Source organism: Klebsiella sp. GG_Kp146 (genome assembly GCF_040061975.1).
Taxonomy (GTDB): Bacteria; Pseudomonadota; Gammaproteobacteria; order Enterobacterales; family Enterobacteriaceae; genus Klebsiella; species Klebsiella quasipneumoniae.
On record NZ_JBEAHA010000001.1, the window covers coordinates 55948 to 170622 of the forward strand.

The 114675-nt window shown below is 56.8% G+C and carries 104 protein-coding genes, 2 tRNA genes, 3 other RNA genes, 1 pseudogene and 1 other annotated feature (2 of these 111 cut by a window edge); of the genes and pseudogenes, 38 read left to right on the plus strand and 72 right to left on the minus strand.

Going from position 1 to position 114675, the window contains the following annotated elements:
• On the minus strand, window positions 1-279 hold the 5' portion of the coding sequence (menI, locus tag ABLU95_RS00265; protein WP_023290099.1) for a 1,4-dihydroxy-2-naphthoyl-CoA hydrolase. The gene continues 132 nt to the left of window position 1, outside the view; 279 of the gene's 411 nt are visible here — the first part of the coding sequence; it begins with the start codon at window positions 277-279; its stop codon lies off the left edge, out of view.
• On the minus strand, window positions 276-3332 hold the full coding sequence (locus ABLU95_RS00270) for an FAD-binding and (Fe-S)-binding domain-containing protein (RefSeq protein ID WP_348878714.1): 3057 nt from the start codon (window positions 3330-3332) through the stop codon (window positions 276-278). The genes menI and ABLU95_RS00270 overlap by 4 nt, the downstream gene beginning before the upstream one ends.
• Window positions 3333-3550: 218 nt before the next feature.
• On the opposite strand from ABLU95_RS00270, the gene ydiK reads away from it, so the two are divergent.
• A complete protein-coding gene (ydiK, locus tag ABLU95_RS00275) occupies window positions 3551-4663 on the plus strand; it encodes an AI-2E family transporter YdiK (RefSeq protein ID WP_023290101.1) in 1113 nt (370 codons plus the stop codon).
• A gap of 189 nt (window positions 4664-4852) precedes the next feature.
• An RNA gene (rprA, locus tag ABLU95_RS00280) (antisense sRNA RprA) lies at window positions 4853-4960 on the plus strand.
• A gap of 86 nt (window positions 4961-5046) precedes the next feature.
• On the opposite strand, the gene ppsA is transcribed toward rprA, so the two are convergent.
• Window positions 5047-7425, minus strand: coding sequence for a phosphoenolpyruvate synthase (ppsA, locus tag ABLU95_RS00285; protein ID WP_004203115.1), 2379 nt, complete (start codon window positions 7423-7425; stop codon window positions 5047-5049).
• Window positions 7426-7500: 75 nt separating this feature from the next.
• Between ppsA and ABLU95_RS00290 the strand changes: the two are divergent.
• The 4 genes and pseudogenes from ABLU95_RS00290 to hemP form a co-directional block, all read left to right on the plus strand.
• Window positions 7501-7617, plus strand: a pseudogene (locus tag ABLU95_RS00290) (hypothetical protein); the annotation flags it as partial.
• 147 nt (window positions 7618-7764) lie between these two features.
• On the plus strand, window positions 7765-8598 hold the full coding sequence (locus ABLU95_RS00295) for a pyruvate, water dikinase regulatory protein (RefSeq protein WP_348878573.1): 834 nt from the start codon (window positions 7765-7767) through the stop codon (window positions 8596-8598).
• 154 nt (window positions 8599-8752) lie between these two features.
• On the plus strand, window positions 8753-9799 hold the full coding sequence (gene aroH / locus ABLU95_RS00300; RefSeq protein ID WP_032453261.1) for a 3-deoxy-7-phosphoheptulonate synthase AroH: 1047 nt from the start codon (window positions 8753-8755) through the stop codon (window positions 9797-9799).
• 155 nt (window positions 9800-9954) lie between these two features.
• Window positions 9955-10134 carry a hemin uptake protein HemP gene (gene hemP, locus ABLU95_RS00305; RefSeq protein WP_085551113.1) on the plus strand — a complete coding sequence of 60 codons (180 nt, stop codon included), beginning with the start codon at window positions 9955-9957 and terminating at the stop codon, window positions 10132-10134.
• 29 nt (window positions 10135-10163) lie between these two features.
• On the opposite strand, the gene selO is transcribed toward hemP, so the two are convergent.
• From selO to ABLU95_RS00325, 4 genes are all read right to left on the minus strand, one after another.
• Complete coding sequence (gene selO / locus ABLU95_RS00310) at window positions 10164-11606, minus strand: protein adenylyltransferase SelO (protein WP_348878576.1); 1443 nt, start codon at window positions 11604-11606, stop codon at window positions 10164-10166.
• Between the two features lie 113 nt (window positions 11607-11719).
• Entirely contained in the window at window positions 11720-12184 is a 465-nt protein-coding gene (locus ABLU95_RS00315) for an NlpC/P60 family protein (RefSeq protein WP_002909082.1), read from the minus strand.
• An 81-nt stretch (window positions 12185-12265) separates the two neighbouring features.
• Window positions 12266-13015, minus strand: coding sequence for a vitamin B12 ABC transporter ATP-binding protein BtuD (btuD, locus tag ABLU95_RS00320; protein ID WP_023290105.1), 750 nt, complete (start codon window positions 13013-13015; stop codon window positions 12266-12268).
• Window positions 13015-13566 carry a glutathione peroxidase gene (locus tag ABLU95_RS00325; protein WP_072419983.1) on the minus strand — a complete coding sequence of 184 codons (552 nt, stop codon included), beginning with the start codon at window positions 13564-13566 and terminating at the stop codon, window positions 13015-13017. Before ABLU95_RS00325 ends, btuD begins: the two co-directional genes overlap by 1 nt.
• A 236-nt stretch (window positions 13567-13802) precedes the next feature.
• Here ABLU95_RS00325 and ABLU95_RS00330 point away from each other — a divergent pair, with 236 nt between their 5' ends.
• Window positions 13803-14603, plus strand: a complete 801-nt coding sequence (locus ABLU95_RS00330; protein ID WP_348878579.1) for a MetQ/NlpA family lipoprotein — start codon at window positions 13803-13805, stop codon at window positions 14601-14603.
• Between the two features lie 45 nt (window positions 14604-14648).
• On the opposite strand, the gene btuC is transcribed toward ABLU95_RS00330, so the two are convergent.
• Both btuC and ABLU95_RS00340 read right to left on the minus strand, forming a co-directional pair.
• Window positions 14649-15626 (minus strand): vitamin B12 ABC transporter permease BtuC, encoded by a 978-nt coding sequence (btuC, locus tag ABLU95_RS00335; protein ID WP_065881301.1) that lies wholly within the window; start codon window positions 15624-15626, stop codon window positions 14649-14651.
• A gap of 120 nt (window positions 15627-15746) precedes the next feature.
• Entirely contained in the window at window positions 15747-17180 is a 1434-nt protein-coding gene (locus ABLU95_RS00340) for a H+/gluconate symporter (RefSeq protein ID WP_023290109.1), read from the minus strand.
• Window positions 17181-17455: 275 nt separating this feature from the next.
• On the opposite strand from ABLU95_RS00340, the gene ABLU95_RS00345 reads away from it, so the two are divergent.
• Genes ABLU95_RS00345 through ABLU95_RS00355 form a run of 3 tightly spaced genes read left to right on the plus strand, consistent with a single transcriptional unit; the run spans window position 17456 to window position 20023 of the window.
• Window positions 17456-18370, plus strand: coding sequence for a LysR family transcriptional regulator (locus tag ABLU95_RS00345; RefSeq protein ID WP_023290110.1), 915 nt, complete (start codon window positions 17456-17458; stop codon window positions 18368-18370).
• Between the two features lie 37 nt (window positions 18371-18407).
• Window positions 18408-19673: a D-amino acid dehydrogenase gene (locus ABLU95_RS00350; protein ID WP_348878715.1), complete on the plus strand. Its 1266-nt coding sequence runs from the start codon at window positions 18408-18410 to the stop codon at window positions 19671-19673.
• On the plus strand, window positions 19670-20023 hold the full coding sequence (locus tag ABLU95_RS00355; RefSeq protein ID WP_348878582.1) for a RidA family protein: 354 nt from the start codon (window positions 19670-19672) through the stop codon (window positions 20021-20023). Before ABLU95_RS00350 ends, ABLU95_RS00355 begins: the two co-directional genes overlap by 4 nt.
• Window positions 20024-20075: 52 nt before the next feature.
• On the opposite strand, the gene ihfA is transcribed toward ABLU95_RS00355, so the two are convergent.
• The 10 genes from ihfA to ABLU95_RS00405 all read right to left on the minus strand — a co-directional run bounded on the left by ihfA (window position 20076) and on the right by ABLU95_RS00405 (window position 28937).
• Window positions 20076-20375, minus strand: a complete 300-nt coding sequence (gene ihfA, locus ABLU95_RS00360; protein ID WP_002909098.1) for an integration host factor subunit alpha — start codon at window positions 20373-20375, stop codon at window positions 20076-20078.
• A 4-nt stretch (window positions 20376-20379) separates the two neighbouring features.
• Complete coding sequence (gene pheT / locus ABLU95_RS00365) at window positions 20380-22767, minus strand: phenylalanine--tRNA ligase subunit beta (RefSeq protein ID WP_348878584.1); 2388 nt, start codon at window positions 22765-22767, stop codon at window positions 20380-20382.
• 15 nt (window positions 22768-22782) lie between these two features.
• Window positions 22783-23766 (minus strand): phenylalanine--tRNA ligase subunit alpha, encoded by a 984-nt coding sequence (gene pheS, locus ABLU95_RS00370; RefSeq protein ID WP_002909105.1) that lies wholly within the window; start codon window positions 23764-23766, stop codon window positions 22783-22785.
• 63 nt (window positions 23767-23829) lie between these two features.
• Window positions 23830-23954: a sequence feature (Phe leader region), on the minus strand.
• Window positions 23905-23949: a pheST operon leader peptide PheM gene (gene pheM / locus ABLU95_RS00375; protein WP_001386830.1), complete on the minus strand. Its 45-nt coding sequence runs from the start codon at window positions 23947-23949 to the stop codon at window positions 23905-23907. (Overlaps the previous feature by 45 nt.)
• Before the next feature lie 118 nt (window positions 23955-24072).
• Window positions 24073-24429 carry a 50S ribosomal protein L20 gene (gene rplT, locus ABLU95_RS00380; RefSeq protein WP_000124850.1) on the minus strand — a complete coding sequence of 119 codons (357 nt, stop codon included), beginning with the start codon at window positions 24427-24429 and terminating at the stop codon, window positions 24073-24075.
• A 50-nt stretch (window positions 24430-24479) separates the two neighbouring features.
• Window positions 24480-24677 (minus strand): 50S ribosomal protein L35, encoded by a 198-nt coding sequence (gene rpmI, locus ABLU95_RS00385; protein WP_001124225.1) that lies wholly within the window; start codon window positions 24675-24677, stop codon window positions 24480-24482.
• A 92-nt stretch (window positions 24678-24769) separates the two neighbouring features.
• Entirely contained in the window at window positions 24770-25312 is a 543-nt protein-coding gene (gene infC, locus ABLU95_RS00390) for a translation initiation factor IF-3 (RefSeq protein ID WP_004189469.1), read from the minus strand.
• 3 nt (window positions 25313-25315) lie between these two features.
• Window positions 25316-27244, minus strand: coding sequence for a threonine--tRNA ligase (gene thrS, locus ABLU95_RS00395; protein WP_017900777.1), 1929 nt, complete (start codon window positions 27242-27244; stop codon window positions 25316-25318).
• A 431-nt stretch (window positions 27245-27675) separates the two neighbouring features.
• Window positions 27676-27909 carry a hypothetical protein gene (locus tag ABLU95_RS00400; protein ID WP_048297753.1) on the minus strand — a complete coding sequence of 78 codons (234 nt, stop codon included), beginning with the start codon at window positions 27907-27909 and terminating at the stop codon, window positions 27676-27678.
• A 269-nt stretch (window positions 27910-28178) separates the two neighbouring features.
• Window positions 28179-28937: a YdiY family protein gene (locus ABLU95_RS00405; protein ID WP_004203142.1), complete on the minus strand. Its 759-nt coding sequence runs from the start codon at window positions 28935-28937 to the stop codon at window positions 28179-28181.
• Between the two features lie 355 nt (window positions 28938-29292).
• Between ABLU95_RS00405 and pfkB the strand changes: the two genes are divergently transcribed.
• The 3 genes from pfkB to ABLU95_RS00420 all read left to right on the plus strand — a co-directional run bounded on the left by pfkB (window position 29293) and on the right by ABLU95_RS00420 (window position 31581).
• Window positions 29293-30225 (plus strand): 6-phosphofructokinase II, encoded by a 933-nt coding sequence (gene pfkB, locus ABLU95_RS00410; protein WP_023290115.1) that lies wholly within the window; start codon window positions 29293-29295, stop codon window positions 30223-30225.
• A gap of 93 nt (window positions 30226-30318) precedes the next feature.
• Complete coding sequence (gene ghoS, locus ABLU95_RS00415) at window positions 30319-30603, plus strand: type V toxin-antitoxin system endoribonuclease antitoxin GhoS (RefSeq protein ID WP_101977403.1); 285 nt, start codon at window positions 30319-30321, stop codon at window positions 30601-30603.
• A gap of 105 nt (window positions 30604-30708) precedes the next feature.
• On the plus strand, window positions 30709-31581 hold the full coding sequence (locus ABLU95_RS00420) for a fructosamine kinase family protein (protein ID WP_023290117.1): 873 nt from the start codon (window positions 30709-30711) through the stop codon (window positions 31579-31581).
• Between the two features lie 43 nt (window positions 31582-31624).
• Here the strand turns inward: ABLU95_RS00420 and tonB are convergent, their stop codons facing one another.
• Window positions 31625-32371 (minus strand): TonB system transport protein TonB, encoded by a 747-nt coding sequence (tonB, locus tag ABLU95_RS00425; RefSeq protein WP_032428890.1) that lies wholly within the window; start codon window positions 32369-32371, stop codon window positions 31625-31627.
• A gap of 210 nt (window positions 32372-32581) precedes the next feature.
• Here tonB and ABLU95_RS00430 point away from each other — a divergent pair, with 210 nt between their 5' ends.
• Complete coding sequence (locus ABLU95_RS00430; protein WP_002910042.1) at window positions 32582-32878, plus strand: YciI family protein; 297 nt, start codon at window positions 32582-32584, stop codon at window positions 32876-32878.
• Window positions 32879-33564: 686 nt separating this feature from the next.
• Window positions 33565-34212, plus strand: a complete 648-nt coding sequence (locus tag ABLU95_RS00435; RefSeq protein ID WP_074442545.1) for a YceI family protein — start codon at window positions 33565-33567, stop codon at window positions 34210-34212.
• A 276-nt stretch (window positions 34213-34488) separates the two neighbouring features.
• Here ABLU95_RS00435 and ABLU95_RS00440 read toward each other — a convergent pair whose 3' ends face one another.
• Window positions 34489-34662, minus strand: a complete 174-nt coding sequence (locus ABLU95_RS00440) for a YciY family protein (RefSeq protein ID WP_023290120.1) — start codon at window positions 34660-34662, stop codon at window positions 34489-34491.
• Window positions 34663-34805: 143 nt separating this feature from the next.
• On the opposite strand from ABLU95_RS00440, the gene cls reads away from it, so the two are divergent.
• Together cls and ABLU95_RS00450 are read left to right on the plus strand one after the other, a co-directional pair.
• Window positions 34806-36266: a cardiolipin synthase gene (gene cls / locus ABLU95_RS00445; RefSeq protein ID WP_023290121.1), complete on the plus strand. Its 1461-nt coding sequence runs from the start codon at window positions 34806-34808 to the stop codon at window positions 36264-36266.
• Between the two features lie 34 nt (window positions 36267-36300).
• Window positions 36301-36630, plus strand: coding sequence for an HI1450 family dsDNA-mimic protein (locus tag ABLU95_RS00450; protein WP_002910079.1), 330 nt, complete (start codon window positions 36301-36303; stop codon window positions 36628-36630).
• Between the two features lie 63 nt (window positions 36631-36693).
• Here the strand turns inward: ABLU95_RS00450 and ABLU95_RS00455 are convergent, their stop codons facing one another.
• The 8 genes from ABLU95_RS00455 to ABLU95_RS00490 form a co-directional block, all read right to left on the minus strand.
• Window positions 36694-37521 (minus strand): ion transporter, encoded by an 828-nt coding sequence (locus tag ABLU95_RS00455; protein ID WP_050533297.1) that lies wholly within the window; start codon window positions 37519-37521, stop codon window positions 36694-36696.
• A 54-nt stretch (window positions 37522-37575) separates the two neighbouring features.
• Complete coding sequence (gene oppF, locus ABLU95_RS00460; protein WP_002910083.1) at window positions 37576-38580, minus strand: murein tripeptide/oligopeptide ABC transporter ATP-binding protein OppF; 1005 nt, start codon at window positions 38578-38580, stop codon at window positions 37576-37578.
• Entirely contained in the window at window positions 38577-39590 is a 1014-nt protein-coding gene (locus ABLU95_RS00465) for an ABC transporter ATP-binding protein (protein WP_023290123.1), read from the minus strand. The genes oppF and ABLU95_RS00465 overlap by 4 nt, the downstream gene beginning before the upstream one ends.
• An 11-nt stretch (window positions 39591-39601) precedes the next feature.
• Complete coding sequence (oppC, locus tag ABLU95_RS00470; RefSeq protein WP_004145396.1) at window positions 39602-40510, minus strand: oligopeptide ABC transporter permease OppC; 909 nt, start codon at window positions 40508-40510, stop codon at window positions 39602-39604.
• A 14-nt stretch (window positions 40511-40524) separates the two neighbouring features.
• Entirely contained in the window at window positions 40525-41445 is a 921-nt protein-coding gene (gene oppB, locus ABLU95_RS00475; protein ID WP_002910089.1) for an oligopeptide ABC transporter permease OppB, read from the minus strand.
• 85 nt (window positions 41446-41530) lie between these two features.
• Window positions 41531-43165: an oligopeptide ABC transporter substrate-binding protein OppA gene (gene oppA, locus ABLU95_RS00480; RefSeq protein WP_023290124.1), complete on the minus strand. Its 1635-nt coding sequence runs from the start codon at window positions 43163-43165 to the stop codon at window positions 41531-41533.
• Between the two features lie 744 nt (window positions 43166-43909).
• On the minus strand, window positions 43910-44557 hold the full coding sequence (locus tag ABLU95_RS00485; protein WP_002910095.1) for a YchE family NAAT transporter: 648 nt from the start codon (window positions 44555-44557) through the stop codon (window positions 43910-43912).
• Window positions 44558-44740: 183 nt separating this feature from the next.
• Complete coding sequence (locus ABLU95_RS00490; RefSeq protein WP_032428896.1) at window positions 44741-44956, minus strand: hypothetical protein; 216 nt, start codon at window positions 44954-44956, stop codon at window positions 44741-44743.
• Between the two features lie 77 nt (window positions 44957-45033).
• Between ABLU95_RS00490 and adhE the strand changes: the two genes are divergently transcribed.
• Entirely contained in the window at window positions 45034-47709 is a 2676-nt protein-coding gene (gene adhE, locus ABLU95_RS00495; RefSeq protein ID WP_023290125.1) for a bifunctional acetaldehyde-CoA/alcohol dehydrogenase, read from the plus strand.
• A gap of 146 nt (window positions 47710-47855) precedes the next feature.
• Here the strand turns inward: adhE and tdk are convergent, their stop codons facing one another.
• The gene (tdk, locus tag ABLU95_RS00500; RefSeq protein ID WP_032429180.1) at window positions 47856-48473 is read right to left on the minus strand and encodes a thymidine kinase; all 618 of its coding nucleotides are present in this window, start codon (window positions 48471-48473) and stop codon (window positions 47856-47858) included.
• Between the two features lie 7 nt (window positions 48474-48480).
• On the opposite strand from tdk, the gene ABLU95_RS00505 reads away from it, so the two are divergent.
• Window positions 48481-48612 carry a hypothetical protein gene (locus ABLU95_RS00505; RefSeq protein ID WP_032428897.1) on the plus strand — a complete coding sequence of 44 codons (132 nt, stop codon included), beginning with the start codon at window positions 48481-48483 and terminating at the stop codon, window positions 48610-48612.
• Between the two features lie 422 nt (window positions 48613-49034).
• Window positions 49035-49442, plus strand: a complete 408-nt coding sequence (gene hns / locus ABLU95_RS00510) for a histone-like nucleoid-structuring protein H-NS (RefSeq protein WP_002910103.1) — start codon at window positions 49035-49037, stop codon at window positions 49440-49442.
• Between the two features lie 123 nt (window positions 49443-49565).
• Here hns and galU read toward each other — a convergent pair whose 3' ends face one another.
• From galU to rssA, 3 genes are all read right to left on the minus strand, one after another.
• The gene (gene galU, locus ABLU95_RS00515) at window positions 49566-50468 is read right to left on the minus strand and encodes a UTP--glucose-1-phosphate uridylyltransferase GalU (RefSeq protein WP_023290127.1); all 903 of its coding nucleotides are present in this window, start codon (window positions 50466-50468) and stop codon (window positions 49566-49568) included.
• A 197-nt stretch (window positions 50469-50665) separates the two neighbouring features.
• Window positions 50666-51679, minus strand: a complete 1014-nt coding sequence (gene rssB / locus ABLU95_RS00520; protein ID WP_023290128.1) for a two-component system response regulator RssB — start codon at window positions 51677-51679, stop codon at window positions 50666-50668.
• Between the two features lie 89 nt (window positions 51680-51768).
• Window positions 51769-52671, minus strand: a complete 903-nt coding sequence (rssA, locus tag ABLU95_RS00525; RefSeq protein ID WP_004203175.1) for a patatin-like phospholipase RssA — start codon at window positions 52669-52671, stop codon at window positions 51769-51771.
• Window positions 52672-52783: 112 nt separating this feature from the next.
• On the opposite strand from rssA, the gene ABLU95_RS00530 reads away from it, so the two are divergent.
• The 6 genes from ABLU95_RS00530 (at window position 52784) to ABLU95_RS00555 (ending at window position 54846) form a co-directional block, all read left to right on the plus strand.
• Window positions 52784-53242, plus strand: a complete 459-nt coding sequence (locus ABLU95_RS00530; RefSeq protein WP_032428898.1) for a YchJ family protein — start codon at window positions 52784-52786, stop codon at window positions 53240-53242.
• Window positions 53243-53284: 42 nt separating this feature from the next.
• The gene (purU, locus tag ABLU95_RS00535; RefSeq protein WP_004203178.1) at window positions 53285-54127 is read left to right on the plus strand and encodes a formyltetrahydrofolate deformylase; all 843 of its coding nucleotides are present in this window, start codon (window positions 53285-53287) and stop codon (window positions 54125-54127) included.
• 159 nt (window positions 54128-54286) lie between these two features.
• A tRNA-Tyr gene (locus ABLU95_RS00540) sits at window positions 54287-54371 on the plus strand.
• 43 nt (window positions 54372-54414) lie between these two features.
• A non-coding RNA gene (locus ABLU95_RS00545) (RtT sRNA) lies at window positions 54415-54547 on the plus strand.
• A gap of 39 nt (window positions 54548-54586) precedes the next feature.
• Window positions 54587-54671 (plus strand) — tRNA-Tyr (locus ABLU95_RS00550).
• A gap of 43 nt (window positions 54672-54714) precedes the next feature.
• A non-coding RNA gene (locus tag ABLU95_RS00555) (RtT sRNA) lies at window positions 54715-54846 on the plus strand.
• A 164-nt stretch (window positions 54847-55010) separates the two neighbouring features.
• On the opposite strand, the gene ABLU95_RS00560 is transcribed toward ABLU95_RS00555, so the two are convergent.
• A complete protein-coding gene (locus ABLU95_RS00560) occupies window positions 55011-55454 on the minus strand; it encodes an Lrp/AsnC family transcriptional regulator (RefSeq protein ID WP_023290130.1) in 444 nt (147 codons plus the stop codon).
• A 107-nt stretch (window positions 55455-55561) separates the two neighbouring features.
• Between ABLU95_RS00560 and ABLU95_RS00565 the strand changes: the two genes are divergently transcribed.
• The gene (locus ABLU95_RS00565) at window positions 55562-56458 is read left to right on the plus strand and encodes a DMT family transporter (RefSeq protein ID WP_065881278.1); all 897 of its coding nucleotides are present in this window, start codon (window positions 55562-55564) and stop codon (window positions 56456-56458) included.
• Here the strand turns inward: ABLU95_RS00565 and narI are convergent.
• The 5 genes from narI to ABLU95_RS00590 form a co-directional block, all read right to left on the minus strand.
• Window positions 56455-57132: a respiratory nitrate reductase subunit gamma gene (narI, locus tag ABLU95_RS00570; protein WP_002910189.1), complete on the minus strand. Its 678-nt coding sequence runs from the start codon at window positions 57130-57132 to the stop codon at window positions 56455-56457. The genes ABLU95_RS00565 and narI overlap by 4 nt on opposite strands.
• Window positions 57132-57842, minus strand: coding sequence for a nitrate reductase molybdenum cofactor assembly chaperone (gene narJ / locus ABLU95_RS00575; protein WP_023318561.1), 711 nt, complete (start codon window positions 57840-57842; stop codon window positions 57132-57134). The genes narI and narJ overlap by 1 nt, the downstream gene beginning before the upstream one ends.
• Entirely contained in the window at window positions 57839-59374 is a 1536-nt protein-coding gene (gene narH / locus ABLU95_RS00580) for a nitrate reductase subunit beta (RefSeq protein WP_348878591.1), read from the minus strand. Before narH ends, narJ begins: the two co-directional genes overlap by 4 nt.
• Complete coding sequence (locus ABLU95_RS00585) at window positions 59371-63114, minus strand: nitrate reductase subunit alpha (RefSeq protein WP_023290134.1); 3744 nt, start codon at window positions 63112-63114, stop codon at window positions 59371-59373. The genes narH and ABLU95_RS00585 overlap by 4 nt, the downstream gene beginning before the upstream one ends.
• A 405-nt stretch (window positions 63115-63519) precedes the next feature.
• On the minus strand, window positions 63520-64908 hold the full coding sequence (locus ABLU95_RS00590; protein ID WP_023290135.1) for a NarK family nitrate/nitrite MFS transporter: 1389 nt from the start codon (window positions 64906-64908) through the stop codon (window positions 63520-63522).
• 311 nt (window positions 64909-65219) lie between these two features.
• Here ABLU95_RS00590 and narX point away from each other — a divergent pair, with 311 nt between their 5' ends.
• Window positions 65220-66998, plus strand: coding sequence for a nitrate/nitrite two-component system sensor histidine kinase NarX (gene narX / locus ABLU95_RS00595; protein ID WP_032428899.1), 1779 nt, complete (start codon window positions 65220-65222; stop codon window positions 66996-66998).
• Window positions 66999-67008: 10 nt separating this feature from the next.
• A complete protein-coding gene (narL, locus tag ABLU95_RS00600) occupies window positions 67009-67659 on the plus strand; it encodes a two-component system response regulator NarL (RefSeq protein ID WP_002910198.1) in 651 nt (216 codons plus the stop codon).
• Here the strand turns inward: narL and ABLU95_RS00605 are convergent.
• The 7 genes from ABLU95_RS00605 to nasR all read right to left on the minus strand — a co-directional run bounded on the left by ABLU95_RS00605 (window position 67656) and on the right by nasR (window position 80242).
• Window positions 67656-69038: a YchO/YchP family invasin gene (locus tag ABLU95_RS00605; protein WP_032453282.1), complete on the minus strand. Its 1383-nt coding sequence runs from the start codon at window positions 69036-69038 to the stop codon at window positions 67656-67658. The genes narL and ABLU95_RS00605 overlap by 4 nt on opposite strands.
• A 153-nt stretch (window positions 69039-69191) precedes the next feature.
• Window positions 69192-71798 (minus strand): nitrate reductase, encoded by a 2607-nt coding sequence (locus ABLU95_RS00610; RefSeq protein ID WP_348878593.1) that lies wholly within the window; start codon window positions 71796-71798, stop codon window positions 69192-69194.
• Window positions 71798-75865, minus strand: coding sequence for a nitrite reductase large subunit NirB (gene nirB / locus ABLU95_RS00615; protein ID WP_348878595.1), 4068 nt, complete (start codon window positions 75863-75865; stop codon window positions 71798-71800). The genes ABLU95_RS00610 and nirB overlap by 1 nt, the downstream gene beginning before the upstream one ends.
• A 10-nt stretch (window positions 75866-75875) precedes the next feature.
• The gene (locus tag ABLU95_RS00620) at window positions 75876-76664 is read right to left on the minus strand and encodes an ABC transporter ATP-binding protein (protein WP_032453294.1); all 789 of its coding nucleotides are present in this window, start codon (window positions 76662-76664) and stop codon (window positions 75876-75878) included.
• Window positions 76665-76673: 9 nt separating this feature from the next.
• Window positions 76674-77558 carry a nitrate ABC transporter permease gene (gene ntrB / locus ABLU95_RS00625; protein ID WP_101977413.1) on the minus strand — a complete coding sequence of 295 codons (885 nt, stop codon included), beginning with the start codon at window positions 77556-77558 and terminating at the stop codon, window positions 76674-76676.
• Window position 77559: 1 nt separating this feature from the next.
• Window positions 77560-78816 (minus strand): CmpA/NrtA family ABC transporter substrate-binding protein, encoded by a 1257-nt coding sequence (locus ABLU95_RS00630; protein WP_032453296.1) that lies wholly within the window; start codon window positions 78814-78816, stop codon window positions 77560-77562.
• Between the two features lie 244 nt (window positions 78817-79060).
• Window positions 79061-80242: a nitrate regulatory protein NasR gene (nasR, locus tag ABLU95_RS00635; RefSeq protein WP_044523872.1), complete on the minus strand. Its 1182-nt coding sequence runs from the start codon at window positions 80240-80242 to the stop codon at window positions 79061-79063.
• 68 nt (window positions 80243-80310) lie between these two features.
• Here nasR and ABLU95_RS00640 point away from each other — a divergent pair, with 68 nt between their 5' ends.
• Together ABLU95_RS00640 and ABLU95_RS00645 are read left to right on the plus strand one after the other, a co-directional pair.
• Complete coding sequence (locus ABLU95_RS00640; RefSeq protein WP_002910380.1) at window positions 80311-80664, plus strand: DsrE/DsrF/TusD sulfur relay family protein; 354 nt, start codon at window positions 80311-80313, stop codon at window positions 80662-80664.
• A gap of 238 nt (window positions 80665-80902) precedes the next feature.
• The gene (locus ABLU95_RS00645; protein ID WP_002910387.1) at window positions 80903-81145 is read left to right on the plus strand and encodes a DUF1883 domain-containing protein; all 243 of its coding nucleotides are present in this window, start codon (window positions 80903-80905) and stop codon (window positions 81143-81145) included.
• 11 nt (window positions 81146-81156) lie between these two features.
• Here the strand turns inward: ABLU95_RS00645 and ABLU95_RS00650 are convergent, their stop codons facing one another.
• Both ABLU95_RS00650 and chaB read right to left on the minus strand, forming a co-directional pair.
• Window positions 81157-81882 (minus strand): gamma-glutamylcyclotransferase, encoded by a 726-nt coding sequence (locus ABLU95_RS00650; RefSeq protein ID WP_348878598.1) that lies wholly within the window; start codon window positions 81880-81882, stop codon window positions 81157-81159.
• 136 nt (window positions 81883-82018) lie between these two features.
• Complete coding sequence (chaB, locus tag ABLU95_RS00655; RefSeq protein ID WP_023290145.1) at window positions 82019-82249, minus strand: putative cation transport regulator ChaB; 231 nt, start codon at window positions 82247-82249, stop codon at window positions 82019-82021.
• A gap of 263 nt (window positions 82250-82512) precedes the next feature.
• On the opposite strand from chaB, the gene chaA reads away from it, so the two are divergent.
• Window positions 82513-83613, plus strand: a complete 1101-nt coding sequence (chaA, locus tag ABLU95_RS00660) for a sodium-potassium/proton antiporter ChaA (RefSeq protein ID WP_004203207.1) — start codon at window positions 82513-82515, stop codon at window positions 83611-83613.
• A gap of 87 nt (window positions 83614-83700) precedes the next feature.
• Here chaA and kdsA read toward each other — a convergent pair whose 3' ends face one another.
• Genes kdsA through hemA form a run of 6 tightly spaced genes read right to left on the minus strand, consistent with a single transcriptional unit; the run spans window position 83701 to window position 89032 of the window.
• Window positions 83701-84555, minus strand: coding sequence for a 3-deoxy-8-phosphooctulonate synthase (gene kdsA, locus ABLU95_RS00665; protein ID WP_002910393.1), 855 nt, complete (start codon window positions 84553-84555; stop codon window positions 83701-83703).
• Between the two features lie 39 nt (window positions 84556-84594).
• Window positions 84595-85407 carry an invasion regulator SirB1 gene (gene sirB1 / locus ABLU95_RS00670; RefSeq protein ID WP_017899847.1) on the minus strand — a complete coding sequence of 271 codons (813 nt, stop codon included), beginning with the start codon at window positions 85405-85407 and terminating at the stop codon, window positions 84595-84597.
• A 3-nt stretch (window positions 85408-85410) separates the two neighbouring features.
• Window positions 85411-85803, minus strand: a complete 393-nt coding sequence (gene sirB2 / locus ABLU95_RS00675) for an invasion regulator SirB2 (RefSeq protein WP_008804389.1) — start codon at window positions 85801-85803, stop codon at window positions 85411-85413.
• Window positions 85803-86651 (minus strand): peptide chain release factor N(5)-glutamine methyltransferase, encoded by an 849-nt coding sequence (gene prmC / locus ABLU95_RS00680; RefSeq protein ID WP_032453303.1) that lies wholly within the window; start codon window positions 86649-86651, stop codon window positions 85803-85805. Before prmC ends, sirB2 begins: the two co-directional genes overlap by 1 nt.
• Window positions 86651-87733, minus strand: coding sequence for a peptide chain release factor 1 (gene prfA, locus ABLU95_RS00685; protein WP_004203214.1), 1083 nt, complete (start codon window positions 87731-87733; stop codon window positions 86651-86653). Before prfA ends, prmC begins: the two co-directional genes overlap by 1 nt.
• 42 nt (window positions 87734-87775) lie before the next feature.
• Window positions 87776-89032 (minus strand): glutamyl-tRNA reductase, encoded by a 1257-nt coding sequence (gene hemA, locus ABLU95_RS00690; protein ID WP_023290148.1) that lies wholly within the window; start codon window positions 89030-89032, stop codon window positions 87776-87778.
• A 271-nt stretch (window positions 89033-89303) separates the two neighbouring features.
• Here hemA and lolB point away from each other — a divergent pair, with 271 nt between their 5' ends.
• From lolB to dauA, 4 genes are all read left to right on the plus strand, one after another.
• Window positions 89304-89915, plus strand: a complete 612-nt coding sequence (gene lolB / locus ABLU95_RS00695) for a lipoprotein insertase outer membrane protein LolB (protein WP_023290149.1) — start codon at window positions 89304-89306, stop codon at window positions 89913-89915.
• On the plus strand, window positions 89915-90763 hold the full coding sequence (gene ispE, locus ABLU95_RS00700; RefSeq protein WP_072413462.1) for a 4-(cytidine 5'-diphospho)-2-C-methyl-D-erythritol kinase: 849 nt from the start codon (window positions 89915-89917) through the stop codon (window positions 90761-90763). The genes lolB and ispE overlap by 1 nt, the downstream gene beginning before the upstream one ends.
• 183 nt (window positions 90764-90946) lie before the next feature.
• Entirely contained in the window at window positions 90947-91894 is a 948-nt protein-coding gene (gene prs / locus ABLU95_RS00705; protein WP_002910407.1) for a ribose-phosphate diphosphokinase, read from the plus strand.
• 250 nt (window positions 91895-92144) lie between these two features.
• Entirely contained in the window at window positions 92145-93824 is a 1680-nt protein-coding gene (gene dauA / locus ABLU95_RS00710) for a C4-dicarboxylic acid transporter DauA (protein ID WP_064733271.1), read from the plus strand.
• Here the strand turns inward: dauA and ABLU95_RS00715 are convergent, their stop codons facing one another.
• Together ABLU95_RS00715 and ychH are read right to left on the minus strand one after the other, a co-directional pair.
• Window positions 93825-94871 carry a MerR family transcriptional regulator gene (locus ABLU95_RS00715; RefSeq protein ID WP_065881258.1) on the minus strand — a complete coding sequence of 349 codons (1047 nt, stop codon included), beginning with the start codon at window positions 94869-94871 and terminating at the stop codon, window positions 93825-93827.
• 222 nt (window positions 94872-95093) lie between these two features.
• A complete protein-coding gene (ychH, locus tag ABLU95_RS00720) occupies window positions 95094-95369 on the minus strand; it encodes a stress-induced protein YchH (RefSeq protein ID WP_002910437.1) in 276 nt (91 codons plus the stop codon).
• A gap of 272 nt (window positions 95370-95641) precedes the next feature.
• On the opposite strand from ychH, the gene pth reads away from it, so the two are divergent.
• Together pth and ychF are read left to right on the plus strand one after the other, a co-directional pair.
• Window positions 95642-96226 (plus strand): aminoacyl-tRNA hydrolase, encoded by a 585-nt coding sequence (gene pth, locus ABLU95_RS00725; RefSeq protein ID WP_004180389.1) that lies wholly within the window; start codon window positions 95642-95644, stop codon window positions 96224-96226.
• Between the two features lie 117 nt (window positions 96227-96343).
• Window positions 96344-97435, plus strand: a complete 1092-nt coding sequence (ychF, locus tag ABLU95_RS00730) for a redox-regulated ATPase YchF (protein ID WP_002910443.1) — start codon at window positions 96344-96346, stop codon at window positions 97433-97435.
• A gap of 87 nt (window positions 97436-97522) precedes the next feature.
• Here the strand turns inward: ychF and ABLU95_RS00735 are convergent, their stop codons facing one another.
• The 16 genes from ABLU95_RS00735 to ABLU95_RS00810 form a co-directional block, all read right to left on the minus strand.
• Entirely contained in the window at window positions 97523-97852 is a 330-nt protein-coding gene (locus tag ABLU95_RS00735; protein WP_241516486.1) for a DUF1869 domain-containing protein, read from the minus strand.
• Window positions 97853-97935: 83 nt separating this feature from the next.
• Window positions 97936-98850 (minus strand): sugar ABC transporter substrate-binding protein, encoded by a 915-nt coding sequence (locus tag ABLU95_RS00740; protein ID WP_085550978.1) that lies wholly within the window; start codon window positions 98848-98850, stop codon window positions 97936-97938.
• A gap of 131 nt (window positions 98851-98981) precedes the next feature.
• Window positions 98982-100397, minus strand: coding sequence for a VasL domain-containing protein (locus ABLU95_RS00745; protein WP_241516487.1), 1416 nt, complete (start codon window positions 100395-100397; stop codon window positions 98982-98984).
• Window positions 100398-100416: 19 nt separating this feature from the next.
• Complete coding sequence (tssE, locus tag ABLU95_RS00750; RefSeq protein ID WP_048297773.1) at window positions 100417-100860, minus strand: type VI secretion system baseplate subunit TssE; 444 nt, start codon at window positions 100858-100860, stop codon at window positions 100417-100419.
• 1 nt (window position 100861) lies between these two features.
• Window positions 100862-101398, minus strand: coding sequence for a type VI secretion system lipoprotein TssJ (tssJ, locus tag ABLU95_RS00755; RefSeq protein WP_192870649.1), 537 nt, complete (start codon window positions 101396-101398; stop codon window positions 100862-100864).
• On the minus strand, window positions 101379-102395 hold the full coding sequence (tssG, locus tag ABLU95_RS00760; RefSeq protein ID WP_168381036.1) for a type VI secretion system baseplate subunit TssG: 1017 nt from the start codon (window positions 102393-102395) through the stop codon (window positions 101379-101381). The genes tssJ and tssG overlap by 20 nt, the downstream gene beginning before the upstream one ends.
• A gap of 29 nt (window positions 102396-102424) precedes the next feature.
• Window positions 102425-104188: a type VI secretion system baseplate subunit TssF gene (tssF, locus tag ABLU95_RS00765; protein ID WP_241516488.1), complete on the minus strand. Its 1764-nt coding sequence runs from the start codon at window positions 104186-104188 to the stop codon at window positions 102425-102427.
• 133 nt (window positions 104189-104321) lie between these two features.
• Entirely contained in the window at window positions 104322-107741 is a 3420-nt protein-coding gene (locus ABLU95_RS00770; protein ID WP_348878606.1) for an ImcF-related family protein, read from the minus strand.
• A gap of 1 nt (window position 107742) precedes the next feature.
• Complete coding sequence (locus ABLU95_RS00775) at window positions 107743-108966, minus strand: hypothetical protein (RefSeq protein ID WP_241516490.1); 1224 nt, start codon at window positions 108964-108966, stop codon at window positions 107743-107745.
• 4 nt (window positions 108967-108970) lie between these two features.
• Complete coding sequence (locus ABLU95_RS00780; protein WP_065881245.1) at window positions 108971-109228, minus strand: PAAR domain-containing protein; 258 nt, start codon at window positions 109226-109228, stop codon at window positions 108971-108973.
• A gap of 13 nt (window positions 109229-109241) precedes the next feature.
• The gene (locus ABLU95_RS00785) at window positions 109242-109931 is read right to left on the minus strand and encodes a hypothetical protein (protein WP_348878608.1); all 690 of its coding nucleotides are present in this window, start codon (window positions 109929-109931) and stop codon (window positions 109242-109244) included.
• 162 nt (window positions 109932-110093) lie between these two features.
• Complete coding sequence (locus tag ABLU95_RS00790; protein WP_223822573.1) at window positions 110094-110957, minus strand: hypothetical protein; 864 nt, start codon at window positions 110955-110957, stop codon at window positions 110094-110096.
• Between the two features lie 327 nt (window positions 110958-111284).
• Window positions 111285-111710, minus strand: a complete 426-nt coding sequence (locus ABLU95_RS00795) for a hypothetical protein (RefSeq protein WP_130941552.1) — start codon at window positions 111708-111710, stop codon at window positions 111285-111287.
• A gap of 155 nt (window positions 111711-111865) precedes the next feature.
• On the minus strand, window positions 111866-112138 hold the full coding sequence (locus ABLU95_RS00800) for a hypothetical protein (protein ID WP_241516491.1): 273 nt from the start codon (window positions 112136-112138) through the stop codon (window positions 111866-111868).
• A 42-nt stretch (window positions 112139-112180) separates the two neighbouring features.
• Window positions 112181-113077, minus strand: a complete 897-nt coding sequence (locus tag ABLU95_RS00805) for a hypothetical protein (protein WP_165454427.1) — start codon at window positions 113075-113077, stop codon at window positions 112181-112183.
• A gap of 14 nt (window positions 113078-113091) precedes the next feature.
• Window positions 113092-114675: the 3' portion of a LysM peptidoglycan-binding domain-containing protein gene (locus tag ABLU95_RS00810; RefSeq protein WP_348878611.1), read on the minus strand. The gene runs 579 nt beyond the window's last position; only the last 1584 of its 2163 coding nucleotides appear in the window; its start codon lies off the right edge, out of view; its stop codon occupies window positions 113092-113094.

Below are 114675 nucleotides of genomic sequence, written 5' to 3' on the forward strand. Positions count from 1 at the left end.
CGCCGAACGAATGTGGTTGGCGTTAACCTCCAGCCCCACCACCTTCTGTTCGCCTTCGCTACACAGATAACCCGCCACCGACCCCAGCGTCTCCGCCAGCACCACCGACGCCCCGCCGTGCAGCAGGCCAAACGGCTGCTGTGTGCGCCCATCCACCGGCATGGTGGCCTCCAGCGTATCGTCGGTAAAGGTCTCAAAGCGAATATCCAACAGCCCTACCATGTTTCCCTCACCGAGCCGGTTGAGCTGCTCCAGCGTGGCCTGACGTTTCCAAATCATCCGATTATCTCCAGTAACGCCTGCAGCGGATGGCGAACGCCGCTGCCTTCAATGCGCTTCACCTGGCTGCGGCAGGAGTAGCCCGTCACCAGACAGCGGTTACGCGGCAGCCGCTGCATCGCCTGCTGCCAGGAGAGCGCGTAAATGGCCAGCGAGTTGGCATGGTTTTTCACTTCATGACCATAGGTGCCTGCCATCCCGCAGCACCCGACGCTGACGTTTTCCAGCTTCGCGCCGAAGTGGGCAAAAATCTCTGCCCACTGCTTCGTCGCCGCCGGCAGCGCGGTCACTTCCGTACAGTGACCGAACAGGTACCAGGGCTCGCCGCCCGGATCGGGACGGGCGTCGGCGGTCAGGACCTTCGGCAACCACTCATGGACTAACAGCACCTGAAAATCGCCGCGCTTGTCGCCAAGCGTTTGCTTATATTCATCGCGGTAACAGAGCACCAGCGCCGGATCGACCCCGACCAGCGGCATACCCAGCTGCGCCACGCGGTTAAGGAAGTCTGCCGTTTTCTGCGCGGTGCGCGCGAAGCGGGTCAGGAATCCTTTAATATGCTGCGCCTTGCCGTTTGGCGAGAACGGCAGCAGCACCGGCTGATAGCCTAAGGCCTCAACCAGACGGATAAAGTCAGCCACCACCTGGGCGTCGTAATAGCTGGTAAAGGGATCCTGCACCACCAGCACCATCTTCGCTTTCTGCTCGGCGCTCAGCGCTTCGAGCTGCTCAAGGGTCATGTTGGCGGAGCGGTGGCCGGCCATCTGCTGCTTCAGCGACGGCGCCGAGAGCAGCGGCAGATCGACCATCCCGATATGCTTCTCCGACAGCTTTTTCAGCCACGGCTGGTTCATGAAGAAGTTAAACGTCTTCGGCGCCTGGGCCATCAGCGGCGCATAGGATTCCACCGACGCCACCAGATGATCGCGCACCGGCCGCAGATAGCGGCTGTGGTACAGCTGCAGGAAGCGTGAGCGGAACTCCGGGACATCGATTTTGATCGGGCACTGGGTCGAACAGGCTTTGCAGGCCAGACAACCGGACATCGCCTCTTTGACCTCGTGAGAGAAATCATATTCCCCTTTGCGCGCATGCCAGGTGTTGCGCGTGCGCGCCACCAGCGAGCGCAGGCTAACGCCCTGCTCCGGCAGCGCCTTCTCCAGCTGATTGGGATCGACGCCGCGATCCGCCAGCAGACGCAGCCATTCGCGGACCAGCGTCGCCCGCCCTTTCGGCGAGTGGATGCGCTGGTTGCTGACTTTCATCGACGGACACATCGGACTTTTTACGTCAAAGTTGAAGCACAACCCGTTGCCATTACACTCCATCGCTCCGCGCCAGGCGCTGCGCACCGCGATAGGGATCTGCCGATCCCAGGTGCCGCGCTTCACCGCGTCGACTTTCATCATCGGCGCGTCAATCCCTTCCGGCGGACAAATTTTCCCCGGGTTCAGTCGGTTATCCGGATCGAAGACCGCTTTGATCTTCCGCAGCTCGCCGTACAGCGCCTCGCCAAAGAATGCCGGGCTGTACTCGGCGCGGAAGCCTTTGCCATGTTCCCCCCACAGCAGACCGCCATATTTCGCCGTCAGCGCTACCACATCGTCGGAGATCTGCTTCATCAGCACCTCCTGCTGCGGATCGCACATGTCCAGCGCCGGGCGCACGTGCAGCACCCCGGCGTCGACGTGGCCAAACATACCGTAGCTCAGGCCGTGGCTGTCGAGCAGCGCGCGAAACTCGACGATATAATCCGCCAGGTGTTCGGGCGGGACGCAGGTATCCTCGGCAAAGGGGATCGGCTTGGCGGCGCCTTTGGCATTGCCCAACAGGCCTACCGCCTTCTTGCGCATGGCGTAGATGCGCTCCACACCATCAAGATCGTGACAGACCTGCCAGCCGATGACCCCCGCCTCGCTGCGGGCCATCAGCTCGTCCAGACGCTGGCACAGCGTGGTGACCTGCTGGTCAATCAGCGCCGCGTCATCCCCGGCGAATTCGACGATATTGAGCCCGAGCATCTCTTTATCCGGTACGTCGGTGATCAGTTCGCTCACCGAGTGCCAGACGATATCCTCGCGCGCCAGATTGAGGACTTTAGAGTCGACGGTCTCCACCGACAGGGCCTTGGCCTCCACCATAAAGGGCGCATTTCGCAGCGCAGAGTCAAAGGAGTCATATTTGACGTTGACCAGCCGGCGTACCTTCGGCAGGCGGGTAATATCCAGCCGCGCTTCGGTGATAAACGCCAACGTCCCTTCCGAACCGGTTAAAATCCGGGTCAGGTCGAACTCGCTCATCTCATCGTTAAAGACGTGGCGCAGATCGTATCCGGTGAGGAAGCGGTTGAGTTTGGGAAACTTATCAATGATTAGCTCGCGCTGCGCCTTGCAGCGCTGGTAGACCGTATTGTAAATCCGGCCTATCGTCGAGGGCGTATTGCCAAGCGTCTCCGCCAGCGCCACCGGCACCGCCTGGGTATCGAGGATATCCCCGCCCATCAGCACCGCCCGCAGGCCAAGCACGTGATCCGACGTTTTACCATACACCAGCGATCCCTGACCGGAGGCGTCGGTGTTTATCATCCCGCCCAGGGTGGCGCGGTTGCTGGTGGAGAGCTCAGGCGCAAAGAAGTAACCATAGGGTTTAAGAAACTGGTTCAGCTGATCTTTGATGACTCCGGCTTCAACGCGCACCCAACCCTCTTCGGGGTTGATTTCAATAATGCGGTTCATATAGCGGGACATATCGACGATAATTCCGCCGTTCAGCGCCTGGCCGTTGGTGCCGGTGCCGCCGCCGCGCGGGGTGAAGATCAGCGATTTAAAGCGTGGTTCGGCGGCGACCCGCGCCAGTAACGCTACGTCTGCCGTGGAACGTGGAAACAGGACCGCATCCGGCAGCAGCTGATAGACGCTGTTGTCGGTGGCCATCGTCAGCCTGTCGGCATAGCTGGTGGCGGTATCGCCGGTAAAACCCTGTTGCTCCAGTACCTGCAAAAAATTCAGCACCAGTTGAACTACCCCTGGCGCCTGAGAAATTTGTGGGATCATCACACTTGACCCTGCCTGACTATGTTGTGTTTGAAAATATTGTGTTGGTGCTAACTAAACGTTTGCGTAGCGCATTCAACTTTTTATCACATTTTTTTCATATGCGCCCACGTGTTTTCTGTGCAAAATCAGCCCGGCAAAATTATTGATATTATTATCAGTACATGGATTTACGCAGCGCCAGCTTTTTGGCGCGACTGGAAAGGTAAAAATTCTCTATGATTAACCCCCATCAGCCTCGGGACATACCGCAAATACTGCTGTCGGTGCTGTTCCTGGCCCTGATTATCATATCCTGCCTGTGGGTTGTGCAGCCGTTTATTCTGTCCTTCGCCTGGGCCGGCACCGTGGTGATCGCCACCTGGCCGGTGCTGCTGCGTCTGCAGCGCGTGCTGTTCGGCAAACGGATGCTGGCGGTGCTGGCGATGACCCTGCTGCTGTTTTTGCTATTCGTGATTCCTATCGCTCTGCTGGTCAACAGCCTGGTGGATAACAGCGTTCCGCTGATCAAACTCATCAGCAGCGGAAATGTGACGCTGCCGGATTTCGCCTGGCTCAACAGCGTGCCGCTGGTCGGCGATAAACTCTACGCCGCCTGGCATGGCCTGCTGGATATGGGCGGCTCGGCGATTATGGCCAAGGTTCGCCCCTACATTGGCACCACCACCAGCTGGTTTGTCGGTCAGGCGGCGCACATCGGCAAGCTGCTGGTCTACTGCGGCCTGATGCTGTTGTTCAGCGCGCTGCTTTACTGGCGCGGCGAGCAGGTGGCCTACGGTTTTCGCTATTTCGCCACGCGCCTGGCGGCTAAACGCGGTGACGCCGCCGTGCTGCTGGCCGGCCAGGCCGTGCGCGCCGTGGCGCTGGGCGTGGTGGTGACGGCCCTCACTCAGGCGGTGCTGGGCGGGATCGGCCTTGCCATCTCCGGCGTGCCCTACGCCGCCCTGCTGACCGTGGTGATGATCTTTACCTGTCTGGTCCAGCTCGGGCCTTTGCTGGTTCTGGTGCCGTCGATTATCTGGCTTTACTGGAGCGGGGACACCACCTGGGGCACCGTGCTGCTGGTGTGGAGCTGCGTGGTCGGCACCATGGACAACGTTATCCGCCCTGTGCTTATCCGTATGGGCGCCGACCTGCCGATGATCCTCATTCTTACCGGCGTCATTGGCGGCCTGATCGCCTTCGGCATGATCGGCCTGTTTATCGGTCCGGTGCTGCTGGCCGTCTCCTGGCGCCTGTATGACGCCTGGGTGCACGAAGTGCCGCCGCCGCCGAAAGACCCCGATGTCGTGCTCGAAGAGCTCAGCGAGCTGGAGGCCGGGCGCAAGTAATGCCCTGTCAGGCGGGGGGACCCGCCTGTCTCCCCCCTGGACAATTGTTAAGCAAAATTTATTGATCGGCGGCAAAACGCCAGCCTTGTACGCCCCGCACCCGCTTTTACCCTCCCGGTCCTTCACAACAATTTAACTATTGAGAGGAATCTGATCGACGGCAAAGGCCCCGCTGCCTACTATTAGCTCACGGTTATAAATCAACACCTTGATTTATAAGCATGGAAATCCCCTGAGTGAAACAACGAATTGCTGTGTGTAGTCTTTGCCCATCTCCCACGATGGGCTTTTTTTTGTCCTGCGCATCGCGACGCCGGGCGGCCTGACACCGGCAAAAAAAATCCCCGGCATCGCTGCCGGGGATCTGTACTGTCAGGGCGAACTTATTTATTCAGTTCCGCCAGACCTAACCAGGTTTGCACCACGGTATCCGGGTTGAGGGACAGGCTATCAATCCCCTCCTCCATCAGCCAGGCGGCGAAATCTTCATGGTCAGACGGCCCCTGGCCGCAGATGCCGACGTATTTACCCTGCTGCTTCGCCGCGCGGATCGCCATCGACAGCAGCGCTTTCACCGCGTCGTTGCGTTCATCAAACAGCTCAGAGACCACGCCGGAGTCGCGGTCCAGACCGAGCGCCAGCTGGGTCATGTCGTTCGAGCCGATGGAGAAGCCGTCGAAGTACTCGAGGAACTGCTCGGCCAGCAACGCGTTCGACGGGATCTCGCACATCATGATGATCTTCAGCCCGTTCTCGCCGCGCTTCAGCCCCTGACGCTCCAGCTCTTCGACCACCGCTTTCGCCTGGGCGACGGTACGGACGAACGGCACCATCACTTCGACGTTGGTCAGCCCCATGTCGTTACGCACGCGCTTCATCGCTTCACATTCCAGCGCGAAGCAGTCGCGGAAGCTTTCGGAAACGTAGCGTCCGGCGCCGCGGAAGCCGAGCATTGGGTTCTCTTCTTCCGGCTCATAGCGCTCGCCGCCCACCAGGTTGGCGTATTCGTTCGACTTGAAGTCAGAGAGGCGCACAATCACCCGTTTCGGATAGAAAGCGGCGCCAAGGGTGGCGATCCCTTCGGTCAGGCGGCCAACGTAGAACTCTCTCGGCGAATCGTAGCCTTTCATCAGCTCGCGGATTTCGTTCTGCAGGCCCGGCTCCTGGTCGTCAAACTCCAGCAGCGCGCGCGGGTGAACGCCAATCATGCGGTTGATGATAAATTCCAGCCGCGCCAGACCCACGCCTTCGTTCGGCAGGCAGGCGAAGTCGAAGGCGCGATCCGGGTTGCCGACGTTCATCATCACCTTCAGCGGCAGATCCGGCATGTCGCCGACGCTGGAGCTCTTGACGCTAAAGTCCAGCAGCTCGGCGTAGACATAGCCGGTGTCGCCTTCGGCGCAGGAGACGGTCACATTCTGGTTTTCCTGAATGCGATCGGTGGCATCGCCGCAGCCGACCACCGCCGGAATACCCAGCTCACGAGCGATGATCGCCGCGTGGCAGGTACGTCCGCCGCGGTTGGTGACGATCGCCGAGGCTTTCTTCATGATCGGTTCCCAGTCCGGGTCGGTCATATCGGTAACCAGCACATCGCCTGGCTCAATGCGGTTCATCTCGCTGATATCGTGGATCACCTTCACCGGACCGGCGCCAATTCGGTGGCCGATGGCGCGCCCTTCGGCGATGATCTGCCCCTGAGCGTGGAGGGTATAACGCTCCATCACCTGGCCGCGGGAACGCACGGTTTCCGGACGCGCCTGGACGATAAACAGCTTACCGGTGTGGCCATCTTTCGCCCACTCGATATCCATCGGACGGCCGTAGTGCTTCTCGATCTGCACCGCCTGCTTCGCCAGCTCCTGCACCTCCTCGTTGGTTAACGAGAAGATATCGCGCTGCGCCTGCGGCACATCTTCGATACGCACCTGCTTGCCGTGCTCTTGAGTCGGCGCGTAAACCATGCGGATCTTTTTCGACCCCATGGTGCGGCGCACGATCGCCGGGCGGCCAGCGGCCAGCGTCGGTTTGTGGACGTAGAATTCGTCCGGGTTCACCGCGCCCTGCACCACCATCTCGCCCAAACCCCACGCCGAGGTGATAAACACCACCTGGTCAAAGCCGGATTCGGTATCGATGGAGAACATGACGCCGGAGGAGGCCAGATCGGAGCGGACCATCCTCTGCACCCCGGCGGAGAGCGCCACGCCGCGGTGATCGTAACCCTGATGCACGCGATAGGAGATCGCGCGATCGTTAAACAGTGAAGCAAACACGTGCTTCACGGCAACGAGCACGGCGTCAAAGCCCTGCACGTTGAGGAATGTCTCTTGCTGCCCGGCGAAGGAGGCGTCCGGCATATCTTCCGCGGTGGCGGAAGAGCGCACGGCGAATGAGGCCTCGGCGTCATCGGCGGACAGCAGGTCATAAGCATCGCGAATCGCGTTTTCCAGTTCGCTCTGGAAGGGGGTATCGATGATCCACTGTCGGATCTGCGCGCCCGCTTTCGCTAATGCGGAAACGTCGTCAATGTCGGTTTCATCCAGCAGCGCATAAATGCGCTGGTTAACACCGCTTTGGTCCAGGAACTGATTGAAAGCATCAGCGGTGGTGGCAAACCCGTTAGGTACGGACACACCCATACCGGACAGATTCGTAATCATTTCACCAAGGGAGGCATTTTTGCCCCCAACTCTGTCTACATCATTCATGCCGAGTTGGTTATACCAAAGCACCAGCGGTGACGAGCCATTGTTGGACATCGAGACAATCCTTTTGTGATTTAATACCAGTGAAAAAAATTTCACGATCGACTGCAAGATTATCCTGACATATTTATGGTGCTGAAAAAAACGGTGAATCGTTCAAGCAAATTATTTTTTCTTTTTTCGGACTGTTCCCCCGATATAGATAACTCAATGATTTTTAGGAATTATGACGAAAAACGCTGGAAATTACGGCAAAAAAAAGAAAATGAACCACCCTTTTCATAAAAAACAAAAATAGCGTTTCAATTTTAAGAAGAGACAAATCAAACAGGGATATGCTTAAATTTAATATCCGCTTTCAGGCAATTAAACTCATTATACCGGATGGTCAAAATGGAAAGTGCTGTAGATCGCCACGTATTTTATATTTCTGACGGTACCGCCATTACGGCGGAGGTGCTGGGGCATGCCGTCATGTCGCAATTCCCGGTCGCCATCAGCAGCGTGACCCTGCCGTTTGTGGAAAATATCAGTCGCGCGCGGGCGGTGAAAGAGCAGATCGACGCCATTTATCAGCAAACGGGCATCCGCCCGCTGGTGTTCTATTCCATCGTTATTCCGGAGATCCGCGATATCATTCTGCAAAGCGAGGGCTTTTGTCAGGATATCGTTCAGGCGCTGGTGGCCCCGCTGCAGCAGGAGCTCAACCTCGACCCGACGCCAGTGGCCCACCGCACCCACGGCCTGAACCCCGGGAACCTGATCAAATACGATGCGCGCATCGCCGCCATCGATTACACCCTCGCCCATGACGATGGCATCTCGCTGCGCAACCTTGACCAGGCGCAGGTGATCCTCCTCGGCGTGTCGCGCTGCGGCAAGACGCCCACCAGTCTGTACCTCGCTATGCAGTACGGCATTCGCGCCGCCAACTATCCGTTTATCGCCGACGATATGGACAATCTGGTTCTGCCGGCGTCGCTGAAACCCCTGCAGCATAAGATGTTCGGCCTGACCATCAACCCGGAGCGTCTGGCGGCGATCCGCGAGGAGCGCCGGGAGAACAGCCGCTACGCTTCGCTGCGCCAGTGTCGGATGGAAGTGACCGAAGTGGAGGCGCTGTATCGTAAGAATAAAATCCCCTGCCTGAACAGCACCAACTATTCCGTTGAGGAACTAGCGACAAAAATCATGGACATCATGGGACTGAATCGCAGGATGTACTAATACACTAGTACATTATTAAAAATTTGTTTATGCTATCACCCGTGGCCTATACAGGATCATGCCCTGCTCTTGCAATAAGCAGGGATTGGTTTATCGTGATGCGCATCACTTCCCGGCATTTTCGCTGGCGAAGAAACAGATTTTTGAGACCCCAATGAATAAAACAGACGAATTGCGTACCGCGCGTATTGAAAGCCTGGTAACGCCCGCGGAGCTGGCCCAGCGCCATCCCGTCACCGCCGACGTGGCCGCCCACGTCTCGGCCTCCCGTCGCCGCATTGAAAAAATCCTCAACGGCGAAGACCGCCGCCTGCTGGTGATTATCGGCCCCTGCTCCATTCACGACACCGACGCGGCGATGGAGTATGCCCGCCGCCTGCAGACCATGCGCGAGCGCTACCAGCCGCAGCTGGAGATCGTGATGCGCACCTACTTCGAAAAACCCCGTACCGTGGTGGGCTGGAAAGGCTTAATCTCCGATCCGGACCTCAACGGCAGCTATCGGGTCAACCACGGTATTGAACTGGCACGGCGCCTGCTGCTGCAGGTTAATGAGCTGGGGGTGCCGACGGCCACCGAGTTTCTCGATATGGTGACCGGTCAGTTTATCGCCGATCTCATCAGCTGGGGAGCCATCGGGGCGCGCACCACGGAAAGCCAGATCCACCGTGAAATGGCCTCGGCGCTCTCCTGCCCGGTCGGGTTTAAAAACGGTACCGACGGCAATACGCGCATCGCCGTAGACGCCATCCGCGCCTCCCGCGCCAGCCATATGTTCCTCTCTCCGGACAAGCAGGGGCAGATGACGATTTACCAGACCAGCGGCAACCCGTACGGGCATATCATTATGCGCGGCGGCAAACGGCCGAACTATCACGCCGAGGATATCGCCGCCGCCGGCGAAGCGCTGCGTGAATTCAATCTGCCGGAGCAGCTGGTGGTCGACTTCAGCCATGGCAACTGCCAGAAGCAGCATCGCCGTCAGCTGGAGGTGTGCGCCGATATCTGTCAGCAAATTCGCGCGGGCTCTACCGCCATCGCCGGCATTATGGCGGAGAGCTTCCTGCAGGAAGGGACCCAGAAAGTGGTTCCCGGCCAGCCGCTGGCCTGGGGCCAGTCGATCACCGATCCCTGCCTGAGCTGGGAAGACAGCGAACGTTTATTGAGCGAACTGGCGGCCGCCACGGCCACCCGTCTGTGACCGCTCCGCCCGCCGCGCCTGCGGTGGGCGATCCCCTTCTGCCATTCCCCTACCAAATTCGGTAACACGATAAATAACGCTTGCCGTCAAAAACAACATTATTGATAATGATTATCATTGTTGCTTTGATTTTTATTTTGAGAGCTATGACGCGTATGGATAACACTGCCACAGCTGAAAAACCAAAAGACAATGCCCCCTATCCCGTGGCGACGGACAGACAGATCAGCAGTCGGGTTCTGTTAGGCAGCGAAGGACGGATAGTCATTGAGCATGGCGGCCAGCGCTATCTGTTGCGCCAGACCCACGCCGGGAAGTTGATCCTGACCAAATAATCGCCCCGCAGCGCGCGGGGCGAGGCGAGTTAGCTCGAGCAGCTGACTTCCAGACGTTTCCCCCAGTCCGGCGGCCGGCGGACGTAGTCGTCCTCGCGATCGGTGAAGGGATCGGCCAGCGCGGCATGCAGACGCTCCAGCTCCCCCATATCGCCAGCCTCAGCCTGCTCGATCGCCCGCTGCGCCAGCCAGTTACGTAACACCAGCGCCGGGTTGACGCCCTGCATCCGCTGCTGGCGCTGGGCATCCTCCACCTGTTCATCACGAAGCCGCGCGCGATAGCCGGCGAACCAGCTGTCGAATGCCGCACGGTCGATAAACTCGTCGCGCAGCGGCGTGGCCGCGCTGAGCTGTTCGCTATGGCTCAGCAGGCGGAACGTTCGGGTATAGTCGCTTCTCTCGCGGATCATCAGGGCAAACAGACCGTCGAGCAGATCGTTATCCCCTTTCTGCTGAGTGAACAGGCCAAGTTTGTCGCGCATCCGCTGGCCATAGGCGGTCAGCAAGGCGTGCTGATACTCATCCAGCGCCGCGTTCAGCGCTTCGGCGCTGATAAACGGCGACAGCGACTGGGCCAGACGCTGCAGATTCCACAGCCCCACCGCCGGCTGGTTTTCAAAACTGTAGCGCCCCTGGTAATCGGAGTGGTTGCAGATAAAGTCCGGCTGAAAATCGTCAAGGAAGCCATACGGCCCGTAGTCGATGGTCAAACCGAGAATCGACATGTTGTCGGTATTCATCACCCCATGGGCAAAGCCCACGGTTTGCCAGCTGGCGATGGTCTGCGCGGTACGCGTGACAACGTCACGGAACCATAACAGGTGCTTGTCCGCTTCATCCTGCAGCTGCGGCCAGTGGTGACGAATGACATAATCGGCCAGCTGCTGAACCATCTGCGGCTCGCGACGATAGTAAAAATGTTCGAAATGACCAAAGCGGACATGGCTCTCGGCCACCCGCATCAGCATCGCGCCAGGCTCCACGCGCTCGCGGTAGACCGGGGTATCGCTGGTGACCATCGCCAGGGCGCGCGTCGTCGGGATCCCCAGGGCGTGCATCGCCTCCGACGCCAGGCTTTCCCGGATCGTCGAGCGCAGCACGGCGCGGCCGTCCCCCATCCGTGAATAGGGTGTCAGGCCGGCGCCTTTCAGATGCCAGTCGTAACGGCGGCCATCCGCCAGCTGCTGCTCACCGAGCAGGATCCCGCGTCCGTCGCCCAGCTGGCCGGCCCAGGCGCCAAACTGATGGCCACTGTAAACCTGCGCCAGCGGCGACATGCCCGGGAGCAGCGCTTCGCCGCCCCAGACGCCGGCCCCGCTTTCCGGCGCAAACAGCGCGTCAGGGACGCCCAGCTGTTGCGCCAGCGGAGCGTTGCGCCAGATGAGTCGGGCGTTATCGAGCGGCGTCGGTGACAGGGAAGTGTAAAAGTCCGGCAGCTCATCCCGCCAGTGGGTGGTAAAAGAAAGGGTCATGGTTCCTCCTCTCTCCAGTGTAGTGCCTGGAACAGCGGATTAACACGGGCGGAGTGCAGGGTTATCGGCATAAAAAAGGGAAGCGCTCGCTTCCCTCCGGCCGCTGAATGACGTCAGATACGCCGCGCCTGCCAGAATTTTTTGTTCCAGTAGACGTTATCCAGCGAGGAACGGGTGACGCCCTGACTGGTGGAGGCATGAATAAACTGGTTATCGGTATCGTAGATGCCGACGTGCAGGCCGCTTTCGCCTGAGCCGGTTTTGAAGAACACCAGATCGCCGGGCAGCAGATCGCGCTTATCAATACGGGTGCCGATTTCCGCCTGCTCGCGGGTTTCGCGCGGCAGCTGGAGGGCAAATTTATCGCGAAACGTGCGCACCACAAAGCCGGAGCAGTCGACGCCGCGCGGCGTCATGCCGCCGTAGCGATACGGTGCGCCGCGCCAGCTGCGCAGCTGCTCGTTCAGATTCGCCACCACCGTAATGGAGTCAGCCAGCCGAGGATTCGGCGGCGGTGCCCGATGGCTGCTGCAGCCGGCTAAAATTAACGCCGCCGCCAACATGAACCAGAAGCGCATTTCAGATGATCCCTCTGTCCCTAGTCTCTTTATCGCAATAATTTAGCTTGTTTATCAATATAGTGACAAGATAACTGCGTGCTACTGTGACGCGATGAGCATAATATGACCGGCCACCTCCACGCGCTGGAACGGGATCGCATAGGCAGCGGTTAAATTTTCCTCGTTCAGCACCTCGGCGGTCTCCCCGCAGGCGATGGCTTCCCCCTGGCAGAGCAGCCAGCTCTGTCCGGCATGGCGCAAAGTGTGGTTGAGATCGTGACTGCTCATCACCACCGCGATTCCCGCCGCGCTCAGCTCGCGTAACAGCCGATCCAGCGCCGCCTGCTGGGCCACATCCAGACTGTTCATCGGCTCATCCAACAGCAGCAGCTGACCCGCGGGATTGCTTAAGGGATCGATCTGCAGGATCACTGCCGCCAGCCGCACGCGCTGCCACTCGCCGCCCGACAGCTGATTGACCTGACGGCCCAGCTTATTGTCAAGGCCAAGCCTGGCCGCGATATCGTTCACCCGGGCGCTGTCGCCCTGCTGCTGCCTGTGCAGCGCCAGATAGTGCCACACCGGCATGGCGAACGGCGGGGTCTGCTGCTGGCACAGATATCCGCGGCGGCGCGCCAGCTCCGTCGCCGGCCACTCGTCAAGCAACCGTCCGTTAAAATGAATCGCGCCGGGGCCGTCGGACAGCCCCGCCATGCGGGCCAGCAGCGTGCTCTTCCCTGCGCCGTTCGGCCCCACCAGGTGGACGATCTCCCCGGCGCGAAAGGCCGCAGAAAACGGGGCCAGACGCCCCGCCGCTTCTACATCCTGTAGCTGCATCAGAAACGACATTATTTCGCCAGCGCTCCTTTAATCGCCGCCACCAGCTGCGGATCGTCCGGCGTCATATCCGGAGAGAAGCGCTGAATGACGTTGCCCTGGCGATCGATGAGGAATTTTTCGAAATTCCACAGAATGTCGTCCACGTACAGCGGCGCGCGGCCCTTGCTGGCCATCCGCTCATAAAAACCGCTACCTTCCGGGGCCACCGCCTTCGGCGCGGCGGCAACCAGCTTTTGATAGAGCGGTGCGCGATGCTCGCCGTTGACGTCAATCTTGCTGAACAGCGGGAAGGTGACGCCGTAGGTGGTGCTGCAGAAGGTCTTAATCTCTTCTTCACTCCCCGGCTCCTGGCCGAGGAACTGGTTGCAGGGGAAGCCCAGCACGCTGAAGCCCTCGCCGGCAAACTGCTTTTGCAGGTCCTCCAGTTGCTCATACTGCGGCGTCAGGCCGCATTTGGAGGCCACATTGACGATCAGCAGTACCTTGCCGGCAAAGGATGCCAGGGTGGTTTTCTCGCCATCAATGGTCGTCACTTCGGTATTCAGAATGTCATGTTGCATAGCCTGTCCTCAATGGATAAACCGGTTTCCGGTGAAGGTGATCCCTATCTACTGTAGCGGATTCAGCGCCCGCCATTCTACTGCCAATCCCCGCGAGTTGTCGCATGATGTAACAGCGCTTCGCTGCCCGTCAGCAACATGAAATCCTCTCAATTGGGCAGGCACCTATTTACGTGTACAGTGTTCCATGAATGTAATATGGTTTCGTTACTTGTTAATTTAAGAGAGTTTTGTTGATGAAGAAGTTGTTTAGCCTGGCGTTAATCGCCGCCTCTGTCGCCCTGCTGAGCGCCTGCTCTCCGGATGAAGATAATAAAGTGAAAGTCGCTATCAACACCGGGCCGGACGAAGCCATCTGGAAAGTGGTGGAGCAAGTGGCGAAGGATAAATATCACCTCGACGTCGAAGTGGTCTCCTTCAATGATTATGTGCTGCCTAACGAAGCGCTGAACAACAAAGATGTGGATGCCAACGCCTTCCAGACTCTGCCGTACCTTGAGGCGCAGTCGAAAGAGCGCGGCTATAAATTCGCGGTGGTCGGTAAAACCTTTGTCTTCCCTATCGCCGCCTATTCACAGCGCATCAAAAATATCAGCGAGCTCCCCGAGGGAGCGACGGTGACCATCTCTAATGAAACCACTACCCTGGGCCGCAGCCTGCTGCTGCTTCAGGCGCAGGGGCTGCTCAAGCTGAAACCGGGCGTCGGCTATTTACCCACCACGCTGGATATCATCGACAACCCGAAACAGCTGAAGATTGTGGAGGTGGATACCCCGCAGCTGACCCGCACCCTGGATGACCCGAACGTCAGCCTGTCAATCATTAACACCAACTTCTCCGCCCAGGCGGGCCTGTCGGCCGCCCGCGACGGCCTGTTCATGGAGGGACCAGATTCCCCTTACGTGAATGCGATTGTCGCCCGCGAGGATAACAAGGACAGCAAGAAAATTCAGGAACTGAAAGCCGCCTTCCAGACCAGTGAAGTCGCGGAAAAAGCGAAGGAAGTCTACAAAGGCGACGCGATCAAAGGCTGGTAAGCCCGAGCCGGCGCCGTCCCTGCAGACGGCGTCGCGCTATTCCCGTCACCGCGAGCGCAGCAGCAACCAGATAAAGACCGGCGCGCCCAGCGTCGCCGTCACCACGCCAATCGGCAGCTCAGCGGCGGAAAGCGCCAGCCGGGCGATAATATCCGCCCCCAGCAAGGCGCTTGCCCCTGCCAGCATGCAGGCCGGGAGCAAGACCCGGTGATCGCTCAAGCCGCATAGCCGCAGAATGTGTGGGATCACCAGGCCGATAAAGCCAATCGCCCCCGCCAGCGCCACGCTAACGCCGACCATCCAGCCGGTCGCCACCACCAGCAGCTTACGCCACAGCCACAGCGGCAGGCCGAGCTGACGGGCGGAGACTTCGCCCAGCGCCAGTAAATTCAGGGGTTGCGACTGCAGACAGACCCAGCAGAGCGCTGGCAGGAGGGCTATCATCAGCCACAGCTGCTGCCAGTCGACGCCGCCAAACCCGCCCATCATCCAGTACATCAGCTGACGCAGGTCAAAAGAGGTGGAGAAATAGACCGCCCAGGTCATCAGGGCGCTGCAGATGATCCCCAGCGCTACCCCCGCCAGCAGCAGGCGGCTGGTGGAAAGATGGCGGCGGGCAAAACGCAGCAGAATAAAGGTGATCAGCAGCGCGCCCAGGATCGCACACAGCCCGAGCGCCCAACCCGGTAACAGGCCTTTACCCAGCAGGACGGCGGCAATCAGCCCGACCCCCGCGCCGTTGGAGACGCCCAGCAGACCCGGTTCCGCCAGCGGATTTTCAAACAGCGCCTGCATTATCGCCCCGGAGAGCGCCAGCGCCGCCCCCACCAGCAGCACCGCAAGGGTCCGCGGCAGGCGGATCTGCCAGATAAACAGCTGACCTTTGGCGCTGAGCCACTCGCCGGGCGGGATCCATTGATCCCCCGCGCACAGGCTGATCAGCAGGGTGACCAGCAGCAACAGCGTTAAACTAAGGAGCCAACGCCGGCTGCGGCGCTGTTGAAGATGGGCGAGAGTCAGCATAGATTCCATTACGCAGTGGGAACAAGAGGCTGATTTTACGGTGGGTGTCGCGGTGAGAAAAGGAAAACCTCACGACCAAAGGTCGACGCGGAGGACCCTCCCCCCGTCGACCATCCCGCTTTACACCAGAATCTGAAACAGCAGCGCGAAGAGAATGATGTTCGCCACCACGATTGCCCAGCCGTTATAGAGCATATACTTCAGATGTGTAGACTGCGCCAGCCCCATCTGGCCGAACATGTCCGATGAGGGAAACGGCCCGAACCAGTCCACCTGAGACGAGGCCAGCAGCACCGCGGTGGTCCCCTGCGGCGGCACGCCGGCGGCCATCAGCATCGGGCCAAAGATTTTATGCGTAAAGGTCATCTGGGCTACCGCCGCGCCGGGCACATGGCCGATAATATTGAACGCGAAGATGCTAAAGCACAGCCAGGCCGGGGAGATCCCTTCCAGCAGCGGCTGAGTATACTCCAGCAGCCCCTGATAGGCGTGCAGGCCATCCATCAGCTCAAGGATCGGGTTATACAGCCAGTAGAGAATAAACATCCACACCAGACGACCGCAGCCGTGATACAGCGCCTGCAGGATCTGCGTCGGCCGCAGGCCGCCCACCAGCCCGGTCATCAGCGCCACCAGCAGCATGACGATAATCGCAAAGCTGAAGCCGGCTTTAATCACCACCCCAACCACCGCCATCACGATGATGGTCGCGGCGAAAGCCAGCGCGCTTAATTTACGCCGGCGCTGCTGCGCGGCGCTAAGGTCCTCTTGCGGCTTTTCCGAGAGATCGACCTCATAGCGCAGTTTGCCTTCGGTCATCTTCTGGATCCGTCCGGCCATGATCCAGCCGGCTAACAGGGTGACGGCGCTCATCGGCAGGCCGACATACAGCAGATAATCCGGATAGCTCAGACCGCCGAGGCTGAGGATCGTCACGGTGCTGGGGGTGAAGGGCCCGGTAAAGAGTCCAACGGAACCGGCGGTCATCATCAGCGCAGCTACCGTCGGCGGCGTTAAGCGTACCGCCGCCGCTACGGGGATAATCACTGCGACAATAATCGCATTGCCGCCGGCCATGGTGCCCAGCGAACCGCAAATTAAAATCGATGACACCACAATGCCGAACTTGACCCGCGTCTGGCTCGACAGCCCAATACGGTGGACCACGAATTTCACCAGTTCAACCGCCGCGCCGGTGCGGGTGGCCACTTCCCCCACGCCGGCGCCGAGCATAATGATAAGCCCGACGGTGGCAATAAATGACCCGGTGGACTTCGCCAGCATCGCGCCCATTTCCGGCAGACCGGTCGAGGTCATGATCATGGCGATAATAATCGAGGAGATGACCGCCAGCACTATATCGACGCCGATCAGCGATAATATCGCTAACGCCACCAGCGGCGTAAATCCCAGCAGGCCAAGCTCGCTGCCCGGTCGACCGTGGCACCACAGCGCAATCAACACGAACAGCAGCAATAACAGACCGGTAATAACGTTTTTTCGCGTGATATTTCGCCTGACAGGCGTATTGCCTGCGAGCGTTGAGTCACTCATAACACTCCTTAATGCCAATCAATCCGACCATGATGGTCAGGTGGTGTATGGGGGCCTGCTCAGAAAATATCCTCCCTCTTTTTCATTATTGGCCGCAGCCTGAGGGTCTGTTGGGGTACAAAGGAAACGATTCTGAGAGCGTTTTATTCCGCCATCAGGCGGGCCAGCAGCACAATATGTAACCAATGCGCTGATTGGTGATTAAATTTATGTTAACTTAGTGTTAGTGGAAAATGACTTTTTATCGGTAGGCTATAACCCTGAGTTAACTGTTCATGAAACTGCGTCATCTGGAAATCTTCTATGCCGTCATGACCTGCGGCTCTCTGTCACGGGCGGCGGAATCGCTCAATATCTCCCAGCCAGCGGCCAGCAAAGCGTTAAAAAGCGCCGAACTGAAGCTGGGCTTTACCCTGTTTCAGCGGGTGCGCGGCAAGCTGCTGCCGACCAGCGAGGCGATCACACTTTTCGAAAAAGCGCAGACTATTTATCAGGACCTGGACAACCTGCGCCTGCTGGCCGATAACCTGGCCCGCGATCCGCGCGCCAAAATCACCTTAGGCTGTCTGCCGAGCCTGGGGTTAAGCCTGGTGCCGGAGCTGGTGACCGATTTTTATCAGCAAAACAGCAACCTGGTGATGACGCTCACCACCGAGCACACCGAGACGCTGGTCAGAAAACTGGATTTACGCGAGATAGACTTAGCGCTGACGCTGCAGCCGGTGCAGCAGGGAGAGATCCTTACCACCCTGATTGCCGAAGTGCCGCTGGTCTATATCGACCGTCATTATCGTCAGGGAGCGGTGGATATCAGCCAGATCGACCAGCAGCGCTGGATCTCGCCGGGGCCGCACTCGCTTTCCGCCGCCATCGCCACCCGTCGCGACTTTTCCACTACCCGGCTGAATGTCCAGACCTACTACATGGCCACCGAGTTCGTGAAGCGCGGCATGGGCTGCAGCATTACCGATATCTTTTCCGCCCAGCACAACCTGGCTCCCGAGATGATCCATCCCATTACGCCGCCGATGGCCATTAACCTCTGCCTGCTGCGTCGGGCCGACGTTTCCCTGAGCCCGATGGCGCAAAAATTCGTCGATTTTCTCTGCCAGCGCCTGCGCCAGCAGCTCAAGGAGATTAACCTGCGGTTATACCCTGACCATAAAAAGTCAATTGCGCCGCCAGGGTAAATGCTTTGACATTACCCGATAAATTGAACAGCGGTGGATATATCGGGTTATGAACAAACGCATTGTCATTATCGGCGGCGGCGTGGTCGGTCTGGCCACGGCCTGGGAACTGATCAAGCGCGGCCATCAGGTGCAATTACTGGAGCGCAACGGCGAACCGGCCAGCGCCACCAGTTTTGCCAACGGCGGACAATTAAGTTACCGCTACGTCGCCCCCCTTGCCGACAGCGGTGTTCCCCTGCAGGGGATAAAATGGATGGGCAAAGCCGATTCGCCGCTCAATATGCGTCTCAATATCTCTTTACAGCAGTGGCGCTGGCTGCTGCAGTTCCTGCGCGCCTGTAATAGCCAGACCAATAAAATAAACGGCGCTCATATATTGCGTCTGTCGCTGCTCAGCCGGCAGGTCATGCAGTCGTGGCGGGAAGAGGATAATCTTGCAGATTTTCACTGGCGACGCAGCGGAAAATTAATTATCCATCGCCGGGAATATGATTTTACTAAAGCGGCAAAAGGGATCGATCCTCAGTATCAGCAGGCGCTGAATGCTGAAGCCTGCCTGCAGCTGGAACCGGCGCTAAAACATATCAGCCCTTCGCTGCAGGGCGGAATTTATTCGCCGGGGGATGAAACGGCGGATTGCCATCAGTTTTGCCTTGCGCTGATCGGCAAGCTCACCGCCAGCAGCCGCTTCAGCCTGCTGACCCACTGTGAGGTGCAGCGGCTCGCCAGGCGCGGCGGACGCGTCAGCGCCCTGGAGACCAGCCGCGGGACCATCACCGGCGATGAGTACGTCGTCGCCGCCGGCAACGGCAGCGGTCCGTTGCTGGGGCACATGGGCGTTCGCGTGCCGCTCTGCGCCCTGAAGGGGTACAGCCTGACCCTTCCCTATCCGCAGCAGGCGGGCATTGCGCCGGACATCAGCGTCACCGATTACGGGCACAAAATCGTTTATGCCCGCCTGGGCCAGCAGCTGCGCATCGCGGCGATGGTGGACATCGGCTACGACGGCGACACACTGCGCGAGAGCCGCATTCAGGCGCTGAAAAAAATCGTCTCCCGCAGCTTTCCCGAACTCGAGGGGTTGGACCAGGCCGAAGCCTGGACCGGCATGCGCCCCTCAACGCCAGCCGGGCCACCGCTACTGGGACGCGCCGGCTACCCCAACCTGTGGATGAATCTCGGCCAGGGCAGCCTCGGTTTTACCCTCGCCGCCGGCAGCGCGGTGGTGCTGGGCGCGTTAATCGACAATCAGATGCCAGACATTTCTTTAGAAGGTCTCACATGGAAACAAACCGCATGACAATCATTCGCAATCATCCTCAACCTCGTCTTACCGCCAGCGTTGCGTATGGCAATCTGCTGTTCCTCTCCGGACAGACGCCGAAAAGCAACGAGGAGGACATCGCCTTGCAGACCCGCGAAGTGCTGGAGAAAATCGACGCCCTGCTGGCGGCGGCCGGGAGCGATAAGCGGCACATTCTCTCCGCGCAGATCTGGCTGAAAAATATCGAGCGTGACTTTGCCGCGTTCAATGAGGCGTGGGTGGAGTGGATGCCGGAAGGCCATAGCCCGGCACGCGCGGCCGTACAGGCGGAGATGGCGCGACCAGACATCCTGGTGGAGATCATGCTCACCGCCGTTAAAGCGTAAGATTCGACAGAAAAGAAAAAGGCCGCAATGCGGCCTTTTTAATTAGTTCAGATTATTTGTCTTTAGGCGACGCGTTTTCGACACGGCTTTTCAGCTTCTGACCGGGTCTGAAGGTCACCACGCGCCGGGCTGTAATGGGAATATCCTCCCCCGTCTTCGGGTTACGTCCCGGGCGTTGGTTTTTATCCCGCAAATCGAAGTTGCCGAACCCGGAGAGTTTGACCTGTTCTCCGTTTTCCAGAGCACGACGGATCTCTTCGAAAAACAACTCGACCAGTTCTTTGGCATCCCGCTTGCTAAGCCCAAGCTTATCAAACAGATATTCTGACATTTCAGCTTTTGTAAGCGCCATAGGTTCAATCCCTCAATGATGCCTGGAATCGCTCTTTTAATGCCTCTACACATCTGGCAACGGTAGCGGCAATCTCCTCTTCTTCGAGTGTACGGCTGGTATCCTGCAGGATCAGGCTAATCGCAAGGCTCTTATACCCTTCCGCCACACCTTTACCACGGTACACGTCAAATAAGTTTACGCCAACTACCTGATTTACGCCAACTTTCTTACATTCGGCTAAAACATCGGCGGCAGCCACGTTTTCCGCGACCAGCACCGCGATGTCGCGACGGTTCGCCGGGAAGCGGGAAATGTCGCGCGCCTGAGGCACCACGCGGTCTGCGAGCTTGTTCCACTCCAGTTCAAACACCAGAGTGCGACCGTTCAGATCCAGTTTACGTTCCAGCTCAGGATGAACAACCCCAATGAAACCAATGCGTTCACCTTTAAGATAAATCGCTGCGGATTGCCCCGGATGCAGTGCGGTGGTCGCTTCAGCACGGAATTCGATATCCGCTAATTTTCCGGTTAAATCCAGAACGGCTTCCAGATCGCCTTTCAGATCATAGAAATCGACCGTCTCTTTCGCCAGTGTCCAGTGCTCTTCGTAGCGGTTGCCGCAGATCGCCCCGGCCAGCATCACATCCTGACGAATGCCCAGCGGCGCATTGGTGTCCGGCACAAAGCGCAGACCGCTCTCAAAGATGCGAACCCGGCTCTGCTGACGGTTCTGGTTGTAGACCACGGTCCCCAGCAGGCCAGTCCACAGCGACAGGCGCATGGCCGACATTTCGCTGGAGATCGGGCTTGGCAGGATCAGCGCCTCTTCACCGGCGTGGATCAGCTGCTGGACTTTCGGGTCGACGAAGCTGTAGGTGATCACTTCCTGATAGCCTTTGTCATTCAGCAGCGTTTTCACGCGCTTCAGCGACAGGTCGGCTTCACGATGGGTACCCATGATCAGACCCGCCTGCACCGACTCATCAGGAATGTTGTTGTAGCCATAAACGCGAGCCACTTCCTCGACCAGATCCTCTTCGATCTCCATGTCGAAACGCCAGCTCGGGGCCACCGCCTGCCATTCGCCCTCGCCCACCGTCACTTCGCAGCCGAGGCGCTGAAGAATGTCAGTGACCTGCGCGTCGTCGATATGGTGGCCAATCAGGCGATCCAGTTTGCTGCGACGCAGAGTGATGGTGGCGCGTTTTGGCAGGGTCGCTTCGTTGGTCACGTCGATCACCGGGCCGGCTTCGCCGCCGCAGAGGTCGATCAGCAGACGCGTGGCGCGCTCCAGCGCTTTATACTGCAGGGCCGGATCGACGCCGCGCTCATAGCGATGAGAGGCATCGGTGTGCAGGCCGTGACGGCGCGCGCGGCCGGTAATGGACAGCGGGCTGAAGAAAGCACACTCCAGCAGTACGTTCTGGGTTTTGTCGTTAACGCCGGAGTGCTCCCCGCCGAAGATCCCGCCCATTGCCAGCGCTTTGTTGTGGTCAGCAATGACCAGGGTATCGCTGTCGAGCTTCGCTTCGGAGCCATCGAGCAGGACCAGGGTTTCGCCCTCTTTTGCCATGCGCACCACGATCCCGCCTTCAATACGGTCGCGGTCAAAGGCGTGCATCGGCTGGCCCAGCTCAAGCAGCACATAGTTGGTCACGTCAACCACCGCGTCGATGGAGCGGATCCCGCAGCGGCGCAGTTTCTCTTTCATCCACAGCGGCGTCGGCGCTTTGACGTTGATGCCTTTCACCACGCGGCCCAGATAGCGCGGGCACGCCTGCGGGGCGTCAACCTGAATCGGCAGCACATCGTCAATGGTGGCGGCTACCGGGGTGATTTCCGGCGCGTTCAGCGGCGCCTTGTTCAGCACGGCCACATCGCGCGCGACGCCGATGATGCCCAGGCAGTCGGCACGGTTCGGGGTGACGCTGATTTCGATAGTGTTATCGTCAAGCTTCAGATATTCGCGAATATCGGTACCGATCGGCGCATCCGCCGGCAGCTCGATAATTCCGCTATGATCATCGGAAATGCCCAGCTCGGAGAAGGAGCACAGCATCCCCTCTGACGGCTCGCCGCGCAGTTTCGCGGCTTTGATTTTAAAATCGCCCGGCAGCACGGCGCCGATGGTCGCCACGGCGACTTTCAGCCCCTGACGGCAGTTTGGCGCGCCGCAGACGATGTCCAGCAGGCGTTCGCCGCCGACGTTGACTTTGGTGACGCGCAGTTTGTCGGCGTTCGGGTGCTGACCGCACTCCACTACTTCACCGACAACGACGCCGTTGAAGGTGCCGGCAACCGGCTCAACGCCGTCCACTTCGAGGCCCGCCATGGTGATCTGATCGGAAAGCGCTTCGCTGTCGATCGCCGGGTTAACCCACTCGCGTAACCACAGTTCACTGAATTTCATTGTTCTGTCCTGCCCTTATTTAAACTGTTTGAGGAAACGCAGATCGTTTTCGAAGAACGCGCGCAGATCGGTGACGCCATAGCGCAGCATGGTCAGACGCTCCATGCCCATGCCGAAGGCGAAGCCGGAGTACACTTCCGGATCGATACCCACGTTGCGCAGCACGTTCGGGTGCACCATCCCGCAGCCCAGCACTTCCAGCCATTTGCCGTTTTTACCCATCACGTCAACTTCCGCGGACGGTTCGGTGAACGGGAAGTAGGACGGACGGAAGCGTACCTGCAGATCTTCTTCAAAGAAGTTGTTCAGGAAGTCGTGCAGGGTTCCTTTCAGGTTGGTGAAGCTGATGTTTTTATCAACGATCAGACCTTCCATCTGGTGGAACATCGGGGTGTGGGTCTGATCGTAGTCGTTACGATAGACGCGGCCCGGCGCGATAATACGGATGGGCGGCTGCTGGTTTTCCATGGTGCGGATCTGCACGCCGGAGGTCTGGGTGCGCAGCAGGCGAGTGGCATCGAACCAGAAAGTGTCGTGGTCAGCGCGCGCCGGATGGTGGCCCGGGATATTCAGCGCATCGAAGTTGTGGTAATCATCTTCGATTTCCGGGCCCGTCGCCACGGTAAAGCCGAGCTCACCGAAGAAACTTTCAATACGGTCGATGGTGCGGGTGACCGGATGCAGACCGCCATTTTCAATGCGGCGGCCCGGCAGCGAGACGTCGATGGTCTCTGCAGCCAGACGAGCATTCAGCGCCGCGCCTTCCAGTTCGGCTTTGCGCGCGTTCAGCGCCTGCTGTACCTGCTCTTTCGCTTCGTTGATGACCGCACCGGCTGCCGGACGCTCTTCCGGCGGCAACTCACGCAGGGTGGTCATTTGCAGGGTCAGATGCCCTTTCTTACCCAGGTATTCCACGCGGACGTTGTCCAGCGCAGCAACATCTGATGCCTCGTTAATGGCTGCCTTGGCACTGGCAACCAGCTCTGCGAGATGTGACATGGTTTTCCTCATTATGTCGGTGCAGACACCGGTTATAGTGAAATTAATATTCCGAATCCATATACGAAAAAAGCCTCCACAGGGGAGGCTTTCTGGCGCTGTTTTCCGTTTCTTCTTTCACGCGCTAGCCTCCTGAGTTCAGGTGCTAAAGTAAAAAAAGAAGCGGAAAATAGCAGCATTCATGCTTGCATTACCTTGTCTGGTAAGAAACGTCAGACCTGTATTGAAAAGCCTGCGCCGATAAAAGTCAATGTATTGATGGTGTTGAAACGAAAAGAGGGAGACAAGCTCCCTCTTTCAACTGGCTTATGCCAGAGCTGCTTTCGCTTTTTCGACCAGAGCGGTGAACGCTACTTTGTCGAATACGGCGATGTCAGCCAGGATCTTACGGTCGATTTCAACAGAGGCTTTTTTCAGGCCATTGATGAATTTGCTGTAAGAAATACCGTTCTGACGTGCTGCTGCGTTGATACGTGCAATCCACAGTTGACGGAACTGACGTTTACGTTGACGACGGTCACGGTAAGCGTACTGACCAGCCTTGATAACAGCCTGGAAGGCAACGCGGTATACGCGAGAACGCGCACCGTAGTAGCCTTTAGCTTGTTTCAAAATTTTCTTGTGACGTGCACGTGCAATTACACCACGTTTTACGCGAGCCATGTGTGCTCTCCTGTATCTATTCTAAGTTAAAAAAGTTAAACGTTAACGACTTATGCGTACGGCAGGCACGCGATAACCAGGCCCAGATCGCCTTTGGAAACCATGGCTTTCGGACGCAGGTGACGTTTACGCTTGGTAGCTTTTTTAGTCAGAATGTGACGCAGGTTAGCGTGCTTGTGCTTAAAACCACCTTTACCGGTTTTTTTGAAGCGCTTAGCAGCACCGCGTACGGTCTTAATTTTTGGCATTTTAATAACTTCCACTTCGCATTGTTAATAAACGAAACAAAGGCGAACAAAACCAGTGAGCCGAAGCCCACCGGAAATGTTTCTTGATGGCCTTACTGTTTCTTCTTAGGAGCGAGCACCATGATCATCTGGCGGCCTTCGATCTTCGTTGGGAAGGATTCGACTACTGCCAGTTCAACCAGATCGTCTTTCACGCGGTTAAGCACTTCCATACCGATCTGCTGGTGGGCCATCTCACGACCGCGGAAACGCAGCGTGATTTTGGCCTTATCGCCATCTTCGAGAAAGCGAATCAGGCTGCGGAGTTTTACCTGATAGTCACCTTCATCAGTACCAGGGCGGAATTTAATTTCCTTAACCTGGATAACTTTCTGCTTCTTCTTCTGTTCCTTAGAAGACTTACTCTTTTCATAAAGGAACTTGCCGTAGTCCATGATACGACAAACTGGCGGCTCGGCGTTAGGGCTGATTTCAACTAAATCTACTCCAGCCTCTTCAGCCTTTTCGATAGCTTCTCTCAGACTCACAATACCCAGCTGCTCACCTTCCAGACCTGTTAAGCGAACTTCCTGGGCGCGAATCTCGCCATTGATACGATTCGGACGTGCCGTTTGAACTCGTTTTCCGCCTTTAATACCTTATTCCTCCAGTTGTTGAAGACTGCGGCTGCGAATCTCTTGTTGCAGCTTCTCGATCACTTCATTTACGTCCATGCTGCCGAGGTCTTTCCCGCGACGGGTGCGCACGGCCACTTTGCCGGCTTCGACTTCTTTGTCGCCACAGACCAACATATACGGGACACGACGTAAAGTGTGCTCGCGGATTTTAAAGCCAATCTTCTCATTTCTCAAGTCTGCTTTTACACGAATGCCCGCATTTTGTAGTTTACGCGTCAATTCGTTAACGTATTCAGCCTGAGAATCGGTGATATTCATGACCACCACCTGCACTGGTGCAATCCAGGTTGGGAAGAAGCCAGCGAACTCTTCGGTCAGGATGCCAATGAAGCGCTCCAGAGAACCGAGAATCGCACGGTGGATCATGACCGGCACCTGACGCTCGTTGTTTTCGCCCACATAGGAGGCGCTTAAACGCTGCGGCAGAGAGAAGTCCAGCTGTACCGTACCGCACTGCCATGCACGATCGAGGCAGTCATACAGGGTAAATTCAATTTTCGGGCCGTAGAACGCCCCTTCACCCAGTTGATATTCAAATGGGATATTATTTTCTTCCAGCGCCACCGCCAGATCCGCTTCCGCGCGATCCCAGGTCTCGTCGCTGCCGATACGTTTTTCCGGGCGAGTCGACAGTTTGACGACGATCTTCTCGAAGCCAAAGGTGCTGTACATATCATAAACCATACGAATACAGGCGTTCACTTCATCGCGAACCTGATCTTCAGTACAGAAGATATGCGCATCATCCTGGGTAAAGCCGCGAACGCGCATCAGACCGTGCAACGCGCCTGATGGTTCGTTACGGTGGCAGCTACCAAACTCCGCCATACGCAGCGGCAGATCGCGGTAGGATTTCAGCCCCTGGTTGAAGATCTGCACGTGGCCCGGGCAGTTCATCGGCTTAATGCAGTATTCACGGTTCTCAGAAGAGGTGGTGAACATCGCATCTTTGTAGTTGTCCCAGTGGCCGGTTTTTTCCCACAGCACACGGTCCATCATGAACGGACCTTTGACTTCCTGGTACTGATACTCTTTCAGTTTCGAACGGACAAAGGTTTCCAGTTCACGGAAGATAGTCCAGCCGTCGTTGTGCCAGAACACCATCCCAGGCGCCTCTTCCTGCATATGATACAGGTCGAGCTGCTTACCGATTTTACGGTGGTCGCGCTTGGCGGCTTCTTCCAGACGCTGCAGATAAGCATTCAGCGCTTTTTTATCTGCCCACGCGGTGCCGTAGATACGCTGCAACATTTTATTGTTGCTGTCGCCGCGCCAGTAGGCACCGGCGGTTTTCATCAGCTTGAAGTGATGGCAGAAGCGCATGTTCGGCACGTGCGGACCGCGGCACATATCGATATATTCTTCATGATGATACAGGCCAGGCTTGTCATCATGGGCAATGTTTTCGTCAAGAATAGAAACTTTATAGCTTTCGCCGCGCTTCACGAAGGTTTCACGCGCTTCGTGCCAGCTCACTTTCTTCTTGATGACATCGTAGTTTTTCTCGGCGAGCTCATGCATACGTTTTTCGAGCGCGTCGATATCTTCCTGAGTCAGGGTATGGTCGAGGTCTACGTCATAGTAGAAGCCATTATCAACAACCGGACCGATAGCCATTTTGGTGTTGGGCCACAGCTGCTTGATGGCATGACCTAACAGGTGCGCGCAGGAGTGACGAATGATCTCCAGCCCTTCTTCATCTTTAGCCGTGATAATAGAGAGGGTGGAATCAGTTTCAATCGGGTCGCAGGCGTCTACCAGTTCACCGTTTACCCGCCCGGCGATGGTGGCTTTCGCCAGGCCCGGGCCGATATCCAGCGCGACGTCCATCGGGCTGACAGCGTGATCAAAATGGCGTTGGCTGCCATCAGGAAGCGTAATTACAGGCATTTTATGTCCTTATTTGCAGTGGTGCCCCACACGAAAGAGCACATACAAAACTATATAATCATCATTATCATCAGGTTAAGGCGCAGTTCCCGCTTCACTCTGCGAAAAGAGGAGCACGACCGGAGCGATCGTTCCCGCCTGCTGCCGCCTGCTGATAACACCGGGGAGTAGTTTACACATCATTGGTACGTGATTAAAGCCGTAATAGCATAAATGATGGCGGAATGTGGAGAAAACAAGAGCAGCGCGGATAAAAGCAGAATATCCGCCAGGAAGACGCGAAAATAATCACCAGCGAAGCCGGATGATATTATGCGGACAAACTAAAAGAGACGCCTTGATATTGCCTGCGTGATGTTTAGCGCGGGTCGTTAAACCGGTACCACTCTACCCGGCTTAATAGTCTGCCCGTGAAGCAGTAGCCTGCGATATTAAGACCACTCGCCTGCCACCAGCGTATGCACATTAAAGGCATCGCTCATGGATTGTCCGGTGCTATGGGAACCGGGGGCAATATTCGAACCGGCCTCAACGTCGGTTGCTTTGGCGATACCTACCTGCGTATGGTCCTGGTTACCCGACGGCGGAACTGGCGTGGCGGCTGATGCGCCAAAGGAAAGCACGCACAGCGCTAGGGCTGCGATGGTAAATTGGCTGTTTTTCATGATGTTTATTCTCTTATTACGGAAGACGGACCGAACAATGTCGCCATTCGGTCAGTGACTCTTAGTATAGATCCAGATCACATATTTGTCCGTCGAATATTTAGCTTTTCGTGTCAAATAGAATGAATATTTGTCAGCAAACGGAGAATAATGGAGAAAAGATGGAGGCCCGTTTCTTTTTATAAAAACTAAAACGAATTGCCAGAAAAAATAATGTCACTTATTGCTAAATCTAAAACGATCAGGCCGGGAAACCCGGCCTGAAAATATTACATCTTATACCCGAGGGAGAGAGAGGTCCGGCGATCGGTATGCTCCGGCGCAGACGCAGGCGGCTCCGAGTTCCAGGTGACGTTGTACGCCACTTTCAGCGCAAAGTGGGCGTTAATCGCCACGTTTAACGCGCTCTCTGAGTTGACCGTGGTGTCCTCGGCGCCAAACACCGATACCCCTTGAGTAAATTTGGCGTTGTCGGTCATCTGCCAGGCCCAGGTTCCGGAGGCGTAACCCAGCGGCTGAGTGTCGGTATCCCCGTCGGTGTATTCGTCATAGCGGACGCCAGGACCAAATTCAAACCGCAGGCTATGCACCGGTCCGTTGAGGATTTGACGACCATAGCCCGCCGTCAGAACATCGCGCTGCTGATAGCCGTTGTAGCGGTCGGTTAGCCAACTGCCCTGCCCAAAGACGTAGTTCATATCGGTCAGGTTATAGCGGCTACGGCCACCGACAGCATATTTCTCTGAGGAGCGCTCATCGTTGGACGAGGTGTTGCTGGCGTTGCCCCACAGCGACCAGGCGGTGGTATTGCCATACCAGGTCAGGGTGGAATCGGCCGTCATTGAGGAGTTCTTGGTGTTGCCGGACTGCGCCAGGTAACCTGCGTTGACCACTCCTTCGAACGGTTTTTTGGCAGCGGAAGGGTCATCCATGACGGTAAATACAGAATCATCGGCCATTGCGCCAACAGACGCAAAAAGCCCCCCCGCCAGCATGACCGCTGCGGGTACTGTCTTTAAAAGCTTCATTATAACTCTCTAAAATACATTTTTTAGGACAGTACAAATGATGAACAGGCGTCACTTTGCCGGCTCATTGAATTTAGCGTCCGTACAACATAAAAGAGACCTGTGGGTCCCGGAAACTTTCGCGAGGATCGCGGAGTGCAGGTCCTAAGAAAGGTAGCAAATTATAAAAAAGCACGAATAACATAGCAATCACTTACTCTTTCGTTTTTTGAATAAGACAGCTCCGGAAACAATCTTTATTTCATAATGAAAATACAGGCTTCTTTGCAAATCTCTCAGGGACAGCACTTTCCCTCCCTGGATCATCGTGCCATGCTTAAATAAAGTACAGTCGCCGTATTAAGGAGGAGAAGGAATGACCAAAATTTATACGCTCACGCTGGCCCCCTCGCTGGATAGCGCCACCCAGACCCCACAGATCTACCCGGAAGGGAAACTCCGCTGCAGCGCGCCGGTATTTGAACCCGGCGGCGGCGGGATCAACGTCGCCCGCGCCGTGACCTTTCTCGGCGGGAAAGCCACCGCCATTTTCCCTATTGGCGGCGCCACCGGCGAGCACCTTGCCGCCCTGCTGGCCGATGAGCAAGTGCCGGTCGAGACCGTCGAAACCCGCGACTGGACGCGACAGAACCTGCACGTTCACGTAGCCGCCAGCGGCGAACAATATCGCTTTGTGATGCCCGGCGCCGCGCTGACAGACGATGAATTCCGCCGTCTGGAAGAGAAAGTCCTGACCATCGATCCCGGCTCTCTGCTGGTGATCAGCGGCAGTTTGCCGCCAGGAATCAGCGTCGAAAATCTGATGCAGCTGGTTAAGCATGCGCAACAGCAGGGCCTGCGCTGCATTATCGACAGCTCCGGCGACGCGCTGGCCGCCGCGCTGGACGTCGGCAATATTGAATTAGTGAAGCCAAACCAGAAAGAGCTCAGCGCCCTCGTGCAGCGCGATCTGAGCCAGCCCGATGATGTCCGCCTTGCCGCTCAGTCGTTGATCCAGTCCGGTAAAGTTCGCCGGGTGGTGGTCTCCCTTGGTCCGCAGGGGGCGTTGGGGGTTGACGCCAGCGGCAGTGTTCAGGTGGTGCCACCGCCAATGAAAAGCCAGAGCACCGTCGGCGCCGGCGACAGCATGGTGGGCGCCATGACCTTACGTCTGGCGGAGAACGCCAGCCTCGAAGACATGGTACGCTTTGGCGTCGCCGCCGGTAGCGCCGCGACCATCAACCAGGGCACCCGCCTCTGCTCGCAGGCCAATACGCAAAAAATCTACGATTATCTCTGCGGGCGTTGATCTCCCCTGCCTCTCCGCGCTGGCGGAGGGGAACCACGATATTTGCAGGATGGTCTATGCTGGAAAGGCCATGCATAACAACGGGGTGTAGAAATGAGCAATGATATTACCGCCTGGGTCGTCAGCGTGAACTTCCACGAACAGGCGCTAACGGAGATCAATGAGGTCAGCAACCATTTTACCCGAGCAGGGTTTGTACTGACGCTCAATGATGAAGAGGGCACTCCCCATGAGCTGGGCACCAATACCTTTGGCCTGCTGAGCGCCCAGGCAGCCGAGGAAGTGAAGGCCCTTGGCGCCGGACTGGCGGAAGCGGCCCTTGGCCGCCCGGCGGAGATCGCCGTCAGCACATTCGCTGAATGGTTAAAAGCTCAATAAGTGCGTTTAGCGCAACGTAAAGCGTCAGTTGTGCGTCAGTTCCAGGTTTACCCGGTAGTAATGCGCTAACCTTATGATATGGTGGAAAACATGGGGAGAGACAGCATGTGGCAAGCAATCAGTACTCTTTTACGCGATTGGCATACCGAAGACGCTGAAATCGAACTGAAAACCGAGCTGCCCGGCGGAGAGATCCATTCCGCCTGGCATTTGCGTTTCGGCGGCAAAGATTACTTCGTGAAATGCGACGAACGGGAACTCCTGCCTATCTTCACCGCCGAGGCCGATCAGCTGGAGCTGCTGTCGCGAAGCAAAACCGTTCGCGTACCGCAGGTCTTTGCCGTCGGCAGCGATCGCGACTACAGCTTCGTGGTCATGGAATACCTCCCTCCCCGTCCGCTGGATGCGCATAACGCTTTCCTGCTTGGCCAGCAGTTAGCCCACCTGCATCAGTGGAGCGATCAGCCGCAGTTCGGTCTGGATTTTGATAACGATCTTTCCACCACGCCGCAGCCCAACGCCTGGCAACGTCGCTGGTCGGTGTTTTTCGCCGAGCAGCGTATCGGCTGGCAGCTGGAGCTGGCGGCGGAGAAAGGGTTGCACTTTGGCGATATCGATACCTTAGTCGATGTGGTACAGCAGCGGCTGGCCAACCATCAGCCGCAACCTTCGCTGCTACACGGGGACCTGTGGTCCGGCAACTGCGCCTTAGGGCCGGATGGCCCCTACATCTTCGACCCGGCCTGCTACTGGGGCGACCGCGAGTGTGATTTAGCTATGCTGCCGATGCACCCGGAACAACCCCCGCAGATCTATGACGGCTATCAGTCCGTCTCACCGCTGCCGGCTGGTTTTCTCGAGCGTCAGCCGATCTACCAGCTTTATACCCTGCTGAACCGGGCGATATTGTTCGGTGGCCAGCACCTGGTGACGGTCCAGCAGGCTCTGGACGATGTCTTAATGGAAAAAACGCGTTAGACAAGGTTTACGGCGGACCTCCCCGGTCCGCCGCCCTGCATTATTAGTTAATCTCGACGCCGTTGAGACGGAATTTAATGGTCATCGTCACGCCGGTTCCCGGTCTTGCCTGCTCGTAACGCCATCTGCGCATCGCGCTTTTCACCTCGCGCTCAAACATATTCGCCGGCTGGGCGGAGAGGATCTGCAGATTATCAATTCGGCCATCAGGCGTGACGTCAAACTTCACCCGTACCGTTCCTTCAATGCGCAGCGCCTGAGCGCGCGCCGGATAGGTCGGCTGAACGCGGCTGATCGCCCGCGGGCCGCTCGGGGCAGTGACGGTGGGTTTGGCCGCTGCGGTGGAGGTGCTCGGCGCGGTGCGCGCTGGCGTCGTATTGTTGTTTTCAAACGGTGAAGCCGGACGCGGCTCCGCGGCCGGTTTGACGTCCCGCTTCGGCTGCTCAACCTTTTTCTCCGGCCTGGGCTTCGGTTTAGGTTTGGGCTTCGGCTTAGGTTCTGGTTTATGGATCACCACCGGCGCCTCTTTCGGCGGCTCCGGGACCACCTCAGGTTCCGGCTCCGGTTCAGGTTCAACAACGGGCTGCACGACGGGTTGCGCCGCCGGGGGCGGCTCAAGATCGGCCGGCGCCACCATCGTGATCTCTATCGGCTGCGTCGGGGAAGGCTGTTCAATAACCTGATGTACCGAGGTATAAAGCAGCCCCGCCACAACGGCACCGTGGATAGCCACGGATAACAGCGTTGGCCACGGGAAGCGGCGAGGTAAATCAAGGGTCATTGCGCTCATAGTCGTTTCTGTTGAAAAATGATGCTCCGATTTTAAATGCAAATAGCAATCATATTCAATAAGCCGTCTTAACCTGAGTCAATTTTTGCCACTATTTGCGGAAAAAAGCCGCGTCAGCTGGGCATTCGCCGCCGGGGCGCATCTTTGCATTGCAGTCCATCGTCGTTTAACTTAACGTAATTCGCCTGTTTAATGATAAGGAGCTTTGCCGTGCTTTACGTTATCTACGCTGAAGATATCGCCGATTCTCTGGAAAAGCGGCTCTCGGTTCGCCCCGCGCATCTTGCGCGTCTACAACTTTTACATGATGAAGGTCGGCTGCTTACCGCCGGGCCAATGCCGGCCGTTGACAGCAACGAACCGGGCGCAGCCGGATTCAGCGGCTCAACGGTGATCGCTGAGTTTGAATCGCTGGAAGCGGCTCAAGCCTGGGCTAATGACGATCCGTATATTGCGGCTGGCGTCTACCGCCAGGTCTCTGTTAAACCATATAAGAAGGTATTTTGAAAATACCCTTTTCTTTTTCTGGTTAACGGCAACAACGCACCAGGCCATCAGATGAAAGGGCGCATTTTGCTACATCACATTAAAATGTCGCCCTTTTTAACCGCACGCAAGCGTTGGCTGTTATCCGCCTGAGACGCCAGGAAGATGAGCACATCCCTTCTCCTTCGACGACATCATCTACCCTCACCTCGCCTTTTGCGGCCATTGAAAATGCTGGACCAAACGTCGACGCCGGGCATGATTTTGAATTGCTAATGTATTGAATCAGTCTGCAACAGAGGTCTTGCATTGGATTTAGCGCTTGCTTTACAAGCCAGCACATCCTGACATCGCCCGGTAAATCCAAAATACAGTTGAAAGAAGATCGTTAAAGAGAGATAGATGCTGACCAACAGATATAAAGGCCTGGAATAAATAAGCATGCATATCCCGTTCCGCAGGTATGGGACCCCATATCGCCATCTTACTGCATTCAGAAACGCGGTGGCTTGAAAGCGTCTGAAAATAAACGGAGTGCGCTGACACAGGCACATATCAATATGGAATGAACGTCTAAAAACTACGCAACCAGATTTACGTTGCAGATGATCATTTTTTAAAGTCGATTAATTTCGCTGGGTAAACTTCACGCAGAGTAATTGTAGGGTGATTTTTGGTTGATTAAAAAATTTGAACGGGAATAACAAATGTTTTCAATAAGTGCCGCATTTTTTTGGGCTACCATTTATGTACCTGACGCTTATGAGGATTTTTGTGTGAATACCCTGAAAAAAACCGCATTGCTTTCTCTGCTTGCCTTATATATTCCTGTGTCACAAGCCGCAGCGACAGAATATAGCCTGGATCCGCAGCATACTTCCGTTGTTATTGCCTGGAACCATTTTGGCTTCTCTAACCCTACAGCGTATATCTCTGATGTTTCAGGGAAACTGTCTTTTGACAAAGACAACCCGGAGAAATCCTCTGTGCACGTCACGCTGCCAGTCAAAACCATTGACACTCACGTCAAAGCGTTAACGGATGAGTTTTTAGGCAAAGAGTACTTCGATGTCAACACGTATCCTGAGGCCACTTTTCAGAGCACCCGGGTGGAAAGTAAAGGCGACAATAAATATGATGTTGAAGGTAACCTGACCATTAAGGGCATCACCAAACCGGTTGTATTGCATGCCACTCTGAATAAACAGGATATGCATCCGATGGTGAAAAAACAGGCCATTGGTTTTGATGCCACAGGGGTAATAAAACGTTCAGACTTCAAGCTTGATAAATATGTTCCGGCGGTGAGTGATAACGTGACTATCACGTTATCCACGGAAGCCTATGCCAAATAAATTAACGCCCGCAAAAGCGGTGCGTTTTATTCCGGGTGGTTATCCTGATAGTGAGCACGACATTGAAAAACGATCGACGACCCCACGCCCTGTCCGGACTTCCACTCGGCGGTGAATGCCTGTTGCGGAAAAAGGCGTTCTGTCGATAATCCCCGTCATACCCTGACAGGCATCGCATAGATATTTCAATAGGCGATCTGGCGATGTTAAAAGGGAATGCCGCGCAGAGCGGGAAAACGACAACGGCACCGCGTTCGGTGCCGTTGTTCTGCTCGTTTAACAGTCGGGGAAGATAAACAGCAGAGCATGACGCTGCCGTTTCACCAGTCCCTTCCTGATAGCGAGGATCCGCATATTGCGGCGTGATTGGGCTTCCAGCCAGCGCGCTTTACGGCGATTCACCTGTCTCAGCATGCGCCAGCGCCCTACTTCCGTTCTACTACGCTTCATTGCAACGACTCTACGAGTGAAAACAGCCCCCATTATAAACCTCTGCCGGCGACTGACCACCGCTTTCGCTGCGTTTTTATTTGCCAGAAAAATACTGATGCGTAAACTCATCACATAACGTCATTCAAAAGGATTTTACATCTATGACAACCTTTTACACGGTGGTGAACTGGCTGGTCATTCTGGGGTACTGGCTGTTGATCGCCGGTGTAACATTACGAATTCTAATGAAACGCCGCGCTGTGCCGTCCGCCATGGCATGGTTATTGATCATTTATATCCTGCCGCTGGTGGGGATCATCGCCTATCTCTCCTTTGGCGAGCTGCATCTTGGCAAGCGGCGGGCAGAACGCGCGAGGGCGATGTGGCCTTCCACGGCCAAATGGTTAAACGACCTCAAAGCCTGCAAACATATCTTTGCCGAAGATAACAGCCCGGTGGCCGAGTCCCTGTTCAAGCTTTGCGAACGGCGCCAGGGCATTGGCGGCGTAAAAGGCAACCAGCTGCAGCTGCTGACGGAATCTGACGACGTCATGCAGGCCCTGATCCGCGATATTCAACTGGCTCGCCATAACATAGAGATGGTCTTCTATATCTGGCAGCCAGGCGGTATGGCCGACAGCGTCGCCGAATCGCTAATGGCCGCCGCCCGTCGCGGGGTTCACTGCCGGTTAATGCTCGACTCCGCGGGCAGTGTGGCCTTTTTCCGTAGCCCATGGGCGGCGATGATGCGTAACGCCGGCATTGAAGTGGTCGAGGCTCTCAAGGTCAATCTGATGCGTGTGTTTCTGCGCCGGATGGACCTGCGCCAACATCGTAAAATGGTGATGATCGATAACTATATCGCCTACACCGGCAGCATGAATCTGGTCGATCCCCGCTACTTTAAGCAGGACTCGGGGGTCGGGCAGTGGATTGACCTGATGGCGCGCATGGAAGGCCCGGTGGCGACCTCGATGGGCATCGTCTACTCCTGTGACTGGGAGATCGAGACCGGAAAGCGTATTCTGCCACCGCCGCCGGACGTTAATATCATGCCGTTTGAAGAGGCCAGTGGGCATACCATCCACACGATCGCCTCCGGTCCGGGCTTTCCGGAAGATCTGATCCATCAGGCGCTGCTCACCGCCGCCTACGCGGCGAAAGAGCATTTGATCATGACCACGCCCTACTTCGTACCCAGCGACGACCTGCTGCACGCTATCTGTACCGCCGCCCAGCGCGGCGTGGACGTGAGTATTATTTTACCGCGCAAGAACGATTCGCTGCTGGTGGGCTGGGCCAGCCGGGCCTTTTTCACCGAGCTGCTGGCGGCAGGGGTGAAGATTTACCAGTTTGAAGGCGGCCTGTTGCATACCAAAAGCGTGCTGGTCGATGGCGAACTGAGCCTGGTGGGAACCGTGAATCTGGATATGCGCAGCCTGTGGCTCAATTTTGAAATCACGCTGGTCATCGATGACGCCGGCTTCGGCAGCGATCTGGCGGCGGTTCAGGATGACTATATCTCGCGCTCGCGCCTGCTGGACGCCCGTCTCTGGTTAAAACGTCCGCTGTGGCAGCGGATCGCCGAGCGACTGTTTTACTTCTTCAGCCCGTTGCTGTAAAACGTGCCCATCAGATACCGAATGAGTAGCAATCATGGATATGGATTTAAACAACCGCCTGACCGAAGACGAAACGCTTGAGCAGGCATACGACATCTTCCTCGAACTGGCGGCCGATAACCTCGACCCGGCGGACATCATTCTGTTTAACCTGCAGTTTGAGGAGCGCGGCGGCGCCGAGCTGTTCGACCCATCCGCAGACTGGGAAGAGCATGTGGATTACGATCTGAACCCGGATTTCTTCGCCGAAGTGGTGATTGGCCTGGCGGATACCGACGGCGGGGAAATCAATGATATCTTCGCCCGCGTGCTGCTGTGCCGCGAGAAAGATCACAAGCTGTGTCATATTCTGTGGCGTGAATAACGCTGACCCGCCAGTGAAAAGCCTGCCGCGTTCCTCCCGGCAGGCTTTTTTTATGCCGAGGGTTTACTTCGGTAAGACATGACCGCAGGCGTGGCAAAACCGGGCGTTATCGTCATGGTCGCCCTGCTGGCACTGCGGGCATACCCGCTGCTGGCGCCGCCGGTTCAGGGCGCTGGTCATATGGGTGGTGATAAGCCCGGTCGGAATGGCAATAATGGAGTAGCCGATCAGGATGAGAATGGAGGCCAGGATGCGACCCAGCGGCGTGTGCGGCGTAATATCCCCGTAGCCGACGGTGGTGATGGTCACAATGGCCCAATAGACCGAAGCGTTGAGCGTGGTAAAACCATACTCTGGCCCTTCTATCAGGTACATTAACGAGCCGAAAATCACCATCACAATGGCGATAAACGAATAGAACAGGATCAGCTGATGGCGCGCGCTGACAATCGCCCGCCAGAACACATTGAGCGAAGGCATAAAGCGCAACAGTTTGAGAATACGCAACGCGCGGATCGCCCGCATTGCCCGCCAGGCAAAGACATAATTGAGGCTAATTTCCGGCCACAGCCACATCACATATAGCGGCAGGATGGTCGCTAAGTCAATAAACCCCCAGAAGCTGAAAATGTAGTGGAGCGGATTGGGCCATGTCGCAATACGCAGCAGATACTCCAGGGTAAAGACCGCGGTCACCATCAACTCCAGCCAGACGAATACATGCCATTCATCTAATGTCAGATGATATTGCGTGCCCAGCCCCGATTCGACAAATATCACCACCACGCTGAGCAAGGCGAAAAGTCCGCACAGCCCTTCGAAGCGGCGGCCGGAACGTCGGTTTTGATCGAAAAGCAAATGATAAAGCCGCAGGCGAGCGGCAGAAAGCATACCCACTTCGTTAACCTCGCAAAAAAAAGGGCTGACCTGCGTCAGCCCCTGAGATTATAACGGGTCTACCTTAAGGCAGGAAACCGCATGGCGGAAACTGCCCTCCAGCACCGGGCGGGTTTTGGCGCACTCCGGTCCGGCGAGCGGACAGCGGGTGCGGAAGACACAGCCCGACGGCGGATTAATCGGCGAGGGTAATTCGCCCTCCAGCAGCTGGATGGTTTTCGTTTTTTCGAGGTCCGGATCGGGGATCGGCACCGCCGACATCAGCGCTTTGGTATAGGGGTGTAGCGGATTATGGTACACCTCATCGTAGGTTCCCAGCTCCACCGCATGGCCCAGATACATCACCAGTACGCGATCGGAGATGTGCTTAACCACCGCCAGATCGTGGGCGATAAATATCAGCGACAGTCCCATTTCACGCTGCAGCTGCTGCAGCAAGTTGACCACCTGAGCCTGGATGGACACGTCAAGCGCGGACACCGGCTCATCGCAGATAATCAGCTTCGGCTCGAGGATCAGCGCTCGCGCAATGCCGATGCGCTGACACTGACCGCCAGAGAACTCGTGCGGATAGCGGTTGATCAGGTTAGGCAGCAGCCCGACTTTCATCATCATCGCCTTCACGCGATCGCGCACTTCCTGACGCGGCATCTTCGGATGATAGGTACGCAACGGCTCAGCGATGATTTCTCCGATGGTCATACGCGGGTTCAGCGAGGCCAGCGGATCCTGGAAGATCATCTGGATATCGCTGCGCACGTCGCGCCACTCTTCCTGCTTCATGCCCAGCAGATCTTTACCCAGCCAGGCCACTTTGCCATCGGTAGCCTTCACCAGACCAATGATGGCACGGGCGAAAGTCGATTTACCGCAGCCGGACTCCCCCACTACGCCGAGGGTCTCACCTTCATAGAGACGCAGCGTCACGCCATCTACGGCTTTCAGCGTTTTCGACGGCTGCCAGAACCACTGTTTGCCATCTTTAATATCGAAATGCACCTTCAGGTCGGCAATTTCGAGCAGGACTTTTCGTTGTTCAGTTACGGCGTTCATAGCAGCTCCCCCACCGGTTTAAAGCAGGCGCGCAGGCGGCCTGGCGCGAACGACTCCAGCGGCGGCGCGCTGCTGCACTGTTCCATTGCGTGCGGACAGCGCGGCTGGAATGGGCAGCCCTTCGGCAAACGCAGCAGGTTTGGCGGGTTGCCCGGAATGGTCAACAACGCATCGCCTTCGGCATCCAGACGAGGAACCGCATTCAACAGCCCAATAGAGTAAGGGTGAGACGGCTGATAGAAGACATCGCGCGCCTGACCATACTCCATGGTGCGGCCCGCGTACATCACCAGCACTTTATCGCAGATCCCCGCCACCACTCCGAGGTCATGGGTGATCATAATGATGGCCGTATTAAATTCGCGTTTCAGCTCATTCAGTAACGTCATGATCTGCGCCTGCACGGTGACGTCCAGGGCGGTGGTCGGCTCATCGGCAATCAGCAACCGGGGCCGGCAGAGCAGCGCCATGGCAATCATCACGCGCTGGCGCATCCCGCCGGAGAATTCATGTGGGAACATCTTCATGCGCTTGCGCGCTTCCGGCATTTTTACCGCGTCGAGCATCTTCACCGATTCTTCAAACGCTTCGGCTTTGCTCAGCCCTTTATGCAGCATCAGGACTTCCATTAACTGCTCGCCCACCCGCATATACGGGTTCAGAGAGGTCATCGGATCCTGGAAAATCATCGAGATTTGCTCGGCGCGCAGTTTATTCAGCTCACGCTCAGGCAAATTGAGGATTTGCCGACCGTTAAAGGTGGCGGAACCCCCGATTCGGCCGTTGGCCGCCAGCAGTCCCATCAGGGCGAAGGCGGTCTGCGATTTACCGGAGCCGGACTCCCCGACAATACCGAGCGTCTCCCCCGCCTGCAGGGTGAAGTTCAGATCATTGACGGCGGTGACATCGCCATCCGGCGTTTTAAAGGTGACGCGAAGATCTTTCACGTCCAGCAGCAGGCCGCTGTGGCTCTGCGCTTGCGGCGCTTTTGCCGTTTCAATCATGGTCATGGCAGCGCTCCTTAGCGGTCTTTCGGGTCGAGGGCATCACGCAGACCATCGCCGATAAAGTTGAAACAGAACAGGGTCACCACCAGGAAACCCGCCGGGAACAGCAGCAGCCAGGGCGAGACTTCCATTGAGTTGGCGCCATCGCTGAGCAATGCCCCCCAGCTGCTGAGCGGCTCCTGCGTCCCCAACCCCAGGAAGCTGAGGAAGGATTCAAAGAGGATCATGCTGGGGACCAGCAGCGAGGCGTACACCACCACCACGCCCAGCACATTAGGAACGATATGGCGCAGCACGATGCTCGCTGTGGAGACCCCGCCGACCTGCGCCGCTTCAATAAACTCTTTGCGCTTCAGGCTCAAGGTCTGTCCGCGTACGATACGCGCCATATCCAGCCAGGAGACCATGCCGATAGCGACAAAAATCAACAGGATATTCTGGCCAAAAAAGGTCACCAGCAGGATAACGAAGAACATAAACGGGAAGGAGTTGAGGATCTCCAGCAGACGCATCATCACCGAATCCACTTTGCCGCCGAGATAACCGGAAAGCGAACCGTACAGCGTGCCGAGGATCACCGCCACCAGCGCCGCCGCCACCCCGACCATCAGCGAAATACGCCCGCCGATCGCCACGCGCACCAGCAGATCGCGACCGGAGGAGTCGGTCCCGAAGTAGTGGCCAGAGGCCATGTCCGGGGCGTTAGACATCATGCCCCAGTCGGTGTCGAAATAGGAGAATGACGACACCATCGGCGCGAAGGTCACGAACAGCGCAATAAGCACCAGCATAATCAGGCTGGTGACCGCGGCGCGGTTGTGCATAAAGCGGCGACGCGCATCCTGCCAGAGGCTACGCCCCTCCACTTCCAGCTTCTCACTGAAGTTTTCCAGCGCCTCGCTATTTTTCTTACTTAACATCATGGCGAACTCCGGCTTCAGTAGCGAATCTTCGGATCGATAACGGCGTACAGCACGTCAACGATGGCGTTGAACAGGATAGTCAGGGCGCCAACCAGGATCGTCAGGCTGAGCACCAGCGAGTAGTCGCGGTTAAGCGCCCCGTTAACGAACAGCTGGCCAATCCCCGGCAGGCCGTAAATGGTTTCAATGACCATTGAGCCCGTGATGATGCCCACGAAAGCCGGCCCCATATAGGAGAGCACCGGCAGCAGCGCCGGCTTCAGCGCATGACGCAAAATAATGCGGCGCATCGGCAGCCCCTTCGCCCGCGCGGTGCGGATAAAGTTAGAGTGCAGCACTTCAATCATTGAGCCGCGGGTAATACGCGCGATACTGGCGATATAGGCCAGGGAAAGCGCCACCATCGGCAGGATCATAAATTTCAGCGCCCCGCCGTTCCAGCCTCCGCCCGGCAACCAGTGCAGGGTAATGGCAAAGATCATCACCAACAGAGGCGCCACCACAAAGCTCGGAATAACCACGCCGGTCATGGCTACCCCCATCACCGCATAGTCCCAGCGGGTATTCTGCTTCAAAGCGGCAATAACGCCCGCAGCGACACCGATCACAACCGCCAGCAAAAAGGCGGCGAAGCCCAGTTTCGCTGAAACCGGGAAGCTGGCCGCCACCAGATCGTTGACCGAATAATCTTTGTATTTAAAGGAGGGACCAAAATCGCCATGCGCCAGCTGCTTCAGGTAATTGAAGTACTGCGTCATGATGGGGTCGTTTAAATGGTATTTTGCTTCAATATTCGCCATGACTTCCGGCGGTAGCGTGCGTTCCCCGGTAAAAGGACTTCCCGGAGCCAAACGCATCATGAAGAATGAGATGGTGATAAGAATAAATAGCGTCGGAATCGCTTCCAGACAGCGACGTAAGATAAATTTTAACATTGCCCGTACCTTCTGGCGTGTGCCTTTGCACTGCTCTCAAATAAGACACGATGGAGCGAGCACAGGCCCGCTCCACGTATTGCCATTAATGTTTGATAACGTAAAGGTCTTTTGTATAGACGTTATCCATCGGGTCTTTACCGGTGTAGCCACCGACCCACGGTTTTACCAGGCGGGCGTTAACATAGTAATAGACCGGTACGATCGCGCTGTCTTTATCCAGCTGCTGCTCTGCTTTCGCATAGGCCGCCGTGCGCTGTGCTTCATCGGATGCTTTTACGGATTCAGCCATAATTTTGTCGAACGCCGGGCTCTTATAGTGCGCAGTGTTCATTGAGCTGTCAGAAAGCATGGTGTTCAGGAAAGAGGTTGGCTCGTTATAGTCAGCGCACCAGCCCGCACGCGCCACGTCATAGGTGCCCTGATGACGGGTATCGAGGAACGTCTTCCACTCCTGGTTGACCAGCTTCACGTCAATGCCCAGGTTTTTACGCCACAGCGAGGCGGCGGCAATAGCCAGCTTCTTGTGCAAATCAGAGGTGTTATACAGCAGGTTGAAGGTCAACGGTTTATCGGCGCTATAGCCGGCTTCGGCCAGCAGTTTTTTCGCTTCTTCATTCCGTTTTTCCTGCGACCAGGTAAACCATTCCGGCTCGGTCAGCTTCGCGCCATCGGTATACGGCGGGGTGTAGCCGTAGGCCGGCAGATCGCCCTGTCCTTTCACCTTATTGGCAATGATATCGCGATCCAGACCCAGCTTCAGCGCGGTACGCACGCGCACGTCGGTGAACGGCGCTTTCTGGTTGTTAATTTCGTAGTAATAAGTACACAGATACGGGTCAACGTGCAGCTCGTTCGGGATCTCTTTTTTCAGTTTCTGGAAGAGCTCGATCGGCAGCTGGTTATAGGTCATATCCAGTTCACCGCTGCGATAACGGTTAACATAGGTCACTTCAGAAGAGGTCGGCAGCCAGGTGACGGTGTTGATAACGGTTTTGGCATTATCCCAGTAATGCGGGTTGCGCTCCATCACGATACGTTCGTTGACCACCCAGTCTTTCAGGGTGTAGGCGCCGTTGGTGACGATATTGCCAGGCTGCGTCCACTTCTCGCCAAACTTTTCAATCGCTGGTTTATAGACAGGAGACATCGCCGGGTTAACCAGCAGTTTGTAAAAATAGGGTACCGGCTCGCTGAGGGTGACTTCCAGCGTATGGTCGTCAATGGCTTTTACGCCCAGCTCGCCTGGGGCTTTCTTGCCGTCAATGATTTCATCAACGTTGAGGATATGACCATACTGCGGGTAGCTGGCATAAGGAGACGCTGTTTTCGGGTCTACCAGACGCTGCCAGCTATAAACGAAATCCTGGGCGGTAACCGGCTCGCCGTTAGACCATTTCGCATCTTTACGCAGATGGAAGGTCCAGACTTTGAAATCTTTATTATCCCAGCTCTCTGCCACACCAGGGATCGGGTGGCCATCTTTCGGCGAGGTATTCAGCAAGCCTTCGAACAGGTCGCGGCTAATATTCGCCTCGGGCACCCCTTCAATTTTATTCGGGTCCAGCGATTGCGGCTCGGCGCCGCTATTTCGCACCAGCGTTTGCTTATCCGAAAGCTGCACACCGGCCGGGACATCCGCTGCCATAGCCATATTGCCAGCCATGAGCGCGGATAGCACTCCTGCGGCGATCAAACGTTTTTTAGTGATGATGGTCATTGTGTTGTAACTCCAGTCATTATAATTACTGGTTTTTTAACCAGCCTGTTTTTTTTCCCGTTTTCGGGATCTGTCCAACGCAGGAGTGTTTGCGATTGGCAGATTGCTATCACCGACTTATTTATTACGACCGCTCGAACGGCAGTCTTAACGTCGATTCGTTCCCCCTCGCTGGAGGGCAGTTCAGGCGCAATGAGACGATTAAAAATGATTCTCATTTACACGCATAATTCAGCAGACGATAACGGCGGAAAGTACCAAAAGGTAAACACCTCCGCCAATGCAATTTGCAAATATGTTACCGGATTCTCTTTTATTGCCGGCTTTGCCAGCGTCACTAGCGGTTGCCACAATATGCCGACAGAAAAATGTTTTTATCAATCATATAGTTACTAAATTTCCATCAGTCATCATACTGCGCAGCGACCGCGAGATGATTTTTTGTACAAAAATTTAACAATAGATTACTTTTTAGCACATTCATCTGCAGCCTTGTTAAAATTACTAATATCATTTCGATGATCCGACAGCAAGCGCCAGAGAATGATGTGAAGAAAATAACATCACAGGAGGGAGAGACGTGAGGGGAATGTTAAGAGAAATATTTCATATCTTAATGAAAAACATGAAATTAATAGCGATATCGCAAAATCGTATTCCTACCGCCGGTTCCACGCTGGTTAATAGGTTTTGCTAATAATCGCGCAGGCGTGAAGGGAGCCTCCCCGCCTGCGTGGCAACGAACTAACTCAGCAGCCCCGGGAAGAGCGCTTTAATCCCCGTCACAATAAACTCAATGCCGAGAGCCATCAGCAGCAGGCCCATAATACGGGTGATAACGTTAATCCCTGTCTGCCCCAGCAGACGCACCAGCCATGGCGCCATGCGGAAAATTCCCCAGCAGCAGAGGGCAAAGACCGCAATCGCCAGTGAAAAACCGACGAGATGCACCCAGGAGTGATACCGCGTACCCCACACGATAGTGGAACTGATTGCCCCCGGTCCGGCCATTAACGGTAGCGCGAGAGGAACGACGCCGATGCTCTCCCTAACCGCCGTCTCCGACTTCTCCTGCTTGTTCTGCTTATCTTCGCCGAGCTTACCGCTGATCATCGACATCGCAATGGTCACCACCAGGATGCCGCCGGCGATACGGAAGGAATCAATGGAGATACCAAAGATCTGCAGAATGCCATCGCCGAGAAACAGTGACGTCAGGAGGATGATCGCCACCGACAGGTTGGCGGTCAGGTTGGTCTTATTGCGCACTGCTGCCGGCTGGTAGCTGGTCATACTAATGAACACCGGAATAATGCCCACCGGGTTAACCAGGGCAAATAAGCCGATGAAAAACTTGAAATATGCAGAAAAATCGAACAGTGATTGAGTCACAATGGGCTCCGCAGCATCATCAAAATTGGCGGTTGACTGTTAACAGCATAAAATAACTGCGCGAAACATACGCTTTTTGCATGCAATATTCATTATAAATATGCATAACCCGGTGATATGTATCGAATGTTAGCTATTTGTAGTTTTAATGCTAATCGTTTTTTTAATTTCAAAACCCTCCCATTACACTTGATCGAACCGGTCAAAAAGCAGCCAGCTGAAAGGTATCAGCAGTGCCAATACTTGATCTAAATCACGTAATTTGTACTCAGAAGTGAGTAATCTTGATGACACCAACAGAGTGGAAGGCAGCAGTACCTGAAAGTTAAAAAGAGAAAGCTTTTTTAGTAAATCGGTAAAACAGCGTCCTGATTTTCCTACATAAACATTTACATGCAAGCTGTTTACAGCCTGTCTATAATGTCGAATCGAGCGACTGATTTACTAAAAAAGTTTAACATTATCAGGAGAGCATTATGGCTGTTACTAATATCGCTGAACTGAACGCGCTTGTTGAGCGTGTCAAGAAAGCCCAGCGTGAATATGCCAGTTTCACTCAAGAACAAGTCGACAAAATCTTCCGCGCCGCCGCGCTGGCCGCTGCAGATGCTCGAATCCCTCTCGCCAAAATGGCCGTTGCCGAATCCGGCATGGGCATCGTTGAAGACAAAGTGATCAAAAACCACTTCGCTTCCGAATACATTTACAACGCTTATAAAGACGAAAAAACCTGTGGCGTCCTGTCAGAAGACGACACCTTTGGTACCATCACTATCGCTGAACCTATCGGCATCATCTGCGGTATCGTACCGACCACTAACCCGACTTCAACAGCCATCTTCAAATCGCTCATCAGCCTGAAGACGCGTAACGCCATCATTTTCTCTCCGCACCCGCGTGCTAAAGAAGCCACCAACAAAGCGGCTGACATCGTCCTGCAGGCTGCCATCGCTGCCGGCGCGCCGAAAGACCTGATTGGCTGGATCGATCAGCCGTCTGTTGAGCTGTCTAACGCCCTGATGCACCACCCGGACATCAACCTGATCCTTGCGACCGGTGGTCCAGGCATGGTGAAAGCAGCATACAGCTCCGGTAAACCTGCTATCGGCGTAGGTGCCGGTAACACCCCGGTGGTGATTGATGAAACGGCTGACATCAAACGCGCCGTTGCTTCCGTTCTGATGTCTAAAACCTTCGATAACGGCGTTATCTGTGCTTCTGAGCAGTCCGTTGTGGTGGTTGATTCCGTTTATGACGCGGTTCGCGAACGTTTCGCCAGCCACGGCGGCTACCTGCTGCAGGGTAAAGAGCTGAAAGCCGTTCAGGACATTATCCTGAAAAATGGCGCGCTGAACGCCGCTATCGTTGGTCAGCCTGCGGCGAAAATCGCTGAACTGGCAGGCTTCACCGTACCGGCCACGACTAAAATTCTGATTGGCGAAGTCACCGACGTTGACGAAAGCGAGCCGTTTGCTCACGAAAAACTGTCTCCGACGCTGGCGATGTACCGTGCGAAAGATTTCGAAGACGCCGTGACCAAAGCTGAAAAACTGGTCGCCATGGGCGGTATCGGTCATACCTCTTGCCTGTACACCGACCAAGATAACCAGCCGGCTCGCGTGGCTTACTTCGGCCAGATGATGAAAACGGCGCGTATCCTGATCAACACCCCGGCTTCTCAGGGTGGTATCGGTGACCTGTACAACTTCAAACTCGCTCCTTCCCTGACTCTGGGTTGTGGTTCCTGGGGTGGTAACTCCATCTCTGAAAACGTTGGTCCGAAACACCTGATCAACAAGAAAACCGTTGCTAAGCGAGCTGAAAACATGTTGTGGCACAAACTTCCGAAATCTATCTACTTCCGTCGTGGCTCCCTGCCTATCGCACTGGATGAAGTGATTACTGATGGTCACAAACGCGCGCTGATCGTGACTGACCGCTTCCTGTTCAACAACGGCTATGCCGATCAGATCACCTCCGTACTGAAAGCAGCGGGTGTTGAAACTGAAGTCTTCTTCGAAGTTGAAGCTGACCCGACGCTGACCATCGTACGTAAAGGCGCCGACCTGGCGAACTCCTTTAAACCAGACGTGATCATCGCGCTGGGCGGCGGTTCCCCGATGGATGCGGCAAAAATCATGTGGGTCATGTACGAACATCCGGAAACCCACTTCGAAGAACTGGCGCTGCGCTTTATGGACATCCGTAAACGTATCTACAAGTTCCCGAAAATGGGCGTTAAAGCCAAGATGGTGGCGATCACTACCACCTCCGGTACCGGTTCTGAAGTTACGCCGTTCGCCGTTGTGACCGATGATGCGACAGGTCAGAAATATCCGCTGGCGGACTACGCGCTGACCCCGGATATGGCCATCGTCGATGCCAACCTGGTGATGGATATGCCGAAATCGCTGTGTGCGTTCGGTGGTCTGGATGCCGTGACCCACGCCCTGGAAGCTTACGTTTCCGTGCTGGCTTCTGAGTTCTCTGACGGCCAGGCTCTGCAGGCGCTGAAACTGCTGAAAGAGTACCTGCCGGCTTCCTACCACGAAGGTTCCAAGAACCCGGTTGCCCGCGAGCGCGTACACAGTGCCGCCACCATCGCCGGTATCGCGTTTGCTAACGCCTTCCTCGGCGTGTGTCACTCCATGGCGCACAAACTGGGTTCCCAGTTCCATATTCCGCACGGTCTGGCCAACGCCCTGCTGATCTGCAACGTTATCCGCTACAACGCGAATGACAACCCGACCAAGCAGACCGCGTTCAGCCAGTACGACCGTCCGCAGGCTCGTCGTCGCTACGCTGAAATCGCCGATCACCTGGGTCTCTCCGCACCGGGCGACCGTACCGCAGCGAAAATCGAGAAGCTGCTGGCATGGCTGGAAAGCGTGAAAGCTGAGCTGGGTATTCCGAAATCTATCCGCGAAGCTGGCGTTCAGGAAGCTGACTTCCTGGCCCACGTTGATAAGCTGTCTGAAGATGCATTCGATGACCAGTGCACCGGCGCTAACCCGCGCTACCCGCTGATCTCCGAGCTGAAACAGATCCTGCTGGATACCTACTACGGTCGCGAGTTCGTCGAAGGCGAAGCAGCCGCGAAAGCCGAAGCAGCTCCGGTGAAAGCTGAGAAAAAAGCGAAAAAATCCGCTTAATCGACAAGCATAAACGTTCTGCAAGCCCCGTCATCTGACGGGGCTTTTTTTTGCCCGCCGACAGCCAAGCTTTAACGCCTGCTGGCCCAACAGTGCGCAGGCAATAAAAAGGCGCCCACAGGCGCCTGGACGAGCTTCTGCGCGTATTAGCTGGGGCGGTGCTGGTTTTGTACCTGAGTTAACGAGCCGACGCTCAGCGCCTCTTTATAATGCTTACGACAAACTGACACGTACCGCTCATTGCCGCCGATGACGACCTGCTCGCCCTCGTTGTAAGGACGCCCCTCCTGATCGAGGCGCAGCACCATACTGGCCTTCCGGCCGCAGAAACAGATGGTTTTCAGCTCCACCAGCTTATCTGACCAGGCCAGTAAATACTGGCTGCCGGTAAAGAGCTCACCGCGAAAGTCTGTCCGCAAACCATAGCAAAGCACAGGAATATCCAGCGTATCGACAACTTCAGACAGCTCGTGAACCTGCTCGCGTGTCAGAAACTGGCTTTCATCCACCAGCACGCAGTGAATCGGCTTTAGCTTGTGCTCTGCGGCAATATCGTTAAATAGCGACGTCTGTGGGTTATACAATCGGGCCGGCGAGGAGAGACCGATACGCGAGCTGACTTTTCCGGCGCCAAAGCGGTCATCAATCTCAGCGGTATAAACGACGGTACGCATCCCCCGCTCCTGATAATTGTACGAAGATTGCAACAGAGCGGTCGACTTACCTGCATTCATTGCAGAGTAGTAGAAATAAAGTTGTGCCATCGGCTGCGTGACCCCAATCAAAGTGTTTTATCGCGGCGGCGATTGTACCATATTTTATGCGTACAGCCGCCCATTCGGCAGGGGTATTGTATCGCAGCTGAAGAGCCTGCAAAGCCAAAGGATTAAGAGGATGAATTGAATTTTCAGGGCCATTATTTGTACGCCCCGCTACGCTACTGGCGGGGTAACCATTGTCTTTTCGTGCTTATAGGGCGGTTACCTATGGGGCTATAAGCGGCGCCGCGCGTTGTTTTATATTAAGCCTCATAACCAAAAATGCGCTAATACTGACAAGGGTTATTTACCCATGTAAAGGATAATTTTTCTCACCGAACCTCAGAAAAAGCATACCGTCTCAGTGTTTTAGCTTACCTTCTGCTCATCGCTATAAGGATGAAAGATGTGAAGCGGCACGGGAATTTTAACTTAAATTAATTAATTCTCGCGACAAATAACCAGTAATTTTGAATTCCTTACATTCCCCCCTATTGCACAACGCATTTTATCGCTCTATTATTAGTTCAACAAACCACCCCACAATATAAGTTTGAGATTACTACAATGAGCGAAGCACTTAAAATTTTGAACAACATCCGTACTCTTCGTGCGCAGGCAAGAGAATGCACCCTGGAAACGCTCGAAGAAATGCTGGAAAAATTAGAAGTCGTTGTTAACGAGCGCCGTGAAGAAGAAAACGCCGCCGCGGCAGAAATTGAAGAACGTACGCGTAAGCTGCAGCAATATCGTGAAATGCTGATCGCTGACGGTATTGATCCGAATGAACTGCTGAGCACCATGGCAGCCGTTAAAGCCGGTACCAAAACCAAGCGTGCTGCACGTCCGGCTAAATACAGCTATGTCGACGAAAACGGCGAAACCAAAACCTGGACCGGCCAGGGCCGTACCCCGGCGGTGATCAAAAAAGCAATGGATGAGCAAGGTAAATCACTGGACGATTTCCTGATCTAATCTCCGTTGTTACGATATAAAAAATCCCGCTGCGGCGGGATTTTTTTTGCCCCCAGGGGCCGATATAAAAAACCGGGAGCGCATCTGCGACTCCCGGTTTTGTGCTTTCAGCAGCGCTGCGGATTACTTAGCAACCGCGGTTTCCAGCCAGGCTTTAAAATCGTCACCCAGCGTTTTGTGGCGAATACCATATTCGACGAACGCCTGCATGTAGCCAAGCTTATTACCGCAGTCATGGCTCTTGCCTTTCATATGATAAGCTTCGACCGTCTCTTTTTCGATCAGCATATCAATCGCGTCAGTCAGCTGAATTTCATCACCGGCACCCGGAGGAGTCTTCGCCAGCAGCGGCCAGATATCGGCGCTGAGGACATAGCGCCCCACCACCGCCAGGTTGGACGGGGCGACGTCAGCTTTTGGCTTCTCGACCACGCCTACCATCGGCACGCTTTCTCCCGGCTTGAGAGATTCACCTTTGCAGTCAACGACACCGTAAGCGGTCACGTCGTCGACAGGCTCAACCATAATCTGGCTGGCGCCGGTCTCATCGAAACGAGAGATCATCTCTGCGAGGTTATCGCGGCTCAGATCGGATTCATATTCATCCAGAATAACGTCTGGCAGAATAACTGCGACCGGCTCATCACCCACCACCGGATGGGCGCAAAGCACCGCGTGTCCCAGACCTTTTGCCAGGCCCTGACGAACTTGCATAATGGTTACGTGCGGCGGACAAATAGACTGTACTTCTTCCAGCAGCTGGCGTTTCACACGTTTTTCCAGCATCGCTTCCAGCTCAAAACTGGTATCGAAATGGTTTTCGATAGAGTTTTTGGACGAGTGCGTTACCAGAACAATTTCAGTAATTCCTGCAGCGATACATTCATTAACAACGTACTGAATTAACGGCTTATCTACCAGCGGCAGCATTTCTTTTGGAATCGCTTTGGTGGCCGGCAGCATCCTGGTGCCTAATCCCGCAACCGGGATAACCGCTTTTCTGACTTTAGAATTAAGGGCAGCCATTGAAATCTCCTGGACTGTTTGTTTTTTAAACTTCTCGTTACAAATAACGTGTCGAGTATATCAGTCAACCGCGTATTCACTGGTCTGAAAAGCTTCCGATAGCCTCGAATTAGGACTTTTACGCATAAAACTGCTCGATGTTACCACCGCTAAAGGACAACGGGTAATCCCGTCTGCTTAGATATAAACGCAATTGCTCACTCCGCAGACAACATTAAGCGTAAACGGCCTCCCGCCCCCCAAATTTGGCACTGCCATGAGGTACAGCGTTGACTAATTTGATTAAGGTAAGCATCACCCAAGGTGCCCAAAGGAACGCCATTGCTAATCTGAATTTGATGCTCACCGGTATTCAGCGTGCCATTAAGTCCCGCCGACACCAGAATTAAATTTTTCAGTCCGCTGTGGTAATACCCCACTAACAAAGGAAACTGGCCGGGAAGGTTTGCCTGACGCAGGAGCTGATTCACCTGTTTTAGCAGACTCCCCATTTCTGGTAGCCGTTGTCCCTGATGCGCCAGCTGCTCCTGTAGCAAGCCATTGAACAACGCGCGCAATAATAAAGCGGCCAGGACGCCATTATCTCCTGCCCGTGTGACATCCAGACAATAGAAGGCCAAATCATTGTCCGAGAGCGGGGCGATATCGAGTACCAGACCGGGTTTATCCGCCGACACCAGCTGCCGATAATGAATGCGGCAGTGCGACATTTCCTGTTGCACCGGCGGCTGTAATTCCTGCAGTAATCGTGAAGCCGCAATGGGATTACTGACCAGCGCGTCCCAGTCCTCAAATAATCGCTCTTCCTCTTCCACCCGTGAACTGAACATCGCAGGATAGAGGCAGGCATAAACGGTTTCGCGCAGGCGATCGAAATCTTTTACTGGCTTTAACAACACGTCCTGAACGCCAAGCCGCAACGCTTTGGCTATATCGGCCATGTTTTCGGTAGCGGAAATCATCAGGATCGGTAGCTGCTCGCCGCGATTACGCAACGTCTCCACCAGCTCCAGACCGTTCATTCTCGGCATCGAAATGTCGCAAATCATCAGGTCCGGATGCACCTCCGTCATTTTATGCAGGGCATCCTTGCCATCTTCCGCCTGGAAGGTTGTTGCTCCCAGCGAGGTCAGCCATCCATGCAAGAGTGAGCGGAAAACGGGTTCGTCTTCAACTATCAGAATCTGTTTTCCCGCCAATGGCTGCGTCATGATATCTCCCCTGGCTGACGATAATTCAATAGTGGCACGCTATTCTCACTATCGCCTGTCAGAATTTGCTTAAGTCAGGTACTCGTGCGTTAAATCGCGGTACGCACTAAGGGTAATAATTCATCCATTTTCTTTTCTACCGCCAACTGCCCTGCGGTAATCGCCTCGCCGGCGCGATGGAAATCAAGCGTCGAGACTTGCGGACAGTACGGTTGCAACAGGATATCCGGCGGGTCACCCGCCATACGATTGCGTTTAAGACGGTTCTCCAGGACCTGGATAGAGGTGGTCATGATCTCCATCGCCGTCGGCGTCACGGCCGTACGGCGGGAACTCATTTGCGTCAAGCGTGCGCGCAGACGAGTATGCCATGGCCCCTCCTTCGCTTCGGCTTCCCGCCGCGGCGTTTCGAGGGAGAATAAATCCTGCTGCATAAGGTGGGCATCATGTTGCAAATCCACGGCAATCACGATATCCGCCCCCATTGCCCGCGTAAGCGATACGGGAACCGGATTGACCACCGCGCCATCAACCAGCCAGTAACCGTTATGCCTGACCGGCGACATTAACCCCGGCATACTGCAGGAGGCTCGAATCGCTAAGTGCAGATCGCCTTCGGTAAACCACAGCTCCCGGCCAGTGCTTAAATTTGTCGCGACGGCGGCAAATCGCCGTTCGCAGTGTTCGATATCGGTCACGGGCATGATGCGGCGATAATGATTGAACACCTTTTCACCCCGCAATAGTCCACCGCGGCGCCAGGAGAGATCCATCAGTTTCAGAACGTCCCAGTTACTGAAAGAGCAGACCCAGGACTCAAGGGCCGGGAGTCGGTTACAGGCATACGCCGCCCCTACCAGCGAACCGATAGAGCAACCGGCCACGATATCAATCTCAATGCCGGCCTGCTGGAGGGCGTTGATGACGCCAATATGCGACCATCCGCGGGCGGCGCCCGCACCTAACGCCAGACCAATTTTAAGCTTTCTCATTAGTACTGATAACTATCCTTCCACTCTGAGCGTGGCAACATTGTCACGGCTCAGTTAACATAAAGCCCTTTGGCGTAGAAGCGCCGTTACTCTTTCTTCCATGGAGGCAATTTTGTCGCAATTATGCCCCTGTGGCAGCGCACTGGAGTATAGCTCATGTTGCCAGCGATATCTGTCCGGCGCTGAGCTTGCGCCAGGCCCGTCACAGCTTATGCGCTCCCGTTACAGCGCGTTCGTCATGAAAGATGCCGACTATCTGATCAAAACCTGGCATCCGTCCTGTCAGGCGCAGCAGTTTCGCGCCGAACTGGAGAAAGGCTTTGCCCACACCGAATGGCTGGGCTTAACCCTGTTCGCCAGCGATGATGGACGAGCCGCCAATGAAGGCTTTGTCAGCTTTATCGCCCGCTTTAATGACAATAACCGCCCGGGCGCCATTATTGAACGTTCCAGATTCTTAAAAGAAAATGGACAGTGGTACTATATCGACGGGACACGGCCGCTGATTGGCCGTAACGACCCCTGCCCTTGCGGTTCAGGTAAAAAATTTAAAAAATGCTGCGGCCAGTAACGCTACCGCAGCGCTTGCAAACACTACAGGATTTTCCTCGCGATGCATTCATTACAACGTAAAGTACTACGCACTATTTGCCCTGATCAGAAAGGCCTCATCGCGCGTATCACCAATATCTGCTACAAGCACGAACTTAACATTGTGCAGAACAACGAATTTGTTGACCACCGTACCGGTCGTTTCTTTATGCGCACCGAACTGGAAGGCATTTTCAACGACGCTATTCTGCTGGCCGATCTGGACAGCGCCCTGCCGGAAGGCTCGATTCGTGAACTCAATCCGGCAGGCCGCCGCCGGGTAGTGATTCTGGTGACGAAAGAGGCGCACTGCCTCGGCGATCTGCTGATGAAAGCCAACTACGGCGGGCTGGATGTCGACATTGCCGCGGTTATTGGCAACCATGACACCCTGCGCCCGCTGGTGGAACGTTTTGGCATCCCGTTTGAACTGGTCAGCCATGAAGGGCTGAGCCGCGAAGAGCACGACAAGCAGATGGGCGACGCGATTGCCGCCCACGAACCGGATTACGTGGTGCTGGCCAAGTATATGCGCGTTCTTACGCCGGAATTTGTCGCTCGTTTCCCGAACAAGATCATTAATATTCACCACTCGTTCCTGCCGGCGTTTATCGGCGCGCGTCCGTATCATCAGGCCTATGAGCGCGGCGTGAAGATCATCGGCGCCACCGCCCACTACGTGAATGATAACCTGGACGAAGGTCCCATCATTATGCAGGACGTCATTCACGTCGATCATACTTATACCGCAGAAGATATGATGCGTGCCGGGCGCGATGTCGAAAAAAACGTATTGAGCCGGGCGCTGTATCAGGTCCTGGCGCAGCGCGTCTTCGTCTACGGTAACCGGACGATTATTCTTTAATCGACTGAGAAATGAATTGGTTAGCTTTCCGGCGTTACGGGTAAAAATCAGGCAACCAGTTTATTTTTGTCAAAGGAATTCTTTACAGGGGCGCATCATTTGGTATGATGCGCCCCGCTTCCCGAGAAGGAAGCAGGCCAGTACTAAGCATTACCCCGTGGTGGGGTTCCCGAGCGGCCAAAGGGAGCAGACTGTAAATCTGCCGTCATCGACTTCGAAGGTTCGAATCCTTCCCCCACCACCATTATTCACTACAGTGATAGGGTTTCCCCGGCAGGCGTAAACGATGTTTGCACTTAGCGGGAAGGGTAAGAACCTTCGACTAAGGTTCGACTCGAGCGCCAGCGAGAGAACGTTGCCGCAGGCAACGGCCCGAAGGGCGAGGAGCGATAGCGACGAGTTATCCTTCCCCCACCACCATTCACTTTGCTGAATAGCCTACAATTTGATTTTACCCCTGGTGGGGTTCCCGAGCGGCCAAAGGGAGCAGACTGTAAATCTGCCGTCATCGACTTCGAAGGTTCGAATCCTTCCCCCACCACCATCTCTTCATGTATTACCCAACTTACTTCACTTGCGATACTCTATATTCTGCCCCACGGGGAAGGATGAGAAGCTTCGACTAAGGTTCGACTCGAGCGTAGCGAGAGAACGTTGCCGCAGGCAACGGCCCGAAGGGCGAGGCGCTTTAGCGCCGAGTCATCCTTCCCCCACCACCATCTTCTTAAAAAACTTCCAATTCGACTACTCGACGATCTTTTATATTCTGCCCCACGGGGAAGGATGAGAAGCTTCGACTAAGGTTCGACTCGAGCGTAGCGAGAGAACGCTGCCTGTGCCGACCGGCAGCCCGGACTGGTGCGCCGCGCCGCCTCCGGGAAACTCACAGCGGGGGCAGTCGTCTCTTCACCGGCGAACTTTTCACCACCGAGGTATTGCACTGAGCAAATTCGGCCAGGCCGTCAAGCAGCGTATCCAGTTGGGCAATATCACGCACCACCAGTCGCATCACGAAACAATCTTCTCCGGTCACTTTGTCACTTTCGATGCACTCCGGCATCGCCTGGATATATTTATCCACCTTCTGCAGCAGACCAGGCAGCGGCCGTACCCGCACCAGCGCCTGCAGGCTGTAGCCCAGCGCGGCAAGATTCACCCGCGCCCCATAGCCCTGGATCACCCCCCGCTCCTCCAGGCGCTTCACCCGCTCGGCGGTGCTCGGCGAGGTCAGCCCCACCCGCGCGCTCAATACCTTCAACGAGACTCTGGCGTCCTGAGTCAGGCAAGCGAGGATCGCCCGGTCAATTTCATCAAGTAAGTCATTCATGGTTTTCACCTAATTATGAAAGGAATTTCCCCCTGCTTACCTTAATTCAGCCATGTCAGGCTGTCAGGATTTTTCGCACAATAATGGAAAACTACTGGAGGTGAAATATGCAACTTACCCGCGGCGTCTGGCAAATGAGCCTAGCGATGATAATTTCTGGCTCGATCGGCGCGTTCGTGCTGCTCTCGGGTTTGCCGGTAATTGATGTGGTGTTCTGGCGCTGCCTGATTGGCGCGCTGACCCTGCTGCTGTTTATCGTTCTTAGTCGCCAACCCTTCAGTCGTCTCACGCGCTTCACCCTCGCCCTCGCGGTGCTTGGCGGCATTGCGCTGGTCATCAACTGGCTACTGCTTTTTGCCGCCTACTCGCGTATTTCAATTGGCATGGCTACGGTGGTCTACAACACCCAGCCGTTTATGCTGGTACTGATGGGCATGATGCTGGGGGAGCGAGTCAGCGCCGTAAAATGGGGATGGTTACTGCTGGCCTTCGGCGGCGTGGTGATCCTGCTGTCAAGCGAGCTTGCCCCGGCGCACGGCGATAGTCTCGCGACTGGCGTTTTGCTGGCATTAGCCGCAGCATTTTTCTATGCTCTGACCGCCATTATCGCCCGCAAACTGCATCCGCTCCCTGCTCAGCATATCGCCTTTATTCAGGTGCTGGTCGGCGTCGTGATGCTGCTGCCGCTCGTGCAAATGCCCGAGTTTTCTGCCAGCTTTCCCTGGCGCTATCTGCTGATCCTCGGCGTCGTCCATACCGGGATCATGTATCAGCTTTTATATAGCGCGATACAGAAGCTGCCAACGCCCATTACCGGTTCACTCTCCTTTATTTATCCACTGGTGGCGATGGGGGTCGACTATCTGGTCTTCCACCATGCGTTAACCCCTGTGCAGTGGTGCGGCGGGATGCTGATTCTGTTTGCCGCCGCGGGGAATAACCTCGGCTGGGGCGAAAAAAAACCCCGCCAGAGCGGGGTCAGTCAGCAGTCGCGGGCCAGTTAGCGACGGGCGCGAACAATCTGGTATTTGCGCGTCAGGTACTCTACCGGCGCGCTCCAGATATGAACCAGACGGGAGAACGGGAACAGCAGGAACAGGGTCATACCCAGCACCAGGTGGACGCGGAAGATAAACGCCACGCCATCCAGGTGCTGCGACGCACCGCCGTGGAAGGTGACCACCGACTGCGCCCAGCCGACCAGCTTCATCATTTCGCTGCCGTCCATATGCTGGGCTGAGAACGGGATCGTCAGCAGGCCCAACGCACACTGCACCATCAGCAGGGAGAGGATCAGAATATCCGCGCCGGTGGTGGTGGCGCGAACGCGCGGGCTGAGCAGACGACGCTTGAGCAGCAGTAAACCGCCCACCAGGGTCATCACACCGCAGGCGCCGCCGGCGATCATCGCCATCTTCTGCTTGACGTCGATCGGCAGGAAAGATTCATACATCCAGTGCGGCGTCAGCATGCCGAGGAAGTGGCCGGCGAAAATGCCGAGGATGCCGATATGAAACAGGTTCGACGCCAGATTCATCCCTTTACGGTCCAGCATCTGGCTGGAGGCCGCGCGCCAGGTGTACTGACCGTAGTCATAGCGCAGCCAGCTGCCGATCAGAAACACCGAGCCCGCAATGTACGGATAAATGTCAAAGAAGAACATATTCAGGAAGTGCATTATTGCTGTCCTCCGTTAGAGATATTCAGATATTGCGGGGCCACGGCTCCGGCAAAACGACGCTGGTGAGCGGAAATCTCCGACTCGCCGCAGCCCTGGTCGGCAAAGAATTTAACCTGTTCTTCTTCCCAGACTGCGTCCAGCGCCTGCGGCGTATCGTCGCGGGCTTCGTCGGCAATCTTCTCCGCCACTTTCTGGCTGTCGACCTGAGTGTTGGCCAGCTTCAGCAGCAGCTCGAACAGCACCGCATAGCGGCTCTCGCGCTGCTGCAGGCGCGCGCTGAGCAGGCCGAGGATCGGCGCGACGTCCCGCAGGCCGCCAAGCGCTTCCTCTTCCGGCAGCTGCGCCAGATACTCCAGATACAGCGGCAGATGATCCGGCAGCTCATGGCTATCGAGCAGCAGACCGTGGCGCTCATACTGCGCCATCAGGTCAACCATCGCCTGCCCGCGATCGCGGGATTCGCCGTGCACGTGTTCAAACAGCAGCAGCGAGGTGGCCCGGCCGCGGTCAAACAGTTCGCTGTAGGCCGCCTGGGCATCCAGCGGATCCTGAGCCAGCAGATCGCGCAGAAAAACGCCCAGCGCGTGAGCATCTTCTTTGCTGAGTTTCTCCGATGACGCGAGCGCCTCGAACATCTCCTGCTGATGCTGCCATAAGGCAGCGTCAGGGTATTCGAGCAAACGCGACACAATCACAAGTTCAATCATGCGTGCGGCTCCGTTTTGCTGGTCACGTCGATGGCGTCGATACGACGGCTGTTGAACAGGTTGAACTGGCTGTCAGAGCCGTGGCAGCCGTCGCCAAAGCTAAAGCCGCAGCCATTTTTCTCCGGAAACGCTTCCCGCGCCTGTTCACGATGGCTGCTCGGCACCACGAAACGATCTTCGTAGGTGGCGATCGCCAGGTAGCGGTACATCTCCTGAGCCTGCGCTTCGCTTAAGCCCACCTCTTCCAGCGCGCGGGTATCGACAACGCCGTCAACGGTTTCCGCCCGCTTATAGTGACGCATCGCCAGCATCCGCTTCAGGGCCAACAGGACCGGTTGGGTATCGCCGGCGGTCAGCAGGTTCGCCAGATACTGCACCGGAATACGCAGGCTTTCCACGTCCGGCAGGATCCCGTTGCTGCCCAGTTCGCCGGCATCGGCGGCGGACTGAATCGGCGACAGCGGCGGCACGTACCAAACCATCGGCAGGGTGCGATATTCCGGGTGCAGCGGCAGGGCCAGCTTCCAGTCCATCGCCATTTTCCAGACCGGCGACTGCTGCGCGGCTTCAATCACGCCCTGCGGTACACCATCTTTCAGCGCCTGCTCAATCACTTTCGGGTCGTTCGGATCGAGGAACACGTCCAGTTGACGCTGATAGAGATCTTTCTCGTTCTCGGTGCTGGCGGCATTTTCGATCGCGTCAGCGTCATACAGCAGGACGCCGAGGTAGCGGATTCGGCCCACGCAGGTTTCGGAGCATACCGTCGGCATTCCGGATTCAATACGCGGGTAGCAGAAGATGCACTTCTCAGATTTCCCGCTCTTCCAGTTGAAGTAGATCTTCTTGTACGGGCAGCCGGTGATGCACATCCGCCAGCCGCGGCACTTGTCCTGGTCGATCAGCACGATGCCGTCTTCTTCACGCTTATAGATGGCGCCGCTCGGGCAGGTTGCGACGCACGCCGGATTCAGGCAGTGCTCGCACAGGCGCGGCAGATACATCATGAAGGTGTTCTCGAACTGGCCGTACATCGCCTTCTGCATGTTGTCGAAGTTCTGGTCTTTGGCGCGCTTTTCAAACTCGCCGCCGAGGATCTCTTCCCAGTTCGGACCGCTGGTGATCTTGTCCATCCGCTGGCCGGTGATCAGCGAGCGCGGACGGGCGATCGGCTGGTGTTTACTCTCCGGGGCGTTATGCAGGTTCTGGTAGTCGTAATCGAACGGCTCGTAGTAATCATCGATGCCCGGCAGATGCGGGTTCGCGAAGATTTTACCTAACAGCATCGCGCGGTTGCCCATGCGCGGCTGCAGCTTGCCGTTGATTTTGCGGATCCAGCCGCCCTTCCATTTCTCCTGGTTTTCCCAGTCGTTCGGAAAACCAACGCCAGGCTTACTCTCCACGTTATTGAACCAGGCGTACTCCATCCCTTCCCGGCTGGTCCAGACGTTTTTACAGGTTACCGAGCAGGTGTGGCAGCCGATGCATTTATCGAGATTCAGCACCATGCCGACTTGTGAACGAATTTTCATTTTACGCTCTCCTGTACCTGGTCATTGCCTTCGCCGTCTAACCAGTTAATGTTCTTCATCTTACGTACCACCACAAACTCATCGCGGTTGGAGCCGACGGTGCCGTAGTAGTTAAAGCCATAGGCCAGATGGCCATAGCCGCCGATCATATGGGTCGGTTTCGGCGTAATACGGGTAACCGAGTTATGGATCCCGCCGCGCTGGCCGGTGACTTCAGAGCCAGGCAGGTTCACGATGCGTTCCTGCGCGTGGTACATCATGGTCATCCCGGCCGGCACGCGCTGGCTCACCACCGCGCGCGCCGTCAGGGCGCCGTTGGCGTTGAACACTTCGATCCAGTCGTTATCTTCGATACCCAGATCTTTCGCATCCGCCTCGCTCATCCAGACGATCGGACCGCCGCGTGACAGGGTCAGCATCAGCAGGTTATCGCTGTAGGTCGAGTGGATACCCCATTTCTGGTGCGGCGTCAGGAAGTTCAGCGCCTTCTCCGGGTTGCCGTTGGACTTCTCGCCCATCACCGCTTTCACCGAGCGGGTGTCAATCGGCGGACGATAAACCAGCAGGCTCTCGCCAAAGTCGCGCATCCACTGGTGATCCTGATACAGCGACTGACGACCGGACAGGGTACGCCATGGGATCAGCTCGTGAACGTTGGTGTATCCGGCGTTATAGGAGACGTGTTCGTCTTCCAGCCCGGACCAGGTCGGGCTGGAGATGATTTTCCGCGGCTGCGCCTGAATATCGCGGAAACGGATCTTCTCGTCTTCTTTGTTCAGCGCCAGGTGCGCGTGCTCGCGGCCGGTGATTTCGCTCAGCGCTTTCCACGCCTTCACCGCCACCTGACCGTTCGTTTCCGGCGCCAGGGTGAGGATCATCTCCGCGGCGTCGATGGCCGTTTCCAGCTTCGGCTGACCTTTCGCCGGGCCTTCGGCCTTGGTGTAGTTGAGCTTACGCAGCAGGTCCATTTCGCTCTGGGTATTCCAGGCGATGCCTTTCCCGCCGTTGCCGATGGTTTCCAGCAGCGGGCCAATGGAGGTGAAGCGCTCATAAGTCGCCGGATAATCACGCTCGACCGGAATAATATGCGGGGCGGTTTTCCCCGGAATCAGGTCACATTCGCCCTTCTTCCAGTCTTTGACGTCCAGCGGCTGCGCCATTTCCGCGGCGGAATCATGCTGGATCGGCAGCGTAACGACGTCGGTTTCTTTACCGAGGTGGCCCACGCACACTTCAGAGAATTTCTTCGCGATACCTTTGTAGATATCCCAGTCGCTCTTCGATTCCCAGGCCGGGTCAACGGCCGCCGACAGCGGATGAATAAACGGATGCATATCCGAGGTATTCATGTCGTCTTTTTCGTACCAGGTGGCGGTCGGCAGCACGATATCGGAGTAGAGACAGGTGCTCGACAGACGGAAGTCGAGGGTCACCACCAGGTCCAGTTTGCCGTCGAGGCCGTTATCGCGCCATTCGACTTCTTCCGGCTTCACGCCGCCCTGCTTGCCAAGGTCTTTACCCTGAATGCCGTTCTCCGTACCCAGCAGGTACTTGAGCATGTACTCATGACCTTTACCGGAGGAGCCCAGCAGGTTGGAACGCCAGATAAACAGGTTACGCGGATGGTTTTTTCCGTTTTCCGGCTGCTCTGCCGCAAAGCGAATCGATCCCTCCTTCAGAGATTTGACGGTGTAATCCACCGGCGTCATGCCCGCTTTTTTCGCCTCATCGGCGATGCGCAGCGGGTTTACGCCCAGCTGCGGCGCCGACGGCAGCCAGCCCATCCGCTCGGCGCGGACGTTGAAGTCGATCAGATGGCCGCTGTAGCGGGATTTATCCGCCATCGGCGAGAGCAGCTCCTGCGCGGTCACGCTTTCATAGCGCCACTGGCTGGAGTGGTTATAGAAGTACGAGGTGCTGTTCATATGACGTGCCGGACGTTGCCAGTCAAGGGCGAACGCCAGCGGCTGCCAGCCGGTCTGCGGACGCAGTTTTTCCTGGCCCACATAGTGCGCCCAACCGCCGCCGCTCTGGCCGACGCAACCGCAGAAGATCAGCATGTTGATCAGACCGCGGTAGTTCATGTCGAGGTGGAACCAGTGGTTGAGACCCGCCCCGACGATAATCATCGACCGACCATGGGTTTTATCGGCGTTATCGGCAAACTCGCGGGCGGTACGGATAATATGCGCGCGGGAGACGCCGGTAATTTTCTCCGCCCAGGCCGGGGTGTAGGCTTTCACTTCATCATAACTGGCGGCGCAGTTGTCATCGTTCAGACCGCGCTCCAGGCCATAGTTGGCCATGGTCAGGTCGTACACGGTGGTCACCAGGGCGGTGGAGCCGTCAGCCAGCTGCAGGCGTTTAACCGGCAGTTTGTGCAGCAGAATGTTTTCCAGCGCGACTTTGTTGAAGTGTTCAGAACCTTCGCCGCCGAAGTACGGGAAGCCGACGTCCGCGACCTCGTCATGGCTGCCCAGCAGGCTCAGACGCAGCTCAATCTCTTCGCCGGTTTTACCGTCGCGCTGTTCGAGGTTCCATTTGCCTTTGTCGCCCCAGCGGAATCCGAGGGAACCGTTCGGCACGGTCAGATCGCCCTTCTCATCAAAGGCGACGGTTTTCCATTCCGGATTCTTCTCCTGACCAAGGGAATCCACGAGGTCGGACGCGCGCAGCGTGCGGCCGGCGGCGTAATAGCCGTCGCGCTCCTCAAGCATCACCAGCATCGGCATGTCGGTGTAGCGACGCACGTAATCGGTGAAGTACTGGCTCGGTTTATCAAGATGGAACTCACGCAGCATCACGTGGCCCATCGCCAGCGCCATCGCGGCATCGGTACCCTGCTTCGGCGCCAGCCACAGATCGCAGAGCTTGGCGATTTCGGCGTAGTCCGGGGTGATGGCGACAGTTTTGGTCCCTTTATAGCGAACTTCGGTAAAGAAGTGCGCATCCGGGGTACGGGTCTGCGGCACGTTGGAGCCCCAGGCGATGATATAGCTGGAGTTGTACCAGTCGGCGGATTCCGGCACGTCGGTCTGCTCGCCCCAGGTCATCGGCGAGGCCGGCGGCAGGTCGCAGTACCAGTCGTAGAAGCTCAGGCAGGTACCGCCGATCAGCGACAGGTAACGAGCGCCGGAGGCGTAGGAGACCATCGACATCGCCGGGATCGGCGAGAAGCCGGCCACGCGATCCGGACCGTAAGTTTTCACGGTATAGACGTTGGAGGCGGCAATCAGCTCATTCACTTCCTGCCAGGAGGAGCGGACAAACCCGCCGCGACCGCGAGCCTGCTTGAAGCTTTTCGCTTTGTCGGCGTCTTCGATAATCGAGGCCCATGCCTCAACCGGATCGCTGTGCTGGACCTTCGCTTCCCGCCACATCTTCATCAGGCGTTTGCGCATCAGCGGGTATTTCAGGCGGTTCGCGCTGTACAGATACCAGGAGTAGCTGGCGCCGCGCGGGCAGCCGCGTGGTTCGTGGTTTGGCAGGTCCGGACGGGTGCGCGGATAGTCCGTTTGCTGGGTCTCCCAGGTCACCAGTCCGTTTTTGACATAAATCTTCCAGCTGCATGAACCGGTGCAGTTGACACCGTGAGTGGAACGCACAATTTTGTCATGCTGCCAACGTTGACGGTATCCATCCTCCCAGTCCCGGTTGGTGTTTAGAAGCTGGCCGTGCCCATCGGCAAAGGTTTCACCCTTCTGTTTGAAGTAGCGAAACCGGTCCAGGAATTTACTCATCGGGTTTCTCCTGATATGGAGCCTGACGGCTCTCTGATAAATCGACATTGCTGGATTTGCAGCGAAGGTAACGCTATGAAAGCGGACGGGAATTGATAGCGATCAATACGGACTGGCTTGTTATCGCGGCGGAAATTGGCATTTACCACCAAGGTGGTAGGAAGTTAAATTTTTTAACTTATTGTTTTTTAATGGTTTTTATCGAAAAATGGGTCACCAGGCGCGGAATTGTTCACCAGGGAGGTATTAAGGGGTAGAGCAGTGACGCTGGCAAGCCGTCCCTTCCCGGCTCAGTGGCCAATACGTATCCAATCACCCATTAGTATGTTGTAACTAAATAGGCCGGTAAAAAAAGGCGCCTCCTCCGGGAGTACGCCTTTACGAAGCAACATCGACGATAGCGAATTACTGACGCTTACGGCCGTATACCGCCCAGGTGATGATCACGCAGGCGATATAGAAGATCAGGAAGACTTTCATCGCGCCGGCCGGCGAGCCGGTCAGATCCAGCGAGATACCGAACGCCTTCGGAATAAAGAAGCCGCCGATGGCGCCAATAGCGGAGATAAAGCCCAGCGCCGCCGCGGTATCGGTCGCCGCCTCGCGCATCGCCTGGGCTTCGCTGCCGCCCTGGGCCTTCACCCGGTCCATGGTCAGCTTACGGAAGATCACGGAGATCATCTGGAAGGTGGAAGCGCTCCCCAGCCCGGCGGTCAGGAACAGCACCATAAACACCGCGAAGAAGGCGATGAAGTTACCGCCCTGGCCGTTGGTCGGCAGGGTCAGGAACAGCAGCGCACAGAAGACAGCCATCACCACAAAGTTGACCAGCGTCACGCGGGTACCGCCGAGACGGTCGGAGATCGCCCCGCCCATCGAACGCGCCAGCGCGCCAATAAACGGACCGAAGAAGGCGTAGTGCAGGATCTGCACGTCCGGGAACTGGGTCTTTGACAGCATGGCGAAACCGGCGGAGAAACCGATAAAGGAGCCGAAGGTCGCCAGATAGAGCAGCGCCATGATCCACAGGTGCAGGCGTTTGAGCACCGGCAGCTGTTCGCTCAGCGAGGCTTTAGAAGCGGACAGGTCGTTCATAAAGAACCACGCCGCCAGGGTGAAAATAATCAGGAAAGGTACCCAGATCCACGCGGCGTTTTCCAGATACAGCATTGAGCCGTCCGGCTGCTCGCTGCCGGTCCCGCCAAAAATGGCAAACACCGAGACCGACACCACCAGCGGCGCGACCAGCTGCATCACGCTGACGCCCATATTACCAAGGCCGCCGTTGACGCCCAGCGCCCCGCCCTGCTTCGCTTTCGGGAAGAAGAAGCTGATATTGGCCATACTGGAGGCGAAGTTGGCCCCGGCGAAGCCGCACAGCAGAGAGATGATCACGAAGACGCTAAACGGCGTGGAGGTATCCTGGACCGCAAAGCCCAGCCACACGCACGGCACAATCATGATCCCGGTACTGAACGCCGTCCAGCGGCGGCCGCCGAACAGCGGTACCATGAAAGCGTAAGGCACGCGCAACAAAGCGCCTGACAGCGCCGGCAGCGCGGTCAGCATAAACAGCTGATCGGTCGTAAACTGAAAGCCCACTTTGTTGAGGTTAACGGCAACGGCGCTGAACAACATCCACACGCAGAACGCCAGTAACAGACAGGGAACGGAGATCCATAAATTGCGGCTCGCCACATGGTGGCCGCGCTGTTGCCAGAATTCAGGATCTTCAGGCCGCCAGTCGGTAATGACCGAGCGGTTAGCCTTCTCCGGGAGGGAAGATTGACTCATAGATACCTCTGATTATTCATTTTTCCTGCCGCTACCTTAGGGGTTGCCCCGGGCGGTAAGTTGATATAAATCAAAGGAAAAGCGCGCGCTAATTTGTGCGAAAATAAACCATGCTCCGAAGTGAGTAGAGAATGGTGGGAAAAAAAGTGTGGTTTTTCACACGGCTGCCGGGATGCGTCTAACCCCTCTCCCAACGGCGCCTACCACCGACAATTAAGGAGTAACTCTTTGTGGGTATGGGTATACTCCAGGGGATAGCCGAGAATAAGCGCCACTCCCGGGGACACGACCGGTCAGGAGCCACGCATTCCATGTTAAAACGTCTTTTTACCCCGCTGACGCTGGTCAATCAACTGGCGTTGATCGTCCTGCTTGCCACCCTTACTGGCGTCGCCGGTATGGCGATCTCCGCGCGCCTGGTCAACGGCGTGCAGGGCAGCGCGCACGCCATTAACAAAGCCGGGTCATTACGCATGCAGAGCTACCGGCTGCTGGCGGCGATCCCGCTGAATGAACACGACCAAAAGCTGGTCGATGATATGACCGCCACCGTCTTCAGTCCGGAGCTGCAAAACTCCGCCCGCCGCGACGGGCAGGAGCGCCAGCTGCAGGCCCTGCAGCAGTACTGGCAGCTGGCGCTGGCTCCCGGCATGCAGCGCGCGGTCAACCAGGCGGAGGTCGCCCAGGATGTCGCCGACTTTGTCGATCGTATCGACCAGCTGGTCACCGCATTCGACCATACCACCGAGCAGCGTATCGAACGGGTGGTCTGGATCCATCGCCTCCTCGCCATCGGCATGGCGCTGCTGCTGATCTTCACCATCATCTGGCTACGCGCCCGCCTGCTGCGGCCATGGAAACAGCTGCTGAGCATGGCGCGAGCGGTGAGCCAGCGTGATTTCACCCAGCGGGCGCACATCAGCGGACGCAACGAAATGGCGACCCTCGGCATGGCGCTAAATAACATGTCGGAAGAGCTGGCGGAAAGCTACGCCGTGCTCGAGCGCCGGGTGCAGGAGAAGACCGCCGGGCTGGAACAGAAGAACGAGATCCTCGCTTTCTTATGGCAGGCCAACCGCCGGCTGCACGCCAACGCCCCGCTCTGTGAACGCATTTCGCCGGTGCTGAACGGCCTGCAGGGTCTGACGCTGCTGCGCGATATCGAGGTGCGGGTCTACGATCTGGAAGATGAAGACAACCATCAGGAGTTTACCTGCCACTCGGATAATGAGTGTGACGACATGGGCTGCTACCTCTGCCCACGCAACCTGCCGCCGCTGCCGGATGGCGGAACGACGCTGAAGTGGCGGCTGTCGGATGCGCATAATCAGTACGGCATCCTGCTGGCGACGCTGCCGGTTGGCCGTCATCTCAGCCACGATCAGCAGCAGCTGGTGGATACTGTGGTTGAACAACTGACCAGCACCCTGGCGCTGGACCGCCATCAGGAGAAACAGCAGCAGCTGATCGTTATGGAAGAGCGGGCCACTATCGCCCGCGAGCTGCATGATTCCATCGCCCAGTCGCTATCCTGTATGAAGATGCAGGTCAGCTGCCTGCAGATGCAGGGCGACGCCTTGCCGGCGGAGAGCCGTCAGCTGCTGGGGCAGATACGTAACGAGCTGAATACCTCCTGGGCCCAGCTGCGTGAGCTGTTGACCACCTTCCGCCTGCAGCTGACCGAGCCGGGCCTGCGCCCGGCGCTGGAGGCCAGCTGTCAGGAGTACAGCGCCCACTTCGGCTTTACGGTGCAGCTTGATTATCAGCTCCCGCCGCGCTTTGTGCCGTCGCATCAGGCCATTCACCTGCTGCAGATCGCCCGCGAAGCGTTAAGCAATGCCCTGAAGCATGCCAGCGCGACCCAAGTCACAGTGACGGTGTCACAACGCGATAATCAGGTCCGTCTGGTGGTGGCGGATAACGGCCGCGGCGTGCCGGACCACGCAGAGCGGAGTAACCATTACGGTTTAATCATTATGCGGGATCGCGCGCAAAGTCTGCGCGGCGACTGTCAGGTTCGGCGCCGGGAAACCGGCGGGACCGAAGTGATCGTCACGTTTATCCCGGAAAAAACGTTTTCCATCCAATAAGGAGACCCCCATGAGTCAACAGGAACGGGCAACCATCCTTCTCATTGACGACCATCCGATGCTGCGCACCGGCGTGAAACAACTGATCAGCATGGCGCCGGACATCCAGGTGATTGGCGAAGCCAGCAATGGCGCGCAAGGTATCGAGCTGGCGGAGTCGCTGGATCCGGACCTGATCCTGCTGGACCTCAATATGCCGGGCATGAACGGTCTGGAGACGCTGGACAAACTGCGTGAGAAATCGCTGTCTGGCCGGGTGGTGGTCTTCAGCGTCTCTAACCATGAAGAGGACGTTGTTACCGCCCTCAAGCGCGGCGCCGATGGCTATCTGCTGAAAGACATGGAGCCGGAAGATCTGCTGAAAGCGCTGCAGCAGGCCGCCGCCGGCGAGATGGTATTAAGCGAAGCGTTAACCCCGGTGCTGGCCGCCAGCCTGCGCGCCAACCGCGCCACCTCCGATCGCGACATCAGCCAGCTGACCCCGCGCGAGCGCGACATCCTCAAGCTGATCGCCCAGGGGCTGCCGAACAAAATGATCGCCCGCCGGCTGGATATCACCGAAAGCACCGTCAAAGTGCACGTCAAGCACATGCTGAAGAAAATGAAGCTCAAATCCCGGGTGGAAGCCGCGGTATGGGTCCACCAGGAGCGAATTTTTTAAGGCGAGTCCGTCCACGAGACGCCAGGCGCGGTGAACTTGATCAGCGGCTCGGTCAGCGTCAGGACGATCTCATTGGAGGAGACGCGCTGCCCCTGTTTATCCTCTACCACCACCGACAGGCGCCAGCGGTTCGCGGCGCCCGGTTCACTGTTCCACACCGGCATAATCACGCTCCAGCCATCGGGGCTGCTGGCATCCACCGGCGGCGTCAGGCTGAGCGCCTGGGTGTCGCCCTGCCAGTGCAGCGACTTGATGCCGTGCAGACTATGGATCTGCAGCTTCAGCTGCACCGTCTCCCCGGACTGTAGATCCCAGGGCGGCGTGGCCAGGTAGACCGTCAGATTTTTGCGCTGCCGATACTCTACGACCGGCAGATTATCCCGCTCCGGGCTGTCGAAGCGGCTGCCGCGCAGTGAGTTGCTGAACGCCACCTCGTCCGCCGCCAACTGCTGCTTGAGCGGCACGCCAAAGCGGTAGTTGAGCTTCAGGCCAACGTTGTTCTGGCTGACGCCATTTTCCCCTTGCTTATGCTTGGCGGTCACGGTGACCAGCGGGACCGGGGTATAATTGAGCCCGACGGAGACGGCCACCGGGTTATGGTAGCCTGTGCCGGTGTGAAACAGATCGACGCTGTCGCCGAAGTACTGTTCGACGCTGACGCTGGTATTGATGTGCTCATAAAACGGCAGCCGCGCCTGGGCGGTAACGTCATACCCCGCGGCCATCCGCTGCTCCTGAGTTTGATTCTCCCGCAGCTGCCAGTCGCCCAGCGGATGATAGTAGTTCGCCGACAGGCGGAGATATTCCCCCCACGCCTCGGCGCCGACGCTGCCGCGGGCCAGGCTTTCGCTCAGCACCTTGTCATAAAACGAGTTATAGCCCAGCAGCCAGCCGCCGACCCGCCAGCGCTGGCCAAGCCCAATATTGCCCACCAGATCGTTCTCGCGCCGGGTCACCGAATACTGGTTCCACGTCAGGTAGCGATCGTTATCCTGCAATGGCACGAACCAGCTCCCTTTACTGCCGGTGAACTTCCCCTCTTTATCGACCAGCAGGTCGACATTGGCGTTGCCCCACGGCGAGAGCCAGCTCTCCAGCTGGTGGCTCACTTCATTGCCGAGTTTGTTGATGGCGAACATCTGCGCCTGCTCGCCCGCCGTCAGTCCGTTATCGCTCATGCTGGCCTCGCCGAATTTCTTCGCCACTTCGGCAAAGTGTCTGGCGTCGTCATCGACCTGCGGGGCGATCCCCAAATCGGGCAAGGGATCTTCTCCCTGGGGCGTAAGAGCGGTGTCGCTGGCGGTCAGCGCCCAGACAGGAGCGCCCGGCAGCAGCAGGAGAAAGATCAGGGATGGCAGCAAACGGTACGACACAGGCATCAACAGGTTTTGCGCGGGCTCGCAGAAAAAATTGGAAGATAGTTTTAGTTTATCGTTTTTTCCCTTCTCCCGCAGCCCTGCGGACAATTCCAGGAATATGCTGAAACCGGTTGGGCAAATAGTCGCCCAACCACAGAAGGTGCCGCCGCGCCGTTACGCCCCGGCGCGGGCCGGTTGCGCCGTCAGCAGCGCGTTGAGCTCCGGCACGCAGGAGCCGCAGTTGGTCCCGCACTTAAGCCTGGCGCCCAAAGCCCCAACGCTGGCGCAGCCGCTGGCGATGGCCTCGCCGATCGCCCGCTCCCCCACCCCAAAACAGCTGCAGACGATCCGCCCCGGCGGCGCGGCGGCGGCGTCCGGTCGGCCGCTGAGCAACGCATGGCGCCGGGCGGCGTCGGACGGCGGCGCGGCGAAGGCGGCGCTTATCCCTGCGCTATCCACCGCCGGCTCGCGCGCATCGCTCCACCAGCCCAGCATCAGCCTCCCCTGATGCCACGCCAGCAGGTTCCACACCGCGCCGCCGTCTGCTATCTGCAGCTGCCAGCCGCGCTGCGCGCACCAGACGCTGAGCCACTGTCGGGCTGACGCCTCCCCGGCCAGCGAGTAGTGCAATACGCCCGCCGCCGCCCGCCGCCGCCAGTGCCAGGCCGCAGGAAACGGCAGCGGTTCGCGACAAAACAGTTCGCTATGCCAGGCAGGCTGCCAGGGGGCGATGGCCACCGCCGCCTGTTTACTCTCCGGCTGGGCGGAATGCGGGTCCGTGACGGCGGCCAGCAGATTATTCACCCGCCCCTGGCGGGCGAACTGATTGTTCCAGTGCATTGGGACAAACAGCGAGCCGGGGCGCTGGCCTTCGCTGATCGCCACTTTCGCCACCATCACCCCATGGCGCGACCAGATCCGCGCCAGCCCGCCGGCGACAAGCTGGTAGCGAACGGCGTCCTGCGGCGCCACCTCCACCACCGGCTCCGCGATATGCTGCATCAGCCGCGGCACGGCGCCGGTGCGGGTCATGGTGTGCCACTGATCGCGGATCCGCCCGCTGTTGAGGATCAGCGGATAAAAGACATCGGTTGCCGCCCGGGTCGGCTGAGGCGTCACTGGCACCATCCGCAGCCTGCCATCGCTATGCCAGCCGCGCGTGACATCCCAGGCGGCGCGGCGGCGGCTGACCGGCCAGCGTACCGGCGCCATAGCGTCCCATGCCTCGCGGCTGAGATCCGCCAACGCGCCGATATCAAACGCCCGCTGGCCGTCGTTTTCGAAACCGGACAGCGCCGCATGCTCGCGGAAGACGTCATGCGGATGCTGCCAGGTAAACGCCTCGCGATACCCCAGCGCCTGCCCCACTCTGGCGATGATCCACCAGTCCGCTTTCGCCTCCCTCGGCGGCGGCAGGAAGCTACGCTGACGGGAGATGCGCCGCTCCGAGTTGGTGACCGTGCCATTTTTCTCGCCCCAGGCCAGCGCCGGAAAGCGAATGTGGGCGAATTGTCCGGTATCCGTCTCAGCGGCGACATCCGAGACGATCACCAGCGGACAGCCGGCCAGCGCCTGGCTCACCGCGTGGCTGTCGGGGAGCGACACCACCGGGTTGGTGCCCATGATCCACACCGCTTTCACCTCGCCGCGGCCGATGGCGGCAAACAGCTCCACGGCGGTCAGCCCCGGGGTCTGCGCCAGCCGCTCGGTTCCCCAAAAGCGGGCCAGCCGCTGCAGATCGTCTGGCACAAAATCCATGTGCGCCGCCAGCATCGTCGCCAACCCGCCGACTTCGCGCCCGCCCATGGCGTTGGGTTGACCGGTCAGCGAAAAGGGGCCGCAGCCGCGGCGGCCATACTTTCCGCTGGCCAGATGGACGTTGATGATGGCATTACATTTGTCGCTGCCGCTGGCTGACTGGTTAATTCCCATGGTGTAGAGGGTGATGGCCCGCGGGGCGGCGATAAAATCGCGATAGAAACCCGCCACCTCATCGGCGGGCAGGCCGCAAAAAGCCGCCACTTTCGCCACGTCCCAGCCGCGGGCGGCGGCCAGCGCCTGCGGGCCGTCGCGAAAACCGTCGACGCAGGCCCCGGCCTGCGCCAGGGCGTTAAGCAACCCCACGAACAGCCCGCCGTCGCTTCCCGGCGCCAGCGCCAGATGGCGATCGGCGATTTCGCAGGTGGCGGTGCGCCGGGGGTCTATCGCCACGATCTGTAGCCGGGGATTATCCCGCTTCGCCTGCGCCAGACGCTGGTACAGCACCGGGTGCGCCCAGGCGGCGTTCGAGCCGACCAGCACCACCAGATCGCTGTTTTCCACATCCTCATAGCTACAGGGCACCACGTCGGCGCCAAAGGCCCGCTTGTAGCCGGTCACCGCCGAAGACATGCACAGCCGCGAATTGGTATCGATGTTCGCCGCGCCGATAAATCCCTTCATCAGCTTGTTGGCGGCATAGTAATCCTCCGTCAACAGCTGGCCGGAGGCGTAGAAGGCCACCGCCTGCGGACCGTGCTGGTCGATAACCTGTTGCAGGCGGGAAGCGGTCTCCGCCAGCGCCTGAGACCAGGCCACCGGCTGGCCGTCCACCTCCGGCGCCAGCAGCCGCCCCGCCAGGCCCGTGGTCTCCCCTAGTGCCGCCCCTTTGACGCACAGGCGGCCGAGGTTGGCCGGGTGCTGATCGTCGCCGCGCACGCTCACCTGACCCGCGTCATCCACGCTCGCCAGCACGCCGCAGCCTACGCCGCAGTAGGGACAGGTCGTTCGGATGGTCTTCATCAGGAGGCCTCCGCTCGCGCCAGCAGCTGCTGGCTGCCCACCCACACTTTGCCGTTTTCCACTTTCACCGGCCAGGCGCGCACTGCCTGTTCACCGCCGTCGCACGGCCAGCCGTCGCGCAGGCGAATCCGCTGTTTGTACAGCGGGGAGATCACCACCGGTTCCCCGCCGACGTCCCCTAACAGCCCCCGCGACAGCACGTTGGCCGCGCTGCCCGGCTCGCGGTTGTCCAGGGCATACACCCGATCGCCGAAGCGGAACAGGGCGATCTGCCGCTCCCCTAACCGGGCGCCGATCCCCGCCTGCGCCGGGATGGCGTCAAGGTCGCAAATCGCCTGCCACGGCCGGGATGGGAGTTCGCCTTCGGGCAACGCTTCAGCAGGCAACGGCTGCGGCTGACCGCGCAGATCGTGGCGCTGCACCGCCTCGTCGGGCTGGTCGCTGTTCACGAAGGAGCGGAACAGCGCCAGGCGCTGGGGATCGTTGAGCGTGGTCTGCCACTCGCACTGGTAGCTGTCGACGATGCGGGCCATCTCCTGTTCCAGCTCCTCGCCAATGCCGAGGCTATCCTCCAGCACCACCTGCCGCAGGTAGGCCACGCCGCCCTCCAGGTTGTCCATCCAGGTGCTGGTCCGCTGCAGGCGATCGGCGGTGCGGATATAGAACATCAGCAGACGATCGATGCTGCGGATCAGCGTCGCTTCGTCGAGGTCGCTGGCAAACAGGTCGGCGTGACGCGGCTTCATTCCGCCGTTGCCGCAGACGTAGAGATTCCAGCCTTTGTCGGTGGCAATCACCCCGATATCTTTGCCCTGGGCTTCAGCACATTCGCGGGTGCAGCCGGAGACCGCCATCTTGATTTTGTGCGGGGCGCGCAGCCCTTTATAGCGATGCTCGAGCCGCACCGCGAGCCCGGTGGAGTCCTGCACGCCGTAGCGACACCAGGTTGCGCCGACGCAGGACTTCACCGTGCGCAGCGACTTGCCATAGGCGTGGCCGGTTTCAAACCCGGCGTCGGCCAGCTCGCGCCAGATCGCCGGCAGCTGTTCCAGCCGCGCGCCAAACAGGTCGATGCGCTGGCCGCCGGTCACTTTGCTGTAGAGCTGGTAACGTTTGGCGATCTGCCCGATGGCGATCAGCCCGTCCGGCGTCACTTCCCCCGCCGCCATCCGCGGCACCACCGAATAGGTGCCGTCCTTCTGAATGTTGGCGAAATAGCGGTCGTTGGTATCCTGCAGCGGCAGGTGCGCCGGCTTCAGCAGGTATTCGTTCCAGCAGGAGGCCAGCACCGAGGCCACCAGCGGTTTACAAACCTCGCAGCCGTGCCCCTGGCCGTAGCGGCTAATCAGCTGCTCGAAGGTATGGATATGGTTGACCCGCACCAGATGGTAGATCTCCTGACGCGACCACGGGAAATGCTCGCAGACGTCTTTTTTCACTTCGACGCCCTGCGCCGCCAGCTGGTGCTCCATCACCTGTTTCACCAGCGCGCTGCAGCCGCCGCAGCCGGTGGCCGCTCTGGTGCAGCTTTTTATCGCCGCCATATCCCCCGCGCCATTGTTCACCGCCTGGCAGATATCGCCTTTGCTGACGCTATGGCAGGAGCAGATCGGCGCGCTGTCGGGCAGCGCCGCCACCCCCAGCGCCTTCGGCGCGCCCCCCTCCAGCGCCGGCAGGATCAGGCTCTCCGGACGCGGCGGCAGCGCCATGCCGTTCAGCATCATCTGCAGCAGCGTGGCGTAGTCGCTGGCGTCCCCCACCAACACGCCGCCAAGCAGGGCTTTGCCGTCCTGACTGACGACGATTTTTTTGTAAACCTGCTGCGGACCGTCGGTCCATTGATAGCTCTGGCAGCCCGGCGTGCGCCCCTGCGCATCGCCAAACGAGGCTACGTCAACCCCCAGCAGCTTCAGTTTGGTGCTCATGTCGGCGCCGCTAAAGCAGGCGTCCTCTCCTGCGAGGGTGGCCGCGGCGATCCGCGCCATCTGATAACCCGGCGCCACCAGGCCGTAAATTTTATTATCCCACAGGGCGCATTCGCCTATCGCCAGCACGTCCGGGTCAGTGGTGCGGCACTGGCCGTCGATGCCAATCCCCCCGCGCTCGCCAACCTGCAGCGCGCAGCCGCGGGCCAGCGCGTCCTGCGGGCGGATCCCTGCCGAGAAGACCACCATGTCGGCCGCCAGCGTGCCGCCGTCGGCAAAGTTCAGCCGCAGGCCATCGGCCTCGCGCACGATGGCGGTGGTGGCTTTGCTGGTATGCACCCCCACGCCGAGGGCGACGATCTTCTCCCGCAGCATCGCCGCCCCGCCGTTATCCAACTGGACGGCCATCAGGTTCGGGGCAAACTCCACCACGTGCGTCTCCAGCCCCAGCTGTTTCAGGGCGTTGGCGGCCTCCAGCCCGAGCAGGCCGCCCCCGATCACCACCCCGGTCTTCGCCGCGGCGGCATGGGCGGCGATACGGTCGAGATCGTCAAGGGTACGATAGACAAAGCACCCGTCGAGATCGTTGCCAGGGATCGGCGGAACAAAGGGATAGGAGCCGGTCGCCAGCACCAGTTTATCCCAGTGGGTTTCATGCCCCTCGGCGTCCCGCACCAGCCGCGCGTCGCGGTCGATCGTCGCCACCGCCTTGCCGAGGCGGAGTTCGATGCCGTGCTGGTGAAAGAAATCATCGGCCACCAGCGACAGCGATTCGGCGCTGCGTCCGGCGAAATATTCGGAGAGATGCACCCGGTCGTAGGCGGCGTAACGCTCTTCGCCAAACACCACGATACGATATCGCTGATGCAGGTTGCGGCTCACGCATTGTTCGAGAAAATGGTGGCCGACCATGCCATGTCCCACCAGCACTAATACAGGTTTCGTCATCGTCATTATTCCTGCAGCCTGCGGCTGCGTTGAAGAAGGGTCAAAAAGCCAGTCCGCGGTGGCGGGCTCGTCGCTTTCCAGGCGCGCGGTGAGCGCGGCGGCGGCGGTACAGTCGCCCATCAGCAGCACGCCGCGCAGGCGGCCGCCGCGCAGCAGCAGGCGACGATAGTGCCGGTCGATGGGATCCCAGCTGGTATAGATGTCATCCTGTTCGCCGGCCTGCTGTTCGCCGACGCTAAAGAGTTCAATGCCGGTGACCTTCAGGCGGGTCCCGGCGTCCTGCCAGACAAAGCCCGCGCCGGGGGCGCCGCACAGGCGATCCGCCAGCACCTCGGCCTGGCGCAGGCAGGGAGCCACCAGCCCCCAGGTCTGGCCATCAATTTCGCAACACTCGCCAATGGCGCTGATCCCCGGCAGCGAGGCGGCCATCTGGCGGTCAACTACGATCCCCTGCTGGCACAGCACGCCGGACTGCGCCGCCAGACGGCTGTTGGGCTGCACGCCGGTCGCCAGCACCACTCGGGCGGCGCGGAATACGCGCCCGTCCGCCAGCCGCACGCCGTCGGCGTCGATGGCGGCGATCCGGCACTCCAGCACGCAGCGAATACCGCGCGCTTCAAGCTGCTGCCTGAGCTCATCGGCGGCAAAGGCGTCGATCAGCGGCGCCATTAATCCGCTGCCGCGATGCAGGAGTGTGACCTCCCCGCCGCGGCGACGCAGCGCCGCCGCCGCTTCCACGCCCAGAACCCCACCGCCAATCACCACCGCCGGGCCGGGTATCGCCAGAATACGTTCCACGTCCGCCAGGGTGCGGAAGGGCATAACCTGCGGACGATCAATGCCCGGCAGCGGCGGGATAAAGGGCCGCGAGCCGGTGGCGAAAACCAGCTCGTCCCATGGCAGCAAGGCGTCAGCGATGCGCAGCCGCCGTTGCGCAACATCCACTTCATCCACCGCCTCGCCAGACCGCAGACACACCCCGTGCCGGGTGTACCACTCCGCCGGCAGCAACGGGATCTGTGATGCCGTTTTTTCGCCAGCCAGCAGCGGCGAGAGCTGGATGCGGTTATAGGCCGGGTGCGGCTCGTCGCCGACGACGGTAATGGCAAACCGCGCAGGGTCGCGCTCAACCAGCCGCTGCACCAGCCGGGTGGCCGCCATGCCGTTACCGATCACCACCAGTCGCCGCGTCATGACCGCCTCCTTATGCCGCTTTCGGCTGTTTTTCATACAGGAAATGGAGGATCTGCTGGCGCAGATGGTGGTACCGGCTGTCGTCCGCCAGCTGAACGCGATGGCGCGGACGCGGCAGATCGACCGCGAGGATCTCGCCGACCGTCGCCGCCGGGCCGTTGGTCATCATCAGCACCCTGTCGGAAAGCAGCACCGCTTCATCAACGTCGTGGGTGATCATGACGATGGTGGTATTGAGCTCCTGCTGGATATGCATCACCGTGTCCTGGAGGTGAGCGCGGGTCAGCGCGTCCAGGGCGCCGAAGGGCTCATCAAGCAGCAGCACTTTCGGCTTCATCGCCAGCGCCCGGGCGATACCCACCCGCTGCTTCATGCCGCCGGAGATCTCCCCGGGCCGTTTATGCAGCGCATGACCCATCTGCACGCGAGCGAGGTTGTGTTCAATCCACTCCCGACGCTCATGCTTGCTCATGGTGCGACGGAACACCTGATCCACCGCCAGCGCCACATTGTCGAAACAGCTCAGCCACGGCAGCAGCGAGTGGTTCTGGAAAACCACCGCCCGCTCCGGCCCGGGCCCGGCGATTTCCCGGTTATCGCACAGCAGTCCGCCCTCGGTAGGGGTCGTGATCCCGGCGATTAGATTCAGCAGGGTCGATTTTCCACAACCCGAGTGGCCGATCAGGCTAATGGTCTCCCCTTCGACGATATCGAAGGAGACATTCTGCAGCGCCAGAAACTCGCCGCTGGCGGTGTTGAAGCGCTGGCTGACGGCCTGCACCTGAATTAATGGTTTCATGTTGGCTCCTTATTTGTCCTGCCAGCTAAAGCGGCGGGCGAGCAGCATCAGGCCCTGCTCCAGCAGCAGGCCGACGACGCCGATAATGACGATGGCGATGATGATGTTTTCCACATTGAGGTTGTTCCACTCGTTCCAGATCCAGAAGCCGATCCCCAGCCCGCCGGTGAGCATTTCCGCCGCCACGATCACCAGCCAGGCGATGCCGATGGAGAGGCGCACGCCGGTGAGCACCGCCGGCAGCACCGCCGGAAAGAGAATTTTGCGCATCACCGTCCACTCTGAGAGCTGGAGGACGCGGGCGACGTTGAGATAGTCCTGCGGGATCCGCCGCACGCCTTCCGCGGTGTTGATCACCATCGGCCAGATGGAGCAGATAAAAATGGTCCAGCTGGAGGCTGGCTCCGCCTTCTGGAACAGCAGCAGGCCAATCGGCAGCCAGGCCAGCGGGCTGACCGGGCGCAGCAGAGCAATCAGCGGATTAAACATGCGGGCGAAGAACAGCGAGCGGCCGATCAAAAACCCCAGCGGAATGCCCGCCAGCGCCGCCAGGCCGAAGCCCACCGCCACGCGCTGCAGGGAGGCCAGCACGTTCCAGCCGATCCCCATGTCATTCGGCCCGTCCTGATAGAACGGATCGGCGAACAGCGTCAGCGCCGAGTCCAGCGTGCTCAACGGGGTGGGAAAGCCTTTGCTGTGCATCGCCGCCAGCTGCCAGGCCAGCAGCAGCACCCCCAGCCCCAGCAGCGGGGGCAGAAGGCGCTGGGTGACCTCACGCAGCCAGCGCGTGACGGTCGGCGTGGTGCGCCGGACCTGCACCGGCGGCAGGATAATGACTTCGCCAGGCGCGTTCTCCACGCTGACGACCGGTTGCTTACGTTGTGCCTGCTTCATCTCATGCCCCCTTACGTTGAATAGCGAAATGGCGGGCGTAGCCTTCCGGGTCAGACCCGTTCCAGACCGTACCGTCCATCAGTGTGCTGCTGCGCATCGTGGCCGCCGGTGTACTGATCCCGCCGACCGCCTGGGCGGCCGCCTGCCAGACGTCGATGCGGTTAAGGCGCGACGCCACCGCGAGGTAATCCGGAGCCTGCTTCAGCAGCCCCCAGCGACGAAACTGGGTGAGGAACCACATTCCGTCCGACAGCCAGGGAAAGCTCACCTCTCCCTCGGCGTAAAAACGCATCGGATGGGCATCCTGCCAGCGGCGGCCGAGGCCGTTGTCATACTCCCCAAGCATCCGGCCGGTGAGGTACTGCTCTTTGGTATTGAGCCAGCCGCGTCTGGCGAGCAGGCGGGCCGTCTCCCGGGTGTTCTCCGCCGAGGCGGCGATCCAGCGCTGCGCCTCCATCAGGGCCGCCACCAGCGCGCGGGCGGTGTTCGGGTGGCGTTCCACCCAGTCGCGACGGGCGCCCAGCACCTTTTCAGGATGCTCAGGCCAGATATCCTGGGAAGTGGCCGCGGTGAAGCCGATACGGTCGTTAATGGCGCGGGCGTTCCACGGCTCGCCGACGCAAAAGCCGCTCATATTGCCGATGCGCATGTTCATCACCATTTGCGGCGGCGGCACCACGACGGTGCGCACATCGTTAAAGGGATCGATGCCGGCGCTCGCCAGCCAGTAGTAAAGCCACATGGCATGGGTGCCGGTGGGAAAGGTATGGGCGAAGGTGTAGCTGCCCGGCGCGCTGCGGTCGATCAGCCGTTTCAGTCCGCCGAGGTCGGTCACCCCTTTCTCCTGCAGTTCGCTGGAGAGAGTGATGGCCTGACCATTGCGGTTGAGGGTCATCAGATTAGCCATCGCCTGCGGCTTGCTGGCGATCCCCAGTTCAAGACCGTACAGCAGGCCATAGAGAATATGCGCCGCGTCCAGTTCACCGGCCACCAGCTTGTCGCGCACCGCCGCCCAGCTGGCCTCCTTACTCGGCGCCAGGGTAATGCCATATTTTTTGTCAAACCCCTTCGCCGCGGCGATGGCCAGCGGCGCACAGTCGGTCAGCGGAATAAACCCTACCCGCACGGTGGTTTGCTCCGGTCTGTCCGAGCCGCCGGCCCATGCGGCCTGCATCACGCCCGGCAGCAGCATCGCGCCGCCCAGCGCGGCCCCTGCCTGCAGCAAGCGCCGCCGTGAAATTGAAAACTTATCGCTCATATCCGCTCCACACGCGCAAAAAAAAAGCGCCCGACAGTGCATATGCACTGCAGGACGCCTTTATCCACGGACACCCGAACCGCCATTGGTTCGTCGCCCGGACTTTTATTCACTCACTAATGCTAATGCAAAGGGGATGCCAGCTTTGGCTATGGCGCGCTGGCGGGCTTTTCCTTTCGCTCTGGTCGGTTTGTCAGGCAAAAGTGCACCGCCGACAGGCAGCGAATGCCCATCGATTGTGCATCTACTCCTTTGGGGTTAATGGCCAGATCGCCTTCACCATCAGCAGCGCGCGGGCTATCTCAACCATCCGCTGATTCTTGTCCATGGCCATCTTGCGCAGCGTCTGCCAGGCCTGCTCCTCCGGCATCCCCTGGTGAGTCATCAGCAGGCTTTTCGCTTTTTCGATCAGCTTGCGTTCCTCGAGCGCGTCTTTCAGCGAAGCCAGCTGGCTGGAGAGCTGTTGCAGCTCATAGGCCTGCTGGCGCACCAGCGGCAGCAGCTGTTTATCCAGCCGCGGCGTCACGCTGTCGCTCTCCTCCCCGGCCAGCCAGCCAGGCGCGTCGTCTTCTAACAGCGCGTCGGTGGCGTCCAGCAGATCGTCGATCAGTTGCTCTTCCACTTCGCGCAGTTGCTCAAGCCGCTGGGTTTGCAGGCCGAACCAGCGCAGCGCCGTTTCCCCGCCGTCCGCCGCCGGCTGGCGGGTGCAGGCGATCCGCCGCAGTTGCTCGATGTCCAGACCGGCCTGGCACTCGGTCGTAAACAGCTGGACCGTCGCCGGACTGCCCAGCGCCTGGAAGCTGTCAAAGCAGGGCTGCTGACCATCAATACGGTCCACCAGCTGCTGGCGCAGGCTGTCGCTGAACTCGCCGCGGGTAAAGCCCAATGCTCCCAGCGCGCGCTCCTGGCCCACCAGCTCTTTTCCCTGCATAAAGCTGTACAGGGCGACCATACGCCCGGCTACCGACGGGTCGTCAATGCTGTCATTGAGCTGCGGGACGATATTCAGCAGATGGCGGATAATACGGCTGAACTGCTCCGTCGCGGCTTCAGCGGCGACCTGCCGACGGCTGACCTGCTCACGCAGCGCCGGGAGCTGCGCCAGATCGCCGACCGCCCGGGCGATGCGCCAGCACAGCGCGCTACCGGCGACCGCGCGCGCCCGTTCGAGGGCGGCATAGAACAAGGCCAGCCGCTCATCAACCAGCGCCCCACCCGCCCGACACTCCGCCGCGTACAGCTGACCGCCCGAGCAAAGAAAAATATTCGACGCCCCGCGCTCGCACTGCAGCATATGCACCAGCGCGCTGAGCTGACTTGCCAGCTCGCCCAGCCGGGCAAGTTGCTGAAGCTGTTGTTTTTGCAGGCGGCGCGCCAGCTGCAGCCAGGCCGTCGCCTCGTCCGCGTGACCAGTCGTATTATTCATACCCCTCCTCCGGGTTAACGCTTTATACTGCGGTAAAGCAATAACCGTGCCTTTAAGAAGGAGTTTGTATGCAACGTATTGTGATTATCGCCAACGGCGCCGCCTACGGCAGTGAATCCCTGTTCAACAGCCTGCGCCTGGCCATTGCCCTGCGCGAACAGCAGTCCGACCTCGATCTCAAGCTGTTTTTGATGTCCGACGCCGTCACCGCCGGGCTGCGCGGGCAGAAGCCGGCGGAAGGGTATAATGTGCAGCAGATGCTGGAGATCCTCACCGCCCAGCAGGTTCCCGTGAAGCTATGCAAGACCTGCGCGGACGGCCGCGGGGTCAGCGCACTGCCGCTGGTTGATGGGGTGGAGGTTGGCACTCTCGTTGAGCTGGCCCAGTGGACCCTGGCGGCAGATAAAGTGCTGACCTTCTAAATCTGCGCCGCCGAACGGCAGGAAATATCAGGTTTCGCCGCCTGAAGAGGTAAAAAAAACGTTAGCTGAATGCTTTCAGGAACAACGTCATTTTTGTTTAATCTTTATCCCTTTTTTTGATCAAAATCAGCATCCCGACCCGCGCCGTTTGGTGTGATGCACAGAGCAAAGTGTGAACAATATCACGCGAGGACTGGGTGGGCAGGATGCTGTAGCGGGACAGAAACGGGGTACAAAAATGGCGATGGTAAAAGCAAGTTTGACGTTGTTTGGCGGTGACACGCTGGTGGTGCGGTGCTCAGAGCGCTGCCATATTCATCTGATGAGCGCGAAGGTTCCTGGCGACAGCCATGCGGATATTCTGAGCGTGCAGGATCGGGACAGCGCCTATCTGACGGTGCCCTACAGCGGCACCTGGAACGTGCTTATCGACAGTCACAGCCAGTCACTGGAGCACTCCATCAGCTACGTTCCGGCCTGACAGTCACTGCCTTAACACACGCCCGGCCATGCCGGGCGTTTTTCTTTTCCGCGCGCTCTGGCCAGGCCCGGCGGCGGGCTGTCGCCCAACAGCGCGCGGACGCTGGCCACCAGATCATCAAGACTGGCGTCGTGCATCCCGAGCTTACTCAACGCCTGTTCCAGCGAAAACAGGTACTGAGCGTTGGTGCCGAGCGGCCCGCTGGCCCGGGCGATCAGCGGAGCAATGACCTGGGCGCTGGTATCCGGCTCAAATAGCGGATGACGCGGATCCATAATAAACACCAGCGCATTTACCGTCCGCCCGTCATCCAGCTCCAGCTTGCACCAGGTGGGCAGATAGCAGCCGGTAATCATCTCCCGTTTCCACAGCAGCGTCAGCTCTTCTTCCAGCGTGTCGTCCGGCAGACGATAAGCGACGCCGGTGGTTCGACCGCCCTCTTTCAGGGCCAGCATACGTCCCGGCTGGCAGGCGCTCCCGCGCCCGGCGGTCAACCGCAGGCAAAACGCGCGGTGCCAGCCCGGCAGCGTGCCGGTGCAGGACTCGCGATAATTGAGCGCCGGGTTCCAGATAAGCGAACCGTAGCCAAAGATCCATACTGAGCCATCATCCGGGCGGCAGGCCAGCGTCGCCGCCAGCGAGGCTGCGCGTTGTTCTGCCGACCAGAGTAGCGATTCCTCAATAGCGCCAAACGCTGTCTTACAATCCGCATTCATCAAGAAATCACGAGTTAACACTGTTTACTACCTCCGCCACTGCCCGCTTCCCGGCGTTCGTCTCATGCATCCGTCAATATTGCTGAAATATTATCCAGCTTTATCTTTCAATAAGCAATCAGCGGGGCGCTGGCAAGCATAAAAGCGGCGTCAGCAATTATTTTTTCTTATGCCACTTATCGTCATCGCCTTTTTCGTAGCTGTTCTTCACCGCCGCCCAGGCGACTTTGTGCGCCGTCTCTTCACGGCTGGCGTCATCGCGCCGCTCGTCTTTATCTTTATATTGATCCCAGGCGCTGTTAAACGCTTCTTTATAAATTTCCTGCGCATGGGCAGGCAGAACATGCTGAACGCTGTCGGGGAGCTCTTGTTTACTGTTATAGGGCATAATGACCTCCTGTTTGAGCATAAAATCTAATTGTGGAACGCAGGCGGCAAGCTATCAAGCCGATGATGAGTTAAAAATGAATTTTAGTAATTATCTGAATAGTAAGTATAAAAATAACGTAATCGCAAATTATAATAAACTAATCAAGATATCTCTCGATACCCGTAAACTTAAGTAAAAATACAGCAGAAATTTAGCAATATCTGTTACTTTATCGCCCTGCGTTTTTATAATTATAACACCTGCATAAATGGAGATGGTTCATGACCCATGCACATGAGGCGGTAAAAACCCGCCATAAGGAGTCTTCCCTCGTCTTTCCGGTGCTGGCGCTGGCGGTGCTGTTTTTCTGGGGCAGCAGCCAGTCACTGCCAGTGGTTATCGCGATTAATATCCTCGCGCTGGTCGGTATTTTAAGCAGCGCCTTCAGCGTGGTCCGCCACGCCGACGTCCTCGCCCACCGCCTGGGCGAACCCTACGGCTCCCTGATTCTCAGCCTGTCGGTGGTTATCCTTGAGGTCAGTCTGATCTCCGCGTTGATGGCCACCGGCGACGCCGCGCCGACCCTGATGCGTGATACGCTCTACTCCATCATTATGATCGTCACCGGCGGTCTGGTCGGTTTTTCCCTGCTGCTGGGCGGGCGTAAATTCGCCACCCAATATATGAATCTGTTCGGCATTAAGCAGTATCTTATCGCCCTGTTTCCGCTGGCGATTATCGTGCTGGTGTTTCCCATGGCGCTGCCGGGCGCGAACTTCAGCACCGGGCAATCGCTGCTGGTGGCGGTGATTTCGGCGGCCATGTACGGCGTTTTCCTGCTTATTCAGACCAAAACCCATCAGAGTCTGTTTGTGTATGAGCATGAAGACGACGGCGATGATGACGACCCGCACCACGGTAAACCGTCCGCCCACAGCAGCGGGTGGCATACCGCCTGGCTGCTGGTGCACCTGGTGGCGGTGATCGCCGTCACTAAAATGAACGCCAACCCGTTAGAAACGCTGTTGACCAGCATGAATGCCCCGGTGGCCTTCACCGGCTTCCTCGTGGCCTTGCTGATCCTGTCGCCGGAAGGCCTTGGCGCGCTCAAAGCGGTGCTCAACAATCAGGTACAGCGGGCGATGAACCTGTTCTTCGGCTCCGTGCTGGCCACCATCTCACTGACGGTCCCGGTAGTCACCCTCATCGCCTTCCTGACCGGCAATGAGCTGCGCTTTGGCCTTGGCGCGCCGGAGATGGTGGTGATGGTCGCCTCGCTGGTGCTGTGCCATATCTCCTTTTCCACCGGACGCACCAATGTGCTGAACGGCGCGGCCCATCTGGCGCTGTTCGCCGCCTACCTGATGACCATTTTCGCCTGACCCCGCTTGCCCGTCCGGCGGAGTCCGGGCGAAAAAAAAGCCTGCCGGTTTTGACGCCGGCAGGCTTTTCCAGTGATGCGGTCAGACTTACTTGCTGGTATCCAGCTCGTCGAAGCTTTTCACCAGATCGTCAATCGCTTTCATCTGCTTGAGGAACGGCTCCAGTTTATCCAGCGGCAGCGCGGACGGGCCGTCGCATTTCGCGTGGTCCGGATCCGGATGCGCTTCGATAAACAGACCGGCGATACCCACCGCCATACCAGCGCGGGCCAGCTCGCTCACCTGCGCGCGGCGACCGCCGGAGGCAGCGCCAAACGGGTCGCGGCACTGCAGCGCGTGGGTGACGTCGAAAATAACCGGCGAGTTGTTGGAGGCTTTCTTCATCACGCCGAAGCCGAGCATATCCACCACCAGGTTGTCGTAACCGAAGTTAGCGCCGCGGTCGCAGAGGATCACTTTGTCGTTACCACCTTCGATGAATTTATCGACGATGTTACCCATCTGGCCCGGGCTGACGAACTGCGGTTTCTTGACGTTGATCACCGCTCCGGTTTTGGCCATCGCTTCCACCAGGTCAGTCTGGCGCGCGAGGAAGGCGGGAAGCTGGATCACGTCCACGACGTCAGCCACCGGCTGCGCCTGGCTGGCTTCATGAACGTCGGTGATGATTTTCACGCCAAAGGTCTGCTTCAGCTCCTGGAAAATCTTCATCCCTTCTTCCAGACCCGGCCCACGATAGGAATGAATGGAGGAACGGTTGGCTTTATCAAAGGAGGCTTTGAAGACGTAGGGGATGCCAAGCTTCTGCGTAACGGTGACGTAATGTTCGCAGATGCGCATCGCCAGATCGCGTGACTCCAGCACGTTCATCCCGCCGAACAGCACGAACGGCAGGTCGTTCGCTACGTTGATATCACCAATGCTAACCACTTTTTGTTTCATAAATTCGCCTTATCAGGGTGTAACCGGAATGGTTCCAGACTAATGCAATGTAATTTGTTTGTGCGAAATCGTGTTGATTTGTGCGCGGATCATCTCGCTGATCGGATCCTCCGGACACTGTTCGACAAAATAGCTCAGGTCCAGCAGCGCCACGTGATCGCAATCCAGTTGGGCGTATATCAGCCCGCGGTCGCGGATCTCATACGGATCTTCCGGGTTAAACTGCAGCAGCGCTTCGCTGGCGCGCAGGGCCAGCTCCATCTGCCGCTCTTCCATCAGCGCCGACTTCAGGGTGTCCAGCAGCTTGCGGATCACCTCGGCGTTATCCGCTTCGTCGAGATCTTCATTAAACAGTTCCGCCACCGGCCCGATGTTGCCCTTCAGCCATACCTCCAGGGTATGTTCGTCGAGGGTTTCGCCGTTGAACGGATTAATCAGCCACATCTCTTCGCTGGTTTCCGGGTCCGCGCGCAGCAGCATCTGGGTCGGGAAGATCACCGGCACCACCGGCAGCCCCAGGCGCTGAGCGATCCACAGCAGGATCGCGCCTAATGACACCGCGCTCCCCTGGCGGTTGACCAGCACTTTATCGAGCCATAGCGCGTCGGATAGACGATAAACGCCCTGCGAGGCGCCAAAGCCCCACTCCTCGTAAAACAGCGCCAGCAGGCGTTCTATCTGGCGTTCCTGGTCCCACGAAGGCGCAATCTCCTCCTGCGCGAGGCGCAGCAGCCGCTGCAGCTCTTCCTCGACAAAACGCGTCGGAAAATCGTCGCGGACCTGTTCAGAAATGAGGACCATGCCATCACACAATGGCGCTTTGTTAAATTCGAAATCCGCTAATGACCCCATGACCTACCCCAGTATCGGTATTCTTGTGATGGCGAGTTGAATGATGATAAACAACACCACCAGCGCCAGCAGGAACGCGATAAAGCGGCTCTGCTGGCTGCGCGGACGACGACGGCCCAGCGCGATAAAACCTAATGCGATGTAAATGATAACGCCAAACAGCTTTTCAGTCAGCCATGCGCCGTCTTCTGTGAACGGCAGGTAGTGCGTTATCGCCATTAATCCCGCACCGCTGAGAAACAGCAGCGTATCGCTGCAGTGCGGCGCAATTCGCACCCACCGCTGGTTCAGCAGCGGGCTCTGGTGATACATCCACCAGTAACGTAAAACGAACAATCCTACCGACACCACCACGCTGGCGATGTGCAGGTAGAGGACAGCCGTGAATAAGTTCATCAGCCAACGTTCTCCATGTCGGGTAAACGTCCGAGGGTCAGACGCTCATTGTCGCCATAGTCGCGGCAGGTCGCGACATCCAGATAGCCCGCCTCGCGAAACAGGGCGCGTACCGCTTCGCCCTGGGTCCAGCCATGCTCCAGCAGCATCCAGCCGCCGGGCTGCAGATACTGCCGCCCCTCGCGGATAATCTGCGCCAGATCGGCCAGCCCCTGGTCGCCTGCCACCAGCGCCGTCAACGGCTCAAAACGCACATCGCCTTCGGCAAGATGCGGGTCGGCGGCGTCGATATAGGGGGGATTGCTGACGATCATGGCGAAGCGCTGCCCGGCCAGCGCACTGAACCAGTCGCTTTGCCGTATCGTCACGTTAGCAATGCCCAGATGAGCGGCATTACGCAACGCCAGCGCCACGGCGTCCGGCATCACGTCCACCGCGATCACTTCACAGTCAGGACGTTCACTGGCCAGCGCCAGGGCAATGGCGCCGGTCCCGGTGCCGAGGTCGAGAATACGGCACGGCGCGACGGGCAGACGCGCCAGCGCCTGCTCCACCAGACATTCGGTATCCGGGCGGGGGATCAGCGTCGCCGGGGAGACAAACAGCGGCAGCGACCAGAACTCCCGCTGCCCGACCAGATGGGCGATGGGCTCCCCGCGCTGGCGTCGCTGCAGGAGCGCCTCCAGCGTCGTCGCCTCGTCGGCGGACAGCGTCGTTTCGCCGAAGGCCAGGATCCAGGTGCGCGCCCGACCGGTGACGTGTCCCAGCAGGATCTCGGCGTCGCGTCGCGGACTGTCGCTCTCCGCCAGGCGGGCGATTGCCTGCTGCAGCCAGGCCTGAAAGGTCATCATTCCTGCTCGGACAGCGCCGCCAGCTGATCGGCCTGATGTTCCTGGACTATCGGCTCAATCAGCATGTCGAGTTTGCCCTCCATCGCCTCATCGAGACGGTAAAGGGTCAGGTTGATGCGGTGGTCGGTCACGCGGCCCTGCGGGAAGTTGTAGGTACGGTTTCGATCGCTGCGGTCGCCGCTGCCCAGCAGGTTGCGGCGCGTGGAGGCTTCCGCCTGCTGACGCTTGGCCACTTCGGCGGCGCGGATCCGCGCCCCCAGCACCGACAGCGCCTTGGCTTTGTTTTTATGCTGGGAACGTTCGTCCTGACACTCCACCACGATGCCGGTGGGCAGGTGGGTAATACGGATCGCCGAGTCGGTGGTGTTAACGTGCTGACCGCCCGCGCCGGAGGAACGGAACGTATCGATGCGCAGATCCGCCGGGTTGATATCCGGCATTTCCGCCTCCGGCAGCTCCGGCATCACCGCCACCGTACAGGCGGAGGTGTGGATACGCCCCTGCGACTCGGTGGCCGGCACGCGCTGCACGCGATGGCCGCCGGATTCAAATTTGAGCCGACCATAAACGCCGTCGCCGCTGATCTTGGCGATCACCTCTTTAAAGCCGCCGTGTTCACCTTCGTTGGCGCTGAGGATCTCCACTTGCCAGCGGCGCGATTCCGCGTAACGGGTGTACATGCGGAACAGATCGCCGGCAAACAGCGCCGCTTCGTCGCCGCCGGTCCCGGCGCGCACTTCCACGAAGGCGTTACGCTCGTCATCAGGATCTTTCGGCAGGAGCAGGACCTGTAGCTGTTGCTCCAGCTGTTCGCCTTTATCTTTGGCGTCGCGCAGCTCTTCCTGCGCCATTTCGCGCATTTCCGGATCGTCGAGCATCATCTGCGCGGTTTCAATATCCTCCTGCACCTGACGCCAGTCGGTATAGCAGCGCGCCACATCGCTTAGTTGAGCATACTCCCGCGACAGCGCGCGGAATTTATCCTGATCGGCAATCGTCGCGGCATCGCCGAGCAGCGCCTGCACTTCTTCGTGGCGCTCGTACAACGCTTCCAGTTTGGCAACAATAGAAGACTTCATAGGCGTGAATTCACCCTGTCCTGAAAATAAGAGAAAGGTGCGCTATTCCAGCCCGAGGCTGTTGCGCAGAATATGCAGGCGTTCGTCGTCCCCGTCACGGGCGGCCTGCTGAAGTGATTTGGTTGGCGCGTGGATCAGGCGGTTGGTGAGCTTACGCGCCAGATCCTGCATAATTTCCTGGGCATCACCGCCCTGCTCCAGCGCGGCCAGCGCCTTCGCCGTCAGCTCCTCACGGACCTGCTCGGACTGAGAACGATATTCGCGAATGGTCTCGCTGGCGCTCTGCGCGCGCAGCCAGGCCATAAATTCGCTGGTCTCCTGCTCGACGATCGATTCCGCCTGCACCGCCGCGGCCTTACGCTGCGCCAGGTTATGCTGAATGATGTTTTGCAGATCGTCGACGCTGTAGAGGTAAGCGTTAGCCAGTTTGCCGACCTCCGGTTCGACGTCGCGCGGGACGGCGATATCCACCAGCAGCATCGGCTGGTTGCGCCGCGCCTTGAGCGCACGTTCCACCATGCCTTTGCCGATGATCGGCAGCGGGCTGGCGGTGGAGCTGATAATGATGTCGGCCTCTTTCAGCCGTTCGTCGATATCGCTGAGGGCAATCACCTCGGCGCCCACTTCTTCCGCCAGCGCCTGGGCGCGTTCACGAGTGCGGTTGGCGATCACCATTTTGCGCACGTGATGTTCGCGAAGATGGCGCGCCACCAGTTCGATGGTTTCACCGGCGCCGACCAGCAGCACCGTCACGCTCGACAGGGATTCAAAGATTTGCCGCGCCAGGGTACAGGCGGCGAACGCGACGGAAACGGCGCTGGCGCCGATATCGGTTTCGGTACGCACGCGCTTGGCCACCGAGAACGATTTCTGGAACATCCGCTCCAGTTCGCTGACGTTAAGATGGCCGCGGCTGGAATCGGCGAAGGCTTTTTTCACCTGACCGAGGATCTGCGGTTCGCCCAGCACCAGCGAATCAAGGCCGCTGGCGACGCGCATCAGATGGCTGACAGCATCGTTATCCTGGTGCCAGTAGAGGCTTTTACGCAGGTCTTCTTCATTGAGGCCGTGGTAATCGCACAGCCAGCGGATCAGCGCTTCCTGCAGGTTATCCTGCTCTTCTACGCTGAGATAGAGTTCCGTGCGGTTGCAGGTCGACAGCACCACCCCACCCTGCACCATCGGCTGAGCCAGCAAGCTCTCCAGCGCCTTATCGAGCGTTTCCGGCGAAAACGCAACGCGTTCTCGCAGGGCGACCGGAGCTGTTTTGTGATTGATGCCAAGAGCTAAAAGGGTCATTGTGAGGGAGTAGTACCAGCGTTGCTAAGGTTAGTCTGAGTGCATCATACAGGATGCGCGTAATCAATAAAAGAGAGGCTCCCCTTTTGGAGTAATAGCCAAAGCAAGACCGCCATTAAGGTTAATTTTTTGATTTCAGACAACTTGAACGTAGACGCTATCGCCCGGCGACGCTAGCATTAAGGATTATAAATGTAACCTGCTACACAAATCGGCCCGCTGTTCCCCTGCCGCCGGATTTCACTGTAGACATCAAGGATTTGTCATCATTATGAATCGACTGTTCCGCCTGCTGCCGCTGGCCAGCCTCGTCCTGACCGCTTGTTCTGTTCATACCCCCGAGGGGCCTGGCAAAAGCCCGGATTCGCCGCAGTGGCGCCAGCACCAGCAGGCTGTTCGCAGCCTCAACCAGTTCCAGACCCGCGGGGCGTTTGCCTATCTCTCCGATGAGCAAAAAGTCTATGCCCGCTTCTTCTGGCAGCAGACCGGCCAGGACCGCTATCGCCTGCTGCTGACCAACCCGCTGGGCAGCACCGAGCTGTCGCTGACCGCGCAGCCTGGCAGCGTGCAGTTGATCGACAACAAAGGCCAGACCTACACCGCCACCGATGCCGAAGAGATGATTGGCCGCCTGACCGGGATGCCGATCCCGCTGAACAGCCTGCGCCAGTGGATCATCGGCCTGCCGGGCGACGCCACCGACTATTCGCTGGACGATCGGTACCGTCTGCGTGAACTGAACTACACGCAAAACGGCAAAACCTGGCACGTCACCTACGGCGGCTACACCAGCGATACCCAGCCCGCCCTGCCGTCTAATGTCGAGCTGAACAATGGCGCCCAGCGCATCAAGCTGAAGATGGATAACTGGATCGTGAAATGATGAGCCGCTGGCCCTCACCTGCAAAACTGAATCTGTTTTTATATATCACCGGCCAGCGGGCTGATGGTTACCACACCCTGCAGACGCTGTTTCAGTTCCTCGACTACGGCGATACGCTGACCATCGAACCGCGCGCTGACGGCGAACTGCGCCTGCTGACGCCGGTGGCCGGGGTGCCGGACGAAGAGAATCTGATCGTTCGCGCCGCGCGTCTGCTGATGCGCGCCGCCGGCGAAAGCGGCCGCCTGCCGGCGGGAAGCGGCGCCGATATCAGTATCGATAAGCGCCTGCCGATGGGCGGCGGTCTGGGGGGCGGCTCGTCCAATGCCGCCACCGTGCTGGTGGCGCTCAACCATCTCTGGGGCTGCGGACTCTCGGAAGATGAGCTGGCGACCCTGGGCCTGCAACTGGGGGCCGATGTGCCGGTCTTCGTGCGCGGCCATGCCGCCTTTGCCGAGGGGGTAGGTGAAATTCTGACGCCGGTGGAGCCCGAGGAAAAATGGTACCTCGTGGCCCATCCGGGCGTCAGTATTCCGACGCCGATCATTTTTCGCGACCCGGAGCTACCACGAAATACCCCGCGCCGGTCAATTAATACGTTATTAAATTGTGAATTCAGCAACGATTGCGAGCTTATCGCAAGAAAACGTTTTCGCGAGGTTGATGCCGCGCTTTCCTGGCTGTTAGAATATGCGCCGTCACGCCTGACCGGCACAGGGGCCTGTGTGTTTGCTGAATTTAACACCGAATCCGCTGCCCGTCAGGTGCTGGACACTGCCCCGGCATGGCTAAATGGCTTTGTGGCGCGCGGAGTAAACCTCTCGCCGCTCAAGCAGGCCCTGCTCTGAATCCTGCGCCGTGAGGGCGCATCGTTCATGAGTCAGCCGGGGAAATTGAGTTACGGTGACAACGTCACCCTGTTCCAGACGTTGCATCGTGCTCTTTAAATACACCGACTGGATCGAATGGCGCCAGCCCGCACATTATTGGCCCATTCATCCACCACTGGACGCATGCCTGAGGTTCTTCTCGTGCCTGATATGAAGCTTTTTGCTGGTAACGCCACCCCGGAACTAGCACAACGTATTGCCAACCGCCTGTACACTTCTCTTGGCGACGCCGCTGTAGGTCGTTTTAGCGACGGCGAAGTCAGCGTACAAATCAATGAAAACGTACGCGGTGGTGATATTTTCATCATCCAGTCCACTTGTGCTCCCACCAATGACAACCTGATGGAACTGGTTGTTATGGTTGATGCTCTGCGTCGTGCTTCGGCAGGTCGTATCACCGCCGTTATCCCTTACTTCGGTTATGCTCGTCAGGACCGTCGTGTTCGTTCTGCTCGTGTGCCAATCACCGCGAAAGTGGTGGCAGATTTCCTGTCCAGCGTCGGCGTTGACCGCGTACTGACCGTTGACCTGCACGCAGAACAGATCCAGGGCTTCTTCGATGTGCCAGTTGATAACGTGTTCGGCAGCCCAATCCTGCTGGAAGATATGCTGCAGCTGAACCTGGACAACCCGATCGTGGTTTCTCCGGACATCGGCGGCGTGGTTCGTGCTCGCGCTATCGCTAAATTGCTGAACGATACCGATATGGCTATCATCGACAAGCGCCGTCCGCGCGCCAACGTCTCCCAGGTGATGCATATCATCGGCGACGTCGCGGGTCGTGACTGCGTGATGGTCGACGATATGATCGACACCGGCGGCACCCTGTGTAAAGCGGCAGAAGCGCTGAAAGAGCGCGGCGCGAAACGCGTATTCGCTTACGCGACGCACCCGATCTTCTCCGGCAACGCTATCCAGAACATTAAAAACTCTGTGATCGATGAATTTGTCGTCTGCGATACCATTCCGCTGGCACCAGAAATTAAAGCGCTGGATAAAGTGCGTACTCTGACGCTCTCCGGTATGCTGGCTGAAGCTATTCGCCGTATCAGCAATGAAGAATCAATCTCTGCTATGTTCGAACATTAATCGAGCCGAGCACAAAAACCCGCTGCGGCGGGTTTTTTTGTCTCTGAATTTTTAATTCTTCCACAAAATCATTCGGCATGCGTCAAGGCGGCAAGTGAATGAATCCCCGGGAGCGTACAGGCAGTACGTGACCAGGGTAAATGAACGCAGCCAATACAGAGGCATCCCGAAGGATGATGTGGCAATGACCGATGCCTCCTTCACCTGCCATTCAGTTGACAGATGATGCGCTCATGGATGAAACATTATTGTGAACAGATTATTTTCCTCACATGTGATGCCTTTCCGCGCCCTCATCGACGCTTGCTGGAAAGAAAAGTACACCACTGCCCGCTTTACCCGCGACCTGATCGCCGGGATCACCGTCGGGATCATTGCGATTCCGCTGGCGATGGCGCTGGCGATTGGCAGCGGTGTGCCGCCGCAGTACGGCCTCTATACCTCAGCGGTGGCAGGGATTGTGATCGCCTTAACCGGCGGGTCGCGCTTTAGCGTTTCCGGACCGACCGCCGCCTTTGTGGTGATCCTCTATCCGGTTTCCCAGCAGTTCGGCCTGGCGGGGCTGCTGGTGGCGACGCTGATGTCGGGGATCTTTTTAATGCTTTTCGGCCTGGCGCGCTTTGGCCGCCTGATCGAATATATCCCGCTGTCGGTCACCCTCGGCTTCACCTCCGGGATCGGTATCACCATCGGTACCATGCAGATTAAAGATTTCCTCGGCCTGCAGATGCCCCATGTGCCGGAGCATTATCTGCAGAAAGTGGCGGCGCTGGCGATGGCCCTGCCGACCATTAACGTCGGGGACGCCGCCATCGGCGTCGTCACCCTCGGCACCCTGATCCTTTGGCCGCGACTGGGTATCCGTCTGCCGGGCCACCTCCCGGCGCTGCTGGCCGGCTGTGGGGTGATGCTGGTCGTCAACTTGCTCGGCGGCGATGTGGCGACGATCGGCTCGCAGTTCCACTATCAGCTGGCGGACGGCACTCAGGGCAACGGCATTCCGCAGCTGCTGCCGCAGCTGGTACTGCCCTGGGATATGCCGGGTTCCAACTTTACCCTGAGCTGGGCTTCGCTGCAGGCGCTGCTGCCCGCGGCTTTCTCCATGGCGATGCTGGGCGCTATTGAATCTCTGCTGTGCGCGGTGGTGCTCGACGGCATGACCGGTACCAAACATAAAGCCAACAGCGAGCTGATTGGCCAGGGGCTGGGCAACATCGTTGCGCCGTTCTTCGGCGGGATCACCGCCACCGCGGCGATTGCCCGCTCGGCGGCGAACGTCCGCGCCGGCGCCACATCGCCGGTCGCCGCCGTGATCCACGCCCTGCTGGTGATCATGGCGCTGCTGATCCTCGCCCCGCTGCTCTCCTGGCTGCCGCTGTCGGCGATGGCCGCCCTGCTGCTGATGGTGGCATGGAACATGAGCGAGGCGCATAAAGTCATCAATCTGCTGCGCCACGCGCCGAAGGACGACATTGTGGTGATGCTGATGTGCATGTCGCTGACGGTGCTGTTTGATATGGTGATCGCCATCAGCGTCGGGATCGTGCTGGCTTCGCTGTTATTTATGCGCCGTATCGCGCGCATGACCCATCTGGCGCCGGTCAACGTCGAAGTGCCAGACGACGTGCTGGTGCTGCGGGTGATCGGTCCGCTGTTCTTTGCCGCCGCCGAAGGTCTATTCAACGACCTGGAGACCCGGATCGCCGGCAAGCGCATCGTGGTGCTGAAGTGGGACGCGGTGCCGGTTCTCGACGCCGGCGGTCTGGATGCCTTCCAGCGCTTTGTGAACAAGCTGCCGGAAGGCTGTGAATTGCGCGTATCTAACCTCGAATTTCAGCCGCTACGCACGTTAGCGCGCGCCGGCGTCAAGCCGCTGCCCGGACGCCTGAGCTTCTACCCCGATCGTCAGGCCGCGCTGGCTGACCTGTGATCACCCGGCGGCAGGCCCCTGCGCCTGCCGCATCAAGGCTCCGGTCGCCTGCTGCAGCCAGCGCAGCACCGCCGGCGTCATCCAGGTGCCCTTCATCAAATGCGGCTCCTGCTCCATTGCCTGACGAAACTTCTGCAACGTCTGCGGCCGGGTGCCGGCGTAGGACTGAAACAGCTCAAGCCACGCCCGGGCCAGCGCCTGACCCGACGCCGAATCCGGCGCTACGCCCTCACGGCACGCCTGATGCAGCTTCGCCACCAGCGCTGGCCACTCCTGTAGCCGGTCGAAGTAGTGCCGGCGGGTGAACGCCATCTCCTCGTCGTCGAGATACCGCGCCCAGATGGCCAGTTTGCTTTCGGCAAAGGCTTCGGTGATAAAGGCAATGATGGCCGGGGTGACGCCGGTCTGTTCAACCATTTGCGGCTCGGCGGCATGCATCTCGTTCAGGCGGGTCAGAAACTCCGGGCGCCCGGCCGTATCCTGCTCCAGGCGCTCCATCCAGCGCGTCGCCAGACTCATCGCCTGCGGACTGTCCGTCGGGCAGCCGCTCGCCATCAGCGTCTGCACCTCCTCTGTTAGCTCGCGCCACGCCTGCGCGCGCTGTTCATCCTGTGCCGCAAACGGCAGCACGGCTAACTCCTGTTGACTAAACCAACGATCGTACATTTTCATTAACTCCAGCGTCTGTAGCCAGGACTCCAGATCGGGTTCATTGCCGCTCGCCAGCGCCTCGCGCAGCGCCAACAGCCGGTCGCGCAGCCTGCCGACATCGCGCAGTTGGTCATTAAGCGTCTCTATCTGCTGCGTCAGCAGTTCGGGCAGCGACAGCGTTCGCCGATCGAGATAGTCCTTAATGGTGGCGAGCGTCAGCCCGGTCTGCGCCAGCGCCTTGATCATATGCAGGCGCTGAACCGCGGACAGGTTATAGAGCCGATAGCCCGCCTCGCTTCTGGCCGAAGGCGTTAACAGCCCCGTCTGTTCATAATGATGCAGCGTACGCACCGTCAGCCCGGCGCGCTTCGCCAGCTCTCCCACCTGAATTAACATGACTGCTCCTCTCTGTGGCCAGGTCCGCTACTCTGCTGCCTGACGTAACGTCAGGGTCAAGCGAAAAACGCGCTTGATATTCACTTTTGGCGGCAACCATAGCATCACGAAGCTCAGGTCGGAACGGGGGTCGTCATATGGCGGGAACAAGAAGAAGAGATAACGAGAGGCACAGTAAAACGCATCGGCCTTCAGGGACCGATGCGGGGGATCATGCTACGGTTAGCTGTGGCGATGCTGATTACGACGGCAGCGTTTATCGTAGTGGCGCACCCACCAGTAGCGGTCGCTGACCTGCTCGTGGCCGCCAATACGGGCACCGGCCAGCCAGAGCACCGCACCAACGAAGATGCTTAAGATTGCGCCATGCGCAAAGAATTGTGGCAGGTTAAGCTGCGGAAGCTGGTTCAGAATGGAGTAACCCACCCCCACAACCATCACCACCAACCCTAACCCCATGAGTACGTTACCGAGTAACGAAGCGTTTTTGCGTTTCATGTGTCACCTCCGGACTTTGGGTTGCCAGGGAATGTCCCCAAATCTTATAGGTATAGTATAGACAAGGTCTCTTCTGTGGAGTGCGCCCACGATCACATTAGTGAACAGCAAATAGACAAAAATTTACAAATAAGCCTATGAACAATATCAAATTCTAATGGTTTAGAGAGTAAATCATCAATGCTGGTATTGTCTCGAGGCCAGAACTTTGTCAAGCGCGCCCGCAGACAGTACACTACGCGGCAGAGAATGCCCCATGCAGGAAAGAAAACGTGACCATTAAACTGATTGTCGGCCTGGCCAACCCCGGTGCGGAATATGCCGCCACCCGGCACAACGCTGGCGCCTGGTATGTGGATTTACTGGCGGATCGCCATCGCGCGCCGCTGCGCGAAGAGAGCAAATTCTTCGGCTATACCTCGCGCATCAACCTGGCGGGCGAGGATGTTCGCCTGCTGGTGCCCACCACCTTTATGAACCTTAGCGGTAAAGCCGTGGCCGCGATGGCGACCTTTTATCGCATCAACCCGGACGAAATTCTGGTTGCCCATGATGAGCTGGATTTGCCGCCGGGCGTGGCGAAATTTAAACTTGGCGGCGGCCATGGCGGCCACAACGGTCTGAAAGACATCATCAGCAAGCTCGGCAATAACCCGAACTTTCACCGCTTACGCGTCGGGATCGGCCATCCGGGCGACAAAAACAAGGTTGTCGGCTTTGTCCTCGGCAAACCACCGGCCAGCGAGCAGAAACTGATTGATGATGCCGTCGACGAAGCGGCGCGCTGTACGGAAATCTGGTTAAAGGATGGTCTCACTAAAGCGACCAACCGTTTACACGCCTTTAAGGCGCAATAAGCCGTTGTCGTGCGGCATTTTTGCCGCGCACCGTGTATAATAGGCAAAGCTATTCAATTTTCTGCAATCTGTTCCTGATAACAGATTGATTATCCAAAGATTAAGGTGATTTAAATCATGGGATTCAAATGCGGTATCGTCGGTTTGCCCAACGTCGGCAAATCCACCCTGTTCAATGCGCTCACCAAAGCGGGTATTGAAGCGGCCAACTTCCCCTTCTGTACCATTGAGCCGAACACCGGTGTCGTACCGATGCCCGATCCGCGTCTGGACAAGCTGGCTGAAATCGTCAAACCGCAGCGTATCCTGCCGACCACCATGGAGTTCGTTGATATCGCGGGCCTGGTGAAAGGCGCGTCCAAAGGCGAAGGTCTCGGCAACCAGTTCCTGACCAACATCCGCGAAACTGAAGCTATCGGCCATGTGGTTCGCTGCTTTGAAAACGACAATATCATTCACGTGGCAGGTAAAGTGAACCCGGCGGAAGATATCGACGTTATCAACACCGAGCTGGCGCTGTCTGACCTTGATACCTGCGAGCGCGCGATTCACCGCGTCTCCAAAAAAGCCAAAGGCGGCGATAAAGACGCGAAAGTTGAGCTGGCCGCGCTGGAGAAATGCCTGCCGCAGCTGGAAAACGCCGGTATGCTGCGCGCGCTGGATCTGACCAAAGAAGAGAAAGAGGCCATCCGCTATCTGAGCTTCCTGACCCTCAAGCCAACCATGTACATCGCGAACGTCAACGAAGACGGTTTCGAGAACAACCCATACCTCGATCAGGTTCGCGCTATCGCCGAGCAGGAAGGGTCTGTAGTGGTGCCGGTGTGCGCCGCGGTTGAAGCGGACATCGCCGAACTGGACGATGAAGAGCGTGATGAGTTTATGGCTGAGCTGGGTCTCGAAGAACCGGGCCTGAACCGCGTGATCCGCGCTGGCTACGCCCTGCTGAACCTGCAGACCTACTTCACCGCAGGGGTGAAAGAAGTTCGCGCATGGACCATCCCGGTCGGGGCGACCGCGCCGCAGGCAGCCGGTAAGATCCACACCGACTTCGAAAAAGGCTTTATCCGCGCGCAGACCATCGCTTATGAAGACTTTATCGCCTACAAAGGCGAACAGGGCGCGAAAGAAGCCGGTAAAATGCGCGCTGAAGGTAAAGACTACATCGTGAAAGATGGCGATGTGATGAACTTCCTGTTCAATGTCTAATCCCGCTGGCTGGCGTTTCTGCCGCCATCGAGTAATAAAAAATCCACGCTCCGGCGTGGATTTTTTTCGTGTGCGCAAGGCGGCGCGCTACTCCACGATATGGGTCTCTTCTGCCGCCTCGTAGCCATCAACGATCTGCACAATCTTTTTTAACTCGTCCTCAATAAAAGCCGGGCTGGCGCTTTCTCCTGAGGCCGGGTGATGAAGCTCCACCGAGATGCCGCTGGCGGCATTGGTCAGCGACAGGCTGATCTCCTGCGGATCCGCCGCAGACGAGGGTCGCCCGATATGCTGCGCGATGGTCGCCGCCGCCACGCGCGTATCAACTTCCGCGAGATGCCCCCACCTCATTTCAACATACCCCTGCTGCCCTGCCTTTATCACCTGCAGCGTGTAGCCGCTTTTTGCCGTTGCCATCTCTTTTCCTCCGGTTTCGTTGCCCGGGCGTCATATTCTCAGCCCGGTTTTATCAGCAAAGTTCGAACATTTCTGCCTTGCCGTTAATGACTCTTTTCCACATAGGTCTGCATGTTTTCTTTGGTCACTAACTCAAACGGGATCCAGACATGGGACTCGACTTTTTCTCCTTTAATCAGCTTCAACGCCACCGCTAAGGCCGTTTTGCCCTGACCAACGGCATCCTGGAAAACCGTTACCTGGATCTTATCGCTGGCCAACGCTTTCAGCCCATCCGGCGTGGCGTCGATGCCGCCGATCAGCAGCTTCTTCTGGCTCTTCTCCAGCGCCATCGCCGCGCCAATCGCCATCTCGTCGTTGTTCGCCGCCACAATATCAATCGCTTCCCCGTTGCCTGTCCAGTTCTGCATCAGATCCATTCCCTCGCTGCGGGAATAGTTGGCCGGCTGTTTCTGCACCACTTTCATCGCCGGATATTTGGCCACCACCTGCTCTACGTCCCTGGTGCGCTGCAGCGCGCCGGCATCGGTGAGATTACCAATCATGATGGCGACGTTGCCTTTGTAGTTCGCCAGCTTCGCCAGCGCTTCCATCTGCAATGTGCCGGACTCCCGCTCGTCCGAACCGACAAACACCACGCCAGGCGGTAACGTTTTATCCCCCGGCGTCCGGTTCACATACACCAGCGGCATCCTGGCCTGCTGCGCCATCTTCGTCAGCTGCGGGGTGCTGGCGGAGTCCACGGGGTCAACGATGATCGCGTCCACGCCGGAGGCAATGAAGCTCTGCACCTGATCGGCCTGGCGTCCGGTGTCGCCGCGGGCGTCTTCGAACTGCACCTCGACCTGGCGGGCTTGAGCTTCTTTCTCAATGGACTGACGAATAATGGTGAGAAAGTTTTGATCGAAGTAAGCCATCGAGACGCCGATCTTTTCCGCCAATGCCGAAGCGGAACTGGCCAGAAGGCCAACTAACAGGATGATTTTACAGTGCTTCATAGCATGCCCTCAGGGTTTGAAATAAAATTTTCAATATAAACATAAACGGTATATTTAAATCATTTTCAGACTACGAAGGACGAAGAGTTGTTGCAATCATGATGTAAAGAAAATGTTGCCATGCGCACACTTTATTTCACCGCCTCACTCACCGAGGGCCCACCGGTTGCGGGTCGCGCAGCGGGCGGTGGCGCCGGCTGTTTTCGCTTCAGCAGGGCATACTCCACGATCAGCTGTTGCAGATGCAGTTCGGCGAGACTGCCGCGGGCGGCTGGCCAGGGTTGACCTGCGGGGAGCGCGGCCAGCTCGCGCAGCTGCTCTTCCAGCGGAACGGCGCGGTTAAGCGACTGCATAATGGCAAACACCGCCGTTTTCAGTTCGCTCACCGTCAGGTACTTCCCCTTCTGCTCGTCGAGGGCATTGAGCTGACCGGCGAGCCGTTGCAGCTGACGCATGCCCTCCGCCCAGCCGGTGAGGTTTTCCGCGGGCAATGCCGCAGCGCTTAGCTGCCGCTGCCACTGCTGCGCCAGGGGCTTTGCCTGTTCCGGCCAGCGGCTCAGGGCAAGCTGGACCAGCCGGTCGCCGTAGCTTATCGCCCAGTCCGGCGCCAGGCGGGCGAGATCGTCAAGCTGGCGCTGCGCCTGGCGCAGATCGACCGGCGCGTGGGGAGATGCCCCCGGGAGGTCCGCTAGCGGCCCGGCCTGTTGCGTCATCACAGTTGGCGGCAAATCGGTCTGGCGCAGCGCCAGCCATCCACCGACGGCGATGCCCGACACCGCCAGCATGGTGACCATTCCGGCGATAAATGGCTTCCAGCGCGCCGCGGCGACCGGAGTCGATGCCATCCCTGGCGCGGGCCGCTTTGCTGGTGAAGACGGAGCCAGCGGCTCAGCCTCTGGTCTACGTTGTCGTTCTGGCGCTGGCTCAGCCTTCGCAGCATCCTCTTCGCTGACCAGAGCGTCGGGAAGTGCCGCCTCAGACATCACCACCGGCGGCGCGACGGGAGGCGCTGGCGCAGGGTCGAGGTTCTCGAAGCGGGTTGCCGTGCTGCGCAGCAGCGCCCGCAGGTCACTCAGCGGGTTTTCAGGCGCGATCTCAAGGCGCTGGAGCACCGCGTCGAAGGTTTGCAGCGAACACTCAGCCTGGCTAAGCGACGCAAGATCGTCCGGGGTGAGGTTCAGGGTGCGGATCACCTGCCGCAGCCGCTTGCTCAGGGTGCGGAAAATCTCGGTGCGGGCCGGGAGCGTCTGCGGCCACAGGTTTTTACCCTGGTGGGCCAGCAGCGTTTCCAGCAGCGATAGCCCCTCGTTGATCCCTGCCAGGCCGTCCAGCCTGGCGCGGGCCAGCGTATACCAGGCGACAGTCTGCAGATCCGCGCCGTGATGCTCCAGCAGCGCACGGGCAAGCTGCTCGGCATACGGCCAGTTAATATCCGGCCGCGCCGGGTGGCTGAGCTTGTTCATTTCCGCACGCAGGGCAATAAAATCAGCCAGCGTGCGTGGGTCGCCACCGATTTTATAGCGGCGGTCTTTATGTGTTGTCATCATGATGTCTTTCAGCGAGAGATTAGAGGGCGGAGCGGGCGTCAAGGTACTGCTGACGTTTAAGGTGGCGGATCAACACCCTGCCTTCAGGCATAAACTCTGTACCGTAACGTACCAGACCGATATCCTTCAGCTCAGCATCAATGGCATAGCGCAGTTCGCCGGGCGCATCCTGATCGAGCATCACCACCGCGATCCGCTGCAGGCGCGGTTCGTATTTCAGCAACACCGCCGACAGCGTGCTCATCAGCTGATGCGCCGACGCCGGCATGCCCTGGAGGATAGCGGTCATATCCGGCAGGCCGTAGTCCGGCAAATGCGCCAGCGTTCCGGCCCGACAGTTGAGGATGCGCTGCATGTTATCGAGCACCGACAGGATGACCTGATCCGTTTCGCTGACGTTGTTCAGGTCCAGCCCGCCGGCGAAATTGCCGTAGAGGATGTCGTACAGGGAGGGACGAGGCATTTCACTTCTCCTTAAGCGGGTGCAGCGTCAGTTGATTTTGGCTGGCTTCGATAATGCGCGGCCTCGCCGGGTCGAGATCGTCCCGGGTGAGCACCAGCCGCCAGCTATTTAGCGTCAGGTCTGGATCGATAAACATGGCCGCCACAGCGACAAACTGCGCGCTGGTTTCCATGGGCATATCAACGGTCACCGATTCGCCCGGACGCAGGCGAATATCTTTTTCCGCCACCCGGTCCGCCTGCAGCGCCTGGCCATCGCCGGTAAACAGCGACGGGTAGTCAGTATTGTCAAACGCCTGCCGGTCCTTCAGCTGGTAAATACGCACCACCGTCGCCAGGGAGGCGCCTTTGGCGTTGTTATTCACGCCTTCCCGGGCGCGAAGATCCAGATGAAGCGTTTTCACCTGGGGGTAAAAAATGGACTGGGTCACGGAAACGGCGCCGTCTTTCACGGTCTGCGTCAGGCCGCAGCCGGTTAAGAGGGTGACCATGAAGAATGCCAGTAACGTGGCAGAGGGTTTAACTGCGGTAATCGCCATCTTCATCGCTCTCCCTGCGGTGGAGGTTTTCCCGGACGCGCTGATAGCGCCCCAGATAAATCGTGATCCTGTCGTCAGCCTGCTTCTGCGCATCCAGCGGTTGCAGCACAGCCGTTCTCCCGAGCTGGACGGCATGCGCCTGCTGGCAGCAAAGTTGCGCATCCGGCAGTAAATGGCGGGCGACGCAAAGCTGCAGCCGCACGTCGAGATGAGATCCGAGCCAGACGTGCAGGAGCGCCATCAGGTCGCTGAACAGTTCGCCGCCGGGCAGCCAGCCGCGGACCTCATCAGGCTTTTCCGTCGCCAGCTGCAGCAACACCTGACCGTTCACATCCGTAGCGTGAGTTCCCATCACTGGCCTGTGTTGCAGGCTAACCGGCTGGCGGACGCTCATCGCTAACGGCTGCGACAAGGGGATCCGGCAGGGATCGTGGTGGTACACCGTCGCCCGGGTCCCCGGAGCCAGGAGCGCCACCAGCGCCTCCATGCCTTCCCCGGATCTCCCCGGCAACATCATCCCCGGCAGCAGCGCCAGAAATCGCGACAGCGGCGCTGCGGCGACAGCGGCACATCCCGGTATGCCCAGCCCCGCCAGGCCCAGCAGATACTGCGAGGTGTTGTCCGTGCCACCCGCCCGAAAGGTTGCCGGGTAGGAATATTTGCGCCAGATACGGTAATACTGGGCGATTAGTCGATGGTTGAAGATATCGAGAAAATCCTCGGTCGCCTCGACGCCTTCACGGCGTTGCGCAATGTCATCGCTATAGTGTGTCGGTAGCGGGGATTCCACGCCGTAGAGACCCATAAAAGCAACGCGCACCGCCGGCGGCCGGGGCGGGTCAGGATCGTCCATTCCACGGATTTCGCCGGCCGGGAAGCCCATCCCCGGATGCGGGCGAAAGCGTATGGGTTCATCACCCACCAGCCAGCCGCTGCCGATGATCGGCGCCTTCGGATGGTTCTCCTCCAGCAACTGGCAGAAGCGGTAAAAATTCATGTACGGCAACTGAGGCCGGAGCTGCGCCATCAGCCGGGCAGGCGCAGACTGTGATTCTCTTTCCACCGGATACATTTTCCTTCAGGTTGAACAATGAGCGTTAGCTGGTTGAACTGATTCATATCGGCATACAGCGCGAAAAAGCGGTTGAGCATGTCGCCAAACAGATGGACATCCCCCATGCCGGTAAATCCACTGCCGTCGAGCGTCACTTCGATATCCAGCCCGCGCAGCAGGAATCCCTGTTCGAAACGCTGAATTCGGTGATGGCTGACCGCCAGAATAGCGTCCAGACGACGGTTATTGAGCTCATCCTCCCGCCAGTTGTAGAGCGACAGCGTACCGCGCAGTACCTCGGCGCTGCTCATCATGTTGAGAAAACGGGTGCCCAGATGGCTCATGACCCGCCAGTGGTAGCGGTCTTCCGCCGGGGGATATGCCGGCAGCGTGGGTTTACAGAGATTACGGACGGTAAGCGGCGTGGCTGATATCGACTCACAGCGATCCAGCAGCGTGCTCTGTAGCGCCCGGCGCGGCAGCTGGCCGTTAGTGCCGGTGATGCGCAAGGAGACCGTTTCCCGCGCCAGCGCCCGGTCAGCCTCCCATTGCTGTCCGCCGAGGATAAGCCAGGTATCGTGCATGCCGGTGACGCCCCGTTTGACGCGGGTGTGGTAGTAGCGTTCCGGCGCATGGCGACGCATCATCCCGCCCTGGTGACGAAAGCTGGTGAAAGGCACATAGCGTGCCTCCCCGGTGCGCCCAGAGCCGGTCACGCTGTCGACAGAATAGATTTCAGTATGCCCGTCCTGCAGGCGCTTCGGACGCAGGAGGTATTCGCTCTCCAGCCCGCTGATGGTCAACGGATCGGCCTCGAGGGTAAACAGGTTAATCACCGGCACACAGTGCAGGCGCAGGCTGCTTGCGCTGACGGGCAAATCGCTTTGCCAGACCTCGCTGAACACCACCTCAAGCGTGAAATGCGCTATCCCCGCCGGTAGCGTCATGTTTTCCAGACCATTTAGCTGCACGAACATAAATTTTTCGCGAAAGGTGAAGTACTCGAGCAGCAACTGATAGCCGCTGAAAGCGCTCTCCCCCTTCGGCCATAAACGATCCTCCTCGCTAAATCCCCCCGGCGAAAAATAGCCGTCCAGACTTACCCGCTCCGCCTGCCCTGGCAGGCGCAGGTACAGCGCGGCGTGGCGTCGGGTCAGCCAAAGATGAAGAGCGCTGCCGGTAACGGCGTCTTCCCCCAGGTACAGCGGCAGGCGGCGGAGATCGGTCTGCGACCAGTCTGCCAGCTCGCTACAGGCGAATCGTAGCCGCAGGGCCGAACGTCCGTCCGGCTCTGCCATCATCACCGCCTCCTCTATCGCCAGCGGGTTAAGCGTCAGATCGCGGGTGGTTCGGTACCGGCACACGGTATTTTTCGGCCCCAGTGGGCGGGAGCTTATTTCAAACCCGGCGGGCACCGTTTCCACCATCTTCATCGCCGGCAGCGTTGGGGTCAGCGCCACGATCGATAACGACGGAATGGTGCGCAAATAGTGCGGCCACAGCATGCTGACCAGCCCCTCGGTCAGCTCCGGCAGATCATCATCAATTTTTTCGCGCAAGCGACCTACGGAAAAGGCAAAGCCTTCAAACAGGCGCTCAACGTAAGGGTCCGGCGTACCGGCTTTATCGAGATCCAGCATCGCCGCCCGGTCGGGGTGAGCCTGCGCGAACGCTTTTGCCGCCTCACGCAGGTAGCGCATTTCAGCGTCAAAATATCGCAGGGTTAAATCGTCCATTATGACTATTCCATTATTCGTCTTCAGGGAGACACGCAGCATGGCTGCGCGGGCAGATTCGTTTACCGCCGGGGGCCATGAGCAGAGGCGGCCCGGCGTCGCAGGTCAACGCCAATCAGTGAGGGAGGCGGTTTCAGTATCCCTCTTCGCCGGGTATATCGTCGGTCAGCGGAACACGCTCAGCAGGCGCGCGCACGCTGAATATCGTCTCCGGTAGCGTAAAGTTTCGCAGGGCCAGCAGCGCCAGCGGTCCTTCCCCCGACTCGGTGCGCAGGGTGTAGTTCAGCGACAGACCATCCGGCGCTTTCCAGCTCAGGCTCCAGCTGCTGCTCGTTCCGGGGTAAGCGCTGACCACCGCCTTATCCAGCAGGCGGATCCAGCCCCAGGCCCCCTGAAGATCTGCATACTGGCGGGTGCCCGCCCGGGTGCTGATCCAGCTCAGACTGGCGCCCGGCGCTTCGGTATCGGCGGGCCAGCTGAACCGCCGCCAGGCCGGCATCTGGTTCATGTAGACAAGTTTCTGGCTGTCGATGACCAGCTCCGTCTGCATCACGCCATCCGCGGTGCCGGGGCGTAGCGCAAAATGCAATCCCGCTTCGCCGTTGGCGAACGCGACGTCGGAGAGATGGCTCAGGGTATTCATCGCCTGCAGAAAGGCCGGGTTAAACGTCAGCCCCTGGGCATTGATACTGTCCGCCATCCAGCGGCTCCCCTCTTTATGCAGCACGCCGTTCAGCCGGGTCTGCAGAAAGCGGGCGATGCGTCCGGTCTCGCTATTGAGATATTTTGCCAGCAGCGGGAGAGAGACTTCACTGCTGGTATTTTTAAAGGGGTAGCGACCGCCAAAAGCGCTATTCCAGTCCTCCACCACCGCGCTGCGCCACTGGGCGTTGAGACTTTCCGCCGCCGGGGTCAGCACCTGCTGCCAGGCCTGCTCCATCGGGCGAACAAACAGCGTCTGCCCAAAACCACTCCACTGCTGGCCCAGTCCCGCCGCCACCAGGCTGCCGTAGTCGCGCGTTTCGGTTAGATCCACAGCCTTGCCCTGGAACACCGTCTGCGCAAGCAGGCGCGTCATCGCCTGCGGGTCGGTGGCGTTGGTGACCTGCTGCAGGCGCAGACGCACCTGGGTGACGCGGGTCAGGAAGGTCTGCAGGCTAAGACGGCTGGTGGACGCCCCGCCGTCGCGATTGTCCAGCAGCGCCAGTACGGGCCCGAAGGTGGCATCCAGAGGACCGCGCACGCCACCCTGCTGGTCGATGGCGGACTGCCCGTCGCGGTTAAACAGATTTTTCGCTGATTTGACAAGCGAATCGGCAATAGCTTCCCCGGTCTGGCCGGTTCGCCCCTGCATGCTCAGGGTGTTCATCAGCGCCACCAGCGGCGACTGGCGCACATCGGCCATCAGGGTCAGCTGGTCGATGGCATCGGAGAGGGTCTCCACGCGCTGCCAGCGTAAGCTGTTGAGAAAATCCAGCCAGGCGCCGCTGAAATCAGCGAAATAACGCTCCGCCAGCCGGACTCGCAAAGCTTCCGGCGACGCCGACTGCGCGGCAGGCTGCTTCGCGTCGCTCAGCACCCAGTCCATTTCATCGCGGCGTTCCGCGACCACTTTCTCAATGGCCGGCTGTACGGCCTGCTCCCAGGCCTGACGGGTAAACATCCCCGGCACCACCTCATCGGTGGTGAACAGGCGCGACGCGTCGGTGTCGCCGGTCATGTCCGCCAGGTGCAAGTCCGCATACTGATTCGCCACCTGCGCGAGCATCTTCTGATAAAGCGTGGACTCACTGTTGCGCTGGCCCAGTTGGCGAATTAACCGTGTGCGCGCCTGGCTGACCAGACCGTCATCGACAGGCAGACGCCACTGCGGATGCGACGCCAGGCTGGCAGCGTAAAATGCCAGTAGCGAAGGGCCGCTGCCCTGCCAGACGGCGTCGGCGATGCCTGAGCGCTGCGACCAGTCCTGCATCAGCGTGGTGGCAAACCAGGACGCGTCCATCCTCTCAGGGCGCGAGAGCATCAGGTACAGTTTTAACTGGTCGTAAGCCGTTTTTGCCCTCTTCTCGCGAAGCGGACTGTCCGGCGGAAGCTGCACAAAGGTGTTCAGTTGCCCTTCCAGATGGCGCGCCGTCGCATCACGCAGCAGCGGTAAGGCGCTTTCGCCATAGCGCGGCAGAAGCGCCGCCAGCAGGTCATCATTCTGGCTGAGGCCAGCGCGGAGGTACCAGGGTGCTCCGTGCTGTGACCGGTATTCCAGCCGGGCAAGGGTTTTCTGCAGTTCAGACAGGGCATGCAGACGGACCGTCAGCGGCTGTTTCTCCGCTGAAAGCGGCTGAACCTGCTGCTGCGCCTGCGCCACCTGGCTGCGGTTAGTGATAAAGGAGACGGTCATTGAGGCGGCCCACAGCGCCATCAGCACCGCAATGCTCACGCCCGCCATCTGCGCCCCGCTGACGCCCGGTTTACGCGCACGCAGGCCTGCCGGTAACGCCAGCGGGGATTCCGGGATGGCGTCCCAGCGGTTATCCCGGCTCCAGTGGTGGGCAACGCTGCGCTGCGCCCCGGCAGAGGGGGCGCTGAACACCACCCCCGCCAGCGGCAGCGGACGGTACGGATTAAGCAGCACGGACAGGGGACCGGTCAGGCTTTCCGGCCCGCGGGTCAGTTGGTCGGCCAGGGTGAGCAGAAAATGATGCTGCGGTCTGTCGCAAATCTGCTGAATGCCCTGCGCGGTGAGCGCCGGTATCAGCCCGTTCAGCTGGCGGGCCAGCGCGTCAGGCGCACATCCCGCTGACAGCAGGCAGCCCACCGGCTGGGTTGTCCGGCCAGCCTGTTCCCCGCCGCGCCCGTGCAGCGACCAGACATACAGCGGCAGCCGCCAGCCCAGGGCCTCATAACGACCGCTCAGGGCATGGGCCAGCGCATCCGTCGCATCAGAAGTGAGTGATGCGGCGGGCATATCGCCATCCGCACCGGGAACAGAGTCAAAAGCGGAGGTCACCCACACCATACCGTCCGCCGGGCGACGGCGCAGCTTTCGCAGCGCGGCGAACCAGGCGGCGTCCACCGGTGCCGCCGGGTCGCCGCCCCACAGCAGCAATGTCCCCCGGTCTTCCTGCCAGAGTTCCTGGGTGAGTTTTGGGGTCAGCTGTTCGACGTCGGCGATGCTGCCGGTAATCAGCAGGATGCGGAGTTTGCGGGGCCAGAAATTACCGTAAATGTGTCGCAGGGCTTGTTGTAATTCGGTTATTAATTTCTTATTTACTGCCACCTGTTTTAAATGAACGCTATTGTTTGATCGAGCGCCCTGTTTATCATTTAACTGACGAAAAAAACGCAGTCTTGATGCAAACACAACAAGTGAGCGCCGACTTACAAGCAATAAAGAGAGGAAAACCGGACCAGAAAAAATAGTACAGAGTATGCCAAATTTTTCTGCTGGTGCTGTCCATCCTAAAGATGGCCCCCATAAGTAATAAATCAGAAGTAAAATAGCCGTAACAATAGCAACAAAAAAAATGCCAGAAAATTTGATAATGAAACTTTTCATGCTATAGCACACCTTTACCACTGGCAGCCGAATTAAAGAAATGAGAGATTAAGAGGTCATCATTTTTATTTACAAACAAATATTTTCCAGGAAGAAGATATTCATTTACATAATTCAATTGTAAAAATTCGGTAAGCGGCGGGCATAAACATACATAGTTGCCTGAATCAACGTAGGTATACGACGAAAGTGCACTTTCAGACATATAGTCTGTGGTTTTTAACACCAGCTTTTTTAGCTCTTCTTCATTCAACCCGGAATATACAACACCGGATAATTTCTCCCCATCATTAGCACCACCCCAAATTAGTGACTTATCTATCCCCGGCCAGTCGTATTCTGGACGAAAAAGAGATCCTAAAGATGAGTTGTTGCCACCTTCGTCATCATTTTTTAATTTTCCAAATAAAAACATTACAGATTCAGATTTATTATCAATTTTATCATAAAATAATTCCACACCATGAAAACTGGCAGCGATGAGAATAATATATTCATCAGAAGATCTGTCTAACCAGCTATCAATAGATTCTGATAGATTATTGCTAAACTCAACATTCGCTAACGGAAATACATTCTCAAACCGAACTTGCCAAATTTTTTCCATCAAAGATTTTAAATTATCATGAAGAACACACACTACCTTTATTCTGGCATGCTTAGGTAAAATAGTTATATGCATATGAATATCATTAATGAACTCCCCCATGATTTCATTAAATAAATGAACGTTTCTTTGCTGTATTTGACTACCGCTTTTTAATTCATTTACTGACGAATTAAAAGTAAGGTACCTGGACATATGTGTGGATTTTGGTGTGTAACGAACGGGCAACAAAGAATTGCCTGCCACATCAACCACTTTCCCGTTTAAATCAGGTAATCTGACCTGTAACTCAATAATATCAAGATTAACCCTTCCTTTTTGAAGCAACTCCTGATAATAAGTGGAGCGAGTTTCATTCCAGTTGGTTACCTCAATATCCTCATTATCCCAAAGTATAATTCTGAAAAAAAATACAGCTCCACAAAAAAGTAGTGGTACCAGCAATAATTCAGTCCAAAAAGCGAAGCTATTTTTTGATAAATACTGAGGGAAATAAACTAAAAAAACATATATATATACCACCACTATGCAAACAGAAATTACGGCATCAATCCATAATGGCAATTTTTTTTGAGCTGCTTTTTCTGCTAATGGAATATCAAAGATATTTACTGGCATAATTCTATTCCTTTAAAACACGCGAACCAGAAGAGATAAGAATAGCACCACACGCACAGCGATGTCCCTCTAATGCAATAGCTAATCCATTATCGCAATGGTTTTCATCCCCTTCACTTATATTATTCAAACCATGTGTCGGACAGGAGACAAGATCAGATTTACGTGCCACAGATTTGCCGTCAATGGTGATCTGAGGTGAGCCCGTTAAAACAGATCCACCATGAGATGTTTTGTCACCTACACAGATAGTTTTTTTCATATCATAACCATTTTTATTTATTGTTTATCTCAGGAAGTCTTTCAAGCGGTAACACCAGAACACCATCAGCATCCTCAGAACTATCATCCCTATTTAATGGCAATCCTGTATCGGGATTCACATCTTCTACTTTATCCTTTCCATTGATTCTAAATGCAATATTGTTTTTTTCATAAACAAAATAATCTTCTTTACTTTTGAGGAAAGCAGCATGCAACTTATTATCAATTATTGCAGAGGAAGTAAATTCATTTATAGAAACTAACGTATCAAATGTTTTACTATAAAACAGGATGTTATATGAGGTACCTCGACGTCCATCCTTTCCCGGACTGATATTTGTACACCCTGAATAAGATAGCAGATAATCAGGTTTATCAAGTAATACAGCATCAAATTTATTATAGCAGTGTAAAGGATATTCATAGCTGTTCACCTCAGTGCTTTTTATAATAAACTGAGATAGTTTACCGCCCTTTTTAATCCTAATGATTTGTTGTGGCAGATATGAATCAATATTTATATCTGGATAAATACCTTTGGAGATTTTAACTTTTTTGCCATCAAAAAAGCCAAGCCATAAGTCCTGTTTTTTATTTATCAACCAGTATTGATTTTGAAACAACATCTTTGTTCTCTCACTATCAGTGAGGTTATTTTGACTTTTTTTTAAAATCAATAAATTGATCATGATATCTTTCATTTGCATCCCGATCTAATAGACTTCCAAAATCACTCTCGGAAGAGAATATCTCATCATTTTTATCGCTAGCACGAACAATTTGTGTTGATATCAAAAAACAAAATAAAACTAAATATTTCATGATTTATCCCCTATGGGTAATCAAAATAATTAATAGAGATATTAATCAACAACAGTGACTTCAGGAAGTCTTTTTAAAATGACAGGTTGGAATCCATCTGGATCATCAATCATAACTGGTTTTCCATTTTTCATGACAGGACTTCCGTTATCATCTATTTCTGGTACCTTTTCCTGGGGTTTTCCAGTTTTTTTATCAACAACAATAACCTGATCTGAACCTGTAAACTTAAATGCTGACTCAATACTGTAATCGATATAATAATCTCTAACCTTTTCAACCGATTTTTTGAAAACGCTGATACTATCTCCCTGCAATGCCGAATCAGGAAATTCATCAAGCTGCAATATTGTATCAAACGTCTTACTGTAAAATAGTATATTATAAAAAATGCCTAATTTTTTAGAGTATAATTTATCACCACGGGCACATCCAGTATAAAAAACCATATAATCCTGAGCATCAAACAATATCCCATCTCTTCGATTGACACAAACGGATGGATATTTACCATTACTATTTAGTAATAAAAATTGAGATATTTTACCACCTCTTTTTATTCGAATTATGCTTTCTGGAAATAACGTTTCGCCAGGAATATTAACATAAGTACCTGCGGGTATTTTTACATATTTCCCATCAAATATCCCAATCCATAAGTCCTGTTTTTTATTTACCAACCAATATTCATTGGTTGTTAATAGCTTTGATCTTTGATTATCAGGAAGATTATTTTGTTTAACTTTGAATTCTATATAATTTTCATGTTGCTCTCGATCAAAAGCTTCTTGACGAGTTTGCCATGACTGATCATCAACGCGACCAGAAGATATAGTTTCTGCTTGAGTTAATGGCGATATTATTATATAGCAGAATATCAAGAATTTAATTAATTTAGTCATCATAAATTCCTTAAGGATAATTGAATTCATCAATAAATGATACCGGAACAATACAGTCAAACCTCTCTCGTATTAATGATTGAATCTAATACCGCTACACTTGCCATTTATTGGCATGTAGAGTTGCCCGGCGTTTAGCGGAGAAGATACCCTCAATACCTTGTCCTGAAAGGAATAGCCAAAAGTGTAGCACTATTCCACACGGATATTTAAGTCTTTCAATTCTTCCTGCTTCAAAGTGAAAATGTACGACAGACTCAATTGTAGCCATGCCATAAGTATTCCCGTCGTACAAATATATTTGTATGTTTCATTTATCCAAATTAAAAATTAATTAACAATAATAACTTCGGAAAGTCTTTTTAAAATTACAGGTCTATAGCCATCAGGATCACCAACCATTACTGGTTTTCCATTAATCAAGATGGTTTTCCCATTGTCATCAGTTTTTGGTATCTTAGGTAAATCCTTGCCTATGTCAGGGTCAACAATAACTATCTGATCCTTTCTTGTTATCTTAAATGCCCCCTGTGCAGAATCAAACCTATAGTATCCATTTTTTAATACCAAAGACTCACTCATATATTTAAGACCTTCAGGGATTGAATAAGGAATTGAATCCAATTTAACTAATGTATTAAATTTCTTATCGTAAAGTAAAATATCATAATGCCCGTCATGCTTGATTGAGTTCCTCTGAAGTGAGTCATATGTACAGCCCGAATAAAAATATATATAAAACTGATCGTCTTTCATTATCTTATCATTCTTTTCAAGACAAGAGTTTGGATATCCATCAACTGCTGATGGCAATAAAAACTGTAATATTTTTCCATTTCCTTTTATTCTAATTACCTGCTGCGATTGATAACTATCCTCTGATAGATTTGAATAAATCCCAGCAGGTACTTTTATTTTTTTCCATCAAAAAAGCCTATCCATAAATTTTGTTTTTTATTTATCAACCAATACTGATTGTAAAATAAAGATTTATTCCTCTTTATATCGGGGAGATTGTTTTGAGTTGTTTTAAAATAAATAAATTGATCATGATGTCTTTCGTCTGCATCTCGATCTAATAGATTTCTAGGGTCACTCTCGGAAAAGAATATCTCATCATTTCTATCGCTAGCATGGACAAATTGTGTTGATATCAAAAAATAAAATAAAACAAAATATTTCATGATTTACCATCCTATGGATAATCAAAATAATTGATAAAGATATTAATCAACAATAGTGACTTCAGGAAGTCTTTTTAAAATGACAGGATTATAGCCATCAGGATCATCAACCATTACTGGCTTTCCATTAATCAAGATGATTTTCCCATTGTCATCAGTTTTTGGTACCTTAGGTAAAGCTTTGCCTGTGTCAGGGTCAACAATAACGATCTGATCTTTTGCGATTATTCTAAATGCAACGTCAAGCGCATCATACCGATAGTATCCATTTATTGACACCAAAGATTCTTTTATATATTTAAGATCTTCAGGAGTTGAATAAGGAATTGAATCAAGCACAATTATCGTATCATATATTTTATCATATAGTAAAATATCATATAATATGCTATGGCGGGTTGAGTTAGGTTCAAAACTAAAACTAGTACATCCAGAGTAAAAATATGTATATGATGAAGAGTCAAAAACTATATTATTTATTACACTGAGACATTTAGATGGGTAATTATTAGTTTCACGTTCCAATAGAAACTGTGAAATTTTACCCTTTCTTTTAACTCTTAATATTCGTTGTTGATGATACCCACCATTAGGAATGTCCTTGTAATAGTTTGCTGGCACTTTGATATTTTTTCCATCAAACAAGCCAAGCCATAGATCCTGTTCTTTATTTACCAACCAATATTCATTACTTGAAAAAACTTTGCTCCTCTGAGAATCAGGTAAATTATTTTGCTTATTTTTGTAATTACGATAATCACCGCGATATTCCTCATCAACACGTTGTTGTTCCTGTCTTGAAAAAATCTCCGATAATGTCATGGAATTTGTATCCGAGTTGACACTGGATACTGAGTTATCTGACGCATAACAGATTTGTAAGCTTGCTGCTTCTAAAAATAAAAGCGACATGAAAGAATATTTAATAAAAATTTTCATTTCTCATTTTCTTATTAAGGATAATTAAACCCATCGATGAAAGGAGCAGGATCAAGCCTGTTTGCTATACCAGGACCAGGTCTCTTTTTTACTCTAACTTCAAAATGGAGATGAGCACCTAAAGCTATACTGATCATTCCATTGGCATTACCTGTGCAACCAGTTTCTCCCAATAATTCACCACAACGTACATGGTCTCCCCTCTCTAAACCAGAATGAATTGCAGACAGATGGGCGTAGAAAAAATAAACCTCACTAATTTCACTATCATTACATCTACAAAGCAACGCCTTCTCTAGTGGAAGATCGTCAACCTGAACAATAATACACAACTGTCTGCCATAATCACTACGAGGAGGATCAATTATAAAAGCGATGCGACCATCTGCTACTGAAAATATTGGTGTGTTTGGTGCAGCTTCTATATCCAAGCCCTGGTGTTGATAACGACGTCCATTAGAGCGAGTTCTCCATCCCTTAAAAGTAGCACTACGGACTCGAGGAAGAGCATGAGTACGAATCCGGCACACAGAAAGTGGGTTACTCCATGTATTCCCCTCAACGTTTACAGAAGGAGATGGGGTATTTCTTGGCTGCGAATTTGATGGGGTACTTCTTGGCTGCGAATTCGATGGGGTGCTTCTTGGTTGCGAATTCGATGGGGTACTTCTTGGTTGCGAATTCGATGGGGTACTTCTTGGCTGCGAATTCGATGGGGTACTTCTTGGCTGCGAATTCGTAAGAGTTACTGGAGGTAAATCCGTATTTATAATGTACGTAGAATTAAGTTTCTGAATAATATCTTTGGTGGAGTAATTTGTCATCTTCGGTTCAATTCGGTAATGATCAGGTACGATAATTGAATCGAAATAATTGACCATCCATGCAACAAAAGCGGTCCTCCATGTACTATCAATAGAATAATACCTAATTCTCATCTCATTATCTTTTAAATTACCAATTAGTCGGTTATAGAAAACAATATTAGTGGGGATTTTTTCGCCTTTTCCAGGAGTTTCTTTCCCATTCATAATAATGTCATATGCGCCAAATGCCCCATTCATATGAACAAGGTAAGCTATTTTAACTAATTCATCTGATTCAAGAGCACTAACTGCTGATAACTTTAAACTAAGTGAGTCAATCCCTTTTCGATCATACAATCCAATCATATCAATATTGTATTCTGCATTAACCCGTAAAGATAAAACAGTATCTGTATCGATTTCCGTTATAGTTCCGTCACCTGACTCGCCAAAAAGTTTATTATCTCTATATATTAATTTTTGGTATGAGTATTTTTCTGTTATAAACTGATAAACCTTAGATTCAGGTTTAGCGCAGTAAGATAACCATGTATCAGGTTTAAACTGTCCTAACCCTACCGCTCCCGAACCAGTAGGATTGGTCGCATTTGCTTTCCATCTTGACTCTGCATAAATTAATGCAGCAAGTCCCTCTGGCTGGAAATCATATTTTTTAGCTGTTTCAATGATATAATCTCGATATTGTTCTGCCTCTGGAGGAAGGCGTAACCCTTCACTAACATTACCAATATTACTCACACTGGTAGGAGCACCACCTTCAGTTCTGGTGGT

What these genes read in the sequence shown, in the direction of transcription:
- ABLU95_RS00775 (WP_241516490.1), bottom strand. Translation starts at nt 108,966, where the DNA reads ATGCCAGTAAATATCTTTGATATTCCATTAGCAGAAAAAGCAGCTCAA.
- ABLU95_RS00420 (WP_023290117.1), top strand. Translation starts at nt 30,709, where the DNA reads ATGTGGCAAGCAATCAGTACTCTTTTACGCGATTGGCATACCGAAGAC.
- rssB (WP_023290128.1), bottom strand. Translation starts at nt 51,679, where the DNA reads ATGACGCAGCCATTGGCGGGAAAACAGATTCTGATAGTTGAAGACGAA.
- ABLU95_RS00585 (WP_023290134.1), bottom strand. Translation starts at nt 63,114, where the DNA reads ATGAGTAAATTCCTGGACCGGTTTCGCTACTTCAAACAGAAGGGTGAA.
- rpmI (WP_001124225.1), bottom strand. Translation starts at nt 24,677, where the DNA reads ATGCCAAAAATTAAGACCGTACGCGGTGCTGCTAAGCGCTTCAAAAAA.
- ABLU95_RS00270 (WP_348878714.1), bottom strand. Translation starts at nt 3,332, where the DNA reads ATGATCCCACAAATTTCTCAGGCGCCAGGGGTAGTTCAACTGGTGCTG.
- ppsA (WP_004203115.1), bottom strand. Translation starts at nt 7,425, where the DNA reads ATGTCCAACAATGGCTCGTCACCGCTGGTGCTTTGGTATAACCAACTC.
- ABLU95_RS00610 (WP_348878593.1), bottom strand. Translation starts at nt 71,798, where the DNA reads ATGAAGACCATCCGAACGACCTGTCCCTACTGCGGCGTAGGCTGCGGC.
- ychF (WP_002910443.1), top strand. Translation starts at nt 96,344, where the DNA reads ATGGGATTCAAATGCGGTATCGTCGGTTTGCCCAACGTCGGCAAATCC.
- tssG (WP_168381036.1), bottom strand. Translation starts at nt 102,395, where the DNA reads ATGAATTTTTACCGCTTCTGCCAGTTGCTGGAGGAGAACCATCCGAAG.
- ABLU95_RS00560 (WP_023290130.1), bottom strand. Translation starts at nt 55,454, where the DNA reads ATGAATGACTTACTTGATGAAATTGACCGGGCGATCCTCGCTTGCCTG.
- thrS (WP_017900777.1), bottom strand. Translation starts at nt 27,244, where the DNA reads ATGCCTGTAATTACGCTTCCTGATGGCAGCCAACGCCATTTTGATCAC.
- ABLU95_RS00745 (WP_241516487.1), bottom strand. Translation starts at nt 100,397, where the DNA reads ATGATGACAACACATAAAGACCGCCGCTATAAAATCGGTGGCGACCCA.
- prmC (WP_032453303.1), bottom strand. Translation starts at nt 86,651, where the DNA reads ATGACCTTTCAGGCCTGGCTGCAGCAGGCAATCGCCCGCCTGGCGGAG.
- ychH (WP_002910437.1), bottom strand. Translation starts at nt 95,369, where the DNA reads ATGAAACGCAAAAACGCTTCGTTACTCGGTAACGTACTCATGGGGTTA.
- oppA (WP_023290124.1), bottom strand. Translation starts at nt 43,165, where the DNA reads ATGACCATCATCACTAAAAAACGTTTGATCGCCGCAGGAGTGCTATCC.
- ABLU95_RS00465 (WP_023290123.1), bottom strand. Translation starts at nt 39,590, where the DNA reads ATGACCATGATTGAAACGGCAAAAGCGCCGCAAGCGCAGAGCCACAGC.
- aroH (WP_032453261.1), top strand. Translation starts at nt 8,753, where the DNA reads ATGAATAAAACAGACGAATTGCGTACCGCGCGTATTGAAAGCCTGGTA.
- ihfA (WP_002909098.1), bottom strand. Translation starts at nt 20,375, where the DNA reads ATGGCGCTTACAAAAGCTGAAATGTCAGAATATCTGTTTGATAAGCTT.
- hemA (WP_023290148.1), bottom strand. Translation starts at nt 89,032, where the DNA reads ATGACCCTTTTAGCTCTTGGCATCAATCACAAAACAGCTCCGGTCGCC.
- hemP (WP_085551113.1), top strand. Translation starts at nt 9,955, where the DNA reads ATGGATAACACTGCCACAGCTGAAAAACCAAAAGACAATGCCCCCTAT.
- ABLU95_RS00315 (WP_002909082.1), bottom strand. Translation starts at nt 12,184, where the DNA reads ATGCGCTTCTGGTTCATGTTGGCGGCGGCGTTAATTTTAGCCGGCTGC.
- narJ (WP_023318561.1), bottom strand. Translation starts at nt 57,842, where the DNA reads ATGATTGAACTTGTGATTGTGTCGCGTTTGCTCGAATACCCTGACGCT.
- tssJ (WP_192870649.1), bottom strand. Translation starts at nt 101,398, where the DNA reads ATGGCGATTACCGCAGTTAAACCCTCTGCCACGTTACTGGCATTCTTC.
- tonB (WP_032428890.1), bottom strand. Translation starts at nt 32,371, where the DNA reads ATGAGCGCAATGACCCTTGATTTACCTCGCCGCTTCCCGTGGCCAACG.
- narL (WP_002910198.1), top strand. Translation starts at nt 67,009, where the DNA reads ATGAGTCAACAGGAACGGGCAACCATCCTTCTCATTGACGACCATCCG.
- sirB2 (WP_008804389.1), bottom strand. Translation starts at nt 85,803, where the DNA reads ATGAACTTATTCACGGCTGTCCTCTACCTGCACATCGCCAGCGTGGTG.
- ABLU95_RS00455 (WP_050533297.1), bottom strand. Translation starts at nt 37,521, where the DNA reads ATGCTTTCTGCCGCTCGCCTGCGGCTTTATCATTTGCTTTTCGATCAA.
- nirB (WP_348878595.1), bottom strand. Translation starts at nt 75,865, where the DNA reads ATGACGCGGCGACTGGTGGTGATCGGTAACGGCATGGCGGCCACCCGG.
- ABLU95_RS00405 (WP_004203142.1), bottom strand. Translation starts at nt 28,937, where the DNA reads ATGAAGCTTTTAAAGACAGTACCCGCAGCGGTCATGCTGGCGGGGGGG.
- tssE (WP_048297773.1), bottom strand. Translation starts at nt 100,860, where the DNA reads ATGCCTCGTCCCTCCCTGTACGACATCCTCTACGGCAATTTCGCCGGC.
- kdsA (WP_002910393.1), bottom strand. Translation starts at nt 84,555, where the DNA reads ATGAAACAAAAAGTGGTTAGCATTGGTGATATCAACGTAGCGAACGAC.
- prfA (WP_004203214.1), bottom strand. Translation starts at nt 87,733, where the DNA reads ATGAAGTCTTCTATTGTTGCCAAACTGGAAGCGTTGTACGAGCGCCAC.
- oppB (WP_002910089.1), bottom strand. Translation starts at nt 41,445, where the DNA reads ATGTTAAAATTTATCTTACGTCGCTGTCTGGAAGCGATTCCGACGCTA.
- cls (WP_023290121.1), top strand. Translation starts at nt 34,806, where the DNA reads ATGACAACCTTTTACACGGTGGTGAACTGGCTGGTCATTCTGGGGTAC.
- ABLU95_RS00790 (WP_223822573.1), bottom strand. Translation starts at nt 110,957, where the DNA reads ATGATGACTAAATTAATTAAATTCTTGATATTCTGCTATATAATAATA.
- ABLU95_RS00325 (WP_072419983.1), bottom strand. Translation starts at nt 13,566, where the DNA reads ATGCAACATGACATTCTGAATACCGAAGTGACGACCATTGATGGCGAG.
- ghoS (WP_101977403.1), top strand. Translation starts at nt 30,319, where the DNA reads ATGAGCAATGATATTACCGCCTGGGTCGTCAGCGTGAACTTCCACGAA.
- ABLU95_RS00400 (WP_048297753.1), bottom strand. Translation starts at nt 27,909, where the DNA reads ATGAAAAACAGCCAATTTACCATCGCAGCCCTAGCGCTGTGCGTGCTT.
- ntrB (WP_101977413.1), bottom strand. Translation starts at nt 77,558, where the DNA reads ATGAAGCAGGCACAACGTAAGCAACCGGTCGTCAGCGTGGAGAACGCG.
- ABLU95_RS00740 (WP_085550978.1), bottom strand. Translation starts at nt 98,850, where the DNA reads ATGAAGCACTGTAAAATCATCCTGTTAGTTGGCCTTCTGGCCAGTTCC.
- oppC (WP_004145396.1), bottom strand. Translation starts at nt 40,510, where the DNA reads ATGATGTTAAGTAAGAAAAATAGCGAGGCGCTGGAAAACTTCAGTGAG.
- rplT (WP_000124850.1), bottom strand. Translation starts at nt 24,429, where the DNA reads ATGGCTCGCGTAAAACGTGGTGTAATTGCACGTGCACGTCACAAGAAA.
- ABLU95_RS00435 (WP_074442545.1), top strand. Translation starts at nt 33,565, where the DNA reads ATGTTTTCAATAAGTGCCGCATTTTTTTGGGCTACCATTTATGTACCT.
- chaB (WP_023290145.1), bottom strand. Translation starts at nt 82,249, where the DNA reads ATGCCCTATAACAGTAAACAAGAGCTCCCCGACAGCGTTCAGCATGTT.
- sirB1 (WP_017899847.1), bottom strand. Translation starts at nt 85,407, where the DNA reads ATGGGGTCATTAGCGGATTTCGAATTTAACAAAGCGCCATTGTGTGAT.
- ABLU95_RS00605 (WP_032453282.1), bottom strand. Translation starts at nt 69,038, where the DNA reads ATGCCTGTGTCGTACCGTTTGCTGCCATCCCTGATCTTTCTCCTGCTG.
- narH (WP_348878591.1), bottom strand. Translation starts at nt 59,374, where the DNA reads ATGAAAATTCGTTCACAAGTCGGCATGGTGCTGAATCTCGATAAATGC.
- ABLU95_RS00440 (WP_023290120.1), bottom strand. Translation starts at nt 34,662, where the DNA reads ATGAAGCGTAGTAGAACGGAAGTAGGGCGCTGGCGCATGCTGAGACAG.
- ABLU95_RS00590 (WP_023290135.1), bottom strand. Translation starts at nt 64,908, where the DNA reads ATGAGTCAATCTTCCCTCCCGGAGAAGGCTAACCGCTCGGTCATTACC.
- oppF (WP_002910083.1), bottom strand. Translation starts at nt 38,580, where the DNA reads ATGAACGCCGTAACTGAACAACGAAAAGTCCTGCTCGAAATTGCCGAC.
- ABLU95_RS00735 (WP_241516486.1), bottom strand. Translation starts at nt 97,852, where the DNA reads ATGGCAACGGCAAAAAGCGGCTACACGCTGCAGGTGATAAAGGCAGGG.
- ABLU95_RS00340 (WP_023290109.1), bottom strand. Translation starts at nt 17,180, where the DNA reads ATGAGTGACTCAACGCTCGCAGGCAATACGCCTGTCAGGCGAAATATC.
- ABLU95_RS00640 (WP_002910380.1), top strand. Translation starts at nt 80,311, where the DNA reads ATGCAACGTATTGTGATTATCGCCAACGGCGCCGCCTACGGCAGTGAA.
- ABLU95_RS00780 (WP_065881245.1), bottom strand. Translation starts at nt 109,228, where the DNA reads ATGAAAAAAACTATCTGTGTAGGTGACAAAACATCTCATGGTGGATCT.
- ABLU95_RS00630 (WP_032453296.1), bottom strand. Translation starts at nt 78,816, where the DNA reads ATGAGCGATAAGTTTTCAATTTCACGGCGGCGCTTGCTGCAGGCAGGG.
- lolB (WP_023290149.1), top strand. Translation starts at nt 89,304, where the DNA reads ATGAATCGACTGTTCCGCCTGCTGCCGCTGGCCAGCCTCGTCCTGACC.
- tdk (WP_032429180.1), bottom strand. Translation starts at nt 48,473, where the DNA reads ATGGCACAACTTTATTTCTACTACTCTGCAATGAATGCAGGTAAGTCG.
- selO (WP_348878576.1), bottom strand. Translation starts at nt 11,606, where the DNA reads ATGACCCTTTCTTTTACCACCCACTGGCGGGATGAGCTGCCGGACTTT.
- ispE (WP_072413462.1), top strand. Translation starts at nt 89,915, where the DNA reads ATGAGCCGCTGGCCCTCACCTGCAAAACTGAATCTGTTTTTATATATC.
- adhE (WP_023290125.1), top strand. Translation starts at nt 45,034, where the DNA reads ATGGCTGTTACTAATATCGCTGAACTGAACGCGCTTGTTGAGCGTGTC.
- ABLU95_RS00805 (WP_165454427.1), bottom strand. Translation starts at nt 113,077, where the DNA reads ATGAAAATTTTTATTAAATATTCTTTCATGTCGCTTTTATTTTTAGAA.
- pheS (WP_002909105.1), bottom strand. Translation starts at nt 23,766, where the DNA reads ATGTCACATCTCGCAGAGCTGGTTGCCAGTGCCAAGGCAGCCATTAAC.
- ABLU95_RS00450 (WP_002910079.1), top strand. Translation starts at nt 36,301, where the DNA reads ATGGATATGGATTTAAACAACCGCCTGACCGAAGACGAAACGCTTGAG.
- tssF (WP_241516488.1), bottom strand. Translation starts at nt 104,188, where the DNA reads ATGGACGATTTAACCCTGCGATATTTTGACGCTGAAATGCGCTACCTG.
- ABLU95_RS00785 (WP_348878608.1), bottom strand. Translation starts at nt 109,931, where the DNA reads ATGAAAGATATCATGATCAATTTATTGATTTTAAAAAAAAGTCAAAAT.
- ABLU95_RS00795 (WP_130941552.1), bottom strand. Translation starts at nt 111,710, where the DNA reads ATGAAAGACGATCAGTTTTATATATATTTTTATTCGGGCTGTACATAT.
- pheT (WP_348878584.1), bottom strand. Translation starts at nt 22,767, where the DNA reads ATGAAATTCAGTGAACTGTGGTTACGCGAGTGGGTTAACCCGGCGATC.
- purU (WP_004203178.1), top strand. Translation starts at nt 53,285, where the DNA reads ATGCATTCATTACAACGTAAAGTACTACGCACTATTTGCCCTGATCAG.
- ABLU95_RS00345 (WP_023290110.1), top strand. Translation starts at nt 17,456, where the DNA reads ATGAAACTGCGTCATCTGGAAATCTTCTATGCCGTCATGACCTGCGGC.
- ABLU95_RS00645 (WP_002910387.1), top strand. Translation starts at nt 80,903, where the DNA reads ATGGCGATGGTAAAAGCAAGTTTGACGTTGTTTGGCGGTGACACGCTG.
- nasR (WP_044523872.1), bottom strand. Translation starts at nt 80,242, where the DNA reads ATGAATAATACGACTGGTCACGCGGACGAGGCGACGGCCTGGCTGCAG.
- ABLU95_RS00620 (WP_032453294.1), bottom strand. Translation starts at nt 76,664, where the DNA reads ATGAAACCATTAATTCAGGTGCAGGCCGTCAGCCAGCGCTTCAACACC.
- ABLU95_RS00295 (WP_348878573.1), top strand. Translation starts at nt 7,765, where the DNA reads ATGGAAAGTGCTGTAGATCGCCACGTATTTTATATTTCTGACGGTACC.
- narX (WP_032428899.1), top strand. Translation starts at nt 65,220, where the DNA reads ATGTTAAAACGTCTTTTTACCCCGCTGACGCTGGTCAATCAACTGGCG.
- narI (WP_002910189.1), bottom strand. Translation starts at nt 57,132, where the DNA reads ATGCACTTCCTGAATATGTTCTTCTTTGACATTTATCCGTACATTGCG.
- pfkB (WP_023290115.1), top strand. Translation starts at nt 29,293, where the DNA reads ATGACCAAAATTTATACGCTCACGCTGGCCCCCTCGCTGGATAGCGCC.
- ABLU95_RS00770 (WP_348878606.1), bottom strand. Translation starts at nt 107,741, where the DNA reads ATGAAAAGTTTCATTATCAAATTTTCTGGCATTTTTTTTGTTGCTATT.
- ABLU95_RS00565 (WP_065881278.1), top strand. Translation starts at nt 55,562, where the DNA reads ATGCAACTTACCCGCGGCGTCTGGCAAATGAGCCTAGCGATGATAATT.
- ydiK (WP_023290101.1), top strand. Translation starts at nt 3,551, where the DNA reads ATGATTAACCCCCATCAGCCTCGGGACATACCGCAAATACTGCTGTCG.
- ABLU95_RS00715 (WP_065881258.1), bottom strand. Translation starts at nt 94,871, where the DNA reads ATGTTAATTCAGGTGGGAGAGCTGGCGAAGCGCGCCGGGCTGACGGTG.
- chaA (WP_004203207.1), top strand. Translation starts at nt 82,513, where the DNA reads ATGACCCATGCACATGAGGCGGTAAAAACCCGCCATAAGGAGTCTTCC.
- hns (WP_002910103.1), top strand. Translation starts at nt 49,035, where the DNA reads ATGAGCGAAGCACTTAAAATTTTGAACAACATCCGTACTCTTCGTGCG.
- ABLU95_RS00330 (WP_348878579.1), top strand. Translation starts at nt 13,803, where the DNA reads ATGAAGAAGTTGTTTAGCCTGGCGTTAATCGCCGCCTCTGTCGCCCTG.
- ABLU95_RS00800 (WP_241516491.1), bottom strand. Translation starts at nt 112,138, where the DNA reads ATGAAATATTTTGTTTTATTTTATTTTTTGATATCAACACAATTTGTC.
- ABLU95_RS00355 (WP_348878582.1), top strand. Translation starts at nt 19,670, where the DNA reads ATGACAATCATTCGCAATCATCCTCAACCTCGTCTTACCGCCAGCGTT.
- galU (WP_023290127.1), bottom strand. Translation starts at nt 50,468, where the DNA reads ATGGCTGCCCTTAATTCTAAAGTCAGAAAAGCGGTTATCCCGGTTGCG.
- btuC (WP_065881301.1), bottom strand. Translation starts at nt 15,626, where the DNA reads ATGCTGACTCTCGCCCATCTTCAACAGCGCCGCAGCCGGCGTTGGCTC.
- rssA (WP_004203175.1), bottom strand. Translation starts at nt 52,671, where the DNA reads ATGAGAAAGCTTAAAATTGGTCTGGCGTTAGGTGCGGGCGCCGCCCGC.
- btuD (WP_023290105.1), bottom strand. Translation starts at nt 13,015, where the DNA reads ATGTCGTTTCTGATGCAGCTACAGGATGTAGAAGCGGCGGGGCGTCTG.